At 72.4% G+C, this 113,963-nt stretch carries 100 protein-coding genes and 4 pseudogenes (2 of these 104 only partly in view); 51 read left to right on the top strand and 53 right to left on the bottom strand.

The features are described 5' to 3' along the window. Positions 1–2,270, top strand: the 3' portion of a protein-coding gene (locus tag CFP65_RS35800; RefSeq protein WP_104820080.1) for an acyl-CoA reductase. Its footprint begins 217 nt before the window's first position; the window shows 2,270 of its 2,487 coding nt (coding positions 218–2,487); the start codon falls outside the window, past its left edge; the stop codon is at positions 2,268–2,270. Between the two features lie 8 nt (positions 2,271–2,278). Here the strand turns inward: CFP65_RS35800 and CFP65_RS42675 are convergent, their stop codons facing one another. Genes CFP65_RS42675 through CFP65_RS42685 form a run of 3 tightly spaced genes read right to left on the bottom strand, consistent with a single transcriptional unit; the run spans position 2,279 to position 3,298 of the window. Beyond that, positions 2,279–2,638, bottom strand: a complete 360-nt coding sequence (locus tag CFP65_RS42675; protein ID WP_371682561.1) for a methyltransferase — start codon at positions 2,636–2,638, stop codon at positions 2,279–2,281. After that, positions 2,580–3,173 (bottom strand): methyltransferase, encoded by a 594-nt coding sequence (locus CFP65_RS42680; RefSeq protein ID WP_371682499.1) that lies wholly within the window; start codon positions 3,171–3,173, stop codon positions 2,580–2,582. Before CFP65_RS42680 ends, CFP65_RS42675 begins: the two co-directional genes overlap by 59 nt. After that, entirely contained in the window at positions 3,110–3,298 is a 189-nt protein-coding gene (locus tag CFP65_RS42685; RefSeq protein WP_371682500.1) for a hypothetical protein, read from the bottom strand. Before CFP65_RS42685 ends, CFP65_RS42680 begins: the two co-directional genes overlap by 64 nt. A 165-nt stretch (positions 3,299–3,463) precedes the next feature. Here CFP65_RS42685 and CFP65_RS35810 point away from each other — a divergent pair, with 165 nt between their 5' ends. After that, on the top strand, positions 3,464–4,027 hold the full coding sequence (locus CFP65_RS35810) for a suppressor of fused domain protein (RefSeq protein WP_158702543.1): 564 nt from the start codon (positions 3,464–3,466) through the stop codon (positions 4,025–4,027). A gap of 369 nt (positions 4,028–4,396) precedes the next feature. On the opposite strand, the gene CFP65_RS35815 is transcribed toward CFP65_RS35810, so the two are convergent. Continuing rightward, positions 4,397–4,888 carry a transposase family protein gene (locus CFP65_RS35815; protein WP_158702544.1) on the bottom strand — a complete coding sequence of 164 codons (492 nt, stop codon included), beginning with the start codon at positions 4,886–4,888 and terminating at the stop codon, positions 4,397–4,399. A 182-nt stretch (positions 4,889–5,070) separates the two neighbouring features. Between CFP65_RS35815 and CFP65_RS39490 the strand changes: the two genes are divergently transcribed. After that, positions 5,071–5,253, top strand: a complete 183-nt coding sequence (locus CFP65_RS39490; protein WP_158702545.1) for a hypothetical protein — start codon at positions 5,071–5,073, stop codon at positions 5,251–5,253. A 10-nt stretch (positions 5,254–5,263) separates the two neighbouring features. Next, positions 5,264–5,983, top strand: coding sequence for a DinB family protein (locus CFP65_RS35820; protein WP_168219647.1), 720 nt, complete (start codon positions 5,264–5,266; stop codon positions 5,981–5,983). A gap of 575 nt (positions 5,984–6,558) precedes the next feature. Here the strand turns inward: CFP65_RS35820 and CFP65_RS35830 are convergent. Beyond that, entirely contained in the window at positions 6,559–7,296 is a 738-nt protein-coding gene (locus CFP65_RS35830) for an MBL fold metallo-hydrolase (protein ID WP_104820085.1), read from the bottom strand. A 161-nt stretch (positions 7,297–7,457) separates the two neighbouring features. On the opposite strand from CFP65_RS35830, the gene CFP65_RS35835 reads away from it, so the two are divergent. Next, positions 7,458–8,201: a DeoR family transcriptional regulator gene (locus CFP65_RS35835; protein ID WP_158702546.1), complete on the top strand. Its 744-nt coding sequence runs from the start codon at positions 7,458–7,460 to the stop codon at positions 8,199–8,201. Between the two features lie 122 nt (positions 8,202–8,323). Here the strand turns inward: CFP65_RS35835 and CFP65_RS35840 are convergent, their stop codons facing one another. Next, entirely contained in the window at positions 8,324–9,331 is a 1,008-nt protein-coding gene (locus CFP65_RS35840) for a LacI family DNA-binding transcriptional regulator (RefSeq protein ID WP_104820087.1), read from the bottom strand. Positions 9,332–9,631: 300 nt separating this feature from the next. Between CFP65_RS35840 and CFP65_RS35845 the strand changes: the two genes are divergently transcribed. The 5 genes from CFP65_RS35845 (at position 9,632) to CFP65_RS35865 (ending at position 16,950) form a co-directional block, all read left to right on the top strand. Then, positions 9,632–10,942, top strand: a complete 1,311-nt coding sequence (locus CFP65_RS35845) for an ABC transporter substrate-binding protein (RefSeq protein ID WP_104820088.1) — start codon at positions 9,632–9,634, stop codon at positions 10,940–10,942. A gap of 3 nt (positions 10,943–10,945) precedes the next feature. Next, positions 10,946–11,911, top strand: coding sequence for a carbohydrate ABC transporter permease (locus CFP65_RS35850; protein ID WP_104820089.1), 966 nt, complete (start codon positions 10,946–10,948; stop codon positions 11,909–11,911). A 16-nt stretch (positions 11,912–11,927) separates the two neighbouring features. After that, positions 11,928–12,773 (top strand): carbohydrate ABC transporter permease, encoded by an 846-nt coding sequence (locus CFP65_RS35855; protein WP_104820090.1) that lies wholly within the window; start codon positions 11,928–11,930, stop codon positions 12,771–12,773. Continuing rightward, positions 12,770–14,653 (top strand): DUF5107 domain-containing protein, encoded by a 1,884-nt coding sequence (locus tag CFP65_RS35860; protein WP_104820091.1) that lies wholly within the window; start codon positions 12,770–12,772, stop codon positions 14,651–14,653. Before CFP65_RS35855 ends, CFP65_RS35860 begins: the two co-directional genes overlap by 4 nt. Positions 14,654–14,745: 92 nt before the next feature. Further along, positions 14,746–16,950, top strand: coding sequence for an RICIN domain-containing protein (locus tag CFP65_RS35865; protein ID WP_217368221.1), 2,205 nt, complete (start codon positions 14,746–14,748; stop codon positions 16,948–16,950). Positions 16,951–16,992: 42 nt separating this feature from the next. On the opposite strand, the gene CFP65_RS35870 is transcribed toward CFP65_RS35865, so the two are convergent. Together CFP65_RS35870 and CFP65_RS35875 are read right to left on the bottom strand one after the other, a co-directional pair. Next, positions 16,993–18,855, bottom strand: coding sequence for a ricin-type beta-trefoil lectin domain protein (locus CFP65_RS35870; RefSeq protein ID WP_104820092.1), 1,863 nt, complete (start codon positions 18,853–18,855; stop codon positions 16,993–16,995). A 160-nt stretch (positions 18,856–19,015) separates the two neighbouring features. After that, positions 19,016–19,468: a universal stress protein gene (locus tag CFP65_RS35875; RefSeq protein WP_104820093.1), complete on the bottom strand. Its 453-nt coding sequence runs from the start codon at positions 19,466–19,468 to the stop codon at positions 19,016–19,018. A 149-nt stretch (positions 19,469–19,617) separates the two neighbouring features. On the opposite strand from CFP65_RS35875, the gene CFP65_RS35880 reads away from it, so the two are divergent. After that, complete coding sequence (locus tag CFP65_RS35880) at positions 19,618–19,932, top strand: GNAT family N-acetyltransferase (protein WP_104820094.1); 315 nt, start codon at positions 19,618–19,620, stop codon at positions 19,930–19,932. Between the two features lie 139 nt (positions 19,933–20,071). Further along, positions 20,072–20,779 carry a YoaK family protein gene (locus CFP65_RS35885; protein WP_371682501.1) on the top strand — a complete coding sequence of 236 codons (708 nt, stop codon included), beginning with the start codon at positions 20,072–20,074 and terminating at the stop codon, positions 20,777–20,779. 3 nt (positions 20,780–20,782) lie between these two features. On the opposite strand, the gene CFP65_RS35890 is transcribed toward CFP65_RS35885, so the two are convergent. After that, complete coding sequence (locus tag CFP65_RS35890) at positions 20,783–21,013, bottom strand: hypothetical protein (RefSeq protein ID WP_104820096.1); 231 nt, start codon at positions 21,011–21,013, stop codon at positions 20,783–20,785. A 124-nt stretch (positions 21,014–21,137) separates the two neighbouring features. On the opposite strand from CFP65_RS35890, the gene CFP65_RS35895 reads away from it, so the two are divergent. Beyond that, positions 21,138–22,085 (top strand): AraC family transcriptional regulator, encoded by a 948-nt coding sequence (locus CFP65_RS35895; RefSeq protein WP_104820097.1) that lies wholly within the window; start codon positions 21,138–21,140, stop codon positions 22,083–22,085. A gap of 11 nt (positions 22,086–22,096) precedes the next feature. Here CFP65_RS35895 and CFP65_RS35900 read toward each other — a convergent pair whose 3' ends face one another. Continuing rightward, positions 22,097–22,444: an STAS domain-containing protein gene (locus tag CFP65_RS35900; protein ID WP_104820098.1), complete on the bottom strand. Its 348-nt coding sequence runs from the start codon at positions 22,442–22,444 to the stop codon at positions 22,097–22,099. 194 nt (positions 22,445–22,638) lie between these two features. Here CFP65_RS35900 and CFP65_RS35905 point away from each other — a divergent pair, with 194 nt between their 5' ends. From CFP65_RS35905 to CFP65_RS35915, 3 genes are all read left to right on the top strand, one after another. Further along, entirely contained in the window at positions 22,639–23,856 is a 1,218-nt protein-coding gene (locus CFP65_RS35905) for an aromatic acid exporter family protein (protein WP_254553240.1), read from the top strand. 88 nt (positions 23,857–23,944) lie between these two features. After that, positions 23,945–24,115 (top strand): hydrophobic protein, encoded by a 171-nt coding sequence (locus CFP65_RS35910; RefSeq protein WP_104820100.1) that lies wholly within the window; start codon positions 23,945–23,947, stop codon positions 24,113–24,115. A gap of 2 nt (positions 24,116–24,117) precedes the next feature. Next, positions 24,118–24,855: a hypothetical protein gene (locus CFP65_RS35915; protein WP_168219648.1), complete on the top strand. Its 738-nt coding sequence runs from the start codon at positions 24,118–24,120 to the stop codon at positions 24,853–24,855. Between the two features lie 23 nt (positions 24,856–24,878). On the opposite strand, the gene CFP65_RS35920 is transcribed toward CFP65_RS35915, so the two are convergent. From CFP65_RS35920 to CFP65_RS35930, 3 genes are all read right to left on the bottom strand, one after another. Continuing rightward, a complete protein-coding gene (locus tag CFP65_RS35920; protein WP_104820101.1) occupies positions 24,879–26,072 on the bottom strand; it encodes a cytochrome P450 in 1,194 nt (397 codons plus the stop codon). A 113-nt stretch (positions 26,073–26,185) separates the two neighbouring features. Beyond that, entirely contained in the window at positions 26,186–27,307 is a 1,122-nt protein-coding gene (locus CFP65_RS35925; RefSeq protein ID WP_104820102.1) for an acyl-CoA desaturase, read from the bottom strand. Positions 27,308–27,314: 7 nt separating this feature from the next. Next, the gene (locus CFP65_RS35930; protein WP_104820103.1) at positions 27,315–28,376 is read right to left on the bottom strand and encodes a ferredoxin reductase; all 1,062 of its coding nucleotides are present in this window, start codon (positions 28,374–28,376) and stop codon (positions 27,315–27,317) included. Positions 28,377–28,463: 87 nt separating this feature from the next. Here CFP65_RS35930 and CFP65_RS35935 point away from each other — a divergent pair, with 87 nt between their 5' ends. From CFP65_RS35935 to CFP65_RS35985, 11 genes are all read left to right on the top strand, one after another. After that, complete coding sequence (locus CFP65_RS35935) at positions 28,464–29,603, top strand: CdaR family transcriptional regulator (protein WP_104820104.1); 1,140 nt, start codon at positions 28,464–28,466, stop codon at positions 29,601–29,603. A gap of 150 nt (positions 29,604–29,753) precedes the next feature. Next, positions 29,754–30,959, top strand: coding sequence for a glycosyltransferase (locus CFP65_RS35940; protein WP_104820105.1), 1,206 nt, complete (start codon positions 29,754–29,756; stop codon positions 30,957–30,959). A gap of 323 nt (positions 30,960–31,282) precedes the next feature. Further along, a complete protein-coding gene (locus CFP65_RS39495) occupies positions 31,283–31,936 on the top strand; it encodes a nucleotidyltransferase family protein (protein ID WP_168219649.1) in 654 nt (217 codons plus the stop codon). Continuing rightward, on the top strand, positions 31,933–32,187 hold the full coding sequence (locus tag CFP65_RS35950) for a BON domain-containing protein (protein WP_104820106.1): 255 nt from the start codon (positions 31,933–31,935) through the stop codon (positions 32,185–32,187). Before CFP65_RS39495 ends, CFP65_RS35950 begins: the two co-directional genes overlap by 4 nt. Beyond that, complete coding sequence (locus CFP65_RS35955) at positions 32,184–32,918, top strand: metallophosphoesterase (RefSeq protein ID WP_104820107.1); 735 nt, start codon at positions 32,184–32,186, stop codon at positions 32,916–32,918. The genes CFP65_RS35950 and CFP65_RS35955 overlap by 4 nt, the downstream gene beginning before the upstream one ends. 254 nt (positions 32,919–33,172) lie before the next feature. Continuing rightward, positions 33,173–34,198: an acyl-CoA dehydrogenase family protein gene (locus CFP65_RS35960; protein ID WP_217368222.1), complete on the top strand. Its 1,026-nt coding sequence runs from the start codon at positions 33,173–33,175 to the stop codon at positions 34,196–34,198. After that, complete coding sequence (locus CFP65_RS35965; protein WP_104820108.1) at positions 34,195–34,992, top strand: PIG-L deacetylase family protein; 798 nt, start codon at positions 34,195–34,197, stop codon at positions 34,990–34,992. The genes CFP65_RS35960 and CFP65_RS35965 overlap by 4 nt, the downstream gene beginning before the upstream one ends. A 101-nt stretch (positions 34,993–35,093) precedes the next feature. Beyond that, positions 35,094–35,684: an SAM-dependent methyltransferase gene (locus CFP65_RS35970; protein WP_104820109.1), complete on the top strand. Its 591-nt coding sequence runs from the start codon at positions 35,094–35,096 to the stop codon at positions 35,682–35,684. Next, positions 35,681–36,400, top strand: coding sequence for a glycosyltransferase family 2 protein (locus tag CFP65_RS35975; protein WP_104820110.1), 720 nt, complete (start codon positions 35,681–35,683; stop codon positions 36,398–36,400). Before CFP65_RS35970 ends, CFP65_RS35975 begins: the two co-directional genes overlap by 4 nt. A 58-nt stretch (positions 36,401–36,458) precedes the next feature. Beyond that, entirely contained in the window at positions 36,459–37,379 is a 921-nt protein-coding gene (locus CFP65_RS35980) for a Rieske (2Fe-2S) protein (RefSeq protein WP_104820111.1), read from the top strand. Between the two features lie 36 nt (positions 37,380–37,415). Beyond that, positions 37,416–37,952 (top strand): ferritin-like domain-containing protein, encoded by a 537-nt coding sequence (locus CFP65_RS35985; protein ID WP_104820112.1) that lies wholly within the window; start codon positions 37,416–37,418, stop codon positions 37,950–37,952. Positions 37,953–38,006: 54 nt separating this feature from the next. On the opposite strand, the gene CFP65_RS35990 is transcribed toward CFP65_RS35985, so the two are convergent. From CFP65_RS35990 to ddaH, 11 genes and pseudogenes are all read right to left on the bottom strand, one after another. Continuing rightward, the gene (locus CFP65_RS35990) at positions 38,007–38,438 is read right to left on the bottom strand and encodes an STAS domain-containing protein (RefSeq protein ID WP_104820113.1); all 432 of its coding nucleotides are present in this window, start codon (positions 38,436–38,438) and stop codon (positions 38,007–38,009) included. Between the two features lies 1 nt (position 38,439). Further along, positions 38,440–38,811 (bottom strand): helix-turn-helix domain-containing protein, encoded by a 372-nt coding sequence (locus tag CFP65_RS35995; RefSeq protein ID WP_104820114.1) that lies wholly within the window; start codon positions 38,809–38,811, stop codon positions 38,440–38,442. A gap of 68 nt (positions 38,812–38,879) precedes the next feature. After that, complete coding sequence (locus CFP65_RS41600; RefSeq protein WP_254552743.1) at positions 38,880–39,068, bottom strand: hypothetical protein; 189 nt, start codon at positions 39,066–39,068, stop codon at positions 38,880–38,882. Positions 39,069–39,188: 120 nt separating this feature from the next. Beyond that, positions 39,189–39,473, bottom strand: a pseudogene (locus tag CFP65_RS42690) (hypothetical protein); the annotation flags it as partial. Positions 39,474–39,753: 280 nt separating this feature from the next. Then, positions 39,754–40,755: a glycosyltransferase gene (locus CFP65_RS36005; RefSeq protein WP_104820115.1), complete on the bottom strand. Its 1,002-nt coding sequence runs from the start codon at positions 40,753–40,755 to the stop codon at positions 39,754–39,756. Then, positions 40,752–41,273, bottom strand: coding sequence for a glycosyltransferase (locus CFP65_RS39895; RefSeq protein ID WP_168219566.1), 522 nt, complete (start codon positions 41,271–41,273; stop codon positions 40,752–40,754). Before CFP65_RS39895 ends, CFP65_RS36005 begins: the two co-directional genes overlap by 4 nt. Before the next feature lie 189 nt (positions 41,274–41,462). Beyond that, positions 41,463–41,921: pseudogene (locus tag CFP65_RS39900) on the bottom strand (alcohol dehydrogenase catalytic domain-containing protein); the annotation flags it as partial. A gap of 135 nt (positions 41,922–42,056) precedes the next feature. Next, a complete protein-coding gene (locus CFP65_RS36015) occupies positions 42,057–42,269 on the bottom strand; it encodes a CDGSH iron-sulfur domain-containing protein (protein WP_217368223.1) in 213 nt (70 codons plus the stop codon). Continuing rightward, entirely contained in the window at positions 42,256–42,948 is a 693-nt protein-coding gene (locus tag CFP65_RS36020; RefSeq protein ID WP_254552744.1) for a HemK2/MTQ2 family protein methyltransferase, read from the bottom strand. Before CFP65_RS36020 ends, CFP65_RS36015 begins: the two co-directional genes overlap by 14 nt. Next, on the bottom strand, positions 42,948–43,967 hold the full coding sequence (locus tag CFP65_RS36025; RefSeq protein WP_104820117.1) for an iron-containing redox enzyme family protein: 1,020 nt from the start codon (positions 43,965–43,967) through the stop codon (positions 42,948–42,950). The genes CFP65_RS36020 and CFP65_RS36025 overlap by 1 nt, the downstream gene beginning before the upstream one ends. Beyond that, positions 43,964–44,803, bottom strand: coding sequence for a dimethylargininase (gene ddaH, locus CFP65_RS36030; protein ID WP_104820118.1), 840 nt, complete (start codon positions 44,801–44,803; stop codon positions 43,964–43,966). Before ddaH ends, CFP65_RS36025 begins: the two co-directional genes overlap by 4 nt. A 190-nt stretch (positions 44,804–44,993) precedes the next feature. Here ddaH and CFP65_RS36035 point away from each other — a divergent pair, with 190 nt between their 5' ends. Beyond that, on the top strand, positions 44,994–45,164 hold the full coding sequence (locus tag CFP65_RS36035; protein ID WP_104820119.1) for a hydrophobic protein: 171 nt from the start codon (positions 44,994–44,996) through the stop codon (positions 45,162–45,164). A gap of 105 nt (positions 45,165–45,269) precedes the next feature. On the opposite strand, the gene CFP65_RS36040 is transcribed toward CFP65_RS36035, so the two are convergent. From CFP65_RS36040 to CFP65_RS36055, 4 genes are all read right to left on the bottom strand, one after another. Next, the gene (locus tag CFP65_RS36040; protein WP_104820120.1) at positions 45,270–46,298 is read right to left on the bottom strand and encodes a DNA topoisomerase IB; all 1,029 of its coding nucleotides are present in this window, start codon (positions 46,296–46,298) and stop codon (positions 45,270–45,272) included. 49 nt (positions 46,299–46,347) lie between these two features. Then, a complete protein-coding gene (locus tag CFP65_RS36045; RefSeq protein WP_104820121.1) occupies positions 46,348–46,893 on the bottom strand; it encodes a CinA family protein in 546 nt (181 codons plus the stop codon). 17 nt (positions 46,894–46,910) lie between these two features. Then, positions 46,911–48,377: an aminotransferase class I/II-fold pyridoxal phosphate-dependent enzyme gene (locus CFP65_RS36050; protein WP_104820122.1), complete on the bottom strand. Its 1,467-nt coding sequence runs from the start codon at positions 48,375–48,377 to the stop codon at positions 46,911–46,913. 61 nt (positions 48,378–48,438) lie between these two features. Further along, on the bottom strand, positions 48,439–48,876 hold the full coding sequence (locus CFP65_RS36055) for an STAS domain-containing protein (protein WP_104820123.1): 438 nt from the start codon (positions 48,874–48,876) through the stop codon (positions 48,439–48,441). Positions 48,877–49,343: 467 nt separating this feature from the next. Here CFP65_RS36055 and CFP65_RS36065 point away from each other — a divergent pair, with 467 nt between their 5' ends. Both CFP65_RS36065 and CFP65_RS36070 read left to right on the top strand, forming a co-directional pair. After that, on the top strand, positions 49,344–50,594 hold the full coding sequence (locus tag CFP65_RS36065; RefSeq protein ID WP_104820125.1) for a PP2C family protein-serine/threonine phosphatase: 1,251 nt from the start codon (positions 49,344–49,346) through the stop codon (positions 50,592–50,594). Positions 50,595–50,723: 129 nt separating this feature from the next. Beyond that, the gene (locus tag CFP65_RS36070) at positions 50,724–50,957 is read left to right on the top strand and encodes a DUF6296 family protein (protein ID WP_158702547.1); all 234 of its coding nucleotides are present in this window, start codon (positions 50,724–50,726) and stop codon (positions 50,955–50,957) included. Between the two features lie 59 nt (positions 50,958–51,016). Here CFP65_RS36070 and CFP65_RS36075 read toward each other — a convergent pair whose 3' ends face one another. The 8 genes from CFP65_RS36075 to CFP65_RS36110 form a co-directional block, all read right to left on the bottom strand. Continuing rightward, positions 51,017–51,622 (bottom strand): flavodoxin family protein, encoded by a 606-nt coding sequence (locus CFP65_RS36075; RefSeq protein ID WP_104820127.1) that lies wholly within the window; start codon positions 51,620–51,622, stop codon positions 51,017–51,019. Between the two features lie 222 nt (positions 51,623–51,844). Continuing rightward, entirely contained in the window at positions 51,845–53,158 is a 1,314-nt protein-coding gene (locus CFP65_RS36080; RefSeq protein ID WP_104820128.1) for an L-fuconate dehydratase, read from the bottom strand. A 66-nt stretch (positions 53,159–53,224) separates the two neighbouring features. Beyond that, entirely contained in the window at positions 53,225–54,265 is a 1,041-nt protein-coding gene (locus CFP65_RS36085) for an ABC transporter permease (protein WP_104820129.1), read from the bottom strand. After that, a complete protein-coding gene (locus CFP65_RS36090; protein ID WP_104820130.1) occupies positions 54,258–55,823 on the bottom strand; it encodes a sugar ABC transporter ATP-binding protein in 1,566 nt (521 codons plus the stop codon). Before CFP65_RS36090 ends, CFP65_RS36085 begins: the two co-directional genes overlap by 8 nt. Before the next feature lie 47 nt (positions 55,824–55,870). Beyond that, positions 55,871–56,935: a sugar ABC transporter substrate-binding protein gene (locus CFP65_RS36095; protein WP_104820131.1), complete on the bottom strand. Its 1,065-nt coding sequence runs from the start codon at positions 56,933–56,935 to the stop codon at positions 55,871–55,873. Between the two features lie 282 nt (positions 56,936–57,217). Then, positions 57,218–59,152 (bottom strand): autotransporter, encoded by a 1,935-nt coding sequence (locus tag CFP65_RS36100; protein ID WP_104820132.1) that lies wholly within the window; start codon positions 59,150–59,152, stop codon positions 57,218–57,220. Positions 59,153–59,203: 51 nt separating this feature from the next. Next, positions 59,204–60,055: a DeoR/GlpR family DNA-binding transcription regulator gene (locus CFP65_RS36105; RefSeq protein WP_254552745.1), complete on the bottom strand. Its 852-nt coding sequence runs from the start codon at positions 60,053–60,055 to the stop codon at positions 59,204–59,206. Positions 60,056–60,641: 586 nt separating this feature from the next. Next, positions 60,642–63,389, bottom strand: coding sequence for a DNRLRE domain-containing protein (locus tag CFP65_RS36110; RefSeq protein ID WP_158702548.1), 2,748 nt, complete (start codon positions 63,387–63,389; stop codon positions 60,642–60,644). A gap of 257 nt (positions 63,390–63,646) precedes the next feature. Between CFP65_RS36110 and CFP65_RS36115 the strand changes: the two genes are divergently transcribed. The 12 genes and pseudogenes from CFP65_RS36115 to CFP65_RS39500 all read left to right on the top strand — a co-directional run bounded on the left by CFP65_RS36115 (position 63,647) and on the right by CFP65_RS39500 (position 80,459). After that, positions 63,647–64,639, top strand: coding sequence for a LacI family DNA-binding transcriptional regulator (locus tag CFP65_RS36115; protein ID WP_254553242.1), 993 nt, complete (start codon positions 63,647–63,649; stop codon positions 64,637–64,639). A gap of 108 nt (positions 64,640–64,747) precedes the next feature. Beyond that, positions 64,748–67,690 carry a glycoside hydrolase family 2 TIM barrel-domain containing protein gene (locus CFP65_RS36120; protein WP_104820134.1) on the top strand — a complete coding sequence of 981 codons (2,943 nt, stop codon included), beginning with the start codon at positions 64,748–64,750 and terminating at the stop codon, positions 67,688–67,690. 64 nt (positions 67,691–67,754) lie between these two features. Then, positions 67,755–69,074, top strand: a complete 1,320-nt coding sequence (locus CFP65_RS36125) for an ABC transporter substrate-binding protein (protein ID WP_104820135.1) — start codon at positions 67,755–67,757, stop codon at positions 69,072–69,074. A 76-nt stretch (positions 69,075–69,150) separates the two neighbouring features. Further along, positions 69,151–70,134, top strand: coding sequence for a carbohydrate ABC transporter permease (locus CFP65_RS36130; RefSeq protein ID WP_104820136.1), 984 nt, complete (start codon positions 69,151–69,153; stop codon positions 70,132–70,134). Continuing rightward, on the top strand, positions 70,131–71,012 hold the full coding sequence (locus CFP65_RS36135; RefSeq protein WP_104820137.1) for a carbohydrate ABC transporter permease: 882 nt from the start codon (positions 70,131–70,133) through the stop codon (positions 71,010–71,012). The genes CFP65_RS36130 and CFP65_RS36135 overlap by 4 nt, the downstream gene beginning before the upstream one ends. A gap of 35 nt (positions 71,013–71,047) precedes the next feature. After that, a complete protein-coding gene (locus CFP65_RS36140; protein ID WP_104820138.1) occupies positions 71,048–72,547 on the top strand; it encodes an alpha-N-arabinofuranosidase in 1,500 nt (499 codons plus the stop codon). 91 nt (positions 72,548–72,638) lie between these two features. Beyond that, on the top strand, positions 72,639–74,693 hold the full coding sequence (locus tag CFP65_RS36145; RefSeq protein ID WP_104820139.1) for a family 43 glycosylhydrolase: 2,055 nt from the start codon (positions 72,639–72,641) through the stop codon (positions 74,691–74,693). Between the two features lie 11 nt (positions 74,694–74,704). Continuing rightward, entirely contained in the window at positions 74,705–77,827 is a 3,123-nt protein-coding gene (locus tag CFP65_RS36150; protein ID WP_104820140.1) for an RICIN domain-containing protein, read from the top strand. Positions 77,828–77,894: 67 nt separating this feature from the next. Continuing rightward, positions 77,895–78,035, top strand: a pseudogene (locus tag CFP65_RS36155) (AbfB domain-containing protein); the annotation flags it as partial. Between the two features lie 166 nt (positions 78,036–78,201). Further along, a complete protein-coding gene (locus tag CFP65_RS36160; RefSeq protein WP_104820141.1) occupies positions 78,202–79,140 on the top strand; it encodes a hydrolase in 939 nt (312 codons plus the stop codon). Positions 79,141–79,406: 266 nt separating this feature from the next. Next, positions 79,407–80,210 carry a Cof-type HAD-IIB family hydrolase gene (locus tag CFP65_RS36165; RefSeq protein ID WP_158702549.1) on the top strand — a complete coding sequence of 268 codons (804 nt, stop codon included), beginning with the start codon at positions 79,407–79,409 and terminating at the stop codon, positions 80,208–80,210. A 99-nt stretch (positions 80,211–80,309) separates the two neighbouring features. Beyond that, positions 80,310–80,459 (top strand): hypothetical protein, encoded by a 150-nt coding sequence (locus CFP65_RS39500; RefSeq protein ID WP_158702550.1) that lies wholly within the window; start codon positions 80,310–80,312, stop codon positions 80,457–80,459. 173 nt (positions 80,460–80,632) lie between these two features. Here CFP65_RS39500 and CFP65_RS36170 read toward each other — a convergent pair whose 3' ends face one another. From CFP65_RS36170 to CFP65_RS36190, 5 genes and pseudogenes are all read right to left on the bottom strand, one after another. Then, positions 80,633–82,096 (bottom strand): SulP family inorganic anion transporter, encoded by a 1,464-nt coding sequence (locus tag CFP65_RS36170; RefSeq protein WP_254552746.1) that lies wholly within the window; start codon positions 82,094–82,096, stop codon positions 80,633–80,635. A 186-nt stretch (positions 82,097–82,282) separates the two neighbouring features. Further along, positions 82,283–82,636 carry a hypothetical protein gene (locus tag CFP65_RS36175; RefSeq protein WP_158702551.1) on the bottom strand — a complete coding sequence of 118 codons (354 nt, stop codon included), beginning with the start codon at positions 82,634–82,636 and terminating at the stop codon, positions 82,283–82,285. 122 nt (positions 82,637–82,758) lie between these two features. Next, positions 82,759–83,112 (bottom strand): annotated as a pseudogene (locus CFP65_RS36180) (ATP-binding cassette domain-containing protein); the annotation flags it as partial. Positions 83,113–83,306: 194 nt separating this feature from the next. Continuing rightward, positions 83,307–85,445, bottom strand: a complete 2,139-nt coding sequence (locus tag CFP65_RS36185) for an alpha-galactosidase (protein WP_104820145.1) — start codon at positions 85,443–85,445, stop codon at positions 83,307–83,309. A 140-nt stretch (positions 85,446–85,585) separates the two neighbouring features. Continuing rightward, positions 85,586–87,820: an alpha-L-fucosidase gene (locus tag CFP65_RS36190; protein WP_104820146.1), complete on the bottom strand. Its 2,235-nt coding sequence runs from the start codon at positions 87,818–87,820 to the stop codon at positions 85,586–85,588. Positions 87,821–88,290: 470 nt separating this feature from the next. Between CFP65_RS36190 and CFP65_RS36195 the strand changes: the two genes are divergently transcribed. Beyond that, positions 88,291–88,710 carry a YciI family protein gene (locus CFP65_RS36195; protein WP_104820147.1) on the top strand — a complete coding sequence of 140 codons (420 nt, stop codon included), beginning with the start codon at positions 88,291–88,293 and terminating at the stop codon, positions 88,708–88,710. Then, a complete protein-coding gene (locus CFP65_RS36200) occupies positions 88,683–90,014 on the top strand; it encodes an RNA polymerase sigma factor (protein WP_104820148.1) in 1,332 nt (443 codons plus the stop codon). Before CFP65_RS36195 ends, CFP65_RS36200 begins: the two co-directional genes overlap by 28 nt. A 27-nt stretch (positions 90,015–90,041) precedes the next feature. Here CFP65_RS36200 and CFP65_RS36205 read toward each other — a convergent pair whose 3' ends face one another. The 7 genes from CFP65_RS36205 to CFP65_RS36235 all read right to left on the bottom strand — a co-directional run bounded on the left by CFP65_RS36205 (position 90,042) and on the right by CFP65_RS36235 (position 101,913). Next, a complete protein-coding gene (locus tag CFP65_RS36205) occupies positions 90,042–93,236 on the bottom strand; it encodes an RICIN domain-containing protein (protein ID WP_104820149.1) in 3,195 nt (1,064 codons plus the stop codon). 19 nt (positions 93,237–93,255) lie between these two features. Then, positions 93,256–95,076, bottom strand: a complete 1,821-nt coding sequence (locus CFP65_RS36210) for an RICIN domain-containing protein (protein ID WP_104820150.1) — start codon at positions 95,074–95,076, stop codon at positions 93,256–93,258. Between the two features lie 35 nt (positions 95,077–95,111). Further along, positions 95,112–96,965 (bottom strand): RICIN domain-containing protein, encoded by a 1,854-nt coding sequence (locus tag CFP65_RS36215; protein ID WP_256387294.1) that lies wholly within the window; start codon positions 96,963–96,965, stop codon positions 95,112–95,114. Positions 96,966–97,036: 71 nt separating this feature from the next. Then, on the bottom strand, positions 97,037–98,773 hold the full coding sequence (locus CFP65_RS36220) for an amylo-alpha-1,6-glucosidase (protein WP_104820151.1): 1,737 nt from the start codon (positions 98,771–98,773) through the stop codon (positions 97,037–97,039). Positions 98,774–98,818: 45 nt separating this feature from the next. Further along, complete coding sequence (locus CFP65_RS36225) at positions 98,819–99,640, bottom strand: carbohydrate ABC transporter permease (RefSeq protein ID WP_104820152.1); 822 nt, start codon at positions 99,638–99,640, stop codon at positions 98,819–98,821. After that, positions 99,637–100,629 carry a carbohydrate ABC transporter permease gene (locus tag CFP65_RS36230; RefSeq protein ID WP_104820153.1) on the bottom strand — a complete coding sequence of 331 codons (993 nt, stop codon included), beginning with the start codon at positions 100,627–100,629 and terminating at the stop codon, positions 99,637–99,639. Before CFP65_RS36230 ends, CFP65_RS36225 begins: the two co-directional genes overlap by 4 nt. 33 nt (positions 100,630–100,662) lie before the next feature. After that, positions 100,663–101,913 (bottom strand): extracellular solute-binding protein, encoded by a 1,251-nt coding sequence (locus tag CFP65_RS36235; protein ID WP_104820154.1) that lies wholly within the window; start codon positions 101,911–101,913, stop codon positions 100,663–100,665. 233 nt (positions 101,914–102,146) lie between these two features. Here CFP65_RS36235 and CFP65_RS36240 point away from each other — a divergent pair, with 233 nt between their 5' ends. The 6 genes from CFP65_RS36240 (at position 102,147) to CFP65_RS36260 (ending at position 106,420) form a co-directional block, all read left to right on the top strand. Beyond that, on the top strand, positions 102,147–103,160 hold the full coding sequence (locus tag CFP65_RS36240) for a LacI family DNA-binding transcriptional regulator (protein ID WP_104820155.1): 1,014 nt from the start codon (positions 102,147–102,149) through the stop codon (positions 103,158–103,160). A gap of 130 nt (positions 103,161–103,290) precedes the next feature. Further along, a complete protein-coding gene (locus CFP65_RS36245) occupies positions 103,291–103,572 on the top strand; it encodes a hypothetical protein (protein WP_104820156.1) in 282 nt (93 codons plus the stop codon). Then, positions 103,526–104,053, top strand: a complete 528-nt coding sequence (locus tag CFP65_RS36250) for a DUF6879 family protein (RefSeq protein ID WP_104820157.1) — start codon at positions 103,526–103,528, stop codon at positions 104,051–104,053. Before CFP65_RS36245 ends, CFP65_RS36250 begins: the two co-directional genes overlap by 47 nt. Positions 104,054–104,093: 40 nt before the next feature. Further along, positions 104,094–104,942, top strand: a complete 849-nt coding sequence (locus tag CFP65_RS36255) for a helix-turn-helix transcriptional regulator (RefSeq protein WP_104820158.1) — start codon at positions 104,094–104,096, stop codon at positions 104,940–104,942. Positions 104,943–105,140: 198 nt separating this feature from the next. Beyond that, positions 105,141–105,290, top strand: a complete 150-nt coding sequence (locus tag CFP65_RS39905) for a hypothetical protein (protein WP_168219650.1) — start codon at positions 105,141–105,143, stop codon at positions 105,288–105,290. Next, on the top strand, positions 105,287–106,420 hold the full coding sequence (locus tag CFP65_RS36260; RefSeq protein WP_254552747.1) for a methyltransferase domain-containing protein: 1,134 nt from the start codon (positions 105,287–105,289) through the stop codon (positions 106,418–106,420). The genes CFP65_RS39905 and CFP65_RS36260 overlap by 4 nt, the downstream gene beginning before the upstream one ends. A 90-nt stretch (positions 106,421–106,510) precedes the next feature. Here CFP65_RS36260 and CFP65_RS36265 read toward each other — a convergent pair whose 3' ends face one another. Beyond that, complete coding sequence (locus tag CFP65_RS36265; RefSeq protein WP_104820159.1) at positions 106,511–107,416, bottom strand: LysR family transcriptional regulator; 906 nt, start codon at positions 107,414–107,416, stop codon at positions 106,511–106,513. A 130-nt stretch (positions 107,417–107,546) separates the two neighbouring features. Between CFP65_RS36265 and CFP65_RS36270 the strand changes: the two genes are divergently transcribed. Beyond that, the gene (locus tag CFP65_RS36270; RefSeq protein ID WP_217368224.1) at positions 107,547–108,329 is read left to right on the top strand and encodes a YoaK family protein; all 783 of its coding nucleotides are present in this window, start codon (positions 107,547–107,549) and stop codon (positions 108,327–108,329) included. Here the strand turns inward: CFP65_RS36270 and CFP65_RS36275 are convergent. From CFP65_RS36275 to CFP65_RS36290, 4 genes are all read right to left on the bottom strand, one after another. After that, positions 108,281–110,023, bottom strand: coding sequence for a cellulase family glycosylhydrolase (locus tag CFP65_RS36275; protein ID WP_254552748.1), 1,743 nt, complete (start codon positions 110,021–110,023; stop codon positions 108,281–108,283). The genes CFP65_RS36270 and CFP65_RS36275 overlap by 49 nt on opposite strands. A 25-nt stretch (positions 110,024–110,048) precedes the next feature. Further along, the gene (locus CFP65_RS36280) at positions 110,049–111,803 is read right to left on the bottom strand and encodes a cellulase family glycosylhydrolase (protein WP_104820161.1); all 1,755 of its coding nucleotides are present in this window, start codon (positions 111,801–111,803) and stop codon (positions 110,049–110,051) included. A 47-nt stretch (positions 111,804–111,850) separates the two neighbouring features. Then, complete coding sequence (locus CFP65_RS36285; protein ID WP_104820162.1) at positions 111,851–113,362, bottom strand: glycoside hydrolase family 43 protein; 1,512 nt, start codon at positions 113,360–113,362, stop codon at positions 111,851–111,853. Positions 113,363–113,437: 75 nt separating this feature from the next. After that, a protein-coding gene (locus CFP65_RS36290; protein WP_104820163.1) for a cellulose binding domain-containing protein crosses the window boundary here: on the bottom strand, positions 113,438–113,963 show its 3' end. It continues 1,298 nt past the right edge of the window; only the last 526 of its 1,824 coding nucleotides appear in the window; its start codon lies off the right edge, out of view — the gene reads right to left on this strand; its stop codon occupies positions 113,438–113,440.

Below are 113,963 nucleotides of genomic sequence, written 5' to 3' on the forward strand. Positions count from 1 at the left end.
TCTTCGACGAGCTGGCCGCCTTCCTCGGGCGCTCGTCGCTGACCCGCAAGCTCCGCCGCGAGCTGGGCGGCGTCGCGCCGCAGCGGCTCACCCGGCCGGACGCCAAGGAGACGGTGTACGAGGCCTGGGCCCCCGTCGGCCTGGTCGCCCACATCGCTCCCGGCAACGCCGCCACCGTGGCCCCGCTCAGCGTGGTCGAGGGCCTGCTGGCCGGCAACGTCAACATCCTCAAGACCAGCAGCGGCGACACCCTGCTCGCCCAGCACCTGCTGGCCGAACTCGCCGCGCTGGACCCGAGCGGGGCCGTCGCCGAGCGGATCGTGGTGCTGCGCTTCCCGTCCGCGCGGGCGGAGTGGCTGCGCCTGATGTGCGCCCCCGCCGACGCCGTGGCGGTCTGGGGCGGCGAGGACGCGGTGGCCGGGGTGGCCGCCCACGTGCCGGCCGGCTGCCGGCTGGTGGAGTGGGGCCACAAGCTCTCCTTCGCGTACCTGACCCGGGAGGCCTGGGCCGAGGAGGCGACCCTGGCCGCGCTGGCCGAGGACGTCTGCGCCTTCGAGCAGCAGGCCTGCTCCAGCCCGCAGGTGGTCTACCTCGACACCGACTCCACCGCCGAGCTGCACGCCTTCGCCGAGCGCTTCGCCGCCGTGCTGGCCGAGCGCCCCGCGCCCGCCGATCCCGGGCTCGACCCGGCCGAGTACGCCGAGCTCACCACCACCGAGCACCTGGCTCGGCTGGAGGAGCACCTCGGCCTGACCAGGGTGCTGGCCGCCCCCGACGGCTCCTGGCGGGTGATGGCCGACAGCCGTCCGGCCCTCACCGCCTCGCCGCTGCACCGGAGCGTCTGGGTCAAGCCGCTGCCGCGCAAGGAGGTGCTGCGCGTGCTCCGGCCGATGCGGCGCTACCTGCAGACCGTGGGCATCGCGGGCAGCCGCAGCGACCTCGCGGAGCTCTCGGGCGCGGTGCTGGCCGCCGGCGCCACCCGGGTCACCCCGGTCGGGTCGATGACGGCCGGGTACGTGGGCGAGCCGCACGACGGGGTGTACGCGCTCCAGCGCTACAGCCGCCGGGTCGCCGTCCAGGCCGACCGGCGCTTCGCCGGCACCGCCTGCCTGGACGACCTGGCCCGCCGCCCCGAACACCCGCGGCCCACCGGCCCGTTGCTCGACAAGGCGGCCGTCCAGGAGCTCAACCGGGAGGTCGAACGGGCCGACGCCGAACTGTACTTCCGCAGCGGCGGCAGCACCGGCACCCCGGCCCTCTCGCTGTTCAGCTACGAGGACTACGACACCCAGATGCACGCCGCCGCCCGCGGCCTGCTCGCCGCCGGCTACGACCCGGCCCGCGACCGCACCGCCAACCTCTTCTACTGCGGCGGCATGTACGGCGGGTTCATCAGCTTCTTCTCCATCCTCGAACGCCTCGGCGGCACCCAGATGCCGATCGCCGCGGGCCCCGACCACCGGGCCACCGCCGAGATGCTGGTCGCCTACGAGGTGGACACCCTCTTCGGCATGCCCTCCTACCTCTGGCAACTCCTGCACGAGCAGTCGGAGTTGCTGCTCGCCTACGGCGGGATCCGCAAGATCTTCTACGGCGGCGAGCACTTCACCGCCGAACAGCGCCGCACCCTCGCCGAGACCTTCGGCATCGAGACCGTGCACTCCATCACCTACGGCAGCACCGACCTCGGCCCGCTCGGCTACCAGTGCACCGAGAGCAGCGGCAGCGTGCACCACCTGCACGCCGACCTGCACACCCTGGAGATCGTCGCCGTCGACGCCGACCGCCCGGTCGCCCCGGGCGAGACCGGCCGCCTGGTCTTCACCACCCGGGCCCGGCGTGGCCAGCACCTCGACCGCTACGTGATCGGCGACCTCGGCCGCCTGCTGCCCGGCGACTGCCCCTGCGGCAACCGCTCGCCGAGGTTCGAGCTGCTCGGCCGGCTCGGCGAGGTCATGCGGGTGGCCACCTACTTCCTCAACTACCGCCGCTTCGTGGCCATCACGGAGGAGCAGCTGCGCTACGGCGGCGAACTCCAGGCCGTGCTGACCGCCGAAGCCGCCCGCGAACGCCTCACCCTGCGGGTGGAGAGCGGCAGGGCCCCGGCGGCGGACGTGGTGCGTTCGGCGATCCTCGACGCCTACCCCGAGGTCCGTTCGGCCGTCGAGGAGCGGCTGTTGGACTTCGTGGTGGAGGTGGTCGAGGGCGCCGAGCTGGAGCGCACCGGGACGAGCGGGAAGCTGCGGGCGGTGGTCGACCTGCGGCGGTAGCCGGTGGGTCAGGCCGCTACGGCCTCGACCACGGAGAGGACGGTGGGCGTCGGCGTGATCCGGGAGAGGCGGAGACCGGCGGCGGTGAGGAGGGTGGCGAAGTCGGCAGCGGTGCGTTCGCGGCCGGTGAGGGAGGCCATCATCATCAGGTCGAGCGTCTTGGACTGGTGCGGGGCGTTGTCGGCGGGCACGACCGCGTCCAGGATCAGCACCCGCCCGCCGGGGTGCAGGGCGCGGCGGCAGCCGCTGAGGATGGTGACGCACCGGTCGTCGTCCCAGTCGTGGGTGATGCGCTTGAGCAGATGGACGTCACCGGGCGGGACGGCGGCGAAGAAGTCGCCCTCGGCGACCGTCCACCGGCCTTCGATCCCACCCGCCGGCGCCGGCGGAGGCGCCGGTGTCGGTGTCGGCCTCGCCGAGCCGGTGCCCGGCGAGCACGTGGGCCCGGTCGTAGAGCACGCCCCGCAGCCGGGGGTGGCGGCGGAGGACTTCGAGGAGAAGGCCGCCGTGGCCGCCGCCGACATCCACGACCGTCCCCTCCTCGGGCAGCTCGCAGGCGGCGGCGATCGGGGCGTTCTCCGCGTCGGACATGGCCGCCATGCCCACGTGGAAGACGGCGGCGGTGCGCTCGTCCTTGGCGAAGTGGTCGAAGAACGGCATGCCGAAGATGCCCTCGAAGGCCGTGGAGCCCTCGGTCAGGCAGTGGGCGAGCTCACCGGCGGGCCGCCACATCGTGCTGTCCGTGAGCATCCGGACGGCCGCCCGGGCGGAGTACGGCACGTCGCTGCGCAGCGCCTGGCCCGCCTCCGTCAGGGCGAACCGTCCGCTCTGATCCTCCGTCACCACGCCCCGGGTGGCGAGCTCGGCGGAGCTGCGCGGCCCGTCCGCCAGGTGGTCGGCCACGCCGACCTCGGCGGGGCCCGCAGGGCGGCCGGGAAGAGGAAGCCGAGCGATTCGTCGACGAGGAAGGCGGAGGACCGGCGCAGGGCCTCGCCGTTCGCCTCGGGGTCGTTCGGGGACTGGTGCATCCGTCTCTCCTCGCGTCAGGCGGCCGTGCGTGTGCGTCCGTCTACGTGAGGAGAGGTGCCCAGCGGAAGCCTGGTCGAAGCGCGCCCCCGCCCCGTTCGGCCCCGTGCGATCATGGCGGTCGTACGGTCGGTCTGCGCGGGCAGCGCATGCGAACAGGTGGACTCATGCACGACGAGCAGCGCTACCAAGGACTCCTCGAACACCTGACGGAGCGTCTGGGCCCCGTTCGCAGCGTCGAACCCGCGCGCTCCGAGCGGGGGAACCGGGGCTACGACCTGGCCTTCTACTCCCAGGCGGAGCCGCCGATCACCACGGTGGTCAGCAACGGATTGCGCTTCCAGCAGGTTGCGGCGATACGCCCGGAGGAATTGGTCTGCTCGCTGCTGCCCGACCAGCAGCACCTCGCACGCCACCTCGTGGACTCGATCGCCTCGCTGATTATCCGTCACAAGCAGGGCATGGAGTACGGTTCGGTCTTCCACAACGACCGGCCGATCATCGAGGAGACCGAGATCACCGGGGTGGTCGGACAGGTGAGCCCACTCTTCGGCCGGGACTTCGATCTGTTTCCTAACGCCGACGCCGCGACCCTCCAACTGATCACGCTGGTCCCGATCACGACTCCCGAGGTCGCCTTCATCCAGGCCGAGGGCGCGGACAAGCTGTTCGAGGTCTTCTACCTCAACCGTACGAACATCCTGGACGTCGGCCGGAGGTCTGCGGTGTGAATCACGCCCGCAGGGCGGCGACTTGACCGGCGCCGAGAGGGCCGGCCGACAACGGGCCCGGTTGGCTGTCCTCCGCTCCCAACGGCGGCACAACCGGCCCTGTTCTGCGGGGGAGCTTGAGCGACGCCCCACACCAACACGTCACCTCCGCAGCTGAAAAGACGCCCGTTCGTGCTGGCCGCTGGGTGGGTGTAGACGAACGGGCCTCTTGGTAGGAGCGCGGTTGTCGAGACCAACCCTCCGACCCAGGAGGCCCGTTGCCGCATCAGAACTTTTCATCCTGAATTCGCAGGTGGGATGGGGTGGCCCAGGGTCGGTCGGGTGTGATCGCGCTGGTCGTGGGCCGTGATCGCGGCGCTTGATCGTCTGTCAGCGGGTGATCTTGGCGCGGGTCAGCACCAGGAGCGAGCGCAGCAGCGTGGTGGCGTGGGTGGCGTTCATCCGGACCGTGGTGAGGGTGCGCCAGTTCTTGAGGTCGGCGAAGCCGTGCTCGTTGGCGGCGCGCAGCTTCGCGCAGATCTTGTCGTGCCTCGCGGCGGTCAGGTCCGAGGCGCGGCCGGGTTTGGCCGCCGAGATCCACGGCAGGTTCCCGCGCTCGTCGGTGACGGCCAGGAACAGCAGCCCGTGGGCCTTGTGCTTCCCGGAGTAGTTGCGCCGATTCTGTCTACCGGTGCGGCGTTTGGTGCACACCAGGGTGTCGTCGATCAGTACCACCTCGCCGCCGGATCGGGTGATTGCGTGAAGGGCACGGTCCAGTCTCGGGGCACGGGGGTCGAGCTCGACGTCGATGTCCTCCAGCTGCTTGCGCAGCCCATCGGCCTGTTCGCGCAGCAGGTCCTTGCGCTCGACGATCCGGTCCAACGCCGACTGCCGACCCCCTCGACCCGCGTCCGAGCTCCGCCGCCGATCGTAGGGGGCTGCGAAACCGGACGATGCCGTCAGGCAAAGGCGAGTGGCCCGACCCGGCCGACCGGCTGACCCCGGGCCACACCATCCCACCTGCGAATTCGAGATGAAAAGTTCTCGATGCCGGGCGGATGCGGATGGCCGCCGAGTACGGCCTGTTTGACGATGGACGCGAGTTCCTGATCGGCATCGACGACTCCGAAGACGTCTACGCACCGGAGCAAGCCTGGGTGCGGGTCTGGCTTTTGGGCGGGTGGGATTTCGTCGACAGCGAAGTCGAGCAGTTGCGGGCAGGCTGGCTTGTCGGTGCTCGGATCTAGTATGCGGGGCATGACGCGATATGTGGACGAGGATCTGCACGGTGTGGAGTTCCGCGAGTGCGATTTGAGTGGGGCACGCCTGACCGGCGTGGTCATGCAGGATGCAGTGATCGACGGGCTCGTCGCCAACCTCGTGGTCAACGGTGTCGAGGTCAGCGAGTACGTCGAGGCAGAGCTCGACCGGCGTCATCCGGTGCGGGTGCTGATCCGCTCCGAGGATCCGGACGATCTGCGCGAGGCATCGCGTCAGCTCCATGCCGGCTGGGCCGCGACGATCGAGCGAATCCGCCGTAGGCCCGGCATCGAGCGCCGCAGCGTGAACGACGAGTGGTCGGCGGTGCAGACGATGCGCCACCTGGTCTTCGTCCACGACTCGTGGTTCCGCCGCTGCTGCCTGGGCTCGACGGAGCTGTTCACACCGATGGGCATCGGGACGACCGTCGAGCCCTATCGTGGAGCGCACGGGCTTGACCTCTCGCTCGATCCGACCCTCGACGAGATCGTGAGCGTGCGTGACGCGCAGGCCGCCGAGCTTGAGGCCTGGCTCGACGAGGTCACCGCCGGGCAGCTCGCGGAGCGAGCGCCGGTGCCCGACGACGATGTCTGGCCGCCGTACGCCCGGGGCCGCTTGGTGCGGCGGTGCCTCGCCACGGTGCTCAACGAGACCTTCGAACACCACGGCTTCTGCGTCCGCGACCTCGACCTGATCGAAGCACAGGACGCCGAGTAGGGCCGGCTACGGACTCGGCATCTTTGCGGATACGGGTATCACCGACCGTCTGCGCGCCGCCGGCCTCGGCGCGATCGGGGAGCTGGGCGTCACCCCGACAATCTGGTGATCACCTCCCGCGAACGCGCCGCCAACGAGCACGGCTTCGCCGACCTCAAGAACTGGCGCATCCTCACCACGTTCCGGATGAACGCCACCCACGCCACCACGCTGGTGCGCTCGCTCCTGGTGCTGACCCGCGCCGGATCACCCGCTGACAGACGATCAAGCACCGCGATCACGGGGTCGTCGGACACTACGCCGTCACGGCTGCCGCCACCGCGATTGCGGCAGCCGCGGTGGGAGCACTCTTCCTGGGGAGCTCCATCCTGTGGTGGCAGCAGCCAGGCTTCCCCGTGGCGCTGGGCTCGGGCTGCGCGGCGACCGCTCTGCTGTGTCGGCAGTTGGAGCGGCCCGGGCGGTTTCTCGCCGCCACGCTCACCGTGCCGTTCACATTGGTTGCCGGTGTCGGCGTGATGGCCGCCGGCCAACTTCTCACCAGCCTCCCCGCCCTGCGCCGGAGACCGGCCACGTCTTCAGAGGGGGAGCACCATGCCCTCTTCAGCCGCGAGCACCTCGCCGGGGAAGTGGGTGCGGGCGTCGGTGGTGGCGCGGGTGCGGTCGGTGCCGGGCCAGAAGTGGGTGAGGAGGAGGCGGCGGGCTCCGGCGCGGGTGGCGCAGGTGGCGGCCTCGGTGGTGTGGAGGAGGTGGTGGTCGGGGTCGGGGGGTGAGGGGGGCTGGAGGGTGGCCCCGGCGATGAAGAGGTCGGCGTCGGCGGCCAGTTGGGGCCGGGCCGGGGCCGGGCCGGCGTCGCCGCTGTAGGCGAGGGTCAGGCCGGGGGCGGTCAGGCGGAGGCCGGCGTGCGGGACGTGGTGGGGGAGCGGGAGGGCCTCGAGGTGGAACGGGCCCACCGTGTGGGTGGCGGGGAGCGGGTGGGCTTCGAAGACCTCGTGGAGGTCTTCGGTCGGCTCCATCGCCTGGACCCGGGTGAGCACGCCAGGGGTGCAGTACAGCGGTAGGCGGGGGCCGCGCTCGGCCGCGAAGTAGCGGGCGCGGGAGAGGGTGCTGAGGTCGGCGCAGTGGTCTGGGTGTTCGTGGGTGATGACCACGGCGTCGAGCCGGTCGACCGGGCAGTGGGCCGCGAGGCGGGGGAAGGTCGCGTAGCCGAGGTCAAGGACCAGGCGGAACCCGTCGTACTCCAGCAGGAAGCCGCTGGCGCTCCGCCCGGCCTCCGGCCAGGCGCCGCACGTCCCCAACACCGTCAGTCTGCGCATCAGCCGATGCTCTCACGGGAGTTCGGCCGGCTGGGCTGCGGAGAACTCTGGATATTTCGGGACGGATCACCCTAGTCATGCACAAACATGCTCATCTATGATTGAAGTTGTTCATTTAGAATGAAATCCGAGCTTCTTCGATCATGTGCTGGGGGGTTGTGATGTTCCAGACCGAACGGTGGCCGTGCCTGCTCGGCCTCGTGCAGGAGCGCGGGCGCGTCAGGGTGGGCGAGGCGGCTCGGCTGATGGGGGTCTCGCCGGTGACGGTCCGTCGGGACCTCGACCACCTGGCGCAGGAGGGGCGGCTGGTCCGGGTGCGCGGCGGTGCCGTGCCGGTGCGGCTCGGTGCCGGGCGGCTGCCGCAGTGGCCGGCCGCCCAGGTGACCGGTGGGGTGGCGGGTGAGCGGTCGCGGCTGGCGGCGGCCGCCGCCGGGTTGGTGCCCTCGGGTGCCGTGGTGGGCCTGGCCGGTGGGGTGGTCGGTGCGGAGACCGCCCGGCTGCTGGCGGCGCGGCCCTTCCTGAGTACGTGGGCGGGGTACGGGGTGTTGAGCGTGGTCACCAGTGCTCCTTCGATCGCCCGGCAGTTGGCGGGGCAGTCGCACATCAGGTCCGTGGTGCTGGGCGGTGGCGAGGGGGAGGAGACCGTCCCGGGGGAGGAGGTGCTGCGCGGGGTGAGGCTGGACTACGCGGTGGTGGAGTACCCGGAGCCGTCGGGGGCGGCGCTCGCGCTCGCGACCCGGGCGGACCGGGTGCTGGCGCTGGTCCCGGCGGCCCGGCTCACCGCGGCGCTGGCGGAGCGGCTCGGCGCGGCCGGGCGGCGGACCACGGTGGTGACCGGTGCGCCGCCGGTGCTCGGGCTGCGGCACCGGCTGCGGGGGGACGGCATCCGGGTGCACGTGGCGTAGGGCCCCTCTGGAGTCCATCGGCCCGGGTCCGGCCGGCCCCGGGCCGATGCGGCGGTGCCCCGCACACGCGCGTGTGTGTGCGGGGCACCCGGCCGGCCGCCGGTGGGGTGGTCGGGGCGGGGTCAGCGGGCCCCGGGGGGCGGGGAGGTGCTCTCGCGGACGACCAGTTCGGGCCGCAGGAGTTGGAGCGAGTTGACGGCGGCGCCGGATCTGGCGAGGGCGCGCAGGAGGAGCTCGACGGCCTGGCGGGCCATCTCCCGCTTGGGGAGGGCCACGGTGGTCAGGGCCGGTCGGGTGAGGCGGGCCTCGGGGGTGTCGTCGTGGCCGACCACCGAGAGGTCCTGCGGGACGGTGCGGCCGGTGGCCCGGGCGGCCTCCAGGGCGCCGAGGGCGAGGATGTCGTGGGTGGCGAAGACGGCGGTCAGGCCCGGCTCGGCGGCGAACGCGGCCTTGGCCGCCGCGAAGCCGCCGGCCAGGGTGGGCTCGGCCGCCAGGTGGACGGCGTCGTCGGGGACGGCGAGGCCGTCGTCCGCGAAGGCGCGGCGGAAGCCGGCCACCCGGGTGGTGTGGGCGGGACTGGCCAGCACGGCCACCCGCCGGTGGCCGAGTTCGCGCAGGTGGCGCCCGGCCAGGTAGCCGGCGTGCTCGTAGTCGACCGTGACCACGGGGAAGGCGTCCGGGGCCCTGGTCTCCCAGGCGTAGAGCGCGACCGGGAAGCGGGCGTCGGCCAGCAGCGGGAGGTGGTCGATCAGGTCGCGGTCGCCCGCGATCAGGAGCGCGTCCACCGAGCGGCTGGTGAGCCCGGCCAGGTGGCGCCGGGCCCGCTCGCCGTCCAGGCGGGTGGTGCAGAGCAGCAGGTGGTAGCCGTGCTCCTCCAGGACGTCCTCGACCGCCTCGACCACCTCGGCGTAGAAGGCGTTGGTCACGGTGGGCACGAACAGCCCCACCGTCCGGGAGCTCCCGGTGGCCAGTGAGCGCGCCACCAGGTTGGGCGTGTAGCCGAGTTCGGCCACCGCGGCGCGTACGCGGGCGGCCGTGGTCGGACGGACGGTGACCCGCCCGCTGAGCACGTTCGACACCGTCTGTTTGGTGACGCCCGCGCGTTCGGCCACGTCCTGCATCGTCACCATGGGGCGCCCCCGAGATTTGACCGGTCAATCACTGTGGCTCGACGGTAGGGCGGGGATGGAGGGGCGTCAAGCGGATCCGGCCGTATGGTCAGGCGAACCGTCTGTCGTTAAGGGCTCGCAAGGCGGCGTAATTGCGCAAATTTGCGCAGGGCTCTTGTTTTACCGGTCAAGTGGCGCGTACGGTTCCCGACCATCCAGCCGGTTCGCTTCCGGACCCAGCTGACGAGCCCCCCGCTGACGAGACCCCCGCGCGACCCCGTGCCACCGAGCGCCGCCCAGCGCCACCGAGAGGACACCCCCATGCCCAGAACCACCCTGCTCACCACCACCCGGATCGTGGGTGCCGCCGCGGCCACCGCCCTGGTGCTCGGTCTCAGCGCCTGCGGCAGCAGCGGCAGCGGCGCGGGGGGCGCCGCCAAGGCCGGCGGCGGCTTCACGTACTGGTCGATGTGGCGCGCCGAGGAGCCGCAGGCCCAGGTGCTCAAGGCCGCGATCGCCGACTTCACCACCGCCACCGGCATCAAGGTGGACGTGAACTGGGCCGGCCGCGACGTCTCGAAGAAGATCGGCCCGGCCATCGCCGCCAACCAGGCGCCCGACCTCTGGGACCAGGCCAACGACGCGATCTTCGGCGCCACCGCCTCGGCCGGCCAGGCCCTGGACCTCTCGCCCGTGCTGGCCCAGCAGGTGCCCGGCGAGAACGTGCCGGTCTCCCAGGTGATCCCCGCCAAGTACTTCGACATGCTGCCCAAGGACCCGGGCGGCTCGAACCACTACGTGATCCCCTACGAGGTGGCCACCACCGGCCTGTACTACAACGCGGCCGACCCGGACCTGGCCGCCGCGATGCCCGCCGCCCCGGCCGACTGGGCCGGGCTGCTGAAGGTCTGCGACGCGCTCAAGGCCAGGAACAAGCCGTGCTTCGCCTCCGAGGGCGAGGACCCGTGGACCAACGGCCTGTACTTCGACTACCTGCTGAACGGTGGCGGGGTCGACGTCAACAGGCTCGCCACCGACAAGAGCGGCGCGGCCTGGGACGACCCGGCGGTGCTGGCGGCGGCGCAGAAGGTCGAGCAGTTGGTCAAGGGCGGGTACCTGATCCCCGGTTACGACGCCACCAAGTACCCGGCGCAGGAGACCAACTGGGCCGGCGGCAAGGCCGCGTTCCTGATGAACGGCAGCTGGGTCACCGCCGAGGTGGCCAAGCAGATCCCGGCCGGCTGGAAGTTCGGCTCGATGCTGCCGCCCGGCACCAAGGCCCCGGACGCCACCCTGTTCGGCTTCTCCATCCCGAAGAAGGCCAAGCACGCGGAGGCGGCCGAGAAGTTCATCGCCTTCTTCCTGCAGAAGAAGGAGCTGGCCGGCATCTCCACCTCCGCCGGCAACATCACCCCGCGCGAGGACGTCCCCGCGCCGGCCGAACTCGCCGACGCGCAGAAGGCGTTGGCCGGTGCCACGGTGCGGCTCCCGTTCGACGGGGTGGCCGGCAGCTGGTCGCCCAAGGTCCTCGACCAGCACTTCCTCGACCTGTGGCACGGCAAGTCCACCGCCGCGCAGTTCATCGCGAAGTGCAAGGCGGACCAGGTCACGTACTGGCAGACGCAGGGCTGAGCCATGGCCGCCACGCTCCTCGACAAGCCCCGGACGGCCCCCGTCCGGACCCCGCGCCGCCGCGCCGGAGGCGGCGCGGGCAGCCCCCTGGCGCGCCAACAGCGCCGGATGTTCTGGCCGTTCGCCGCCCCCGCGCTGCTGGTCTACGGCGTGCTGTTCCTCGCCCCGGTCGGCTACGCGCTCTGGACCAGTCTGTACAGGTGGGACGGGATGGGGGACATGCAGTGGCGCGGCCTGGGCAACTACCAGGTGCTGCTGAAGGACCCGTCGTTCCGCACTTCGGTGGGCAACACCCTGGAGCTGATGTTCGTCGGCGGCACGGTCACCTTCGTGATCAGCTTCGCGCTGACCCTGGTGCTGCGGGAGATGAAGGCCCGGCTGTTCGCCCGGTCGGTGCTGTTCTTCCCCTGCCTGGTCAACGGCATGGTGTTCGGCATCGCGGCGGGCTTCCTGTTCTCGCCCACCGGCCCGGTCAACCAGGCGCTGCACTTCCTCGGCGTCACCACGCCGCCGAAGTGGCTCTCCACCGACAATCTGCTGCCGATGGTGCTGGGCACCCTGATCTGGACGGCCACCGGCTACTACACCTCCATCATCATGGCGGCCGTCGACCAGATCCCGGCCTACCTCTACGAGGCGGCCGAGCTGGACGGCGCCAACGCCTGGCAGCGGTTCCGGCACGTGACCCTGCCCTGCGCCTGGGACGTGATCTCGGTCTGCGCGGTGCTGTGGACGGTCAGCTCGGTGAAGATCTTCGAACTGATCCTGCTGTTCGGCGGCTCCAGCAGCAACTACCCGCCGGTGAGCAGCTGGAACACCGCGCTGTACGTGTACAGCGAGGCGTTCCCGCAGGCCACCGTCCCCCGGCTCGGGATGGCCACGGCGGCGGCCATCGTGAGCCTGCTGATGGTCACCGTGGCGACGCTGGTGCTGCGCCGGCTGATGCGCCGCGACCCGATCGAGTACTGAGAGAGGCGACGCAATCATGCAGACCGAACGCCGGTCGGCCGGCCTGGCCAGACGGATCGCGACAGCGCTCGTCTGGGGCGTGGTGGCCGCGGACCTCCTGCTGATCCTCTGGATCGTCCTGACCTCGCTGCGCGGGAGCTCGGAGGTGCTGCACCAGGCCTTCGGGCTGCCGGCCCCGCCCCGGTTCGGCAACTACCTCACCGCCCTGCGCGACGGCGGCTTCGGGCCGGCGGCGCTCAACAGCGTGCTGGTCTCGGTGGTCTCCTCGCTGGCTGCCGTCGCGATCGCCGCGCCCTGCGCCTACGCGCTGGCCCGGCGGCGCACCAGGGTCTCCTCGATGCTGACCATGACCTTCGCGATGGGCCTCGGCGTGCCGGGCCAGGTGCTGGTGGTGCCGCTCTTCGTCGGCCTGGCCAAGGTCAACCTGACGGACAGTCACCTCGGCCTGATCCTGGTGTACATCGGCCTGGCGATGCCCTTCACCGTGTTCATGCTGACGGGCTTCTACGCCGGCATCCCCGGCGTGCTGGAGGAGGCCGCGGTGATGGACGGCGCCGGGCCGCTGCGCACCTTCTGGCAGATCGTGCTCCCGGTGGCCCGGGGCGGGCTGATCACCGCCTTCCTGCTGCAGTTCATCAGCGGCTGGAACGAGACGCTGTTCGCCCTGGTGCTGACGCACAGCCAGGACCAGATCACCCTGCCGGTGGCGCTCGCCGAGTTCGTCGCGTCCCAGCAGCTCAACGGAATGGACTACGGCACCATGTTCGCCGGAGTCTGCATCATCCTCGCCCCGATGATCGCGCTCTTCTCCTGGATGGGGACGCGGATCATCCAGGGCATGACGGTTGGGATCGGCAAATGACCTCGACACTGCGCACCGACCTCCTGCGGATCGAGGGGGCGGCCGACCCGGTGGGCACCCTGCCGATCCTGCACGGCATCACCTCGTACACCGCCGAGGGCGCCGGGGCGGACGAGGAGATGCGCCGCGGCCTCTCCTACGGCGCCCCGCACTCGCTGCTCCCGTACACCCGCCAGGACGGCTACGACCGCACCCGCACGGCGCGCGAACTCCCCTGCGTGGTGCTGGAGAACGAGCAGCTCACCGCCACCTTCCTGCCCGGGTACGGCGGCCGGCTCTGGTCGCTGGTGCACCGCCCGAGCGGACGGGAGCTGCTGCACCGCAACCCCGTGCTGCAGCCGGCCAACCTCGCGCTGCGCGACGCCTGGCTGGCTGGGGGAGTGGAGTGGAACCTCGGCACCACCGGCCACTGGCCGCTCACCTGCGAGCCCCTGCACGCAGCCCGGCTCACCGCCCCCGACGGCACCCCCGTGCTGCGGATGTACGCCTTCGAGCGGCTGCGCCGCCTGGTGCTGCGGATCGACAGCTGGCTGCCCGCCGGCTCACCGGCGCTTTATGTGCATGTGAGCGTGCACAACCCCTCGGCCGAGCCGACCCCCGTCTACTGGTGGTCCAACATCGCGGTGCCCGAGGACGCGGACACCCGGGTGGTGGGCCCGGCCGAGCACGCCTTCCACTTCGACTACGTGAGCGAGCTGAAGCGGGTGGAGTTCCCGCTGCTCGACGGGCGGGACCGCAGCTACCCCGGGCGGCTCGACCGGGCCGCCGACTACTTCCTCGACCTTCCCGCCGGGGAGCGCCCGTGGATCGCCGCCCTGGACGGCGCCGGAGCCGGCCTGGTGCAGACCTCTACCGAACGGCTGCGCGGGCGCAAGCTGTTCTGCTGGGGCACCGGCACCGGCGGCACCCACTGGCAGGAGTGGCTCTCCGGCCCCGGCGCCGGCTACCTGGAGATCCAGGCCGGCCTGGCCCGGACCCAGCTTGAGCACCTGCCGATGCCGGCCGGGGAGAGCTGGCACTGGACCGAGGCGTACGGCCTGCTCGAGGTCGATCCGGCCGCCGTGCACGGGAGTTGGGCGGAGGCCCGGTCGGCCGCAGCGGCCGTGCTGGACCAGCTGGTGCCGCCGGCCGAGCTCAAGCGGGCCGAGGCGCTGGCCCACGAGTTCGGCGCCCCCGAGGAGATGCTGGCCGAGGGCTCCGGCTGGGCCGCGCTGGAGATCGAGGCCGGGCGGCTGCCCGCCTCGCCGCTGCTGCCGTTCGGCGCCCCCGGTGAGGAACAGGCGCCCTGGCGGGCCCTGTTGGCCACCGGCGCGCTGCCGGTCTGCGAGCCGCCCGCCGCCCCGGTCACCGGGGAGCGCTGGCGCGCGCTGCTCGAGGCCTGCGCCGAGGACTGGCACGCCCACTACCACCTCGGCCTGCTCCGGCTGGCCGAGGGCGAACGGGAGGGCGCCCGGCAGTCCTTCGAGCGCTCACTGGCCGAGCAGCGCACCCCCTGGGCGCTGCGGGCGCTGGCCTTCCTGGCCGCCGACCCCAAGGAGGCGGCCACCCTGCTGGCCGAGGCGCACCGCCTGCGACCGGCCGAACTCGCCCTGACCGTCGAGGCATTGGACGCCCTGCTGGCCGCCGACCGGGCCGCCGAGGCCCTGCTGCTGATCGAGGCGCTGCCCGCCGAGGCCCGCGCCCACGGCCGGATCCGGCTCGCCGAGGCCAAGGCCGCCCACGCGAGCGGCGACCAAGGCTCGGTCCGCCGGCTGCTGGCCGAGGGCATCCGGGTCGACAACCTGCGCGAGGGCGACACCTCCCTCGCCACCCTCTGGCTCGCGGTGCACCCGGAGCTCCCGGTGCCGCCGTGCTACGACTTCCGCATGTCGGAAGGCTGAGACCCGGCCCCCTGCTGCTCCCCCGTACAGGGGGCCGTCCGCCCGGAGGCCCGCGGCACGCGGGCCCCCGTACCCCCACAAGGAGTTACACAGTGTCAGCTCCTCGCACCAGGGCGGCCGGCGCCTTGCTCGCCGCGCTGCTCACCACCGTCGGCGTCGCCGCGCTCGCCCCCGGGGCCGCGTCCGCCGCCGGCCCGTCCTACACCGTCACCGTCGGCTCCCCCAGCTCCTTCGGCAACGTGATGGACTCCCCGGCCGCCCCCTACCTCGACAAGGACGGCAGCTTCCACTACCAGGAGTCGGAGGCGATCTACGGCCAGACCGACCCGCGGGCCTGGAAGTTCTTCGCCGGCCGCGACTTCGACTCGGCCACGGCGGACAACGGCCTGAACAATGCCGTCAACCCGGCCAACTCCAGCGACAGGAACAACGACACCACCTGGCGCTGCAACAACAGCCCCACCGGCCTGACCGCCAGCCCCGCGCCGAGCGGCTCCAGCTACGCGCAGAAGAACTACTGCGACCTGATCGGCACCTGGGTCGACCCGGACACCGGCGACTGGTACGGGCTGGTGCACAACGAGTTCTCGCCCCAACCCTTCGGCGACGGGCTGCACTTCGACGCGATCGACTACGCGGTCTCCACCGACCAGGGGCACACCTGGACGATCAAGGACCACGCGATCACCTCGCCGTACAGCACCACCCGCGGCGACACCGGCGCCTTCCCCAACCAGACCTACTACTACGGCGACGGCGACCAGCGGCTGCTGGTGGACACCGCCTCCGGCTACTTCTACGTCTTCTACGGCTCGCGGGTGGTCGACAAGAGCGGTGGCTGGAAGGCCTTCTACGAGCACGCGGCCCGGGCCCCGATCGCCGGCAAGATGGCCGCCGGGACCTGGCAGAAGTGGTATGACGGCGCCTGGACCGAGGCCGGGGTCGGCGGCCGCGAGAGCAACATGGTGCCCGCCGACGCGAGCAACCCGACCGGCTACACCCCGGTGGCGAAGGAGTACAGCCCGGCCACCGTGGGCACCTCGGCCCAGCAGATCGCGGCCGGGCAGATGCCGGCCACCTCGCCGCTGTTCGTGATGGACGTGACCTACGACGCGTACCTGGGCCTGTACGTCGGCGAGCCGCAGGCGGTGGACCAGAGCGGCAACGCGCCGCAGCAGTACTACGTGACCAGCGACCTCGCCACCCAGAAGTGGACGCTGGCCGGCGACTCCGGCAGCTACCACACCGCCTCCTGGTACCGCTGGTACCTCGACGGGGCCAACCGCACCAGCTCGCAGATCGTCGGCAAGAGCTTCCGCACCTACTGCAACTTCGGTTGCTCGGGCGGCCGTTCGGGCGAGTACGTGAACGTCACGCTGGATTCCTCGACCCCGGCCGCCGCGCCGGTGGACCTCGCCAAGTCCTATGTGATCGGGGCCGGCAACGCCCGGGTCCTCGCACAGGCCGCCGGCTCCACCGCCACCACCTCGGTGCCGGCCGCGACCGGCTCGGCCCGGGAGAGCTGGGCCTTCGCCGCCAACGGCGACGGGTCGTACCGGATCACCAACTCCGGCAGCGGCCAGCTGCTCGGGGTGGACTCCACCACCAACGCCGGCCGGGCCTGGGGAGCCCAGCCGACCGTCACGGCCGCCAACGGCACGGTGGGCCAGCAGTGGTTCCTGCTGCCCAACACCGCGGCCGCCGGCACCTTCCGGATCGTCAACCGCTACAGCGGTCTGGTGCTCGGCCTCTCCGGCACCACCGGTCGGCTCGCCGAGACCACCCCGGGCCGCAACTGGACCGACACCAGCGGCAGTTCGGTGGGCGGCGGGCGCACCGGCGCCGAGCAGACGCTGACCCTCACGGCCTCCGGCACGGCGCCCGTCCCGGTCTCGGACGGGGCGCACACCCTGACGGCGGGGGGCAAGGCGCTGGACGACCCCAACCACTCCACCTCGCCCGGCACCCAGCTGATCACCTGGTCGCCGAACGGCGGCAGCAACCAGAGCTGGGTCTTCACCCGGCAGAGCGACGGCAGCTACCAGATCGTCAACGGCCAGTCGCAGCTCTGCATGGACGTCAGCGGTGGCTCCACCAGCCCCGGTGCCGCGATCATCCAGTGGACCTGCACCGGCGGTGCCAACCAGCGCTGGATGGTCAGCGCCGTGGCCGGCGGGTACGCGATCTCGGCAGCCAGTGACGGGCTGCTGCTGACCACGGCCTCCACCGCGAACGGCGCGCTGGTCACCCAGCAGGCGGGCACCGGGTCTTCGCTGCAGACCTGGACCATCGGCTGACCTGTGAGTCGGGCCCCGTCGGCGGGGGCCCGACTCCTCCGGTCAACTGGGCAGATTCCACTGCTGGTTGGCGGAGTCGTAGCAGTCCCAGAGCTGGAGCCTGGTGCCGTTGGCCGAGCTGGGGCCGGTGGCGTCGAGGCAGCGGCCGGAGGCGGGGTTGACGAGTTCGCCGTCGGTCTGGGTCTGCCACTTCTGGGCCGAAGTGCCGTTGCAGTCCCAGAGTTGGGCCTGGGTGCCGTTGGCGGTGCCGCCCGAGGTGAGGTCCAGGCACTTGCCGAGGGCCTGGATCGAGCCGTCGGCGGCGACCGTCCAGCGCTGGGCGGCGGTGCCGTTGCAGTCGTAGAGCTGGACGGCCGTGCCGTTGGCGGAGTTCGCGCCCGCGATGTCCACGCACTTGCCGCCGTAGCCGGTGATCTGCCCGGTCGGTGCGGTGGAGCCGGAGCCCTGGGTGCCCGTCCAGGTGAAGGTGGCCGAGGTCTGGGCCGGCAGTGAGTAACCGAAGTGCTCGTTGCCCCAGTTGACGGTGAGGGTCTGGGTGGTGCCCGAGCCGTTGTAGGCGACCAGCGCCTTCGAGCCGTCCGGGTTGAGCCAGGCGACGTTGGGGACGGCCGAGTTGGCGGTGGAGTCGATCCGGTAGGCGCCGGGCTTGACGAACTTGGTGAGCTGGCCCAGGTCGTAGTACTCGACGGTGTAGTCCACCTGTCCGCTGCGGCCGTCGCCGTTGTGGACCGTCACCAGCCCGGTGCAGGTGCCGCAACCGCCGTTGTGCGGGCCCATGTTCTGGTCGACCGCGAGCGACCACTTCACCACCGACTTACCCCAGTTGCGGGTGTAGTCGATGATGTTGTCCATGTCCTCCTGCTGCTGGTTGGAGATCCAGGTGCCGCCGGAGTGCTCGGTGTCGTAGGCGTCCACGCCCGGGTACTTGGCGTGGATGTCGCTCTGGGTGGTGACGCTGCCGCCGTAGCCGTGCCAGGCGATGCCGCCGAACAGCGGGTCGTTGCGCACGGCGGCGTCGTCCACGGTCGGCGCGCCGTAGGAGGCGTAGGTGTCGGGGTTCCAGTCCAGCGCGAGCACCTTGGTGGAGAGCCCGGCCGCGTGCAGGGCGGGCAGCAGGTCGTTCGCCGTGAAGTAGTCGAGACCCGAGCCGTTCCACTGCATCGAGGGGTAACCGGCGCAGCAGGTGGGCTCGTTCTGCACCGAGACGTAGTCGATCGGCACGCCCTGGGCCTGGTATGCCTGGAGGTACTTCACGAAGTACTGCGCGTAGGCGCCGTAGTACTGCGACTGGAGCCAGCCCTGGCTGTACGCGCCGCTGTCCTTCATCCACGGCGGCGCCGTCCACGGCGTGCCCATCACCTTGAGGCCGGGGTTGAGCTGCCGGGCCTGCTTGGTGAGCGGCAGCACGTCGGCCAGGTCGTGACCGATCGAGAAGTTGGTCAGCGCCGGGTCGGCCGGGCCGTCGTCGTAGGTGTAGTTGGAGCGGGCCAGGTCGGAGGCGCCCATCGGGTTGCGGAGGAAGTCGAGGCCGATGCCGGTGGTGGGGTTGAACAGGTTGTTCATCAGCGTGTTGCGGGTGCTCGCGCTGAGCGCGCCGCTGCCGTTGATCAGCCAGGCCGCGGTGTCGGTGAAGGAGGCGCCGGCGCCGGTGAACTGCTGGTAGTGGGTGTGCTCGTCGACGGTGACGACCTGGCCGGCGCCGCCGGTGCCCGCCGTGAAGGAGACCGGGGTCTGCTGGGCCAGGCCACGGGTGACGGTGCGGCCGCCGGAGTCGCTGGTGGTGGTCAGCCAGCTGCCGACGGATTCGCCGGCGGCGTGCGCCGGGAGGCCGGCGGCGGCGAGGCCGGAGGAGAGGAGCGCCGCGAGGGCGGCGGCGCGGGTCAGAACGCGCAGGCGTGCGGACATGGGGGGGTACCGCCTCAAGGGGGAGTGGGGGAGGAGTGCCGGGCCTTGGCGTGAGTGGGGCACCAAAGGCCCTGGTGTGCTACTTAGTTCAAGACGTGATTGAACTCGTCCTGGCGCGGCCGGGTCAAGGGGTCGGACGGTGCGGACCGGTACTGCGGCGCTACGGGACCACGGTGACGGGCCAGCGCCCGGCGCGGACCAGCCGTACCGCGAGCGAGCCCACCAGTCGGTGCCCCAGGCTCCCGGAGGCGCCGACCACCAGGGCGTCGGCCCGGATCTCCTCGGCGTACTTGGTGATCTCGGTGTACGGGTCGCCGGTGCGGGTGGTCAGGGTGAGCTCCACCCCGCGCTGTCGGGCCAGGTCGATCATCCGGTGCAGGTCCTCGGCCGTCGCCTCCGCGCTCTCCCGCGCCGCGACCGCGCCCGCCGCGCTGGCGCCGGCCAGGACGCCGACGTTCGCCACGTAGACCACCAGCAGCCGGCTGCCCTGACGCCGGGCCAGCCCGGCCGCGTAGGCGGCGGCCCGCAGCGAGGTCCGCGAGCCGTCGACCGCGGCCAGGATGGTGGTGGGGCCGTCCGTGCCGAGCTCGAAGGCGTTCTCAGTAGCCGACATGGGCGCCATTCTCCCGCTCCGCGCCCCCGTACCCGCCCCCGGCTCGCCGGGCGACCCGCCCTGAGCCTCCCCGAAGATGACGTACGTTTAGCATTCAACTGCAAGCTCTCGGGTCGGCTCGACCGGGCCGCCGAGGAGGAGGAACCCCCATGGACCAGTCCGTCGTCGACAATGCCGAGAAGTCGCGGTTCGAGATCCGGGAGGAGGGCGAGCTGGCCGGCTTCGCCGAGTACCACCGCTCGGAGGCGGAGATCGCCTTCATCCACACCGAGATCGACCCGCGCTTCGAAGGCCGGGGCCTGGCGGGCAAGCTGGCCCGGGCCGCCCTGGACACGGCCCGCGAGCAGGGGCTGGCCGTGCTGCCGTACTGCCCGTTCATCCGCGGCTGGATCGGCAAGCACCCCGAGTACGTGGACCTGGTGCCGGTCTCGCACCGCGCGAAGTTCGGCCTGGCGGCCGAGTAGCGGCGAGGCGAGTAGCGGCGAGGCGGGTGGCGGCGAGGCGGGTGGCGCTGCGGCGCGCGGCTCGGTGGCGTGCCCCGGCGGACTCGCCGTCGGGGTCATGCTTCTCCTGAGGGCACGTCACCGTCGAGAGGAGCCCGCCGTGAGCGAGTCCGTGGCCGAGCCCGGGAAGCCCGCCGACCGGCCGGTGCCGGTGCCGGTGCCCGGGGCGCAGCTGGGCGACGGGCACCCGGTGGTGCTCGCGCTGTTCGCCCTCACCGTGGTCAGCGGGTTGGTCGACGCCGTGAGCTACCTGGCCCTCGGCCACGTCTTCGCGGCGAACATGACCGGCAACGTGGTGGTGATCGGCTTCGCGCTGGCCGGTGCCCCCGGGTTCTCCGTGCTCGGCTCGACCGTCGCATTGGCGGCCTTCCTGCTCGGGGCGGGGGCGGCGGGGCGGTTGGCGGCCGGTGCCGGGCGGTGGCGGCTGCGGGCCGCGCTGGTCCTGGAAGTCGTGCTGCACGGCGCGGCGGCGGTGGCCGTCTTCGGCTGGGGCACGGCCGGGGCGCTGCAGTACGTCCTGGTGGCCGTCCTGGCGCTGGCGATGGGCCTGCGCACCGGCACCGTCCGCACCCTGGGCGTGCCCGACCTCACCACCACCGTGCTCACCATGACCCTGGCCGGCCTGGCGGCCGACTCCCGCCCGGCGGGCGGCACGGCACCGCGCCAGCGCCGCCGGGTCCTCGCGGTGGTCACCATGGTGGCGGGCGCCGCCTCCGGCGCGGCGCTGGTGCGGCACGGGCAGACGGGATGGGCGCTGGTGGCCGCCGCCGCACTGGCCGGGGCCACCGTCGCGCTCCCTCGTGGGTAGGGCTCAGCCGATCGCCTCGCCCCGGACGAAGCCGGCGAAGCGGTCGGCGAATTCGGCGCTGACGTAGAGGCCGCCGGCGTTCTGGACGAAGAGGTCGAGGTGCTCGGCCGGCCAGTGCTGGAAGATCGGGCCGTTCTCGTGGTCCTCGAAGGCCTGCCGGGAGGTCCAGTCCTGTTCCAGCTCCCAGGCGATCCGGAACCGGGCGGGCAGGATCTCGCCGAGCCGCTCGCGCACAGAGGCCCGACGCCTGGCGCCCGTCGTCCACCGCTTCCTGGTGCGTCTGCTCCGGCGCCTGGACACGGCCTGGAGCTAGGGTCGGGGGGAGAGGTACAGCCCGGCACCGAAGGAGGCTCGGAGTATGGAGACGCTGTTCTTCGACAGCGACAGCCTGGAGGAGACCGAGGAGTTCCTCTCGTCCGCGTACACGCCCATGCGGATCGGCGGCCGGCCCGAGCGGTCCGGGGCGCGGATCGAGCGGCACGCGGCCGACGGACTGCTGGTGGACCGGCTGGCGTTCGACTACACGATGGCTTACGACGCCGGGCAGTTGAACCGGGTCTGCCTGGTCAGCGTGCACGAGGGCGAGTTCGCGGACACCACGCGCGGGGAGGCGGAGCTGTACGGGCCCGGGGAGACCTTCCTGGTGGCCCGACCCGACCGGCCGTACCGGGGTGAGGTGCGGCAGGCCCGGTACACCCTCACGATGTTCGACCCGGGGCTGCTCGGCGAGGTGGCCGGGGTCGGGGGGCGGGCGGACCGGCCGGTGGAGCTGACCGGGTACCGCGCGATCGACGCGGCGGCGAACCGGCAGCTCGGCGCGACCGTCGCCTACCTGCGCGACCACGTCCTGGCCGAACCCGGCGTCGCCGACAGCCCGTTGGCGGTGGCCACCGCCGCCCGGCACCTGGCCGCCGTCACCCTGGCGACCCTGCCCAACAGCACCCTCGAGGTGCGGGCGCAGCCCACCGACCACCGCGACGCCACCTCCGACACGCTGCGCCGGGCCACGGCGTTCATCGAGGCCAACGCCCACCGCGACATCGGGCTGGCCGAGATCGCCGCCGCCGTGCCCGTGACGCCCCGCGCGGTGCAGTACGCCTTCGCGCGCCACGCCGGGACGACGCCGCTGGCCCACCTGCGGCAGGTGCGGCTGGTGCGGGCGCACCAGGAGCTGCTCGGCGCCGACCCGGCCCGGACCACGGTGACGGCCGTCGCCGCCCGCTGGGGCTTCACCCACCCGGGCCGGTTCTCCGCCCTCTACCGGCGCCGGTACGGCCTGCCGCCCTCGACCACGCTGCGCGGCTGAGGGCGGCAGGATCAGGGTGAGGGCAGGCCGTCGGGGGAGGCGAGGTCGAAGACCAGCGTCGTCCGGGTGAGTTCGAGCAGGCGGAGCAGCTGGCTGCTGGGGGCCGTCAGGCAGAAGGCGGTGCCCTGGGCGAGGGCTGCGCGGCGCGCCCGCAGCAGTTCGTTCAGGCCGCTGGAGCTGCAGAAGCCGAGGGCGCTGCAGTGCACCTCCACCCGCTGCGGGGCCGGGCGGCCCGCGAGGGCCTGGTCCAGTGCCGCCCGGAGCGCGTCGGCCGTGTCCAGGTCGGCCTCGCCGCTGAGCGTGAGCGTGCGGACGCCGCTCGGGAGGGTGCGCAGCCGGATGTGCAGACCATGGCTCATGCGCGGGGGCCTTCTTCCTGGGGAGGAGAGCAGTACGGGTCCTCCCACCGTGGTCGGCTCCGGGCGGCGGGCGCAGCACCCGGGGCGAAGTCCTGCGGCGGTGCAGGACGGAAAACGAAGCCCGCAGCCGCCGGTCGGACCGGTCGGGTGGTGTCCGGGCGACGGGTGGGGGGAAGGAGGCAGGAGTGCCGGCAATCCCCCCGGGCGTGGCCCGAGCCGTCCGGCGCGGGCTGCGGGACCCCGCGTCGGTGCTCACGCTGCGTGCGACGGCGGCGGCCACCCTCGCCTACGTGGTCGCGCTGCGCCTCAGCAGCGAACCGGCTCCGCTGACGGCACCGCTCACCGCGCTGCTGGTCGTCCAGGTCACGCTCTACTCCACCCTCACCACCGGCATCCGCCGGGTGAACTCGGTGGTGGCCGGGGTGCTGATCGCGATCGGGTTCAGCGCCGTCACCGGCCTGAGCTGGTGGAGCCTCGGGCTGATCATCCTCGCCGCGCTGACGGTCGGGCGGTTCGTCCGGGTCGACGAGTTCGTGAACGAGGTGGCGATCAGCGCGATGCTGGTGCTCGGCGTGACCAGGCTGGCCTCGCAGGCCTGGGACCGGGTGCTCGAGACCCTGGTGGGGGCCGGGGTCGGGCTGCTGTTCAACCTGGTGTTCGCGCCACCGGTCTGGGTGGACACGGCCGGCCAGGCCGTGGAGGACCTGGCCCGGCGGGCCCGGCACCTGCTGCTGCGGATCGGCGAGGAGCTCGACGGCCCGAGCCGGGCCGAGCGGGCCGCCGAGCGGCTGCACGAGGCCCGCCGGCTCGACCAGGCGATCGCCGAGGTGGACGCCGCGCTGCGCCAGGCCGAGGACAGCCTGCGGCTGAACCCCCGGATCAGCGAGGGCCTGCTCTCCCGGGTGGTGCTGCGGACCGGGCTCGACACCCTGGAGATCTGCGTGGTGGTGATCCGGGTGCTGGCACGCTCGCTGACCGACCTGGCCAAGCGGCGCGAGCCGGAGGCCGGGCTCTTCCCGCCCGAGGTGACCGTGGAGCTGGAGGAGCTGCTGGCCCACCTCGGCGGCGCCCTGGTCAGCTTCGCCGTGCTGGTCTCCACCCAGGTCAGCCGGAACGCCGAAGAGGCCGAGGCCCGGCTGGCCGCCGAGCTCGCCGCCGCCTGGGCGGTGCGGGACAACGTGGCCCAGCTGCTGCTCCGGAAGGTCCAGGAGCACCCGGACGCCTGGCAGCTGCACGGCTCCCTGCTCGCCGAGATCGACCGGATCCTGGACGAACTCGCCCTGGACCACCGCTCCCGCCGCCTGATGGAGGAGCTGGACCGGGCCTCGGCCACCCGGCGGGACCGCCTCCCGCGCCTTGCGCGGCTCCAGCGCCTGTCGCGGCTGACCGGGCGAGGCCGCCCGACCGCCTGACGGCGCGCGCGGCTGCGCACGGAGGTGGGCATGGGAACGCGTCGGCGGGGCAGGCGATGGACGCAACCGATACGAAGGAGGCAGTCCCGTGGTTCCGCTTCTACTGGTCCTGTTGCTGGCCCTGCTGCTGTTCGGTCTCGGCTTCGCGGTGAAGATCCTCTGGTGGGTGGCGATCTTCGTCCTGGTGGTGTGGCTGCTGGGCTTCCTCGCCCGGGGCACGAGCTCGGCGGGCGGCCGCGGCCGCTGGTACCGCTGGTAGTCATGACCCCCGATCCCGAACCCGGCCACGGCCGGCGGCCGGGCCTGGCCCGACGGCACCCCCGGCACGAGCGCCGGGGCGAGGCCCGGCTGCCCGGGGTGATCGCCACCCTGGTGGCGGCGCTGCTCTACCTCGCGCTGCCCCAGGGGCTGCTCGTCGGCCCGCGCTACGTGCTGCCCGCGCTGGAAGTCCTGCTGCTGATCCCGCTGATCGCCGTCAACCCGCGCCGCCTGACCAGGCAGAACCGCTTCTCCCGGACGGTGTCGCTGGTGCTGGTCGGTGTCATCGGGGTCAGCAACCTCATCGTGCTCGGCCTGCTGGTGCGGGCGCTGGTCTCCAGCGAGGTGAAGGACGGCGGCCCGCTGCTGCTGGCGGCCCTCCAGGTGTGGGCCACCGACATCATCGTCTTCGGCCTCGCCTTCTGGGAGCTCGACCGGGGCGGGCCCGTCGTGCGGACCCAGGCGCCCCGCTCCGAGCTGCCGCTGGCCGACTTCCGGTTCTCCCAGGACGAGAACGACGACGCGGTGGAGGAGGTCGCCGACGGTGCGAGCCGCTCCAGCGACTGGACCCCCGCCCTGGTCGACTACCTGTACGTGTCGGTGACCAACTCCACCGCGTTCAGCCCGACCGACACCATGCCGCTCACCACCCGGGCCAAGCTCCTGATGAGCATCGAGAGCATCGCCGCGCTGATCACCTCACTGCTGGTCATCGCCCGCGCCGTCGCCGCCCTGCAGTGAACCCCCGGCATCCGAGGGGGAGCTCAGGAGGACGGCCGCCGGACGGGCAGAACCGGTAGGGCCGACAGGCCGCGCATCAGCCGGGTGTGCCGCCAGGCCAGCTCGGTGGCCGGCACGGCGAGGCGGAGATCAGGGAAGCGGGAGGCGCAGGCCCGGAAGGCGATCTCCCCCTCGGCGCGGGCGAGGGCGGAGCCGAGGCAGCGGTGGATGCCGTGGCCGAAGGCGAGGTGGCCGCGGGCGTCCCGGGTGAGGTCGAGCTGGTCAGGGGCGGTGAAGTGGCGGGGGTCGCGGTTGGCCGCGCCCGGGGCGATGAGCACGGGGCAGCCGGGCGGGATGTCGATGCCGCCGAGGGTGAGGGCCTCGGTGGTGAAGCGGAAGGTGGCCGTGCTGACGGGGGAGTCGTAGCGCAGCAGCTCGTCGACCGCGGTGGCGGCCAGTGCCGGCTCCTCGCGCAGCCGGCGCAGCGCGCCGGGGTGCTGGAGGAGGGCGAGGAGACCGTTGCCGATCAGGTTGGTGGTGGTCTCGTGGCCGGCGACCAGGAGGAGGACGGCGAGGGAGACGAGTTCGTCCTCGGAGAGCTGCGCCGCTCCCTCGCGGGCACGGATCAGCTCGGTCAGCAGGCTGTCGTCCGGCGCCCGGCGTTTGGCGGCGAGGAGCTCGGCCAGGTACTCGGCGACGGCGTGCGAGGCGGCGTCGATCCGGTCGGGCCGACCGGCGGCGAAGAGCTCGTTCGACCAGGCGCGGACGGCGGGCCGGTCCGGTTCGGGGACGCCCAGCAGTTGGCAGATCACGGTGACCGGGAGCGGGGCCGCGAAGCCCTCGATCGCGTCGGTCGGCTCGCCGGGCACCCACCGGTCGAGCAACTCCTCGGCCACGCGCTCGATGTACGGGCGCAGCCGCTCCACCGCCCCGGGGGTGAAGGCCTTGGCGGCCAGGCTCCTGAGCCGGTGGTGCCGGGGCGGATCCGTGGCCAGCATGCTCTGCGACACGGCCGGGTGAAGGTTGCGGCTGCTTTCCCTGCCGGCGAAGAACCGCGCGGTGTCCTTCGAGAGCCGTGGGTCGGCGAAGGCCGCGCGGGCCTCGGCGTAGCCGGTGACCAGGTAGCTCGACCGGCCGTCGGCGGCCGGCAGGTGCCGGACCGGGGAGGAGGAGCGGAGCGCCGCGAAGGTGGGGTACGGGTCGTGGAAGAAGGCCGGATCCTGGAGCGGGTGGCTCATGTTCGTCCCTTCACGGTCTCGCGCACCGAGGCCCGGTGGTGCAGGCCCGGGCCTGCACCACCGAGCTTAGCCAGGGCGGCCCGGCGCGGAGGTGTCCCGCCCGGTCGGAGCGTTCACCCCGTGATGTCGGCCGGCCTCGGCCGCGTGGTGACCGGCCGGCGGGGAGCACGGTTCGGCAGCGAGAGCCGGAAGACCTTGCGCCAGGCGGAGACCACCTGCTTGGGCAGCGGCCCGGAGACGTACGCCAGCTCGTACTTGTCGAACAGCGCGCGCACCTTCACCGCGACCTCGGCGTACCGGTTGCTCGGCAGGTCCGGGAAGAGGTGGTGCTCGATCTGGTGCGACAGGTTGCCGGTCATGAAGTGCATCGCCCGGCTGCCGCTGATGTTCGCCGAGCCCATCATCTGGCGCAGGTACCACTGGCCGCGCGTCTCGCCCTCGATCGAGCGGCGCTCGAAGATCTGGACGCCCTCGGGGAAGTGCCCGCACATGATCACCGAGTGGGTCCAGACGTTGCGGACCAGGTTCGCGGTGAAGGTGGCGGCGAGCGTGGTGAGGAAGGACGGGCCGGAGAGCAGCGGGTGGAGCACGTAGTCCTTGAGCACCTGCTTGCGGATCTTGCGGCCCACGGCCCCGGCCCGGGCGCGGAACTCCGGGTCCTTGCGGCGGTGCCCCCGCAGGTTCTTGCCGAGCTGCAGGTCGTAGGCGGCGATGCCGTACTCGAAGAAGCAGGCGTTCAGGAGGTTCCACAGCGGCTGGCCGAGGTGGAACGGGTACCACCGCTGGTCCTCGTCGACGCGCATGATGCCGTAGCCGAGGTCGTTGTCCTTGCCGATCACGTTGGTGTAGGTGTGGTGCAGCTCGTTGTGCGCGTGCTTCCACTGCTCGGAAGGCGAGACGTGGTCCCACTCCCAGGTGGTGGAGTGGATCTTCGGGTCCCGCATCCAGTCCCACTGGCCGTGCAGGATGTTGTGGCCGATCTCCATGTTGTCCATGATCTTCGCCACCGAGAGACCGGCGGTGCCGATCAGCCACGCGGGCGGGAAGAAGGAGAAGAGGAGCACGGCCCGGCTGGCCAGTTCGAGCTTGCGCTGCGCCGCGATGACCTTGCGGATGTAGGCGGCGTCACGCTCGCCGCGGTCGGCGATCACCTCGTCGCGGATCGCGTCCAGCTCGCGGCCGAGCTCCTCGATCTGCGCCGCGGTCAGGTGGGCGGTGGGGTCGATGGCGGTCAAGGCGCTTCTACCGTTCGATGTCGCAGGGGCCCGCCGCGGCGGACACACAGGTCTGGATGAGGACGCCCGGCCCGGCCTCGGTGATCTCGCCGGTGCGCAGGTCCCGGACGGCGCCCGCCTTGAGCGGCGTGACGCAGCCGAAGCAGATGCCCATGCGGCACCCGGAGGGCATGAGCACGCCGGCCTCCTCGCCGAGGTCGAGCAGCGGGGTGGCGCCGTCCGCCCCGACGGTCTTGCCGGTGGCGCTGAAGCTGACCTCGCCGCCGCTGCCGTGGTCGGCGAGGACGAGGTTCGGGCGGAAGCGCTCGGTGCGCAGGCGCGCCCGGAGGCCGCGCCCGGTCCAGTGCGCCTCGGCGGCGTCGAGCAGGCCCGAGGGCCCGCAGGCCCAGGTCTCGCGCTCGGCCCAGTCGGGCACGAGCTCGTCGAGCCGGGCGAGGTCGAGCCGGCCGTCCGTGGCGGTGTGCACCTCGGTGAGGCGCAGCTGCCGCTCCGCGGCCAGGCCGTGCAGCTCCGCGCGGAAGATCACGTCCTGCGGCCGGGGCGCGCAGTGGACCAGGACGACGTCGGCCGGCCTGGTGTCGCGCAGCATGCCCATCACCGGGGTGATGCCGCTGCCGGCCGACAGGTAGAGCACCTTGGCGGGCGTGGCCGGCGGCAGCACGAAGTCACCGGCCGGCTGGTCGAGCTGGACCAGGGTGCCGGGTGTCGTCCGGCGGACCAGGTGGTTGCTGACCTTGCCGTCCGGGACCGCCTTCACCGTGATCGTGATGCGGCCGTCCCGGCGGTCCGTGGGGGAGGTGATGGAGTAGGAGCGCCACAGGCGCCTGCCGTCGACATCGACCCCGATCCGCACGTACTGACCGGCCGTGTGGCCGCGCCAGCCCCGGCCCGGCCTGATCACGATCGTCGCGGCGTCGGCCGTCTCGGGGTGCACGGCCTCGATCCGTCCACGGAGGTCGGCGCCCGCGCGCAGCGGGCTGACCAGGTCGAGGTAGTCCGACGGGAGCAGTGGCGTCGTGACCATCTCCAGCAGCTTCCATGCCCTGCTGCGGAGGGCTGCACTCGTCATGGCCCCAGCTTGCTGCGCTTTGGGGCGTAAAGTCCTGACCGTAGGACGTAAATCTGATCAGCAGGATTGTTCGCAGGGAACAAGAACGTGAGCCATGCAATCCGGAGGGCCGGCGAGCCGGCCCTGGACGAGCCGACCGTCGCCGCGCTGCGGGCCGCGCTGACGGCCACCGCCGAGGAAGTCGTCGAGGCGATCATCGACGAAGTCCCTTCCTACGCCAACGCCCTTTCGGGCCGGATGGGCGGCACCATCCGCCGAGCCGTCCGCACCGCCCTCGGGCACTACCTGGATCTCGCGAGCGGGAAGGCCACGGGGGGCGACGCCACCGGCGCGGCCTACGAGCTGGGCCGCGGCGAGGTGCGCGACGGCCGCTCGATGGACGCCCTGCTCAGTGCCTACCGCGTCGGTGCCCGGGTGGCCTGGCGGTGCCTGGCGGCGGGTGCCGTACCGGCCGGACTGCCGGCCGCGGAGGTCGCCAAGTTCGCCGAGCTGACCTTCGCCTACATCGACGAGCTCTCGGCCGCGAGCGCCGCCGGCCACGCCGACGAACTGGCCGCGCGGGGCAGGGACCGCGAGCGCCACCTGGAACACCTGGCCCGCGAGCTCCTGGCCGGCGCGAGCCCGGACGTGCTGCTGGCCTCCGCGCAGCGGGCCGGCTGGCAGGTGCCGGTCTCGCTGACCGTGGTCCTGCTGCCCGCCGCCGAGGCCCGACCCGCCTACCGCACGCTCGACCCCGGCGCGCTCGTCCTCGACGATCTGCCGGAGAACGCCGGGGCGCTGCTCGTCCCCGATGCCGACCGGGCGCACCTGCTGCGGCAGCTGACCGACCGCACGGCCGTGGTCGGCCCGGCCCGGCCCTGGACGCGGGCGTGCGCCTCGTACGAACGGGCGGTGCGGGCCCGGTCCCTCTCCGCCGACATCCGCGACACCGAGAGCCACCTGCCCGAGCTGGTGCTGAGCGCCGACGCGGACGCGTTCGCGGATCTGCGGGCCCGGGCCCTCGCACCGCTGCGGGCCCTGCCCGCCGCCACCGCGCGGCGGCTGGAGGAGACGTTGCGGGAGTGGCTGCTGCACCAGGGCAGGCGGGACGAGGCGGCGGCGGCGCTGTACGTCCACCCCCAGACGGTCCGGTACCGGATGTCGCAGTTGCGGGAGCTGTTCCCGGACCTCGCCTCGCCCCACCGGGTGCTCGAACTCACGCTGGCGGTGGGCCTGGGAGCGCACTGACGATCACCCGGAATGCCGGCGAGGGGCAGCGAGGAGGATCCCCCTCCCCTTCCAAGGTACCGGGGGCAGGGAGGCTTGCGGCAAGGCCCCCCTGCAGGCGCAGAATCGACCTCCTGAACGGCGCTGACCTGCGAGAACGGGAGCCTGGACATGCGTGTGGTGCTGACGACCTGGGGGTCGCGCGGGGACGTCGAGCCGCTGGCCGCGCTGGCGGTCGCCCTGCGGGCGCAGGGGGCGGAGGCGGTGGTGTGCGCGCCGCCGGACGAGGACTTCGCGGCGCTGCTGGAGCGGGCCGGGGTGCCGATGGTGCCGCTGGGCCCGTCGGTGCGGTCGATCGTGGCGGGCCCGAAGCCGCCGGACGCGAAGGCCGCGTTCGCGCTGGCCCCGGAGCTGGTCGCCGCCCGGTTCGAGGTGCTCGGCTCGGTGGCGGTGGGGGCCGACGTGCTGCTCGCCACCGGCCTGATGCCGGCCGGAGCCCGGGACGTGGCCGAACACCTGGGCCTGCGTTACGTGTTGGCCTGCTTCCACCTGATGGGACTGCCCTCGCGGCAGTTCCGCCCCGGCGCCCGCCCGGGCACCCCTTCACCGGCGGAGGAGACCGACCCGCGGGTGCTGTGGGAGCAGGACGCCCGACGGGTCGACGCCCTCTACGGCCCGGCGCTGAACGCCCACCGGGCGGCGCTGGGCCTGCCGCCAGTGGTGAACGTCCGTGACCACGTGCTCACCCGACGGCCGTGGCTGGCGGCCGACCAGGTGCTCTGCCCGGCCGAGGGCATGACCGAGCTCGACCCGGTGCAGACCGGTGCCTGGGTGCTGCCCGACGACCGCCCGCTCCCCGCGGAGCTGGCCGACTTCCTGGAGGCGGGCGAGCCGCCGGTCTACGTCGGCTTCGGCAGCATGGCCGCGCACACCCCGGCGGGCATCGCCGAGGCGGCGGTGGGGGCGGCCCGCGCGCACGGGCGCAGAGTGGTGCTGGCCCGGGGCTGGGCCGGGCTGAACGCCGAGGGTGCGGACTGCCTGGTGGTCGGCGAGGTCAACCAGCAGGCGCTGTTCCCCCGGGTGGCCGCGGTCGTCCACCACGGCGGCGCGGGCACCACCACCACGGCGGCCAGGGCCGGGGCGCCCCAGGTGATCGTCCCGCACATCGCCGACCAGCCGTACTGGGGCGGCCGGATCACCGAACTCGGCCTCGGCGCGGCCCACACCCGGGCACTGCCGACCGTCGGCTCGCTCGCGGCCGCGCTCGAGCAGGCCCTGTCGCCGCAGGTCCGGGAGCGGGCCCAGGCCGTCGCCGGGACGGTCCGGGGCGACGGCGCCGCGGTGGCGGCGGAACTGCTGCTGAACGCCGGGTACTGACGCGGGGCCGACCGACCGGCGCCCGGGTGGGGACGTACGCCGGCGAGGGGCGCGACGAGACCGGCCGTTCGTGGTGCCGTGGGTCCTCCTCCTCGCCGGCTAGCCAGGCCGCTGGCGTGGCCGGTTCTCTGGAGTGGGCCGGGCCCGGCCTGGGCCGGAGGTGCCGCCCGGCGGCCTCACCCTGTCTCGGCGGGGTCTCGCGTGTCCGGCGTGTGCCCGTTCCGGTGGATCTCGAACGCACCGGGCCGTACCTGGTGCGTTCGAGGAGCGCCGCGCGTGAGCTCCGGGCGCCGGGGTAGCCGCCGTACACCCGGCGGAGGTGGATGACTGTGGACCAGGAGAGCGCGAGCGGGCAGCGCGAGCAGGCCGAGCGGTCGGAGGAGTGGCCGCTGGTGGTGGCCGGCGCCGCGCTGCCGCCGGACCGCACCCAGGCCATCCTGGCGGCGGCCAAGCGGATCGGCTCCCTGCTGAAGGCCCACGACCACCCGTTCGCGCTGGCGGGCGGGGTGGCCGCGTACGCGCACGGCGCGGTCGTGCGGCTGCAGCACGATGCCGACTTCTGCATCCGGCGGGAGGACACCGAGGCCGTCACCCGCACCCTGCGGGAGGCCGGGCTGCCGGTCTTCCTGCCGCCGGAGGACTGGCTGGTCAAGGCACGGTGCCTGGGCCAGGACGTGGATCTGATCCTCCAACTGGCCGGGCGGCCGGTGACCCGGGAGCTGCTGGAGCGCGCCGAGGTGCTGCCGGTCGACTCCGTGCACATGCCGGTGCTGGCCGCCACCGACCTGGTGTCCGGGCTGCTCGCGGCCTTCTCGGAGCACCACTGCGACTTCGGGGCGGTGCTCTCCGTCGCGCGGCCGCTACGGGAGAAGGTCGACTGGCCCGGGATCCGGGCCGAGCAGGGCCACCAGCCGATGGCGGCCGCCTTCCTGTACCTGCTGGAGCGGCTGCGGGTGATCGAACCGGAGGCGACGTGAACGGCGAGCAGGACATCGAGTACCGCATCGCCCACCTGCGCGAGCGGTTGGCGAGTGACGAGGTGGGCGAGTTAGGGCTGCGGATCGAACTGCACGGCGGTCACGTCACGGTGGGCGGCACCGTGGCGACCGCACGGTGCCGCGCCGCGGTGCAGCGGATCGTGGCCGAGGTGCTGCACGGGCTGGTGGTGCACACCGACCTCGTGCTCGCCGACCTCCGGCCGCCGAGCGGGGCCGAGGACCTGCCGTGATCCGGGTGGCGGCGGTGGGGGACATCCACCTCGGCCCCGACAGCCGGGGCCAGTTGAGGCCGGCCTTCGCCTCCCTCGGCGAGCGGGCCGACCTGCTGCTGCTCGCCGGAGACCTCACCCGGCACGGCACTCTGGCGGAGGCCGCCGTGGTGGCGGAGGAATTCGGCGGGCTGCCGGTGCCGGTGGTGGCGGTGCTCGGCAACCACGACTACGACGCCGGCTGCCCGCGGGAGGTGGCGGCGATCCTCGCCGACGGCGGGATCCGGGTGCTGGAGCGGTCGGTGACGACCGTCCCGGTGGGTGGAGAGCTGGTCGGGGTGGCCGGGACGAAGGGGTTCGGCGGCGGCTTCGCCGGGCGGAGCGCCGGGGAGTTCGGCGAGCCCGAGATGAAGGCCTTCGTCCGGCACAGCCGGGAGTGCGCGGACGGGCTGCGTGCCGGGCTGACCCGACTCACGGCCCAGGGCTGTTCGTGGCGCATCGCGCTGACTCACTTCTCGCCGGTGCCGGACACCCTCGCCGGCGAGCCGCCCGAGATCCACCCGTTCCTCGGCAGCTACCTGCTGGCCGAGGCGATCGACGAGGCCGGCGCCGACCTCGCGGTGCACGGGCACGCCCACCTCGGCCGGGAGCACGGCCTGACGGCGTGTGGCGTGCGGGTGCGCAACGTCGCGCAGCCGGTGATCGGGCAGGCCTACGCCGTCTACCGGCTGCACCCGGAGCCGGCCGGCTGACCGGGCGGCGGTTTCCGCCCTCGAGGGGCGGGTAGCCGCGAGGAGGCCGCGCCCGTGCCACGGGCGCCCGCCGAGTACGAGGGCCGGCAGCCGCGCCCACAGGCCGTCCCGCTGCCATGCCGGCCCTGGGCCGCGCGGCCCGTCGCGGTCGTGGCGGCGGCCGGACCGAGTCACCCGACTTTCACCGAGGAGAACAGCGTGAGTGTTCGCCGATCCCATCCGCAGACCCGGCGCCGGCTCGGCCGGTGGGCGCGATGAGCAGCCCCGTGATGGCCCGGTCGGCATCGGTCGGTGCGGACTTCGAAGGCCAACGCCGTCGGGTGGCCGAGGAGTTCCGGCACATGGGCGGCCGCGGTGAGCTGGAGCTCCCGCTGCCCGGCAGCGGGCGGACTCGCGCCCGCTGGGCGGCGTTCACCCGCTGGGCGCGACGGGATCTTTCGCTGGCCCGGCTCGGCGAGGGCCACGCGGACGCGGTGGCGATCCTGGCCGAGCTCGGCCAGGCCGTGCCCGCAGACGCCGCCGGTGCGCTCTGGGGCGTGTGGGCGGCCGAGCCGCCCGGGTACGCGCTGCAGGCGCGCCGCAGCGGCGCGGGGTGGGTGCTGTCCGGGGTGAAGCCGTTCTGTTCGGGCGCCCGGGTGTGCACGGACGCGTTGGTGACCGCCCGCTCGGGAGAACGGCGGCGGCTGTTCGCCGTGGACGTCGGCCACCCGGGTCTGCTGCCGCGCCCGGACAGCTGGCCCGCGCCCGGCATGGCCGGCAGCGACACGCTCGACATCGTCTTCGACGAGGTGCCGGCGGTGGAGGTCGGCGAGCCCGGCGCGTACCTCGAGCGCCCGGGCTTCCACCACGGCGGGATCGGGGTGGCGGCGTGCTGGCACGGCGGCGCCGCCAGGGTCGCGCGGACCCTGCTGACGGCCTCGCGCACCTGGGACCTCGACCCGCACGCCCTGGCCCACCTCGGCGCCGTCGACTGCCGGCTGGCCGCGGTCGAGACGCTGCTGGACGAGGCGGCCCGCGCCGTGGACGCCGACCCGACGGACGAGACGGGCGGTGCCCGGCTGCGCGCGATGCGAGTCCGTGCCGCCGTCGAGGACGCGGTGGCGGAGGTGCTGCGGCGGGTGGGCCGGGCGCTCGGCGCCACGCCCCTGGGCCACGACGCCGAGCACGCCCGAGCGGTGGCGGACCTGACGGTGTACGTGCGCCAGCACCACGGCGAGCGCGACCTCGCCGCGCTCGGCCGGGCCGCCTCCGCCGCGCGGCCCTCCTGGGAGGACGCATGACCGACCGTGCCGCACCCCTGACCGGGGAGGCGTCGGCCGACCCGATCCAGGCCCCGGGCACGCCGGAGTCCGCCTGGCGGGCCTGGCGCGGCCTCGCGGACCTTCCGCTGCTCGACCCGGTGCGTGCCCTGCCGGTGACGGCGGGCCGCACCCCGCGGGTGGTGGTCGTGGCCGCCCACCCCGACGACGAGGTCCTCGGGTTCGGTGGATCGCTCGCGCTGCTGGCCGACGCCGGAGTGCGGCCCGTCCTGGTGTCGGTGACCGACGGCGAAGCCTCCCACCCGGGCAGCCGCTCCCCGCTGGCCCGTGACCTCCGGGCCGTCCGCACCAGGGAGCTGGACCGGGCGCTGTCCCGGCTCCGGGTCCGGGCCCACCGGAGCGCCCTGCACCTGCCGGACGGCCGGGTCGGGGCGCACGAGGAGGAGCTGACGGACCGGCTGGCCCGCCTGCTGGAGGGATGCGACCTGTGCGTCGCGCCGTACAGCCGCGACCTGCACCCCGACCACGAGGCCGCCGGCCGGGCGGCGCTGGCCGCCGGGGCCGCCCGTGGCGTACCGGTGTGGGAGTACCCGGTGTGGAGCTGGCACTGGGCACGGCCGGCCGAGGCCGCGCTGCCCTGGCAGCGCGCGGCCCGCGTCCAGCTGCCGTCGGTCGTCTCGGCCCGCAAACTGGCCGCGCTGGACTGCTTCCGCAGCCAGCTCCACCCGCTCGGCGACGGGCCCGGCGACGGAGCGATCCTGCCGCCGGAGGAACTCGCCCACTTCCAACGCGACTTCGAGGTGATCTGGCAGTGACCACCCCCGGACCGCAGACCCCCGGACCGCAGACCCCTGGACCACGGCCCCCCGCACCCCGCACCGCCGCCGAGAACACTCCGGGGGAGTACTTCGCCCGGATGTACGCCCACCGGCCCGACCCGTGGCACCTGGCCGAGCGCTGGTACGAGCAGCGCAAGTACGCCCTCACCCTCGCCGCCCTCCCCGAGCCGCACTACCGCAGCGCCTTCGAGCCGGGCTGCTCCGTCGGCGTGCTGTCCGAGCTGCTGGCCACCCGATGCCGGGCCCTGCTGGCCTGGGACCGCGAGGAGACCGCCCTCGCCCAGGCCCGGGGCCGCCTGGCCGACTCGCCGCACGTCACCCTCCAGCACCGGGCCCTGCCCGGGGACTGGCCCGCAGGCCGGTTCGACCTGGTCGTGCTGTCGGAACTGCTCTACTACTTCACCGCCGAGGACAGCGCTCGGATCCTGCACCGCGCGGTCGCATCGCTGGAGCCGGCGGGGACGCTGCTGCTGGTGCACTGGCGCCCCGAGGTGGCCGACCACGCTCAGACCGGCGACGCCGTGCACCGCCAGGCCCGTGCGCACCCCGGCCTGACGCGGGTCGCCGAGCACGCCGAACCGGACTTCCTGCTGGACGTGTTCGTGCGGGCCGACCTGCCTGCCGCGCCGCGCCTGCTGTCGGTGGCCGCCGCGGAGGGGCTGCGGTGATCGGCGCGTTGGCCGTGGTCGTGCCGGCCCGGGACGAGGAGGAGCTGCTGCCCGGCTGCCTGCAGGCGCTCCGCCGGGCCGCCCGCCACCCCGGTGTACCCGACCTGCCGGTCCTGGTGACCGTGGTCGCCGACGGCTGCACCGACGACACCGTCCGGATCGCCCACCACCACGAGGCGCAGGTGGTGGAGCTGACGGGCCACAACGTCGGGGCCGCCCGGGCGGCGGGCTGCGCCCGGGCCCTGCTGGCGGCCGGCGAGCTCGTCCCCGGGATAGCGCCCGACCGGGTGTGGCTGGCCCAGACCGACGCGGACTCCCAGGTGCCGCCGGACTGGATCGTGCGCCACCTCGCCTTCGCCGTCTCCGGCTGGCACGCCCTCGCCGGCACCGTCCGCGTCGCCGACTGGCGCGGCCACCCCCGGCGCACCGCGGCGGCGTTCGCCCGTCACTACCGGGCGGACGGCCGGGGCTCCGGCGGGCACGCGCACGTCCATGGCGCGAACCTCGGCGTGCGGGCCGACGCCTACCAGGCGGTCGGCGGATTCCGGCCGGTCGCCGTCGGCGAGGACCGGGTCCTGGTCGCCGCGCTGGACGCGGCGGGTTACCGGATCGGACGTACCGTCCACAGCCCGGTGACCACCTCCGGCCGTCGCGTTCCCCGCGCCCGCGGCGGATTCGGCGACTTCCTGCGCGGCCTGGACGCCCGAGCCGGCTGAACCGTCCGCCGCCTGCCGGCGGAGCCCACCCCCGTACCCGACCGGAAGCGAGGCCATCATGGGAACCCTCTTCGCGCGCGTCACCCAGACCGACCGTCGGAGCCCCGGCGACACCCGGGCAGCGGAGCTACTCAAGGCCCTCGACTCGCTGGCGGAGAGACGGAGTCTCGACGCCGTGGTGGAGCCGCTCCAGCACGCCGTCCGGGCCGTGCCGCTCGGCGGGCTGCGCGGTGTGCTGCAAGGCCGCCGACTCGGGCATCCGCTGCACCCGGCCCTCGTGCAGGTGCCCGTCGGCGCCTGGCTGTCGAGCGCCCTGCTGGACGGGGTGCCCGGCTGCGAGCGGGCCGCGCGCACGCTCGTCGCGGTGGGCGTGGCCGCCGCCGTGCCGGCCGCGGTGACGGGCTGGGTGGACTGGGCCGAGCAGCACGAGCAGCAGATGCGCACCGGCGTCCTGCACGCCGCCGCGATGTCGGCCGCGGTGGCGCTGTACGGCGCGTCCTGGGCGGCCCGGGCCCGCGGCAGCGGTCGACTGGGCCGGGGTCTCGGCCTGGCCGGGGTGGCCGTGCTCGGCGGTGGGGCGACGATCGGCGGCCACCTCGCCTTCCGGCAGGGCGCCGGCGCGAACAAGGCCGAACCGGTACCGCACCTGGTCGAGCCGGGCTGGCACGACCTCGGCCGGGTCGAGGAGTTCCCCTTGGGGCAGGGCGTGCGCCGCACCGTCGGCGAGGTCCCCGTGCTGGTGGTCCGCGAGGCCGAGCAGTCCTTCCGGGTCCTGGCGGACCGGTGCAGTCACTTCTCCGGCCCGCTCTCCGAGGGCGAGGTCGTGGACGGCTGCGTCACCTGCCCCTGGCACGGCAGCGTCTTCCGCCTCGCCGACGGCTGGAACGTCGGCGGCCCCGCCACCGCCCCGCAGCCCTGCTTCGCCACCCGTACCAGCGAGGACGGCCTGCTGCAGGCGTGCCTGCCCGAGGCGGGCTGACACGTACCCCTTCCACCAACCCTGTTGGAGTGCATCATGACGAACGACGACTTCGTGATCGACGTGACCCGCATCCGCGAGGAGGCCCAGCAGAAGATGACGGACGGAGCGGTCACGGCCACTTACGGGCTCGACCCGGGGAGGGTGATCGCCGTGCTCAACGACGTGGTGGCCACCGAGATCGTGTGCTGGCTGCGCTACACGCGGCACGCGGTCTCCGCCACCGGCATCGACCGGGCCCAGGTCGCCGCCGAGTTCACCGAACACGCCGCCGAGGAGATGCAGCACGCCCTCCGGGCGGCGGAGCGGATCGCCCAACTCGGCGGCGAACCGGACTTCGACCCCGCCACCCTGGCGAAGCGGGCGCACACCGACTACACGACCCCGAGCGGCACCGACCTGAAGGCGATGCTAGAGAACAACCTGCTCGCCGAGCGGATCGTCATCTCCACCTACCAGGAGATCGCCCGTTGGATCGGAGACCACGACCCCACCACCCGCCGCCTCATCGAGTCGATCCTCGAGGAAGAGGAGGAACACGCCGACGACCTCACCGACCTGCTGGCCGGCTGACCGGTCCGGACCTGTCCTCGGAGCGGTCGGGCGCGCCGCGCGGCGCCGCCGCCGTCAGTCCCGCCGCGGGTCGGCCAGGGCGGTGCTGATGTCGGGGCGGATGGCAAGGGCCTCGTCGGCGCCGGTGAGCGCGAGCAGGCGCCTGGGCTGGGGGCGGAGCCCGACGATCAGCAGCTCGACCTCGGCGGCAAGAGCGGCCTGCTGGGCCCTCAGCAGGGCGTTGACGCCGGTGGAGTCGCTGAAGGTGACGCTCGACATGTCGACCACCAGGCGGGCCGGCCGCTCCCGGACCGCGTCGTCGAGTGCGTGCCGCAGGGCGGTGTTCTGGTCCTGGTCGATCTCGCCGGCCAGGCGCAGGAGCACGGCCCCGGCGGGGCGGAGAACGCTGATCCTCAGCACGGCGGCGCCGGACGCATCGGCCCGGTGGGCCGCCGGCGGCCCGGTGGGTGGCCCGTCGGGAGGGACCGGGGTGGTGTCCTCGTTCATCTCAGTCACCTGCGGTGCGTGCGGCCGTGGCGCTGCCGCGAGGGCCCTCGGGGGCAGCGCCGACCGCGGCTCCGGGCGGGAGGGCGGCGAACAGCCGGAGGAAGGCGGCGATCTCGTAGCCGGCTTCGGCGGGGTGGCGGAAGGAGGTGTGGCGACCGACCTGGTAGTGGTTACGGCGGCCGACGCGGGTGCGGGTCAGGTAGCCGGCGCCCTCCAGGTCGGTGACGATCGCCTGCACGGCCCGCTCGGTCAGGCCGCAGGCGGCGGCGAGGTCCCGCAGTCGCACTTCGGGGTCGCGGGAGACCATCAGCAGGACCCGGGCGTGCTGCGTCAGGAACGTCCAGCTGGTGCGGGGCTCGGTCTCACCTGCCATACCACCAAGTATGAACCCGAATTCCGGTTCTACCAGACGGTATTCGCCGTTCCGGTCAGCTCCGCCGGTCAGCTCTGCCGGGCGCTGTCCGGTCCTGCGCCGCGAGCAGCGGAGCCCCGGGTCCAGACCCCGGTCAGCGGGTCGTGGCGGGCGAGCCCGAGGTCTTCGAAGGCACGGAGCCAGCCCTCCATCGGCCACCAGCCCCAGCGGTGGTGGAACACGGCGGCGTTGCGCAGGATGCTGTCGAGGTGCTGCACCGGCGGGTCCTGGACGGGGTGGTGCTGGTGGTAGGCGGTGGCTCCGCCGGTCCAGTAGAGGGGTACGCCGCCTTCGCGCAGGAGCTGGCCGAAGTCGGTGTCCTCGCCGCCGTAGCCGGTGTAGTCCTCGCAGAACCCGCCGACCGCCCGCCAGGTCCGGGCGGTGAGGGCGAAGGAGAGCGACCAGAACAGCCGGTGGTCCGCGTCCGTGCCGCGAACGGTCCGGCCAGGGCGGGGGCCGGGCGCCCGGGATGGGGTGCGGCCAGGGCGGCGAGCCCGTCGCGGGGGTAGCCGCCCGGCGTCGGCGCCGGCAGGTAGGCCACGGGCCCGCAGTGCACCCCGGCGCCTGCGGTCCGGTCGAGCGAGCGGAGGTAGCGGGAGAGCAGCTCGGCGGAGGGGATGCAGTCGACGTCGAGGAAGACGAGCACCTCGGCGCCGGCCCGCAGCGCGTGTCGGGCGCCGAGGTTGCGCGCGGCGGCCAGCGGAAGATCGGCACCGGCGGCGGGAAGGCGGACGGTCGACGGCCGTGGCGGCAGCGGGAGCAACCCGGCGGTGGCCTCCGGGTCGTCCACGGCGACCACCACGTAGCGGTCCGGGCGCACGGTGCTGCGGCTCAGTGCCTCGTGCTGCCGGTACAGGTGCCGGTGCCGGCCGTGGACCAGGGTGACGACGGCTGTCCGCGGGATCATGCCGGGAGAGGGCGGCCGTGGGCGGCCGCCAGGTGGTCGAGGGCGCGGGCGGCGCGTTCGGCTCCGTCGCCGGGGGAGTAGTGGCTCCAGCGGCGGCCGTCGTGGACGGCGGTCTCGGCGAGCAGGGCCGGCCAGCGGTCGGGGTCGGGCCAGCCGCCGGGCAGCACGGTGGCCAGGCCGGCCCGGTGCAGCGCGCGGGCGGTGGCGTGCTGCTCGCCGAACGGGCGGTCCTGGGGCAGGACGATGGTGGGGCGGCGGGCCGCGGCGCACTCGGCGACGGCGTTCTGGCCCGCGTGGGTGACGATCACCTCGGCGGAGGTGAGCAGGGGCCAGGGGTCGGAGGTCCACCCGTCAGGGCCGCCGAGAACGGTCCACTGCCAGGCCGGGGTGGCGCGGCGGGCGGCCTCGATCTGCCGGTCGGTGATCCCGTGCCCGCCCGCCCCGAGCATCAGCAGCACGGTGTGCGGCAGGTGCGCATCGGCGTGGGGCCGGTGGTCGAAGCGGGAGAAGCCGCCGGTCCAGACGGTCTTGGCGTTCCAGTGGTCCGGCCAGCCCGGTTCCGGGAGGGTGGCCGGCCAGGGGGCGAGGAGGGCTTCGGCGAGGTCGTAGCCGAGCTCGTGGGCCGGGTCGCGGCGCTCGCCGCGCATGGCCGCGACCACCACCGGGACGCCGAGCAACCGGGCCAGCAGCGTGACCTCGACGGAGACGTCGGTGATCACCACCTCCGGCCGGTGCTGCTCGATCCAGCCGGCGACCGCGGCCATCCGGGTGCGCAGCCCGGGGTGGTGGACGGGTACCCAGTGCAGGCGGCCGTGGGCGGTGGGGTCGGTGGCCTGGGACGGGGTGTCGTCACGGGGCAGCCGCACCCAGGCGCCCGGCCAGTGCCCGGGGCACGCGAGGGAGGAGAGCACGGTGACCGGGTGCGCGCAGTGCTCGGCGATGGCGAGGGCCCGGTGGAGGTGGCCCCGGCCCTGGTGGTGGACGTAGTAGCCGATCATCGGGTGACCGCCTCCGTGCGGGCGGGCGCGGTCAGCTCCGCGTAGAGCCGTTCGTAGCGGTCGACCATGGTGTCGACGGAGCAGTGCCGTTCGGCCCGTCGCCGGGCTTCGGCGCGCGAGAGGCGGGTGGTGGCTTCGACGGCTTCGCCGAGGGCGGCCGTTTCGCCGGCCGGGACGAGGCGGCCGCAGGCCGGGGTGAGGAGTTCGGGGAGGGCTCCCCGGGCGAAGGCGCAGACGGGGGTGCCGCTGGCCAGCGACTCGGCGACGACCAGGCCGTAGGGCTCGTCCCAGCACGGCGTCACCAGGGTCGCGCTGGCCAGGCCGACCAGGTGGGCGAGCGCGCGCTGGGGCAGGTGCCCGAGATAGCGGGCCCCTCCGCCGAGGCGCGGCCGGACGGAGCGTTCGAAGTAGCCGCGGTCGCCGACCGGACCGGCGAGCAGCAGGCCGCGGCCCGCCGCGCGGGCGGCGTCGAGCGCCAGGTGCGGCCCCTTCTCGGGGACGATCCTGCCGGACCACACGAGCGGCCCCCCACCGGGACCGGGCGTCCACCGCGTGGTGTCGATCCCGTTCGGCACCACGGCCTAGGTGGTGACGGCGTGGCGCCAGGCGCGGGCGGTGTGGCGGCTGACGGCGGTGAAGGTGACCGGGCATCGGAAGGGTGCCTGGACCGCGGACTCCAGCCAGGGGGTCGGCGGGGTGTGCAGGGTGGGCGGCCCGTGCGGGACGGCCACCGGCAGCGTGTTGCCGAACGGGACCCGGAGCAACTCGGCTTGGCCACCCGGGACTTGGCCGTAGAGCTTGGTGTAGCCGAACAGTGCCGCGCCGGTGCCGTAGGCGCGCACCTGGGTGGTCTCGCACTGGGACTGGAGGCCGCGCCCGCACATGAAGCAGGTGCCGCAGGAGAGGTTGAACGGGACGATCACCCGCTCGCCCGGGGCAAGCGCGTGCACGGCCGAACCGGTCTCGCGGACGATGCCCATCGCCTCGTGGCCGAGGATGTCGCCCTCGTCCAGGAAGGCGCCGAGCACCTCGTACAGGTGCAGGTCGGAGCCGCAGAGGCCCGTGGTGGTGACCTCGACCAGCACGTCGGTGGGCTGCTCGATCCGGGCGTCGGGCACGCTGCGCACCTCGACCTTCCGGCGGCCCTGCCAGGTGACTGCCTTCATCGTCCGTCCTCCTGGATTCTCGTCAACTCCACTGCGCGGGCGGTTCGTTGTTGCGGGCGGCGCGGGCGCGGCCGGTGCTGGCCCTTCGGGAGGAGCCGGTCACCAGGGCGGTGCGTCCGTCGGTGGGGAGCCGCTTCATGCCCCGTCGCCTCCTTGCTGGTGGCGGTGGCTGGTGTCGCAAAAGGGGTAGCGGCGGCTGCGACGGCAGGTGCAGAGGGCCGTCACCGGGCGGTCGGCCCGGACGGAGCGGCCGTCGGGCAGCAGGATCTCCACCGGGCCGTCGACCAGGACGGGGCCGCTGCCGGTCAGCCGCAGGCGGGGGACGGGTCGTGCCTCAGGGCCGGACACCGCGCACCACCACCAAGGTCTCCTCGCGCTCACCGGGGGCGATCAGCCGCTGCTGCTCGAACCAGGCGGCCCGCTGCGACATCACCGGCCCGAACGGCTGCGTCCGCGCCGCCACCAGGCCGGCGCGCAGCCCGGCCCGGTGGAGGGCGGTGAGGGTGGCCTCCGGGTCGGCCAGTGAGGACTGCACGATCAGCAGCACCCCGCCGGAGGCCAGCAGCCGGGGTGCCTGCCGGCAGATCCGGTCCAGCAGCAGCCGGCCGGTGGGCCCGGCGTCCCAGGCCCTGGCGAGCCCGCGCCGGGGCAGGTCGGCGCGGGCCGAGGGCACGTACGGCGGGTTGGAGACCACGTACTCGAAGCTGCGCCCGGCCACCGGGGCGGTCAGGTCGCCGTGGCGGAGCTTGAGGCGCCGGTGGCGCAGCCGGGCGTTGAGCCAGGTGGTGGCCAGCGCGAGCCGGGAGAGGTCGACGGCCGTGACCGCCGCGCCGAGTTCGGCGGCGGCCAGTGCGACGGCTCCGGTGCCGGTGCCGAGGTCGAGCAACCGGGCGCCGGGCGCGGGCCGTTCGCGGCGCAGCGCCTCGATCAGGAGCGAGGTGTCGCCCTGCGCCGGGTACACACCAGGTGGTTTGAGGAGAAGCATGGTGGGGCGGGTGCCCGGTGGGGCCGTGCTGATTCCTGACATCACGCTGCGCCTTCCGTCGGAGGGGAGTCGGGGAGCGGGGTGAGCAGGGAGCTGCGGTCCTGCTGCCAGCAGCCGAGCAGGTGGGCGCCGAACCGGGCTTCGACGGCGGTGGTGGCGGCGATGCCGAAGGCGATGTCGGGGCCGAGCGCCGGGTCGTCCCGGACCAGGGGCGTGATGACCGTGCGCCGCACCAGCTGCTCGTGGACGGCGTCGGCCACCACGTGCTCGCGGTAGAACAGGGTGCCCGCCGGGGAGGCGCCGAGCCGTTCGAGCGCGGCGGCGAGGCGGGCGGCGCCGGGCGGAGAGGTGATCTCCACGGTGGCGAACTGGCCGACCAGTGCGCCGCGCAGCGAGCGGTGCAGGCCGAACAGCGACATCAGGTTGACCACGGCGAGCGCGGGCGCGGGGACGGTGTCCAGGTAGTGCCCGTACGTCGGGTCGAGATCGAGGTCGGCCATCATCTCGGCGAACAGCTGCGCGTGGGCGCGCTCGGGCCGGCCGGCGCCGTACTCGTCGTACTGCACCGTGACGAGTGCCGCCTTGGCGGGGTGGGGCAGGCGCGGCACCACCCACATCTGCGGGTCGGCCTCCTTGAGGTGGTAGAGCGAGCGGTGCGCCAGGTACTCGCGCAGCTGCCGGCGCTGCCCGTGCTCCAGGAGGTGGTGGGAGGGGCCGGTGCCGTCCGAGTCCTCGGCCAGCAGCTCGGCCAACGCCTGTTTGAGGGAGGGTGGTCGGCCGACCTCCCGGTGGAGGGCGGCCAGGAACGCCTGCTCCAGGGCGGCGCGCAGCGCGAGCACCGAGGGGTGCCACTCCCAGTCGGGGTCGACCTCGGCGAAGCCCTGGTAGTGCAGCTCGTAGCAGACGTAGAGGGCGAGTTGGGCGTCCTCGCCCCAGGGGTCGGCGGGAGCCGGCCGAGCGAGGCGGCCCGTCGCGCCGGGGGCGGTGCGCAGGGTGGCGAGGAGTCCGGAGCTCACCGGCCCGCGGGGCCCGGGCAGCGGGGGCGCGGTGGTGGCGGTCACCGGCCTCCTCCCGGTGCCGGGTGCAGCTCCAGGACGCAGCACTTCGGGCCGCCGCCGCCTTTCAGCAGCTCGGGCAGGTGCACCGGGACGGGGACGAAGCCCTCGGCGTGCAGGTGGGCGGCGAGGCCGTGGGCGGCTTCGGTGAGCAGGACGTGGCGGCCGTCGCTGACGGCGTTGAGACCGAGTACGGCGGCGTCCTGATCGGTGGCCAGGATCGCGCGGGGGAAGAGCGCGCGCAGGGTGCGGTTGCTCTCGGGGGTGAACGCCGCCGGGTAGTACATGATCTGGTCCTCGCTGAGCACGGCCAGCGCGGTGTCCAGGTGGTAGAAGCGCGGATCGGTGAGCCGCAGGCTGACGACCGGCCGGCCGAGGGCCTGTTCCGCCTCCCGGTGCGCGGGGGCGCTGGTCCGCAGGCCGGATCCGGCCAGCACGAGGTCGCCGACGGGCAGGAAGTCGCCCTGGCCCTCGTTCGGCAGCTCGGCGACGGTGGGCCGGTATCCCGCCTGCTCGAACCAGGCCTGGTGGGCAGCCGCCTCCGGGGCGCGTTCGGGGTGGCGGAACCGGGCGACCAGCACCCGGCCGTCCACCACCGAAGCGCCGTTCGCGGCGAAGACCATGTCGGGCAGCCGAGGCCGGGGCGCCAGCGTCTCCACCCGGTGGCCGAGCCGGCGCAGCGTGTCACGGAGCGTCAGCCACTGCCGCAGGGCGGCCTCGGAGTCCACCGGGCGGGTCGGGTCCATCCACGGGTTGATCGTGTACTCGACCGCGAAGTAGGTCGGCGGGCATGCCAGGAATCGCCGCCGGGTCGCGGTCCGCGAGGGGACGGTCGTGGTCATCTGCTGCTCCAGGGGTGGGCGGAGGTGCACGGCGCGGAACCGCGCCTACCCGGCGCCCCTGCGGCCACACACCGCCCGCCCGTCCGGGCGGCCCCGGCCCACGCACGCCGGGCACCGGCCCGCGCGGGCAGGCATGCCAACCGCCCGGTGGGGCAGACGAGCGTCACAACCGATCCGAAGGAGGCACATCGTGGTCCCGCTTCTCCTGGTACTGCTGCTCGCCCTGCTGCTGTTCGGCCTGGGGTTCGCGGTGAAGATCCTCTGGTGGGTGGCGATCTTCGTGCTGGTGGTGTGGCTGATCGGCTTCGTCGCCCGGGGCACGAGTGGGGCCGGCAGCCGCGGCCGCTGGTACCGCTGGTAGTCATGGCCCCCGATCACCCGCCCGGGCGGAGCCGGCTGCCCGGGCGGCCGCGCCGGTCCGCGCCGGGCGGCCTGTGGGAGTGCCGCCGGTGTGTGCCGTCCGCGTTCACGGCCCGGTGAGGAGGTCGAGGACGGCACGCTCGGTGGCCGGCCCGGTGCCGGGCAGGCCGGTCGGTGCGACGGAGTCGGGGGCGAGGTCGGGCAGCGCGTCGGCGATGGTGCGCCCTTGGTCGTACAGCTCGAACAGCCGGGGGTTGATGTAGGAGGCGAGGCAGACGGCCGGGGTGTTGCCGAGGTACGCCGCCGTCTCCCGGACCACCCGGGCGGTGGCCCGGCGTCTGGCGGTGGCCGAGCGGTGGGCCTGGGGCCAGGAGACGGCGAGACCGACCGCCGCCACGACGGTGGCGTGCCAGGTGCGGAAGTCCTTGGCGGTGACCTCGGTGCCCGAGCGCTCGCGCAGGTATCCGGTGAGGTCCGGCGCGGTCAGCCGCTGCCAGCGGCGGTGCTCCCAGTGCGCCCAGAGGCCCGGGTCCTGGTCCCGCCGGCGGTGCAGGCCGCGGACGACCGCGGCGGCGGCCGGGTCGGTGAGGGTGAGCTCGCGCTCGCGGCCGGATTTCGCGGGGTAGGCGAAGTGGAGGGTGGCGCCGCGGACCCGAGTCTGGTCGCGGCGCAGGGTGGTCAGGCCGTACGAACCGTTGGCCTCGCGGTAGGCGGGGGAGCCGATCCGGAAGAAGCCGAGGTCCAGCAGGCGGGCGGCGCAGGCGGCGACCCGGTCGCGCTGGAGGCCGCGCAGCTCCAGATCGGCGGCGACCCGGTCGCGGAGACCGGGCAGTCGGCGGGCCACGTCGAGGACGTGCTCGTGCTTGGCCGTCTCCTGCCGGGCGCGGAAGTCGGGGTGGTAGAGGTACTGACGGCGGCCGGCGGCGTCGGTGCCGAGGGCTTGGATGTGGCCGCCGGGCTCGGGGCAGATCCACACGTCCGTCCAGGCCGGGGGGATGACGAGGGCTTTCACCCGGGCCAGTCGGCCGGGCTCCCGGATCGGGGCGCCGGTGGCGTCCCGGTAGCGGAAGCCACGCCCGCACCGCACGCGGGCCCAGCCGGGCCGGGACGGATCGCTGGTGGTCAGACGGGCCATCGGGCGGACTCCTCGCGGACGGGGCGGGCGGTCGGTGCCGGGGCGGCGGTCAAGAGCCGGGCCGGAGCGTGTCGTGGAGCAGCTGCAGGGCCGCCCGCACCGTGCCGGCCCGGACGGTCTGCGGCTCGGATCCGGACAGCGGCGGCGCGGCCGTACGGCTGCCGTCCGGTCCGGCCACCGCGACGAAGACGGTGCCGGGCGGTCGGCCGTCCTGTGGCGCCGGCCCGGCGACGCCGGTGGTGGCGAGCCCGTAGGTGGCGCCCGTGGCCTTCCGTACCCCGTGGGCCATCCAGGCGGCCACGTCGGGGTGCACCGGGCCGGTGTCCGCGAGGAGTTCGGGGTCGACGCCGAGCAGCGTCGACTTGGTCTCGGTGGCGTAGGCGACGATCCCGCCGAGGAAGACCGGTCCGGCGCCGGGGGCGTCGGCCAGCACGGTGGCGAGGCGCCCGGCGGTCAGGGACTCGGCCACCGCGACGGTGTGGCCGGTGGCCGTCAACGCTGCGGTGATCTGCCGGGCCAGCACCCCGGCGTCCTCGGCGCGTGCCGTGGCGGCGCCTGCGGCCGCGTGCCCGTCCGGCGCGGTTCGGTGCGGCATGGTGATCGCCCGCCGGATCAGTGCTCGACGGTGACCCGGAGGGTGTCCAGGCCGGGGTCCGCGCTGTCGGGGACGAGCATGCCCGCCTTCGTGCCGGTGACCAGGTAGTCGATGACCTCCTGGTCGAGGCGCTCGCCGGGGAGGGCGGCGGGGATGCCGGGCGGGTAGGGGGTGAGCATCTCGGCCGCGATCCGGCCGGCGGCCTTCTCGGCGGGGACCTGCTCGGTGGGGCCGAAGAAGGCGTCGCGCGGCAGCAGCACCTGCTCCAGCCGCAGCCGGGCGGGCTCCGGGAGGTGCACCTGCCCGGCCGGGCGCAGGTCGGGGGCGATCGCGGCCAGCTCGCGCAGGCCGTCGATCAGGGCGCCGACGGTGGTGGTGTCGTCGGCGTGGGTGAGCTGGGCGCTGATCCTGCGGTGGTCACACAGGTGCAGGGCGAGCTGGTGGTGGGAGCGCAGCCAGTCGCCGGCGCGGTAGCCGGTGGTGCCGAGCCCGGTGATGTCGACGATCACCTGGAGCGGGTCGAGGTCGAACGCGCGGTCGGGCCCGCAGAAGTCCGTGCGGCCGTGGACGTGCAGGCCGTCGATGCCTTCGATCCGCCGGCGGACTCCGTCGGCGAGGTCGAGGGCGTGGTCGAAGAGGGTGCGGCCCTGCTGGACCATCTGGCGGCGCCAGCCGTCGAGGGCCGCGTAGACGAGGGTGGAGGGGCTGGTGGTGCCGAGCAGGTCCTCGCACTGCTTGAGGGCGGCCGGGTCCACGCGGTCGCCCTGGAGGTGGAAGACGGAGCTCTGCTCCAGCCCGGAGCCCATCTTGTGGACGGAGGTGACGCACAGGTCCGCGCCGGCGTCCATCGCCCAGCGCGGCAGGCGGGGGTGGAAGGGCAGGTGGGCGCCCCAGGCCTCGTCCACGATCAGCGGCCTGCCCGCCGCGTGGCAGACCTTCGCGATCGCTTCGAGGTCGGCGCAGGTCCCGTAGGGGGTGGGCGAGGTGGCCAGGGCGCCCCGGGCGTCAGGGTGCGCCTCGAAGGCGGCGCGGAAGGACTCGGCGGAGGGCGGGTGGGCCAGGTGCAGGCCCGGGTCCCACTGCGGATCGACCCAGACCGGGCGGATCCCGGCGACGATCAGTCCGGCGACCACCGACTTGTGCACGTCCCGGCCCACCAGCAGCTTCTCGTGCGGGCCGGCGACGGCGAGCATCGCGGCCTTGACGGACAGCGAGCTGCCGCAGGTGGAGAAGAAGGTGTGGTCCGCGCCGACGGCTTCGGCCATCAGCTCCTGAGCGTGCTTCAGGATGCCGCGGGAGTCGGTGCGGTCGTCGAGTCCGCCGGTGGCCAGGACATCGGCGCGGAAGACGTCGGCGCCGAGCGCGCGGACGACCCGTGGGTCGGCGCCGCGGCCCTGCTTGTGCCCTGGCGGGGTGAACACGGTCAGGGGGTTGGCGTGAAAGGCGGCGAGTGCTTCGAGTACCGGTGCCTGGGACTGGTCCATGCCGCGGCGTCTGCCCGGCGGCGGGGCGGAGAAACGGCCCACCCGCCGCGAGACCGTGGCGCTACCCGGCGGTGCTCCGGGGCGCGTCGGAGACCGGCAGGCCCGCCGGGTGGGGGTGCGGGGTGGTGCGGACGTGGGGCTGGATGGTGAGGACCTGGTCGGTGCCGGTGATGCTGAGCAGGCGCAGCAGTTGGGGGCCGGGGCCGGAGAGGATGAGCCAGACGTCGGCGGCCTGGGCGTCGTGGTGGGCCCTGAGGAGGGTGTTGAGGCAGGCGGAGTCGCAGAAGGTCAGGGCGGCGAGGTCGACGACGAGCACGGCCGGGCTGTCGGCGATGGCCTTGGCGAGCGCGTCCTGGAGGAGAGGGCTGGTGGTGTGGTCGGCTTCTCCCTCGACGCGGCACACGATCGCCGGCACGGCGGCCTGGTGACTGCTGGTCGCCAGGCGCTGCGGGCCGTCGGGGCGGGCCAGGCCGTGCTGCGGGGACGAGGCGGTGGACATGGCCGGCTCCTCTCACCGGGCGGCTGCCGTCGCCCGCCGGTGCGGGCGGACGTCGTGACCGGCGGCCACGCCCGGGCGGGTCGGGCGGACGCCGGTACGTTCGGGCGTCTGCCCGTGCCGGCGGTCTCGATGCGCGGCGGCACGGGTCGTCCGGTGGCGGAGCCGCGGAGCAGGTTTGGGCCGGCGCGTTCGGGTGAGAAGGACGGCGGGAGCGATCCCGGCCCATCCCCCCCGGGCCCGTGGAGCGCTCCGGCAGTGGAGGCCCGGCCGTCGGCATCCCCCCGACCGGCGGCCGGGCCCGCTCAGCTGTCCTGCAGTCGCAGCCGCCCGGCGACGGGAACGCGCCCGGAGGCGTCCGATCCGGTGGGCGCCGCAGTGCGTCGCTGCCGGTCGCCGAGGCCTTCGAGCGCGATGATGAGGGCGAGCGCCGGGGCGGCCGGCGCGGGACCCAGGACGAGGGCGGGCACGTGGCTGCGCAGGATGCCGGGCTGGGGGAGGTGCTCGCCGACGTGCTGGCCGCTGCCCACCGCCTGGCGCCCCGGGAGATCCCCGGGCTGGTGCAGGCGGCCGCGGTGCGGCTGGGGCTGTCGAGGGCGAGCGTCTACCTCGCGGACCTGCAACAGCAGCACCTGGTCGCGCTGCCCACACCCGCCCAGGCCGAGCTCCTCGTCCGCAGCGGGTCGGCCGCGCTGGAGACGCTCGTGGTGGACACCTCGCTGGCCGGGCGCGCCTACCGCACCGAAGCGGTGCAGACCACCGAAGACGGGGGAGCCGAGTCGGGCTGGCTGCCGCTGGTGGACGGGATCGAGCGCCTCGGCGTCCTGAAGGTCAGCGCCCCGCGCCTGGACCCGCCGGCACTGGCGCGCTGCCGGGCACTGGCCTCGCTGACCGCCCTGATCCTGGTCAGCAAGCAGCACCAGAGCGACGTGCTGGCCCAGACGATGCGGACCCGGCCGATGACACTGCAGGCCGAGCTGCTCTGGGCGTTCGTGCCGCCACGGACCATCGGCACCACCGAGGTCACCTCCGCCGCCGCCCTGGAACCCGCCTACGAGATCGGCGGGGACGCCTTCGACCACAGCCTCGCCGGCCGGCGCCTGCACCTGACCCTGCTGGACGCCATGGGCCACGACCTGGCCTCCGGCGGCTGCAGCGCCGTGGCGCTCTCCGCCTGCCGCTCCACCCGCCGCGCCGGCGGCGGCCTGGCCGACATCGCCGAGCAGATCGACCGGACCCTGGCCCGCTGGATCCCGGACCGGCTGCTCACCTGCGTCCTCGCCGATCTCGACATCGCCACCGGCCGCCTCGACTGGATCAACTGCGGGCACCCGGCGCCGCTGCTGCTCCGGGCCGGCCGCATCGTGACCGGCGCACTCGAACGGCCGGCGCACCTGCCGCTGGGCCTGAACGACCCCGGCCTGCCCGCGCCGGCGGTCCACACGGCCCGGCTCCAGCCCGGCGACCGGGTGCTGATGTTCACCGACGGCGTCACCGAGGCCCGCTCGCCGGACGGCGAACTGTTCGGCGAGGCCCGCCTGGCCGACACCGTCGCCCGGGCCATGGCCGACGGACTGCCCGCACCGGAGGCGCTGCGCAGGCTGATCCAGCAGATCCTCCACCACCAGGACCAGCGACTGCGCGACGACGCCACCATCCTCCTGACCGAGTGGCATCCCAGCCGCGATCCCGGTCAGGGACCGGCCCGCGGAGTCCGATAGCGGAGCCCGGGGCGCGGCTGCGCCCGCGTGCTCCGGCTGTCGCGTGCGGCGTACGACGGCCTGGAGTGGGAAGGCGCGGCTGAGCAGGTGCCGGCAGGAGCCCCTGCGGACGTCCAGGAGGTGGTGGCCATGACCGTCCACCAGCGTTACCGCGTGACGCTGCCCGGCCCGGTCGGAGCACATGCCGACCCGGCGGTGCTCCTCGTGCGTCTCGTCCACGGCATCGCACCCGGCGGAGACCTCGTGTGGGCCGATGCGGGCGGCCGGTGGCGGCTGCGGATCGACGGCGAGGTGGCGACGGTGCTGACCGCCCCCGCCGGTTATGACACCTCGTGCCCGCTGCACGCCGTGCCGATGCCCTGAGCCTTGGCCGGCCGTGCCCGGACTCGTGTCATGCCGGGACTCGTGCTCGGCCGGACGGCCTACCGGGCGGGAGCCGGCCAGGGGCGGCCGGTGAGGGCGGCGGCGACGTGGTGGAGGTTGGCGGCCATCGCCTTGCCGGTCGAGTGCGCCCAGGCGTGGCCCTTCTCGTCATCGAGGTAGTCGGGGCCCGGGCCGGGGCCGAGGTGCCAGTACGTCCACGCCTGCGCCGGGACGGTGTAACCGATGTCGACCAGGCCACCGCAGATCTCGCTGATGACATGATGGGCGCCGTCCTCGTTGCCGGTCACCACCACGCCGGCCACCTTGCCGTAGGCGATCGGCACGTCGCCGTCGTCGGTCTCGGAGATCATCGCGTCCATCCGCTCCAGCACGCGCTGGGCGACGGAGGACGGCCGCCCGACCCAGGTGGGGGAGGCGACGATCAGGATGTCGGCGGCGAGGAGCTTGTCGTGGACGCGGGGCCAGTCGTCCCCGTCGCCCAGGTCGGTCTTCACCCCGGGTTTGAGGTCGAGGTCGACCGCGCGGACGGTCTCCACCTGGACACCGCGGCTGGTCAGTTCGGTGCCGACCACGGCGGCCAGGGCCTCGGTGTTCGACGGCTCGGGGGACGGCTTGAGGGTGCAGTTGATGATGAGAGCTCGCATGCGCCTCGGCTACCCCGGATCGCCGCACTCATGGCCCGGATTCGGCGGTGCACGGCTGCTCAGTACGGCAGCGGGCGTCCGGAAGGGGTGCGCAGGTCCAACGGGGGCCGCGGGCGCTGCGGGGCGGGTCGCTTGACCACCTTGATCCTGATCATCTCCACCACCTTCTCGGTCACCGGACGTCTTTCCCCGGAGGCTCGGTCCCATGCCCGCGACGACCGGTCAGTGGCGGGCGGCCCAGACCGGGCCGTCGGGGTAGGCGTACTCCTTGAGCGAGGCCGGGTGCATCTGTGCGCTCAAGCCGGGCAGGGTCGGCGCGAGGTAGTGGCCGCCGGCGATGCGGACGGGGTCGACGAAGTGCTCGTGCAGGTGGTCGACGTACTCGATGACCCGGTCCTCGGTGGTGCCGGAGACGGCGACGTAGTCGAACATCGACAGGTGCTGGACCATCTCGCACAGCCCCACACCGCCGGCGTGCGGGCAGACGGGGACGCCGAACTTCGCGGCGAGCAGCAGGATCGCGAGGTTCTCGTTGACGCCGCCGACCCGGGCGGAGTCGATCTGCACGATGTCCACCGCGCCGGCCTGGAGCAGCTGCTTGAAGACGACCCGGTTGGCGATGTGCTCGCCGGTGGCGACCTTGACGGGGCTGACGGCGGCGCGGACGGCCGCGTGGCCGAGGATGTCGTCGGGGGAGGTGGGCTCCTCGATCCAGTACGGGTCGTACGGGGCGAGGGCGCGCATCCACTCGATCGCCGGTGCCACGTCCCATCGCTGGTTGGCGTCGACGGCGATGCGGATGTCCGGCCCGACCGCCTCCCGGGCGGCCCGCATCCGCCGTACGTCGTCCGCCAGGTCCGCGCCGACCTTCAGTTTGATCTGGGTGAAGCCGTCGGCGACGGCCTCCCGGGCGAGGCGGGTCAGCTTCTCGTCGGAGTAGCCGAGCCAGCCGGGGGTGGTGGTGTAGGCGGGGTAGCCGCGTTCGAGCAGGCGGGCGGTGCGCTCCCGGCGGCCGGGCTCGGCGCGGCGGAGGATCGCGAGCGCCTCCTCGGGGGTGAGGGCGTTGCCGAGCCATCGGAAGTCCACCTGGGCGACCAGCTCCTCGGGGGACATCTCGGCGAGGAAGCGCCAGACGGGCCGGTCGGCGCGCTTGGCGGCCAAGTCCCAGGCGGCGTTGACGACGGCTCCGGTGGCCATGTGGATGGCGCCCTTCTCCGGTCCGAGCCAGCGCAGTTGGGGGTCGTGGACGAGCGTGCGGGCGAACGCACCGAGATCGGCGCAGACCGCCTCGACGGACAGGCCGACCACGTAGGGCGCGAGGGCCGCGATGGCGGCGGCCTGCACGTCGTTGCCGCGTCCGGTGGTGAAGGCGAGCGCGTGACCCTCCAGTCCGTCGCCGGCGTCGGTGCGCAGCACCACGTAGGCGGCGGAGTAGTCGGGCTCGGGGTTCATGGCGTCCGAGCCGTCCAGCTGCTCGGAGGTGGGGAAGCGGACGTCCAGGACGTCCAGCGAGGTGATGACGGCGGACGAGGGCATGGCGGCAACTCCTGTGAGGGACAAAGTCGGTACGGCGGGGCGGGCGGCCGGTGACGGCCGTCCGGGTCACTCCTGGACCTTGCCGCCGGTGATCCGGGAGATGGCGAGGGCGACCAGGATGATCAGGCCGTTGAGGGCGCCGATCCACTGGGCGGGGACGCCCGCCAGCGTGAGGACGTTCTGGATCATGAAGAGCAGCAGGATGCCGCAGAACGCGCCGAACATCGTGCCCTTGCCGCCGTTCAGGCTGATCCCGCCGATGACGGCGGCGGCGAAGACGGTGAAGATGTAGCCGTTGCCCTGGGCGGAGGCGACCGAGGCCAGGCGGCCGGACAGCATCAGCCCGGCCAGGGCGGCGAGGGTGCTGCCGCTGACGATCACCGTCCACAGCACCCGGTCGGTCCGGATGCCGGCCGCCCTCGAAGCGTCGACGTTGCCGCCGATGGCGTAGAGGGAGCGGCCGAAGCCGGTCCAGCCGAGCACCACGATCGCGATCGCGAACAGGGCCAGGCAGGTCCAGATGGAGACGGGCACCCCGAACCACTCGGCGGTGCCGAGGTAGAGCATCGACTCCGGCAGCTGGAAGAAGGTCTGACCGCCGGAGATGCCGGTGAGGATGCCGCGCAGCACGATGAGCATGCCGAGGGTGACGATGAAGCCGTTGAGGCCGAAGCGGATGATCAGCAGCGAGTTGACCACGCCGACGAGCACCCCGACGGCCAAGGTGACCGGCACCGCCCAGGCGCCGGGGAGCAGGCCGAGCCCGTGGCCCGCGCCGGCCGGGACGACCAGCCAGGCCGCGACGCCGGGGGCGAGGCCCATGGTCGACTCCAGGGAGAGGTCCATCTTCTTGACGATCAGGATCATCGTCTGGGCGAGGACCAGCAGGGCCATCTCGGACATGGTCTGCAGGACGTTGAGGAGGTTGTCGGCCTGCAGGAAGACGGGGTTGACGATCTGTCCGACGATCGCGATGACGACGATCGCGGGGACGAGGGCGAGGTCGCGCAGCCGGGCCAGGGGTATCCGACCGCCGAGCAGCGCGGTGCGCGGGGGCCTGGGCTCCACGGCCCCGGCGGCCGCGTCCGCGAGGACGGTTTCAGGCATCGAGGTCCACTCCTTCCATCGCGGCCACGAGCTCGTGGTCGTGCCAGCCGCGGGTCATCTCCGAGGTCACCCGGCCCTGGAACATCACCAGGACCCGGTCGCACATGCGCAGGTCGTCGAGTTCGTCGGAGGCAATGAGCACGCCCGTGCCGCTCTGCGCCGTCTCCTCGACCTTGCCGAGGAGGAACTCCTTGGAACGCACGTCCACGCCGGCGGTCGGATTGATCAGCACCAGCAGGCGGGGGTCGTCCGCCAGGGCCCGGGCCATCACGACCTTCTGCTGATTGCCGCCCGAGAGTGCGGAGACGGGCAGCTCGGGCCCGGGCGTCTTGACCGCCAGCCGCTCGATCATGTCGCCGGCGAGCTGGTCCCGCCGCCTGCGGCTGAGGAATCCGTGCCGGCCGAGCCGGTGCGGCACGGAGAGCGTGGCGTTGTCGGCGATCGACATGCCGGGCACGAAACCCTGGTGGTGCCGGTCCTGCGGGACGAACCCGGCACCGGCGGCGAGCGCGGCGGGCACGCTGCCGGGCCGGGGCCGCCGCCCGGCGATCGCCACCTCGCCCGCCTGGGCCGCCCGCAGCCCCACGACGGTCTCGGCGACCTCGGTACGACCGCTGCCGGCGGCCCCCGCCAGCCCGACGATCTCCCCGGCGCCCACCTCGAAGGTCACCTCGCCGTAGGCACCGGCAGTGGCCAACTCCCGCACCGACAGGGCCGGTGCGCCGGTGAGGGCGAGGCTGCCGGAGCGCCTGGGCGGCCGGTCGCCGGCCGCCTCACCGGTCATCGCCGCGACCAGCTCGGTGCGGGGGAGTTCCGCGACCGGCGTGGTCACCACGTGCCGGGCGTCGCGGAACACCGTCACCATGTCGCAGATGTCGTAGACCTCCTGGAGGTGGTGACTGATGAACAGGAAGGTCACGCCCTGGCGCTGCAGATCGCGGATCCGGTCGAAGAGGCGGGCGATGGCCGCGCCGTCGAGCTGGGCGGTCGGCTCGTCCAGGATGATGAACCGGGCACCGAAGGACAGCGCCCGGGCGATCTCCACGAACTGCCGCTGCTCCACGCTCAGATCGCCGGCCGAGGTCTGCGGGTCCACGTCCACGGACCAGGTCGCCAGCAGCTCCCGCGCCTGCCGGCGTACGGCCGGCCAGCTGATGAGCCCGCTGCGGCCGTGGCCGTGCCGGTTCAGGAACAGGTTCTCGGCCACCGTCAGGGTGGGGATGATCGTGGACTTCTGGTAGACGCAGGCCACCCGCTGCCGCCAGCCGTCGCGGTCCGCCAGCCGTGGAGCCGCCCTGCCGCCGAAGGCGACCGTCCCCGCGTCGGGGGCCTGCAGGCCGGTGAGGACCGACACGAGCGTCGACTTGCCGGCTCCGTTGCGGCCGACGAGTGCGTGGGTCTCGCCGGGCCTGATGGTGATCCTGGCGCCGTCGAGGGCCACCGTCGGACCGAATCGTTTGACCACGCCCGTCGCCTCGACGACGGGCGGGCCCGAGTGGGGCCGTCCGTCGTCCGCCTGGGCGGGCGCGGGGTTGGCTGTCCGCTCCCCGTCGCTCATCACAACCGCCTTGTCATTGTCAGCCGTTGGGTGCTGGACCGGGGAGGTCAGCCGAGGTTGTTGCCCCACAGGGAGGAGTCGTCGCTCTTGACGCTGGGCACCCCGCCGTAGCTGCCGCCGTCGGCGGTGACCAGGGGAGCGGGGAGCTGGTCCTCCAGCAGGCCGGGACGGACCTGGATGATGGTGCTGTCGTGGTCGGTCTTGCCCGGCGCGAACGTCTTCTTCTCGATCGCCGCCTGCAGGTAGGACAGGGCGTACTTGGCGTACAGGTCGGCCGGTTGGGAGACGGTGGCGTCGATCTTGCCCGCCGCGATGGACTTGAGCTCCTCGGGGATGCCGTCGTTGGACACCACGAAGACGTGCTTCGGGTCCGTCGGTGCGACCAGCAGGCCCTTCTGCTTCAGCACTTGGAGCGTGCCGGCCAGGGCGAAGCTGGACTCCATGTAGACGCCCTTGACGTCCGGGTTGGCCGTCAGGTCGGTCTGGAGCTTCTGCGCGGCGACCGCGCCGTCCCAGTTGGTGGCCTCCCCGAGCACCTTGATGCCGGGGTAGTCCTTCTTCATGCAGTCGTCGAACGCCTCGGTGCGGTCCCGGCCGTTGATCGAGTCGAGGCCGCCCTCCAGCATGACGACCTTGCCCTGGCCGCCCAGCTTCGTGCCGAGGAACCGGCAGGCCTTCTCGCCGTAGGCGCGGTTGTCGGCCCGCACCACCATGAACACGCTGCCGCTGTCGGGACGGGTGTCGATGGTGACGACCGGGATCTTCTTCGCCTCCAGCTGCGCCAGCGTCGGCGCGATGGCGGCGGTGTCCTGCGGCGCCATCGCGATCCCCTTCACCCCCTGGCTGATGAAGGTCTGCGCGTTGGCGGTCAGCTTGGCGACGTCGTTCTGCGAGTTAGTGGTCTTCAGCGACAGGCCCAACCGGCTTGCGTACTGCGGCGTGTACTTGATGTACGAGTTCCAGAAGTCGGTGTCGGAACGCGGGTAATCGACACCGACCAGCGGCGCGCCGCCCGACGCGGCGGTGGCGCCCGAGGTGCTGCTGCAGGCGCTGAGCAGAGCCAGGGCGGACATGGCCGAGGCGGCGGAGCAGAGTGCGGTCCTGAGTCTCATCGGTACTTCCTCGCGCTGGTCCCTGTGAGCGGGAGAGAGCTGTGCCGGGCGGTAGCTGAGGTGGGCCGCCGCATCGGAGAGATGGGATGTATGTATAGGCGGCGAGGCGGGGTGATGTCTAGGCATCGAGCAATATTGCAGGCAGTGTGGGTGATTGGAGAGGTGAGGGAGTGTCGGCCTGCGGGCAAAAATCCCATCAATCCTGCCGCGCCTGTTGACAGCGGGGCTTGAATGGACGAACTTCGTGGGGGGCCGGCGCCGGCGGGCGTCCGGTACTGCCCGTCAGCGGCCGTGCCGGGGGCGGTGGTTGCGCTCTCGCCCACGGCGGTGGAGCGCAACCAGGGCGGCGGCGAGCGCCAGGACCACGGTGGCGGCGCCGAGGAGTGCCCAGGCCACCGTGGGCGCGAGCTGTCCGTCGGCTTCGGCTTCGGCCTCGGCTCCGGCTTCGGGCGACTCGGCCGGGGTGGTGCCGTTGGCCGTGGGGCTTGGCGCCGGGCTGCCGGTCTGGCCAGGGGGTGCGGCGGTCAGCACGGTGCGGCCGCCTTCCTGGGTGAGGGCGAAGGTGAGTCCTTGCACGGTGAGCGTTGCGCCGGAGACGGTGGCCGGCCGGCCGCCCACGGTGAGGGCCGGGCTGCCGGTCGGCAGGATGATCTTCGCGCCGGTGACGGCGGTGAGCTGCCGCAGCGCCGTGGCTGATGCCGCGCTCAGGTCGAGCACGGCCGACGGGCCGGTGAGGGAGACCTCGCCGGACGAGGAGAGCGAGGTGCCGGTCACGGCGAGCGTGCCCCTGGCCACCGTGGTGGCGCCGGTGCGGGAGTCGGCGGTCAGGGTGGTCGTCGCGGTGCCGTCCTGGGTGAGCGAACCGGCGCCGGAGAGCGGCGGCAGGGTGGTGGGCGTCCGGAGGTTCTGGATCATCAGCGACCCGTCGTCGAGGATCCGGTCGAGCGGGCTCCCGGTACGGAGGCTGCCGTCGGCGCCGGCGTCGACGCCGCCTTTGCCCGACCCGAGCCGCAGGGTCGCGCCCGGCTGGATGGTCGTGGAGCCGTCGTAGAACTGGGCGACGGCGAAGGTCACGTCGTTGCCGCTGGTGCCGGCGATGACCACGTCACCGGCACCCGGGGCGCTCAGGGTGTCGTGGTACTGGCCGCCGCCGATCGGCAGGCCGAGGGTGACGGGCCCGTTGTAGTCGAAGGTCAGGCGGGAGCGCTGCCGGTTGGCGTGCAGGTTGACGTAGGCCGTGCGGGCCGTGCCCGGCAGGAAGATCCGGTGGGTGGTGCCGTCGCCCCAGTGGACGTCCGCGCCTTCGATGTTGGTGCCGCGCTTGTTCAACTGGTGAGGCACGGTCTGCCAGTTCAGGCCGGAGTCGCTCAGTGCGGGCGCGGCGTCGTCGGTGTTGTCGCTGTAGCTGTAGACCCCGGTCAGGATGACCTTGCTGCCCGGGCGGGAGTGGACGTTGACGTCGTTGCCGTACTCCCGGCTGAAGAAGTCCTGGCGCTGGACGACGGTCTGGTTCAGCGGGGTGTCGATGATCCACGAGCCGCGGTTGACCACGGCGCGGGCGTTCGGCAGGTCGGCCGTGCAGGTGGTGGCGGCGTAGTCGGCCCCGGTGCCGATGTCGAGCACTCCGGAGAAGGGGTTGGTGCCGCAGAGCTGGAGGGTGCCCCACGTGTTGCGGGGCTGGAGTATCGTGCCGGAGCCGCTGATCACGCCGAGGTTGAAGGCGCGGGTGAGGGAGAGGATCAGGGTGCCGTCGACCCGGATGTTGTCCTGGTTCTGCTGGTAGCCGGGCGTGTTGTAGGGGAAGGCGCCGATCAGGCCGGTGGCCCCGCCTGTCCCGTACTGGAGGGTGGCCCCCGAGTCCACGGTCACCGCCGGCTGGTCGGGGCTGTCGATGACCACGTACGGATGGTTGCCGCCGGGCACCGTGACGGACTGCCGAGGGGTGGGGAGGGTGAAGGTGCTGTCCTTGCTGAGGACCAGGGTGCCTGTTCCGGTGATCCGCAGGGTCCCCTTCCCGCTGATGACGCCGGGGTAGGTGTGGATCCCGGGCGGCACGGTGACGACGGCGCTCCCGTCCAGGACCACGTCCCGGCCCGCGAGCACCGAGGAGGTGATGTCCCCGGCCGCTGCCGAAGCTGCCGGGGCCGAGGCCACGGGCATGGCCGTCGTCGCCGCTACGAGGGCGAACGCCGGCAGCGCACGGCGGGCACGCTTCATCGAAAGTGCACTTCCAGGATCCGGGTGGCGGTCACCCGGGTATGTTAACGCTCACAATTGTGAGCGCTCACTATGGTGCCAAGACTTCTGATGGCCTGGCAAGCGGACGGCCGGGACGAGGAGCAGTTCACCGGTCTTGCGGGCGAGGACGTCGCGGGCGGCGGCCGGGAGGGCGTCGTCGGTGATGAAACACTCGACCTCCGCGAGGGCGGCGAAGCTGCTCAGCCCGACGACGCCCCACCTGGTGTGGCCGGCCAGCACGACCGTACGGCCCGCCGAGGCGATCAGGGCCCGATTGGTCTGCGCCTCCGCGAGGTCGGGCGTGGTGAGGCCGGCCCGCTCGCTGACGCCGTGCACACCCAGGAACAGCAGGTCGGTGGGCAGGGACCGGATCGCCTGGTCCGCCAGCGTCCCCACCAAGGCCCCCGACCGGGTGGGAGTGCCGCCGGACAGGACCACCGACGGCCCGGCCGTTCCGGCGTGGCGGCCGGCCTCCGCCAACAGGTCCGCGACCGGTAGGGAGTTGGTCACCACCGTCAGATCCGGGATCTCCGGCAGCCGAGCCGCCACCGCCAGGGCCGTGGGCCCGGCCGCGAGGGCCACCACGGCGCCCGGCGCCACCAGCCGCACCGCCGCATCGGCCAGTGCGGCCTCGGTACCCGCCCGGTCGGGCTCGGGGGCAGGCCGGGCCCTGCCCCGCCCGGCCGACTCCACCGCCACCGCCCCGCCGTGCACCTTGCGCACGACGCCCTGGCGGACCAGCACGTCCAGGTCACGGTGGACGGTCACGCTCGACACGCCCAACCGGTCGACCAGTGCGGCGATGCGGATCCCGCCGGTCGAGCGGACCGTCTCCAGGATCAACTCCCGGCGCCGAGAGGTGAGCACCATCTGATCAGTCACGGAGGCCCTTTCGGACGAGGAGACGCGCCGCTGTTCCGGCCCGCTGCGAGCCGGGCCCTGCGGCGGGCGGGACGCGCAGCCGCGAGGGTCGCGGGACGCTCGAGGGACGGAGCGGCGGCGGGAGGAGCGCGGCGAGGGCGTCGGCGTACCCGGTGCCGGCGTACCCGGCGCCGGGGTGCGGAGACCGACGAGACGGCCTCCCGACCGGGGACAGTCTGCCAGAGCCGCGCCCGTGGACATGACGCCCGGTGCCGCTCTTGCGGGTGGCGTCGGACAGTGGGCGCGTTGTTGGAGGGCCCCTCGTGCGCGATACCGGGTGAGGAGGGCGCGTGCCGCGGCGGCGCCCGCCCGGCGTGAGCCGTACGAGGGGCCCTACGCCGACGGGCCGGGCGGCTGCGCGCTGGAACCGTTCGGAGGCCTCCGGGGTGCCCGGGGTGCCCAGGGTGGCTGGCTCGGCGAGCAGCGGTGCGCCGGCGGCCGGACGCACGGTGGTCGTGGGAAGCCTCGGGGTCGGGACCGGGGCCGGCCCGGCTCGGTCGGGGCCGGGGTGTACAGGGACGTGGGCCGCAGGGAGTGGCGGGTCGGTCTACGGGGTCATGGTCAGCGCGGGCGTCATGTCGGAGGTCCCATGGGTGAGTGCGCCCGGGCCGGTGGCGCCGTCGGAGCTGACGAAGCGCAGTTCGTGGGCGGTGCCGCCCGCGTTGCCGATGGCGAGCAGGAGGGTGGACTGCTTGGCCGCGTAGGCGTTCTGGACGAAGGAGGTGATGTCCACGGTGATGTCGCGGCCGTCGACGGCGTTGCCCTGGTGGGTGCCGCCGCCTTCGGGGACGAGGGTCGAGCCCAGGGTGAAGGCGGCCGACCTGGCGACGGAGGAGGCCGTCGCGGTGAAGCTCGGGCGGTTCTGCCAGGTCATCGTGGAGACCGGGCAGGACGTGCCGCCGCCGGTGCAGGTGGTGTCACTCACCGGCTGGACGAGCAACTGGTCGGTGTCGGTCGCCGGCACGGCGGAGTAGCGGTGGCCGACGTAGGTGAGGTGCAGGGTGGCCTGCGTCGGTGCCTTGGTGAGGCTGCCGAGCGGGAACTGGAGGTAGGAGAGCTTCCCGTCACCGGATCCGGTGGTGTACTGCTCGCCCATCAGGCCGACCCCGGTATTGCGGGTGATGAGGGTCAGGTCGGCGGAGTTGTTCGTGCTCTGGTCGCCGCTCCACGCGCCCACCCAGGTGTCGCCGCTGGTCACGGCGCCGGGCTTCACGTTCCGGGTCTGACCGCTCGCGTCGGTGTAGGTGGTGGTCAGCGTGCCGATGCCGCTGGTCGTCAGCGGCAGCTGGCCGGTGTACTCGACGAGCCGGCCGGCGACGCGGAGGTTGTTCAGCGTCACGTTCGTGGTGCCGTTCAGCGTGCTGCTGGTGTTCTGCCGCGAGAACCACACGTTGTCGAGGATGAAGGTGCCGATCGGGGTCCTGGGGTAGCCGTACGTGGTGCCCGACCCGTCGGGGTTAGGGGCGTAGCCGTAGGTCGCCTGCTGGTCGGCGGTGATGGTCTGGGTTGATCCGTTGCCGCCGCCCAGCCAGAGCGGGCCCTGGGTGAAGCGGGAGGTGTCGATCGAGCTGTTCCGCACCACGATGCTCTGGATGCGCGGGTACGGGTTGGGGCCGTTGTGCGTGTAGATGCCGCCGGCCCACGGCGACACGGAGTTGAAATTGTCGAACGTGTAGTCGGTGAGCCGGTATCCGTACGGACTCCAGCCGATCCGGATCGCGTTGCCGGCCGCGACGGACCAGTTCAGCGTGTTGCTGACCGAGATGCTCTTCGAGTCCTCGGTGTCCCAGTGGTAGGAGTCGAACCCGAGGTAGCCGGCGACGGCGTCGTGGGCGGCTACCGTGTTGACGTAGCCCTGGACGTCGGCGCCGGCGGTGCCGAGCTGGAAGTTGTTCCACACGCCGGAGGCCAGCGGGGTGAACCCGTCGCTGGGGTTGTAGTGGCCGGAGGCGAACGCGTCGTCGTTGCCGAGGGTGAAGACGCCGTCGGCGGTGATGTCCTGGCCGCTGGCGAAGTCCGTCCCGTCGATCCACGGCTGGCGGTACGGGGTGAGGGCCTTGATGTTGGTGAACGTCACCCGGTCGGCGCTGTGGGTCTCGTAGTTCCACTGCTTCGCGTTGCGCTCGTAGGTGTCGTTGAACGTGATGTCCGAGGAGTGCATGACCATGACGCCGCCCTGGTGCTGGCTGCGGTAGGCGTCGTGCGAGTCACCGCTGCCGGCGGCGTTGTAGTTCGCCACGCCGTTGCCGTCGAAGACGCCGCGGCCGTCGATCTCGATGTGGTTGGAGTTGACGATCCCGATCGCCGGTTCGAAGGCCTCCATGTACGCCTGGACGCGGTTCCTCAGCAGGGCCCCTTCGTCGGTGTAGATCTTCAGCTTGCCGCCGGTGAGCCTGCCGCCGTCCACGCCGTTGACCAGCAGGCCCGACCAGAGGTAGGTGCCGTTCGGGAAGTAGAGCGTGTTGAGCGCGGTCGGGTTGGCTCTGATGGTGTCGACGGCGCCCCGCAGGGCGTACGTGAGGTCGTCGGCGGCCATCGCCCGCACCTTGGGGTAGCGCACATTGACGGTGTTGGCGCTCACCAGGCTCCCGGGCGAGGTCGGCTGACCGGCGGGGACGGCGGTGCCGTCGACGGTCTTGCCGGCCATCGAGCTGGTCGTCGCGGTGGGAGCGCTCTGCGCTGCGCCGTTCGGGTGGGCGGCGAGGTAACGTGCCGCGAACTGCTGGAAGTTGAGGACTCCGGTCTGCAGGTTGACGCCTGAGCCGTCCGGCCCGCTGGTGGTGTCGGGGCGCCGCGCCGGGTCTTCCAACGGGTCGTTGACCACCGCCAGGTAGGGCTGGCCGGTGGCGTTGGTCGAGTCGCCGTTGACCATCACGATCGCCTCGTTGAGCCCGGCGGTTGCGGACAGCTGGAACGTCAGGGTGTGCCTGTCCGGGCTCACCGCGACGCTGCCGGCGGGGTAGTAGCGCGCCGGGTAGACGTTCACCGTGTCGATCGTGGTGCTCGGCAGCGCGACCGTGACCGTCGGGGTCCGGGAGTCGGACGCGAACCGCGCGATGTCGAAGTTGTGGCCGCTCTCGGTGTACTGCACGGCCTGGACGGGTGTGCCGGCGGCCTGCACCCGGTACTTGGCGGAGGCCACGTCCGGCGAGGTGGTCGCGCCGCCCCCTACGCCTGACGGCGCGTAGGTGTGGACCGTGACCGGGGTGGTGGCGGCGGCCGGTGCCGGGACGGTGCCGGTGCCGGCGAGTAGGAGGCTCGCGGTGAGGACGGCGCCTGCGGCCGGTCGGATCATGACTCTCTCCCCTCGAGGAGTTGACCGATCCAAGTGACCGGCGTGGCCGGGATGTTAATGGCGTATTTCCGGGGGCGTCAACGGTTGGCGCGCATGGGGCGCAGGGCATCGGACCTCACCTGCACGGCGGCTCAATTCTCGGATGTGACAAGGGGATTACGGATCCTGCGCGATGCCTTGCCTCGACGCTGTGGGCGGGCCTACGCTGTCGCCACCCTCGTGGATCGATAAAAGTTTCGGGAGTGCTCGTGGTGACAATGGCGGAGGTGGCTGCTCGGGCGGGAGTCACCAAGCAGACCGTCTCCAATGTGGTGGCCGGCAAGAAGGTGCGGCCGGAGACCCTGGTGAAGGTGAACACGGCGATCGCCGAGCTCGGCTACACGCCGAACCTGGTGGCGCGCTCGCTGCGCACGGGCAGCACCTCGACCGTGGGGCTGTTCGTGCCGTCGGTGGCCAATCCGTTCTACTCGGAGGTGGTCGAGGAGGTCGAGAACGTCCTGGTCGGCCACGGCTACAACCTGCTGCTGGCCACCACCCGCGACGATCCCGACTACACCCGCGCCCACCTGGAGAACCTCGCCGCCCGCTCGGTGGACGCCCTGCTGGTCGCCGGTGACAGCGGCGTCGAGCAGCAGCTGCCGATGCTCACCGCGGCCGCCTTCCCGGTCGCGCTGTTCGCCTGGGAGGGCGAGCCGCCCACCACCCTCCCGGTGGTGTCCATCGACTACGAGCACGCCGGCTTCCTGGCCGGCCGCCACCTGCGCGAGCTCGGCCACCGGGACGTCGCGGTGATCGCCGACCTGCCCGCGCACACGCTGCGCGTCGCCGGGCTGCGCCGGGCCTTCGCCGCCGACGGGCTGACCATCGACGACCGCATGGTGTTCACCCGCACCAGCGACGACGCCGCCGGCGGGTACGCCGCGGCCTGCGCGGCGCTGGCGGCGGATCCGCAGCTGACGGCGGTCTTCGGCACCCACGACGTGCTGGCGCTGGGCGCCATTGAGGCGGTGGTCCGGTCGGGCCGACGCGTCCCCGAGGACGTCAGCGTCGTCGGCTTCGACGACATCGCCCAGGTCGGCCGGATCGAACCTGCTCTGACCACGGTCACCTTCCCCAAGCGCGAGATGGCCCAGCAGGCCGTCGAACTGCTGCTGCGCGCCGTCGACTCCGGCCGGCCGCCGACCAACGTCATCTCCCTGCTGCGCCCGACCCTGACCGTCCGGGCGAGCAGCGCCCCGCCGCGCAGCTGACCCCGTGAGCGGCGGGCCGTGCCGCCTGCCGCCATCGAGACGAGCACCGAGACGAGTTCCCGAGAGACGAGCCCCGAGAGACGAGCCCCGAAAGGAACTGCCCCGCCGATGAACGACCTCGCCCCCCACGCCTACGTCGAAGACCCGTCGCCGGGCACCGGACGGCTGCGGCCGCGTGCCGCGTTCACCTCCGACCTGCCCGTGATCGGGCTGGACGGCGACTGGAGATTCCGGCTGGCGTCAGGGCTGGACGACCTCACCGGAGGCTTCGCCGAGCCGGAGTTCGACGACAGCGGCTGGGACCTGCTCGCCGTGCCGTCCTGCTGGCAGCTGACCGGCCTGCCGGGCGAGCCACGCTGCGGCGCCCCCGCCTACACCAACATCAGCTACCCGTTCCCGGTCGACCCGCCGCGAGTGCCCCGGGAGAATCCGACGGGGGAGTACCGCCGCGCGTTCGAGGTGCCGGAGGAGTTCCCGACGGGGGCGGCCGTCCTGCGGTTCGAGGGCGTCGACTCCGCGTTCGCGGTCTGGCTCAACGGCGCCAGGCTCGGCGACGGCAAGGGCAGCCGGCTGACCACCGAGTTCGACGCCTCCGCCGCGCTGCGGCCGGGCCGGAACCTGCTCGCGGTCCGGGTGCACCAGTGGTCCTCCGGCAGCTACCTGGAGGACCAGGACATGTGGTGGCTGTCCGGCATCTTCCGGTCGGTCGCCGTGGCCGCCCGTGGGGTCGAGGACTTCTTCGTCCACACCGCCTACGACCACACCACGGGCCGGGGCACCCCGGCCGTCGAGGTCACCGCCCCGACCGCGGTGACGCTGACGGTACCCGAGCTCGGCATCACCGCCGCCGACCCGGCCGGCCCGCACCCGGTCGACGGCGTCGAGCCCTGGTCGGACGAGCACCCGCGCCTGTACTCCGGCGAGCTGGTCTCGGCGGCCGGGGAACGGATCCCGCTGCGCATCGGCTTCCGTACCGTGGCCGTGGTGGACGGCGTGCTGACCGCCAACGGCCGGCCGATCCCCCTGCGGGGCGTCAACCGCCATGAGTGGCACCCGCTGACGGGGCGGACGCTGACCGAGCAGACCATGCTGGCCGACGTGCTGCTGATGAAACAGCACAACATCAACGCGGTGCGCACCAGCCACTACCCGCCCGACCGCCGCTTCCTGGACCTGTGCGACGAGCACGGGCTGTGGGTGTTCTGCGAGGGTGACCTCGAGACGCACGGCTTCGTGGCCGGCGGCTGGCGGCGCAACCCCAGCGACGACCCCGCCTGGCGCGCGGCCTACCTGGACCGGGCCGAGCGGCTGGTGGAACGGGACAAGAACCACCCCTCGGTCATCGTCTGGTCGCTGGGCAACGAGGCCGGTACCGGCTCCAACCTCGCCGCCGCGGCCGCCTGGATCAGGCGGCGCGACGACAGCCGCCTGATCCACTACGAGGGCGACTGGGCGAGCTGCTCCTACGTCGACCTGTACTCCCGGATGTACCTCGGCCTGGACGAGCTGGCCGCAGCCGGGCGCCGCCAGGAGCCCGTGACCGCCGACCCGGCCGACGACGCCCACCGCCGTTCGCTGCCGGTCGTGCTCTGCGAGTACGCGCACGCCATGGGCAACGGCCCCGGCGGGCTGGCCGAGTACCAGGAGGTCATCGAGGCGCACCCGCGGCTGGCCGGCGGGTTCGTCTGGGAGTGGATCGACCACGGGATCGCGCGGACCACCGAGCACGAGGAGTCCTTCCACGCCTACGGCGGCGACTTCGGGGAGGAGATCCACGACGGCAACTTCGTCGCCGACGGGCTGCTCTTCCCCGACCGCACGCCCTCGCCGGGCCTGGTCGAGTACAAGAAGGTCATCGAGCCGGTCCGGATCCGCGTCGACCCGGTGGCGCGGCAGGTCACCGTGCGCAACCTGCACCACGTCCGCCACAGCGGCTACCTGGACTTCCGCTGGAGTGTCGAGGTGGGCGGCGAGCCGGTCGGCTCCGGCGGCCTGGCCGTCCCTGCGACCGGACCGGGTGCGACGGGCACCGTCGACTGGCCCGCCGAGCTCACTGCCGCGCTCGACGCGGCGCGCAAGGGCGGCTCGGGTCAAGAGGTCTGGCTGACCGTCACCGCGGCGCTCGCAGCCGACGAGACCTGGGCCGGGGCCGGCCACGAGATCGCCTGGGGCCAGGGGCTGGTGGTTCCGGCGAGCCCGGCCGCCCCCTTCGCCCCGGTGGCGCCGACCCTCCACGAGGGGTACCTCGCGCTTGGTGCCGCGCGGTTCGACGCCCGGAGCGGGCTGCTGGTCCGGCTCGGCGACCTGGAACTCGACGGTCCGCGGCTGGACGTCTGGCGCGCCCCGATCGACAACGACCTGCTCGGGGCGTTCGCCGGGCCGCTGATCGACTCCTGGCTCGCCGCCGGCCTGCACCGGATGCGCCACGAGGTGCGGCGGGTCGAACCCGACGCCACGGGCCTCACGGTCACCGCCCGGCTCGCCGCCGCCGGGTCCTCCGCCGGGCTCGACGTGGTCTACCGCTGGACCGGCGGCGACGGGGCCCGGCTCCGGCTGGAGACCACCGTCACCCCCGACGGCGCCTGGCCGGTGCCGCTGCCCCGGCTGGGAGTCGCGATGTCGCTGCCGGGCACCGACGCCGAGGTCGAGTGGTTCGGCCCCGGGCCCGGCGAGGCGTACCGCGACTCCCGCGCCGCAGCGCGCGTCGGCCGCTACCGGTCGACCGTCTCGGCGATGCAGACCCCCTACGTCCGCCCGCAGGAGAACGGCAACCGCCACCACGTCCGCCACGCCCGGCTCACCGCCGCGGCCGGCACCCTGCTCGTCACCGGCGCCCCGGTCATCGACCTGACGGTGCGTCCATGGAGCACCGAAGCCCTCACCGCCGCGACCCACCAGCACGAGCCGACCCCCGACGGCAGGCTGCACCTGCACCTGGACCAGGCGCACCACGGCCTGGGCAGCGCGGCCTGCGGGCCGGGCCCCTCGGCACCGTCCGTGCTGGCGGCGGTCCCCACCACCTTCGGAATCGAGTTCGGCACCAGTTGGTAGGCGGGCCCCGCCCGCCGGCCGTTCAGCAAGGTCCCCCACCCGACGTCACCAAAGGGCCTCTCCCATGAACAGCACCGCCATACCCACCCGCAGATTCCTGGCCTTCGCCACCGTGGCCGCGCTCGCGGCCGGCGTCAGCGCCTGCAGCAGCGCCACGAGCACGTCCGCCGCCGGTCCGGCCACCGAGCCGAGCCGGAACGGCCCGGTGAGCATGGAGTTCTGGGCGTGGGCCGGCTACGCCAAGATCGTTGACCAGTGGAACGCCGCCCACCCGAACGTCAAGATCACCCTCAAGAAGATCCCGTCGGGCGGCAAGGGCGGCTACACCCAGATCACCGACGCGCTCACCGCCGGCAAGGGGCCCTGCCTGGCCCAGATCGAGTACTTCGCCATCCCGTCGATGCTCGTGAAGAACGCGGTCCTGGACATCACGCCGTACGCGGGCGCCGACCTGGCCAAGTACGTGCCGTCCACCGTCTCGGCGGTCGGCATCGGCGGCAAGACCTACGGCATCCCGGTGGACGTCGGCCCGATGGTCCTGTACTACCGCACGGACCTGTTCGCCAAGTACGGCATCGCCCAGCCCCCGGCCACCTGGGACGAGTACCAGGCCGACGCCCAGAAGGTGGCCGCCGCCGACCCGAGCGTGAAGTTCGGCACCCCGCCCGGTGACGCCAACGACCTGGCGGCCTTCAGCCTGCAGACCGGCCAGTCCTGGTACTCGGCCGCCGGGGACAGCTGGACCGTCTCCATCGCCAACCCCGGTACGCAGAAGGTCGCCGCCTACTGGCAGGGCCTGAAGGACAAGGGCCTGGTGACGCCGCCCGGCAACGCCTGGGACCCGCAGTTCGACAAGGCCGCCGAGGCCGGCAAGGTGCTGACCTTCGTCAACGCCTCCTGGGCCGCCTCCGGCCTGAAGGACGACCTCAAGGACCAGGCGGGCAAGTGGGCGGTGGCCCCGATGCCGACCTGGAGCGCGGGCGACCACAAGAGCTCCAGCAACGGCGGCTCGGCCACCTCGGTGATGACGGGCTGCACGACCCCCCGCGAGGCCGAGCAGTTCGCCGCCTTCCTGTCCTCCGACCCGCAGGCCGTGAGCACGGGCATCGCCAACGGACTGTACCCGGCCTCGATCGCCGGGCAGGACGACCCGTCACTCGCGGCGGGCGACCCGTACTTCGGCGGCCAGAAGGTCGGCGACCTGTTCAAGGCGTCCGCCGCACAGATCCCCACCACCTGGACCAACGGCCCGACCTACCAGCAGGTCGAGACCGACTTCACCACCGCCATGGGCCAGGGCAGCATCCCGGACGCCGTCACCAAGGTCCAGGCCTCGACCATCGCCGCGATCAAGCAGCTCGGCCTGTCGGTGACCGGCGGCTGAGGCACCCCGCCCTGGGGCCTGTCCGCCACGCCGCAGGGCACCCGCCACCGATGACGAACCGTCAGCGAGGTCACCCATGAGCAGTGCAAGCAGCGCGGTCACCGTGCCGCCACCGCCGCAGCCGCCCCCCGCGGTCCGCCGTGTCCCGTCGGCCGCCCGGCCCCGGCGCACCGGCCGCCGCCGTACCGCCCTGACCGCGACCGGCTTCCTGGCGCCGTTCGCGGTGCTGTTCCTCACCATGATGGTCGCGCCGATCGGCTACGCGATCTACCAGAGCTTCCTCACCGTCCACCGCGCCGGGCTGTTCGGCGGTACGCGGTCCACGGGGTTCGCGGGCCTGTCCAACTACGGCGCCGCCCTGCGCGACCACGACTTCCTCGCGTCCCTCGGCCGCGTCCTGCTGCTCGGCTGCGTCCAGGTGCCGGTCATGCTCGGCCTCGCCCTGCTGCTCGCGCTGCTCCTGGACTCCCGCTCGGCCCGGCTGCGCAGGACCTTCCGGCTCGTCTACTTCCTGCCGTACGCGCTCCCGGGCGCGATCGCCGCGGTGCTGTGGTCTTTCCTCCTGGTGAAGAGCCTCTCGCCGTTCACAGGCCCGCTCGCGCACCTCGGGATCTCCACCGACTTCCTGTCGCCGCCGTGGGTACCGGTCTCGATCGGGAACATGATCACCTGGGGCTGGACCGGCTACAACATGCTGATCATCCACTCCGCGCTGCAGACGATCCCCGCCGAGGTGGTGGAGGCCGCCGCGCTCGACAACTGCACCGGCTGGCGCCTGGCCTGGCACGTGAAGATCCCGCTGGTGCGGCCCGCGCTGGTGCTGACCACCATCTTCTCCATCATCGGGACGGCGCAGCTGTACACCGAGCCGGCCGTGCTGGTCGGCGCGCGCATCCCCGGTATCTCGGCGAGGTTCTCCCCGATCATGAACACCACCCTGGGCATCGACCTGGGCGGCCAGAACCTGGCCGCGGCCGAGTCCGTCGTCCTCGCCCTGGTCACGCTCGTGCTCTCGTTCGGGTTCCTGAAGTACCACCAGCGCAAGGGGGCGGCCGGATGAGCGTGGCCCTGGGCAGCCGGCCGGGCCGGCCCGGCCGCCGTGGTGGCGGCGAGTCCGTGAGCAGGATCGTGGTCAACGCGGTGCTCGGTCTGATGGCCGTCTACACGCTGGTCCCGCTGTGGTGGCTGTTCGTCTCCGCGACCAAGAAGTCGGGCTACCTCTACACCGGTACGCCGCTGTGGTTCTCCCACTTCGACCTGGCCACCAACGTCAGGACGGTGCTGGGCTTCGAGGGCGGGGTCTTCTCCACCTGGCTCGCCAACAGCGCGCTGTACAGCCTCGTCGGCGCGAGCGTCAGCACCCTGCTCTCCGCGATGGCCGGCTACGCGCTGAGCAAGTTCCACTTCCGCGGCCGGGAGGGCGTCTTCAACGTCATCCTCGCCTCGGTGCTCATCCCGGCGCCGATGTTCGCCCTGCCGCTCTTCCTGCTGATGGCCAAGCTCGACCTCACCGACTCCTACTGGTCGGTGCTGCTGCCGAGCTGCGTCAGCCCGTTCGGCGTCTACCTGTGCCGGATCTTCGCCGCGGCCTCCGTGCCGGACGAACTGCTCGAGGCCGCACGGCTCGACGGAGCGGGGGAGGGCCGCACCTTCTTCGGGATCGCCCTGCCGCTGATGGCCCCGGCCCTGGTGACGGTCTTCCTGTTCCAGTTCGTCGGCATCTGGAACAATTACCTGCTGCCCTCGCTCATGCTCAACTCCGCCTCCCGGCTGCCGGTGACCGTCGGCCTGGTGCAGTGGCGCTCGGAGTTCGCCAACGGCGTGCCGCCCCTGGTGCCGATCACCGGGGCGTTCCTCTCGCTGCTCCCGCTGCTCATCGCCTTCATCAGCCTCCAGCGGTTCTGGCGCAACGGCCTGACCGCCGGGGCCGTCAAGTAGTGCCCGCCCGCTTCCGACCGCAGAGGAGCACCGCCTTGCACCGCGCCCACATCGTCCTCGACCGGCAGGCCGTCGTCGCCCCGGTCCGGCGCCGCACCTTCGGCTCCTTCGTCGAGCACCTCGGCCGCTGCGTCTACACCGGCATCTACGAGCCCGAGCACCCCAGCGCGAACAAGGACGGCTTCCGGATGGACGTCGTCGACCTCGTCCGCGAGCTCGGCAGCACGACAGTCCGCTACCCCGGCGGCAACTTCGTCTCCGGTTTCCGCTGGGAGGACTCGATCGGCCCGCGCGAGAAGCGCCCGGTGCGCCGCGACCTGGCCTGGCACTCCCTGGAGTCGAACCAGGTCGGCCTGGACGAGTTCGCGGCCTGGCTGAGGCTGACCGGCTCGGAGCTGATGCTGGCCGTCAACCTCGGCACCCGGGGCATCCTGCCCGCCCTCGACCTGCTGGAGTACGCCAACCACCCGTCCGGCACCGCGCTTTCGGACCTGCGTATCGCCAACGGGACGCCGGAGCCGCACGACATCCGGATGTGGTGCCTCGGCAACGAGATGGACGGGCCCTGGCAGACCGGCTTCCTGGACGCCGAGGACTACGGCAAGCTCGCCGCCCGTACCGCCGCTGCCATGAAGATGGCCGACAAGGACCTCGAACTGGTCGTCTGCGGCTCCTCCTCGGCCGGCATGCCGACCTTCGGCGACTGGGAGCGCACCGTGCTGGAGCACGGCTACGACTACGTGGACCACATCTCCTGCCACGCGTACTACCAGGAGCACGACGGTGACCTGGGCTCCTTCCTCGCCTCGGCCCTCGACATGGCCTCCTTCATCGACGGCGTCGCCGCGACCATCGACCACGTGGGCGCCAAGAAGCACTCGAAGAAGAGGATCGGCATCTCCTTCGACGAGTGGAACGTCTGGTACCAGACCCGGCACCAGGAGTCGGGCGAGGTGAACGAGGAGTGGCGGCACGCGCCCCGGCAGCTGGAGGACGTCTACAGCGTGGCCGACGCCGTGGTGGTGGGCAACCTGATGATGACCCTGCTGGGGCGCAGCGACCGGGTCGCCTCGGCCTCGCTCGCCCAGCTCGTCAACGTCATCGCGCCGATCATGACCGAGCCCGGCGGTCCGGCCTGGCGGCAGACCACCTTCCACCCGTTCTCGATCACCAGTCGGCTCGCCGCCGGCGAGGTGATCCGTCCCGTGATCGAGTCGCCGACGTACACCACGGCACGGTACGGCGCGGCGGCCGTCGTCGACGCCGTCGCCACCGTGGAGGAGGACCAGTCCGCGCTCTTCCTCGTCAACCGCGGCCTCGCGCAGCCCGCCCAGGTCACCGTCGACGTCCGCAGTCTCGGCTCCTCGCGCGTCCTGGAGGCGCTCACGCTCGCCGACCAGGACGTGTACGCGAAGAACACCCTCGCCGCGCCCGACCGCGTGGTACCCCGGCCGAACGCGAACGCCACGCTGGCCGACGGCCTGCTCACCATCGAGCTGCCGCCGGTGTCCTGGACCGCCGTCGCGCTCGGCTGAGTCACCCGGTCGTCCGGAGTGGCCGGCTGCTCGAGACCCAAAATGTGAACGCTAACAGAAAGTGTGAACGCTAACACCAGGGAGTGGACCTGTGGAGATCACCAGACGTCAGCTCGGCCGGCTCACGGCGATCGGCACGGGGGCACTGCTGCTGCCCGGCCTGCTGCCACCGGGCGGGGCAGCGGCAGCAGCCGTACCTCCGGCCGGGACGTGGGGCGACCAGGGCGACGGCACCTACGTCAACCCCGTCCTCCCGGGTGACTTCAGCGACTGGGACTGCATCCGGGTCGGCAACGACTACTACGGCATCACCAGCACCTTCGGGTACTCGCCCGGCGTGGCCGTCCTGCACTCGACGGACCTGGTCAACTGGCGGACGCTCGGCGGCGTGGCCGGCGACCTCACCGCCATCGGCCCGGCGCTGAACTGGGACCAGATGGGACGCTACGGCCGCGGCGTGTGGGCCGGGTCCATCCGTTACCACGCGGGGCGGTACCGGGTGTACTTCAACACCCCCGACGAGGGCTTCTTCATGTCCTCGGCCGCCTCGCCGGCCGGGCCGTGGGATCCGGTGACCTCGGTGTGGCGGACCTCCGGCTGGGACGACCCGTGCCCGTTCTGGGACGACGACGGCCAGGGCTACCTGGTCAGCTCGCACTACGCGGACGGCTACAAGATCAACCTGTTCAAGCTGTCCGCCGACGGCAAGTCGCTGGTCGGCACGCCCACGGTGATCCACCAGTCGTCCGGCAGCGAGGCCAACAAGCTCTACAAGATCAACGGGCTCTACTACCACCTGTACAGCGAGGTGAAGCCCGAGGGCCGGGTGCTCATGATGAACCGCGGCTCCAGCCTCTACGGCCCGTTCGAGACCAGGCAGTTGGAGCACGTCAACGCCGCAGTGGACCGCGAGCCCAACCAGGGCGGGCTGGTGCAGACCCCGGACGGCAGCTGGTACTTCGTGACCCACCACGGCCACGGCGACTGGGAGGGCCGGCCGCTCTCCCTGCTGCCGGTGACGTGGGTCGACGGCTGGCCGATCCTGGGCCAGGTGGGCGCGGACGGCATCGGCTCCATGGTGTGGACGGGCCAGGTGCCCGCCGGCGGCACACCCGGCCTGCCCCTCGACGCACTGCCGCCCGTGGTGACCGGCGACCTGTTCACCGAGAGCAGCATCAAGCCGCAGTGGGAGTGGTACTACCAGCCCCGCGCGGACCACTGGTCGCTGACCGAACGCCCCGGCTACCTGCGGCTGAAGGCCTTCGCACCGCTGGCGGCCGACAACCTGACCAAGGCGGGCAACACCCTCACCCAACGCGTGCTGCGCCCGGCCGGCGGCGCGACGGTGACCGTCCGGCTCGAACTGGACGGCCTCGCCGACGGCCAGCGCGCCGGGCTCTGCCACTACGCCGCCACCTACGCCGGGTTGGGCGTCCGGCGCTCCGGCGCCACCACCACGATCTCGCAGAACGTGAACGGCACCCTCACCGACGGCCCGGCGCTCACGCAGAACGTCCTCTGGCTGCGCACCACTTGGGACGTGAGCGGGGTCAGCCGGTTCTCGTACAGCCTCGACGGTCTCGCCTTCACCTCCTTCGGCGCGACCTACCAGCTCACCTGGGGCGGCTACCGGGGCGACCGGGTCGGCCTGTACACCTACAACCCGAACGGCACCGGCTACGTCGACTTCGACTCGGTGGAGTACACCCTCGGCGCCGCCAAGGCGTACAAGGTGGTGAGCGTGCGCAGCGGCAAGGTCGCCGACGTGGGCGGTGCCTCGACGGTGGACGGCTCGGGCCTGGTCCAGTGGACCGACAAGGGCGCGCCGAACCAGCAGTGGCTCTTCCAGTCCACGGCGGACGGCTACCACACCGTCAGGTGCGTCCACAGCTGCAAGGTGCTCGACGTGGCGGGCTCCTCGACGGCGGACGGCGCACGCGTCGTGCAGGCCACCGCCGACGGACGGGCGAGCCAGCAGTGGCAGCTGCGCCCGCAGGGCGGCGGCGAGTTCACGCTGGTCAACCGGAACAGCGGCAAGGTGCTCGACGTGAGCGGGGGCAGCACGGCCGACGGCGCGGCGCTGATCCAGTACGCCGACCGCGGCAGCACCAACCAGCGGTGGACCTTCCAGCGACAGAACTCCTAGGACGGACAGTGATGAGACCTCTCATCCCCGTGGTCCGCAAGGCGTCGGTGGCGCTCGCGGCGGCCCTCTCCGCCACGCTGCTGACCGCTCTGGCAGCACCGCCCCCGGCTGTGGCGGCCTCGACCGCGACCCAGGCGACGTACTACGTCGCGCCCGGTGGTGACGACGCCAACCCCGGCACGATCACGGCGCCGTTCAAGACCCTCCAGCACGCCCGGGACGTCGTCCGCACGGTCGACGGCTCCATGACCGGGGACATCAACGTCCTGCTCCGGGGCGGCACTTACCCGGTGAGCAGCACGATCGACTTCACCTCGGCCGACTCCGGCACGAACGGGCACCGGGTCGTCTACGCCGCCTACCCGGGTGAGAAGCCCGCCCTGGAGGCGGGGGTTCAGGTGACCGGCTGGACGCAGCACAGCGGGAACATCTGGCAGGCCACCCTCAACCGCGATGACAAGCTCCGCGCGCTCTACGTCAACGACAGGCGCGCTCAGATGGCGTCGAAGACGGTCAACTCGGCCGATTGCTACGGCACTTACACTGTCACGGCGGGCCAGGCCCCCTGGGCCTGGGACTCGGGCTCGCAGTGCGACGGGGCCAAGTACGGCCTCTCCGACCTGCCCGCCGTCGCCGCCAACCAGGACGACGTCGAGATCAAGTCGACGAGTACCTGGAACACGGCCATCGTCGGAGTCCGCCAGATCACCACGAGCTCGGACGGCGCCAGCCGGGTGGCCCTGTTCCAGGAGCCCGGCGCGGCCATGGCCCAGGGATCGCCGTACGCTGGCTTCGTCGCCGGCAGTGGCAGTCAGACGATCATGAACGCGTTCGAATTCCTTGACCAGCCGGGCGAGTTCTACTTCGACAAGAGCACCCACACGCTGTACTACGACAAGTCCGGCTCCGAGGACATGACGACGGCGCAGGTCTTCGCGCCGAACAACCTCGCCACCCTCATCCACGTGGCCGGCACGTCCACCACCGACCACGCGCGGAACATCACGTTCTCCGGGCTCACGATCGAGCACTCCGACTGGAACCTGGTCGAGGTCGCGGGCTCCGTCTTCCGGCAGGGCCAGCAGGGCAACGCCGGCACCAACGTGTACGCCAGGAAGAACTTCCACGCGTACACCTACCGCAACGTCGACCTGCCGCCCGCGGCCGTCCAGATCGAGAACGCCGACGGGATCGTCCTGCAGGGCAACACGGTGCAGCACACCGGCGCCGACGGGATCACCCTGGCCAACGACGTGACGGACACCCAGTTGACCGGCAACGTCACGAACGACATCGCCGGGTCCGCCGTCACCGTGGGACACCCCCAGCACGTGTACATCGGTGACCAGACCTCGACGAACAACGAGAAGTACCCGGTGAACGTCGAGGGCCTCTGCAAGAATGTCACCGTCACGGACAACTACCTCCACGACAGCGCAGTGCTGTTCCAGGGCTCCAGCGCCGTGTCGGCGTACTTCGTCGACTCCCTCTCCGTGCAGCACAACCGGATCGAGAAGTCCCCGTGGGCGGGCATCACGCTCGGCTGGGGGTGGTGGAACTTCGACGGTTCGACCAACTCCGTCAACCCCGGGAACCCGACCACCACGGCGCGGAACAACACCGTCAAGTACAACGAGATCTTCGACACGATGCAGGTGCTCGGCGACTCCGCGCCCATCTACACGCTGGGCAGCCAGCCGGGAACGGAGGTCAGCGACAACTACATCAAGGGCGTCCCGGCCGGCCACCGGTACGGCCTGCACCCCGACGAGGGCTCCGCCTTCATCAACGAGCACGACAACGTGCTCGACGTCGACCCGGGCGTGTACTTCGCCATCAACTCCGGTACCTGGGGCCGGCAGCACGACCTGACCCTCACCAACAACTACGGCACCGTCGACAAGATCGCCGGCCGGAGCATCCCGAACAGTACCGTCACGGACGTGAAGGGCTACGGGGACAACGTGTGGCCCTCGCAGGCGTACTCCATCGCTCTCAACGCGGGGCTGGAGGACGCCTACAGGGGACTTCTGCCCGCCGCCGCCGCGGCTGCGCAGGACTACGCGCTGCCCGCGAGCACGTTCGCCGGCACGGGCGTGCTGACCGTGCCTGTGCGCAGCCCCAAGGACGCGGCCAAGACGCTCTGGCTGGCTCCCGCCGGTACGACGACGTTCGCCGCCGGTCCCACCATGACCAGCGCGAGCGGTACTTCGACGAGCATCGGCGTCCCGAAGGCGGCGGGTGACTACCACCTCTACGTCGTGGACGCCCAGGGGAACGCGTCCGCCGCGTCGAACGCGCTCGTGCGGCAGCGCTGGAACCACGTCGACGACAAGGCCGCGGGGGTGACCTACTCCGGGACCTGGTCGAACTGGAACGACGCGAAGGACATGAACGGGTCCGAGAAGTACACGGGCACCGCGGGCAACTACGCCGAGTTCTCGTTCACCGGCTCGGGCGTGCGGTACCTCGGCATGACGCAGCCGAACATGGGCAAGGTGGACGTCTACCTCGACGGCACCCTGACCCGGGCGGGCCTCGACGCCTACGCCCCGACGGTGACCAAGCAGGTGCCGCTGTTCGAGAAGACGGACCTGGCCGCGGGCCCGCACACGATCAGGGTGGTGTGCACCGGGACGAAGAACACCGCGGCCTCCGCCGCCGTCTGCGCGGTGGACGCGTTCGCCGCCATCTCGTTCCCCGCGACGAACGCCAACTACAAGATGCTGAACAAGAGCAGCGCCAAGGCGGTCGACGTGTCCGGCGGATCGTTGTCCGCCGGAGCCGGCGTCATCCAGTGGAACGACTCCGGAGCCGGGAACCAGAACTGGCGCTTCGTCCCGGTGGGTGACGGCAGTTACCAGGTCGTCAGCCGCAACAGCGCCCTGGCCCTGGACGTCAGCGGTGCTTCCACGGCGGACGGCGCGGCCGTCGTCCAGGCGACCGCCGGCGGCGGCGCGGACCAGCACTGGGCACTGGTCGCCACCGGAAACGGCTACTACAAGATCAAGAACGTGAACAGCGGCAAGCTGCTCGACGTGTCCGGAGCCTCGACCTCGGCGGGCGCGCAGCTCGTCCAGACGGCGGACACCAGCACCGACAGCCAGCTGTGGAGGGTGGTCAACGTGGACTGACCCCGTCCGCGACCGACGACGCGGGGGCTCCGGCAGCGGCACCGGCACCTCCTTCCGGTCCGCCGGGCTCGCCGATCCGTCCTGGTCGTCGTTCCGCTCGCACAACCACCCGGACCGCTGCATCCGGCACTGCGACCACGGGCTGCGCATCCACCCGATCTCCACCGCGACCGGCAGGGCGGACGCCGCGTTCTCGTTCTGGTACTGAGGCCGTGCATCCTCCTGGCGTCATGCGACGCCAGGAGGGCGTCACGTGCCGGACACATCCTTGTTACCGGCGTTGGCTTTCGCCGTCTCATCTACGCGCGGATACTCGGGTCTACGCGCGGATACCGCCGCCCGTTCACCCCCAACTCCACTGTGAGGAACGGTAGATGATCGCCGTACGTAACATGCGCAGCAGCGCTGCTCTCGCCGCCTCGGCCCTGCTCGCGGCCACCGTGACCGGGCTCGCGGGCCCGGCCGCCCCCGCTGCGGCGGCCACGCCCCACCGGATCCTGTTCGACAACAGCAAGGGGGAGACGGCCGGCAACGCCGACTGGATCATCTCCACCAGCCAGCCCGACCCGCTGGCCGAGAACGCCAACCCCACCACCGAGAAGAGCTGGACGGGCGGGATCTCCGCCTGGGGCGTCGCCCTCCAGAAGACCGGGCAGTACAGCCTGAAGACGCTCCCGTCGGGCTCGACCATCAGCTACGGCACCGGCGGCACGCTGGACCTCGCGAACTTCGACACCTTCGTGATCCCCGAGCCGAACATCAGATTCAGTGCTGCCGAGAAGACCGCGATCATGAAGTTCGTCCAGAACGGCGGCGGCCTGTTCCTGATCTCGGACCACACCCAGAGCGACCGCAACAACGACGGCTGGGACTCCCCGGCGATCATCAACGACCTGCTGACCAGCAACGGCGTCAACAACACCGACCCGTTCGGCTTCTCGGTGGACCTGAAGAACATCACCACCGACAACCCCCGCGCGATCTCCGACAGCAGCAACCCGGTGCTCAACGGCGCCTTCGGCAAGGTCACCGGCAGCATCCTGCGCAACGGCACCACCTTCACCCTCAAGCCCGCCGACAATCCGGCCGTCAAGGGACTGGTCTACCGCACCGGCTACAGCGGAAGCACCGGTGCCTTCTTCGTGACCTCCGCCTTCGGCAGCGGCCGGGTGGCGGTCTGGGGCGACAGCTCGCCGGCCGACGACGGCACGGGGCAGTCCGGCAACACCCTCTACAACGGCTGGAACGACCCGGCCGGCACCGACGCCGCCCTCGCGTTGAACGCCACCGCCTGGCTCGCCAAGGCCGTCTGACCGTCCGCGCCCGACCGCCCCGGCCTCTCCGCTCCGGCGCCGCCGGGGCGGAGAGGCCAAGCACGGTGGGCCGGTGCACACCTGTCGGTCCGACGGTCGCCTCGATGGTTTGTGCGAACATACGAGGCGAGTGCCGGCTTGGCTGTGGGGCGGCAATGGTGGCCGGCCTGGCCGGCCTGGTGCACCGGATCACCGGACGAACCCGCTCCGCCACCACGTCGGCTGACCGTTCGGCCGGTGCGGCCGGGCATAGGGAGGGGGAGTACGTGAACCAGGTGCAGCTCATCTGTACGGATCTGGACGGCACGCTGCTCGACTCCCGGGGCGAGCTGAGCCCCGGGAGCATCGAGGCCGTCGAGACGGCGCGCGGTGCGGGGTTGGCCGTCGTGTGCGTCACCGGCCGACCGGTGCGCGACGCCCTGCCGCTCACCCGCAGATACGGCCTGACCGGCCCGCTGGTGTGCAGCAACGGTGCCGTGGTCGTCGACGCCGAGACCGGCGCGGTGCTGCTGCACCAGGGCTTCGACCCGGTGGAGTGCGTCTCGGTGGTCACGGAGCTGCAGGGCGCGATCCCCGGCCTGGTCATGGGGGTCGAGTCGAACGGCGGCCTCTACCTGGAGAAGGAGTTCGCCGACCTCGTCCCGTACGGCTGGCTGCACGAGCCGGTGCGCTCGGCCCGGACGGCGATCCGCGCCGACGACCCGGTGGTCAAGCTGGTGGCGGTGCACGCCGGGCTGACGGCCGAGGCGCTGCAGCGGACCATGGCCGAACTGGCCGGCGACCGGCTGGAGGTCACCCGCTCCACCGGCCGCTTCGTCGAGCTCTCCGCCCGGGGCGTGGACAAGGGCCAGGCCATGCAGTGGCTCGTCGGGCACCTGGCCGTGCCCGTCGCCCGGACCGCCGCGGTGGGCGACATGCCCAACGACCTGCCGATGCTGCGCGCGGCGGGACTCGGCGCCGCCGTGGCCAACGCCCACCCGCTGGTGCGGGAGGCCGCCCAGCTCGTCCTGCCGAGCAACGACGACGACGGTGTCGCCGCGCTGATCCACCGCTTCACCGCGGTGAGCTGACCCACCGTAAGGAGATCCCTGCCCTACCTCGCCCTCCTCGGCCGGTCCCACGTCGCCAGACTGCTCACCAGCTCGCTGGTCGGGCGGCTGCCCGGGGCGATGGCGGCCCTCGGCATCGCTCTGACGCTGCGCCACGCGGGGGGCACGCTGCGCACCGCGGCGGCCTGCGGTGCCCTCGGCGTCACCCTGGGCGCGTTGCTCCTGCTGGCCGCCAGGGCCCGGCTGGCCCCGGCGCCCGCCGCGATCTGAGGCGACCACCGGCGCGGGCCCGGTGCTGCGGCTGGGGCGTTCGGTGCTCGGCTTCTTCTCCCGCTGGTGGCAGATCGAGTCGCTGTACCGGGCCAACGCGAAGTACCGGCGCCTCGGCGCTCCCGGCTCCGCTGAGAGCCGGGAGCGCCGAGGCCCGCTGCGCCGAACCTCCGTCAGGCCGGGCCGGCCGGGGCGGGGATCAGCCGCACCGCCTCGGGGGCGTGGGCGTTGTGGCGCTCGGCCCAGGTGGTCAGGGCGCTCTGGCAGGCGTGGTCGAGGTGCCGGATGCCGGTCAGGTCCAGCTCGACCACGCGGTCGGCGGGCAGCGCCTCCAGGGTGTCCAGGAGCTTGGGCAGCCGGAGGAAGGTGGCGGTGCCCGTCAGCCGGACGCGGACGAGGCGGTCGGTCCGCTCCTCCGTCTCCACGTGCAGCCGGGAGGTCTCCCAGGCGGTCTTGAGGATCGACAGGCCCAGGCCGATCAGCACTCCCTCGAACATGTTGACCGTGACGATGGCGACGGCCGTGGCGGTGAGGACGAGGGCCTCCGAGCGGTGCTCGCGCCAGAGCGGCCCGAGCTGTTTGAACGGCAGCAGCTTGAACCCGGCGTGGACGAGCACGCCGGCAAGGGCCGCGACGGGGATGACGGCCAGGGCCGCCGGCAGCAGGGCGGCGAAGAGCAGCAGCCACAGGCCGTGCAGCACGCGGGAGGCCTTGGTCCGGGCGCCGGCCTGCACATTGGCCGCGCTGCGGACGATGACGGCGGTGAGCGGCAGGGCGCCGAGTGCGCCGCAGAGCGCGTTGCCCGCCCCCTGGGCCATCAGCTCCTTGTCGTAGTCGGTGCGCGGCCCGTCGTGGAGCCGGTCGACGGCCGCCGCGCTGAAGAGGCTCTCGGCGGAGGCGACGAGGGTGAAGGCCACGATCGTGACGATCAGGGCGGGGGTGAGGTGGTCGAGCAGGCCGGTGCCGGGCGGCTGTATCGCGTCCAGCAGGCCCTCGACCTCGACCTTCTTCACCGGGCTGCCGAGCAGCCAGGCGGCGCCGGTGGCGAGGAGCACGGCCACCAGCGCACCCGGGACCACCCGCACCTTGGCCGGCAGCCGCTGCCAGAGCAGGATCACGGCGATGGTGCCCGCGCCGATGACGAACGAGGTGCGGGCGGTGGGTGAGGAGACGAGCTGGGCCAGCAGGCCGGGCAGGCCGAGGAGCTTGCCGGTGCCGCTGGCGGGGGCCGGCCTGCCCGCCATCGCGTAGAGCTGGCCGGCGATGATGACCAGGCCGATGCCGGCCAGCATGCCCTCGACCACGGCGACGGAGATCGCGCGGAACCACCGGCCCCAGCGCAGGGCGCCGAGCAGCAGTTGGAGCAGGCCGGTCGCGGCCACGACCAGGCCGAGCGCGGGCAGTCCGAACCGCTGCACCGTCTCGGCGACCAGGACGGTCAGGCCGGCCGCCGGGCCGCTGACCTGGAGGCTGCTGCCGGGGAGCAGCCCGGTGACCAGGCCGCCGACGATGCCGGTGATCAGGCCGAGTTCGGCGGGGACGCCGGAGGCGACGGCGACGCCCACGCACAGCGGCAGGGCGACGAGGAACACGACGAGTGAAGCGGTGAGGTCGTACTTGAGAGTGGGAAAACGCATGGGAGCCCTCATCCGTGGAGGTTCGGCAGGGATGGACCGCGTGGTCACAGCGGCAGGAGGTCGTCGGTGCCGGGGCGGTGGGTGCGGACCGCTCCGGTGTGCACCGCGCGGCTGGGTGTGCAGCTTCGCCAACTGGTCCGGCACGTGGCGCTGTACGGGGCCGGCGCGGGCGCGGTCGGGTGCCGATCAGCAGCGGAACACCTGGAGGACCGCCGCTCTGGGCTGTCTGCGGGCCCAGTACGGCGCCTCGGGGGCACGGGCCGGCCGGGCGGCGGGGCCGGGGGAGGGTGCTTCGTCGGTGAGGACGGCGGTCAACTCAGGCCGACGCTCGGGGACTTCGGCGATCCGTGCCCGGGCCCAGCAGAGGCCGGGTGCGTTCTTGGGAGCCGGCGCCTCCTCGGCGAGTTTCGCCTGTGTGACGACCCGTGAGCCGGCGTCCTCCCGGAGGAGCGCGGACGCCGGCTGGGACAGCACCAGCACGCCGAGCACGGCCAGGAGGACCACGGCGACGGCGCCGACCAATCTCCTGACCGAGGACATTGCCGAGTCCTTCCTTGTTCTTGACTACCCCTTGGCACTTCTGTCGGAGATGACGACCGTGGACCGGGGCGAGTTCCGAAGGCCGGTGAACTCTTCGTGAATCACTGGTGGATGATGCCGCGTCAGCGAGCCGGGGCCAGCAGCTGGGTGGCGGCCGGTTCGGCGTAGAGCTCGTCCCGTTCGAGGAGTTCCGCGTGGGTGCCGACGGCCCGGACGCGGCCGGCGTCCATCACCACGATCCGGTCGGCGCCGGTCACCGTGGACAGGCGGTGGGCCACCACCAGGACGGTGGTCTCCCGGGCCGCCTGCGCCACGAGGTCGCGCACGGCCGGCTCGTTGACCGCGTCCAACTGCGAGGTCGCCTCGTCCAGGAGCAGCAGCCGGGGCTTGCGGAGCAGGACGCGGGCGATGGCGACGCGCTGGCGCTCGCCGCCCGAGAGCTTGGACCCCCGGTGGCCGACCAGGGTGTCCGAGCCGTGGTGCCCCGGCGCAGCGGGCCGTCCTGTGCGAACGCGCCGAGATCCCGCACGGCACCCTCGAGGCCGGCCCGACCGCCGAAGGCGGGTACCGGGTCAGCCTGCGGATCCCGCTCGCTCCCAACGCCGACTGAGACGGCGGGGCCCCGGCGGCTGCCGGTGGGTTCTCCGGCTGTCGACCTGGTCTCAGCCGTTCAGTCGCCGTCGTGCTGCGCCTGGACTTCGACCACCAGGGCGTGGCCGGGGCGGTTGGCCAGATCCGGGGCGGCCAGGCCGACTTGGGCGAGGTAGCGGCCGGTCAGGGTGAGGGCGGTCGCCCGCTTCGCCCAGGCGGGCCAGGTGTGGTCGGGGGCGGAGAGCTCGGGGCGCACCCGGAGGGTGTAGCGGGTCTCGGGGCCCAGGCCGGGGAGGCGGACGGGGGCGCCGCGCTCGGTGACGGAGGTCGCCAGCTGGACGTAGGCGAAGAGGGCGTGCGAGCGGTCCCGGGAGACGACGCCGTGCACCCAGGCGGCGGGGTCGGGGTGGTCGCCGCGGACGAGGTCCCCCTGGTGGAGCAGCGGCCGTAGCTGCTTGTAGGCGCCGACCCAGGCGGTGAGCGCGCTCAGGTCCTCCGTCGACCAGGCCGAGATGTCCGACTCGATACCCGCGTGCCCGAACAGGGCGGTGGCGCAGCGGAAGGCGAGTACGGTGTCGCGGTGGCTGATGTGGGCGGGGGCGGAGCCGACGTGGGCGCCGATCAGTTCGAGCGGCAGGAGCAGGCCGGTCCAGCGCTGGACGGCCTGGCGTTCGATGGGGTCGATGTTGTCCGACCCCCAGATCCGGTCGGTGCGCTCCAGGATGCCGAGGTCGGCGCGGGCGCCGCCGGAGGAGCAGGACTCGATCTCCAGACCGGGATGGCGGGCGCGGAGTTCGTCCAGCAGCCGGTAGACCGCCGTAGTCTGTGCGTGCACGCCGGGCCGGCCGTCGTGCACGGCGTCGGCGAGATCGCGGTTGTGATCCCACTTGACGTAGTCGATGCCCACGTCCTTGACCAGGGTGCCGATCCGCTCCAGCAGGTAGGCATAGGCGTCCGGGTGCGCGACGTCCAGGACGTGCTGGCTGCGCTGCTCGAACGGGAAACGGTCGGGGTCGGCGAGGAGCCAGTCGGGGTGGGCGCGGGCGAGGTCGGAGTCGGGGTTGACCATCTCGGGCTCGAACCAGAGGCCGAACTGCAGGCCGAGCCCGTGGACGTGGTCGGCGAGCGGGCGGAGCCCGTCGGGCCACACCGTCTCGTCCACGTACCAGTCGCCGAGGCCGGCCCGGTCGTGGCGGCGGTGCCGGAACCAGCCGTCGTCCACCACGAACCGCTCGACGCCGACCTCCGCCGCGGTCCCTGCGAGGGCGCGCAGCCGCTCGGGGGAGTGGTCGAAGTAGACGGCCTCCCAGATGTTCAGGGTGACCGGCCTGGCGGTGGCCGGGTGCTGCGGCCGGGCGCGGAGCAGGTCGTGGAATCCCCGGCTGATCCCGTCCAGCCCCGTGCCCGAGGCCGCGAAGTACACCCACGGGCTCTGGTACGACTCGCCCTCCGCCAGCCGGACTTCACCCGCCTCCAGCAGTTCGCCGCCGCCGAGGACCGCCGTCCCGTCGGCCAGCCGCTCCGCGTACTGGACGTGGTTGCCGCTCCAGGCCGTGTGCACGCCCCAGACCTCGCCCTGGCGGAAGCCGAAACCCTCGGTGCCGGCGAGCAGCAGCCCGGCGTCGAAGCCGGTGCGGCCGCGCCGGCTCTCCCGCGACCACACGCCCTGCCGCAGCGGAGCGCGCTGGGGGGAGCGCTCACGGGCCCAGCGGCCCGCGAAGTCCAGCAGTTCCACGGCGTGGGCGGGCAGCGGGAGCACGCAGGCCAGTACGTCCAGGGTGTAGGCGTCCGCCGCCGTGTTGATCAGGGTGTGGCGCAGGCGCACCACGGCCTGCGCCGTCAGCTCCAGCTCGGTCTCCAGCGCGAGCCCCGCGCCGGGGTCCAGGGCCCGGACGTGGACGGCGCCGCCCCGGCCGTCCTCGGCCCGTACGGCGACCGGTGCGGCGAGCTCGAGGCGCAGGGGGCGGACCCGGCCGTCGCGGTGCCCGGCCAGCACTGGGCGTCCGAACCAGCCCCAGCCGCGGCCCTGGGCGGGCATCAGGCTTCCGGCCTGGTGGCGCGGGGTCCGGCCCATGGCGTCGAGCACCTGCGCGGCGTCGCCGGCGCGGAGGCCGGGATCGACGCCCCAGTGCAGCACCCGGGGCAGTTCGGGCCCGGTGGTGTCGAGGGCGAGGGCCGTGTCACCGGCCGACAGCACGACGAGGTTCGGCTCAGTCATTCGATCCACTCGTTCAGGGGGTCACGGAGTCGGGCAGCCGCGCCCCACGGAAGTGGAGCGCGGCTGCCCCGTCGGGCGGGTGGCCTGCCGCCGGTCCTGCGGAGCCCGGGCAGCGGGTCATGAACCGCCCGGCCGGCGGCCTACTGGGCGATGAAGGACCACTGCAGGTTGGCGCTGCCGTTCCACCCCCACTGCTTGGTGACGGAGCCGGAGGCGACCTGGCCGCCGCCGTCCAGGACCAGGCCCGTGGTGCGGTTGGCGATGCTGTACAGGCCGCTGCCCCGGTTGGTGATCTGCCACTGCTGGTTGTTGCCGCCGTTCCAGGCGGCCTGCTGCGCCGGTGCCCCGTTCGCGGTGGAGCCCCAGCCGTCGGCGACCATCCCGTTGGTGCGGTTGACCAGCTTGTAGTAGCCGTTGCCGAGGTCGACCGCTTGCCACTGGAGGTTGGAACTGCCGTCCCAGCTCCACTGCTTGAGGTTGCTGCCCGAGGCGACGTTGCCGCCGCTGTCCAGGGCCAGGCCGTCGGTGACGTTGCTGATCCGGAAGTACGTGGCCGGATTGAAGGCCACCTTCAGCGAGGTGATGGCGTCGTTGTTGCCGGTGGCGCGCAGGTCGGAGTTGTCCGCGCTGAAGGTCCACGCCGTGCCGGTGAAGTTGTCGCCGGAGTACCCGATCAGCTGGTAGCCCGCCGGCACCCGCAGGGAGGAGATGCTCCGCGCCGCCAGACCCGCGCTCTGCAGCTGGGCGGCCGTGTAGGAGCCCAGCACCAGGCCGGCTGCCGCGCCCGCGTAGGAGACGTCGCCGTACGCGGTGACCACACCGGTGCCCCCGGGCCGCAGGACGGGGATCTGCCCGGAGAAGGTGAACTTCAGCACGTAGGCGAGGGCGTTGAACGGGGCCGAGGAGGACGGCAGGGTGAGGTGCAGGCCGTCGCCCGCCTGGGTCGGGGCGGGCAGGCTGGTGTACGTGCCCGCGGTCGGGTTCAGCAACTGGACCGAGCTCAGGGTGCCGAGGTCGATGCGGTCGCTCGCCAGGGTGCCGACGGTCGTGGAACTCCCGGGCCAGCCGAGGACGGTGGCGTACAGGACGGTGCCGTCCTTGCTGCGGGTGAACCGGAAGTCCTTGTTCGTGCCCGCCACTGGGGTGGTGAAGGAGCCGCCGCCCATCTTGGTCGGCCCCTCCCCGTAGACCGTCCAGGCCCGGGTGGAGTACAGCGACTCGCCGAAGCGCTTCAGGTGGTCGCCGATGCCCAGCAGGACGTCCTGCTGGCCCTGCGGGATCGTCCCGTCCGCCATCGGGGCGATGTTGAGCAGCATGTTGCCGTTCTTGCTGATCCGGTCGATCAGCGCGTGCAGCATCTGCTGGGTGGAGTAGTAGCCGATGCCCTGCGTGTAGCACCAGCTGCTGCTGGAGATGCTGTCGTCGGTCAGCCAGTAGGGGCTGGTGAGGTCGCCCGGGCCGCCGCGCTCGTAGTCGAAGACCTCGCCCTTGTTGTCGTAGCCGTCCTTGTAGGTGGCCACGACCTCCTTGCCCCAGCCCAGGGCCTGGTTGTAGTAGTACGACAGGAAGTTCAGGCGCTGCGTCTCGTCGACCTTGTTGAGGTCGAAGTCCTCCCAGAGGATGTCCGGTTGGGCCAGGTCGACGACCTCCTTGAGCTTGTCGTACCAGAGCTGGTTCTCCGCCGTGCTGCCCAACTGGCCGAAGAGCTTCTGCAGGCTCGCGGTCGGCTGCGCCGGCACGTGGTCGTAGTAGCCGTTGAAGTTGTAGGCGTGGTGCATCGCCACCAGCAGCTTCAGGCCCTTGCCCCGGATCGCGTCGCGGAAGATCTGCAGGAGGTTCAGCTTCGGCCCGCGCTGCACCGAGTTCCACTCGTTGACCGTGCTGTTCCACATCGAGAAGCCGTCGTGGTGCTCGGCCACCGGCCCGGCGAACCGGGCGCCGGCGTCCACGAAGAGCTGGGCCCAGGCGTCCGGGTCGAAACTCCCGCCCTGGGAGGCCAACTTGGGCGCGAACTGCACCCAGTTGCCGGCCTTGTCCCTGGCCCCGCCGAGGAAGTTGTTGTAGGGCCAGACCGATGGGTCCCCGTAGGTGGCGATGTGATGGCTGTTCACGTCGCTGCCGCCGATGTACATGTTCCGCGGGTACCACTCGCTGCCGTAGGCCGGGACGCTGAAGGCGCCCCAGTGGAAGTAGATCCCGAACTTGGCGTCCTGGAACCACTCCGGGGCCGGCGGGTGCTGGTCCACCGAGGCCCAGGTGGGTGAGTAGGACGAGGGAGCAGCGATCGCCCTCGCCGTACCGAGCGTCAGATTCGCCGTCGCGGCGGCAACGATGCCGGCGGCGCTCGACAGGAAGACACGTCTGTTGATGGCCATGGCTGGATCCTTCGATGGTGGGTGGGGGTGTTCCGGGCCGGCCGCCGAAGCTCGCGCAGCGCAGGCAGGGCGTGCAGGGCGTGCAGCGCGTGCAGCGCGTGCAGCGCGGCTCTGCACGGTCTGCGGTGTGCGAGGGGAACGAGAACGAGAATGTGAGCGATAACAGCTCTGCGGCTTTGCCGATTCTGGCAGCCCCAGGGTGACTGTCAAGACGTACGGCAGAATGAGCCGGCCCGTTCGATACATGGGATGTATCTGAGCCGTCCGTGCACCGTCTCCGTGCGGCATCGAGTGAAGTCTGCGGCACACATGGGATGTTCAGCGGTGGGGAGAGCGTGGTACCTCTACGAGGAAGCACCGCGGTGCGGTGCCCCGAAAAGATTTCCATCCGCCGTGTCGATCTGTGGCTGCGCCGTTCGACCTAGGAGTGAGAGGGTCGAGCAGACGACCCCTGATCAAGGAGACCGACGATGGCGAAGTACATGCTGATCATGCGCGGCACGGACGAGTCCATGGCGAAGATGATGACCACGCCCTTCGAGGAGATGCTGGAGACGGTGGGCCGCTTCAACGAGGAGCTGATCCGGGCGGGGGTGCTGGTCGCCGCGGAGGGTCTGGACGACCCGTCCCAGGGCGTGGTGGTCGACTTCAGCGGGGAGACGCCGGTGGTCACCGACGGGCCGTACGGTGAGACGAAGGAGCTGTTCGGCGGCTTCTACCTGATCGACGTCGCGTCGAAGGAGGAAGCGGTCGAGTGGGCCAAGCGGCTCCCGGCGTTCCCCGGCTCGAAGTGTGAGGTGCGCCGCGTGCCGGGCATCGAGGAGTTCCCGCAGGACAACGAGTGGATCGTCAAGGAGCGGGCGTGGCGCGAGCGGACCGGCCAGCTGTGACGAGCCCGGCCCTCGACGGCCCGCCGAACGCCGAGTCGGCGCGGCGGGCCGTCGAGGCCCTCTGGCGGATCGAGTCCGCGCGGATCGTCGCCGCGCTGGCCCGCTACACCGGCGACTTCGCACTCGCCGAGGACGTCGCGCAGGAGGCGCTGGCCGAGGCACTCGTCTCCTGGTCGGCGGACGGTCCGCCGGCCAGCCCGGTGGGCTGGCTGCTCGCGACCGCGCGGCGGCGGGCCATCGACGCCTTCCGCCGCGGGTCGGCGCTCGAGGAACGGTACGCCCTGCTCGCCGGCCCGCTGGCCGAGGGGGAGTTCAGCTCCGGAGCGCAGAGCGCGCCCGACCGTGCGGACAGCCTGCCGTGGGATCCCGACCGGGTCGACGACGACGTCCTCGCCCTCATGTTCACCGCCTGCCATCCGGTGCTCTCGCCCGAGGCTCGGGTGGCGCTCACCCTGCGCGTGGTGGGCGGCCTGTCCAGCGAGGAGATCGCGCGCGCGTTCCTCCTGCCCACCCCCACAGTCCAGGCCAGGATCACCCGCGCGAAGAAGACGATCGCCGCCGCCCGCGTGCCGTTCGAACTCCCGGCGGCCGAGGTACGGCCGGGGCGCCTCGGCGCAGTCCTGAGCGTCCTGTACGTGATCTTCACGGAAGGCTCGACCGCGACCGCCGGAGACCACCTGCTGCGCCTGGATCTCGCGTACGAGGCCGTGCGGTTGGCCCGCATGCTGGCGGCCCTGCTGCCGGGCGAGCCGGAGGTGCACGGTCAGCTCGCGCTGTTCGAGCTCACCGCCGCGCGCTTCCCGGCGCGGACCGGGCCCGACGGCGAGGCGGTCCTGCTGGAGGACCAGGACCGCCGCCGGTGGGACCGCTCCGCGATCCGCCGAGGCCTGGCCGCCCTCGGCCAGGCCGCCGGCCTCGGGCGGGGCCTCGGACCGTACGGTCTGCAGGCCGCGATCGCCGCGTGCCACGCGGCGGCGCCCTCGGTGCGGGAGACCGACTGGGAACGCATCGTGCTGCTGTACGAGGCGCTCGGCCGAGTGGCGCCGTCACCCGTCGTCGAGCTCAACCGGGCGGTGGCCGTCGCGATGGCGAGCGGACCGCAGGAGGCGCTGTCCCTGGTGGACGAGCTGCTCGCCTCCGGCCGACTGTCGGGCTCGCACCTGCTGCCGAGCGTGCGCGGCGAGCTGCTGGTGCGCCTCGGCCGCACCGCCGAGGCCCGGGCCGAACTGGAACTCGCCGCCCGCCTGTGCCGCAACGCCCCCGAGCGGGCGGTGCTGCTGCGCAAGGCGGGCGCCCTGGAGTGACGCCCGCCCGGCGCCGGCGAGGCCAGGTCATGCCGTGCCGGTCAGGCGCCAGATCTGGTTCCGCTTGTTGGCGAGGCTGCTCGCCGGATCGCAGGTCCACTGGTGGACGAGGGCGCCCGGGGTGGCGGAGACGCCGCTGACGTCGACGCACTTGCCGCTGTGGACGGCGACGAGCTGGTAATCCTGGCTGTTGCCGAGCGCGGTGACGGTCTGGAGGGTGAACATCTGGTTGGTGCCGCCGCTGCAGGTCCACTGGATGACGACGGCGCCGTCGGCGGTGGAAGCGCCTTTGACGTCAAGGCACTTGCCGCTGGAGTGGTCGACCACTGTGTAGGTGCCGGTCGCGCCGGCGACGGGGTGGAAGTCGAAGGTCTGCTCCTGGCCGCCCGTGCAGGTGTTCTGCCGGTACTGGGTGCCGTCGGCGGTCGACCTGGAGGGGTCCGCCAGGCAGAGCCCGCTGTGCTGCGCGACGGCGGTGGAGGAGAAGCCGGACGGCGCGCCGATGTGCAGGCTCGCGGGGGCGAAGGAGACCTGGTCGAGGTGGGGCGCCGAGCTGGAGCGCATGGGCTGTCCGAGGTCGCTGCCGCCGCCGGAGTAGACGACGCCGATGGTGGTGCCGTCCCAGTTGTAGAGCTGTGAGGCGGTGAACCTGACGGTGTTGGCGCCCTTGGTGAGGGTGACGGGGACGGCGTAGTCCTCGAACTGGTTCCAGTGCAGGGTGCCGGCGAAGTTCACGCGGGTGGCGGCACCGCCGTTGACGCTGACGTCGGCGTGCTCGGCGTACAGGTCGGGGTTGTAGTGGTTGGAGGGCAGTTCCTCGGCGTTGGCGTAGCGCATGGTCATGACGTAGGTCCCGGCGGCGGGCGCGTTGACGTCGAGGGTGAGGGAGTTGGCGGTTCCGTTGCCTATGCCGGTGACGACGCCGCCGTGGGCCTGGGTGTAGGTGGTGTCCACGGCGGCGGTGCCGGTGAGGGTGCCGTTCTCCGCCTGGTAGGTGACGACGTTGCCGGTGGTGACGGGGTCGGTGGCGCCGAACGGGGTGACGGCCAGGTCGTCCAGGGTGAGTGTGCTGCTGGTGCCGGTCACCTCGACCTTGTTGATGCCGCCGTTGAGGAAGACCCGGTTGGTGGAGGTGGACCAGGCGCCGGTGGTGGCGCCCGAGAGGGTCTGGTCGTCGACGGCCCTGCCGTTCAGGATCAGGGCGGCCTGGCCGGTGTTGCGGTAGCGGGCCGTCAGGTCCGCGTATCCGTCCCGCGCCGAGTAGACCCAGAAGGTCGCGGACTTGCCGGAGGTGAGGTTGACGGCGCCGGCACCCGACTGGCCCTGGCCGGCGTAGGTGACGGTGGCGCTGTCGGAGAGGTCGGCCTGCTCGGCCTCGTAGAGCGTGGTGCCCTGGACCGCGGGGTCCTGGTACTGAAGGTCGATCTTGTCGATGAGCGCGTCGCCGACGGTTGTCGCACCGTTGTCGCCGGTGGTGGCCAGGGTGATGGTGTGGCTCCCGGCGGTCAGGTGCACGGTGGCGTCGCTGTGCCCCCAGACGACCCACTGGAAGCCGACCGGTATGTCGATCCTGGTCGAGGCCCCGCCGTCGACCCGCGCGTACACGTTGGTCGGCCCCTTGACGTCGGCGTCCTTGGCGTAGCTGTTGCCGAAGACCGACAGCTTGTAGTCGCCGGTGGTGGGGACGGAGACGGGGAAGGAGATCACGGTGCTGGAGCCGGTGCGCAGGCCGCCGACGTCCTTGCCGCCCGAGGTGGCGAACCTGCCGATGCTGGCGCTGGTGCCCTCGGTGTTGATGTTGTAGCCGGTGCCGGTGAGCGTGGCGTTCTCGGCTTCGTACGTGCCGGTCCAGGTGGAGTCGGAGGCGGTGAGGCTGCCGGTGCCGCCCGGGGAGACGATCACCTGGTAGGCGGACATCGTGTCGAGGGTGAGGGGGAGCGTGACGGAGCCGTCGGTGCCCACGGCGAGGTCCGTGTCGGAGAGCCGGGTCGGGGTGGCCGCCGCGCCGAGGTAGCCGCTGTAGCGGTCCTGGAAGACGCTGACGTGCACGGTGGTGCCGAAGACGGCCGGGTCGATGTTCTTGACGACCGTGGTGGCGGCGCCGCTGGTGCCGCCGCCGGCGAGGATGACGCGGGCCTGCTTCTTGGCCGTGTCCAGACTCGCCAGGCCCTGGAGGGTGTACGCGGCATTGGCCCCGGTGCTGGTGACCTTGACGGTGTTGCCGCCCTTCATGGAGCTGTACCAGTGGTACAGCCACCACTGGGCGTTGGGGGTGTTCTGGGCGGCTGCGGAGTCGCCGAGGTTGCCGTTGATGTTCCAGTACGGCAGGTCGCCGTCGACCTTCTCGTCCTCGATGCCGGCGATCCACTGGACCATCTGGCCGGGATCGGTCAGGTGGTACCGGTGGGCGTACTCGTTGAGGTTGACCGGGATGGGGGAGGTGATCCCCGCGGCGGTCTCCACCGCGCGGTAGGCGTCGACGGTGCTGCGGACGCCGGCCGGGCTGCCCAGGGTGTGCCAGGTCACCACGTCGGGCAGGCAGTTGTTGGCCTTGCAGAACTTGAGGAAGCCGCTGAAGGAGTAGTCGGTGTAGCCGGCGGAGTTGGGCCCCGCCAGCCGGGCCGTGGGCCAGATGCCCTTGATGAAGGTGTAGGTCTGGAGCCATTCGGCGTTGAAGTTGGCCAGCGCCGGCGCGTTGCTGCCCATGCCCCTGAACCAGTTCAGGTCGGGCTCGTTGTAGGGGATGAAGACGATGTGGCTCGCGTACGGGCTGGCCATCGCCTGCTCGACCTGGGTCCTGATAGTCGCCTGGTAGGCCGGGTAGCTGGTGCGCTCGTAGTTGGCCCGGTAGACGTCCGTCATATAGATGAAGACGTCCCCGCCGCCGCTGTCCACGAAGGGCTTGGCGATCTCCAGGGCGTCCGAGCCCGGATGCTGCTGGCCGTCCTGGTACTTGGTGTCGGTGGTCCTCAGCCCCATCCCCTCGATGAGGTTGTCGGTCGGCACGTCCTGGCCGTAGAGGCCGTACAGCGCCCCCGAGGCGCCGCCGCGGAACGCCCCGGTGGAGGCGCCCAGGTCGACGGTGAGGGTGGGAGTGGTGGCGGAGGCCGGTGCCGCCGTCGCGGTGGTGACACCGGCGATGACGGCTACCGGGAGCAGTGTCGCGGCGACGCCGTGCAGGAGGCGCCTCGCGGTCGAGTGTCTCGGCCAGAGTCTTGACATGTCGTCATGTCCCTTCGCTTCAGCTCTTGCCGAGAAGGCGCCAGATCTGGTTCTTCTTGGTGCTCAGGCTGCTCGCGGGGTCGCAGGTCCACTGGTGGATCGTGGCTCCGGCCGTCTTCGAGACGTTGCTGACGTCGACGCACTTACCGCTGTGCGCGGCGACGAGCTGGTAGTCCTGGCTGTTGCCGAGCGCGGTGACCGGGCTGAGGGTGAACTGCTGGTTGGTCTGACCGTTGCAGGTCCACTGCTCGATGGCGGCACCGTCGGCCGTGGACCGGCCCGCGACGTCCAGGCACAGGTTGCTGAGCTCGTTGACGACGGTGTACGTGTCGGCCTTTCCGGCGACCGGCTTGAGGTCGAGCATCTGCTGGTAGCCGCCCTCGCAGTAGTACTGCTGGTACTGGGTGCCGGTGCGCCTGGAGAGGTTGGTGTCGTCCAGGCACTGGCCGCTGTTCTCGCTGAGCGCGACGGTGGAGATCGTGGTGTCGGACGGCGGGAGGAGGGTGATGGTGTAGCCGTCCGTGGCGGTGGACCAGGGGAGGGTCACCGAGGCGGCGTTGTTGTCGACGGTCAGATTGCTGTCGGAGACGGTGGTGGGCCCGGCGACGCCGTTGGCGTTGGAGAGGCGCTGGACGACGGCGCGGACCTGGCCGTTCTCCACCACCGAGGTGGTGTCGAGGTGGCCCAGGTTGACAGTGATGTTACCGGTGTTGCCATTGCTGCCGAGCAGGATCTTCGCGTTGCGCGCGGTGTTGTCCTTGGTGGCGAAGCCGTCGGTGTTGGCGCCGGGGGCGAGGTTGACCACGTTGCCGGTCTGGGCGCCGTAGTAGCGGTAGGTGAACCACTCGCCGCGCGGCAGGTACTGGCCCGTGCTGTTCTTGGTGAGCAGGTTCGCCTCGTAGTCGTGCAGGGCCAGGCCGGAGCCCCAGTTGCCGCGCAGGCCGTCGGCGCCGGCCCGCTCCAGGCGGCTGATGTACCAGGCGCCGCCGCCGGGGGTCTGCTGGGCGCGCGTGGCGTACTCGTTGATCTGGTACGGCCGTTGGTTGGTGAGGCCGTAGGAGGCGAGCAGGCCGTCCATGGCGCCGGCGGCGGCGACGGGGTCACCGGCCTCGGCGTGCCAGCTCCAGATGTCGGGGACGGCGTTGTTGGTCTTGACGTAGGGCAGGAACGCCTGCCACCAGGTGTTGTTCTGGGGGGTCGTGGAGTAGCTGGGGCCGACGATGAGCTGGCCGGGGAAGTCGGCGCGGACGGCGGCGTAGAATCGGGACCACATATGGAGGTACTGGCTCTCCGGCCGCCCCCAGAAGTTCTGGCCGTTGGGCTCGTTCCAGAGGTCCCACTGGACCGTCATGTTGTTGGCCCTGACGTCGGAGAAGAGCTGGTTGACGAAGGCGTCGAAGGTCGTCCAGTCACCGTTGTCGCCAGGGAAGGCCTGGTTGGTGGTGCCGTCGGCGCCCCACAGGTCGTGGGGGAGCAGGATGAAGGTGCCGCCGAGGGCGACGGTGCGCCGGTACTGGGCGAGGGTGGAGTTCCAGCGGGTCTGGTAGTCGGCGAGGCTGGTGGCGTAGCCGCCGCTGTTGAGCTGGGCGCCGCCGGCCCGCTCGGCGTGCCACTTGATGTCCCGGTAGAAGTGGTCCTGGGGCAGTGACCCGTCGGGGGTCATCCCGTAGATGGTCCCCGAGGCGCGGTAGGTGGGGGCGCCTCCGGCGGTGGAGAAGTCGACGGAGACGGAGGTGTCGGCGGCGTGCGACTGGGCGGCGGGCACCAGGGTGGTGGCCAGGGCGGTCAGCAGGACGGCCGCGGAGGACACGGCTCGGGATGGCGTGGGGAACGACTTCATCGTGCGGCTCCTGGGAGAAGGGGGGCGGGGACCGGTCAGCTCTTGCCGAGGAGGCGCCAGATCTGGTTCCGCTTGTTGGCGAGGCTGCTCGCCGGGTCGCAGGTCCACTGGTGGACGAGGGCGCCGGGGGTGGCGGAGACGCCGCTGACGTCCACGCACTTGCCGCTGTGGACGGCCACGAGCTGGTAGTCCTGGCTGCTGCCGAGGGCGGTGACGGGCTGGAGGGTGAACATCTGGTTGGTGCCGCCGCTGCAGGTCCACTGGATGACGGCGGCGCCGTCGGCGGTGGAAGCGCCGTTGATGTCAAGGCACTTGCCGCTGTACTCGTTGACCACCGTGTAAGTGTTCGCGCGGCCGCCGACCGGCCTGAGGTCGAGCATCTGCTGGTAGCCGCCCTCGCAGCTGTACTGCTGGTACTGGGTGCCGTCGGTGGTGCTGAGGTTGGTGTCGTCCAGGCACTGGCCGCTGTGCTGCGCCACCGCGACGGTGGAGACGGTGGTGTTGGACGGCGGCAGCAGGGTGACGGTGTACCCGTCCGCGGCGTCCGTCCAGGGCACGGTCACCGAGGCCGCGTTGTTGTTCACGGCCAGGGTCTGGTCGGAGACCGTCACCGGTCCGGTCACCGCGCCGCCGCTGTTGTTCGGTATGCGCTGGAGGATCGCGCGCACCCGGCCGTTCTCCACCACCGAGGTGGTGTCGAGGCGGTTCAGGTTGACCGTGACGTTGCCGGTGTTGCCGTTGTCGCCGAGCAGGATCTTCGCGTTGCGCGCGGTGTTGTCCTTGGTGGCGAAGCCGTCGGTGTTGGTGCCGGGCGTGAGGTTCACGATGTTCCCGGTCTGGGAGCCGTAGTACCGGTAGAGGAACCACTCGCCCTTCGGCAGGTACTGACCGGCGCTGTTCTTGGTCAGCAGGCCGGCCTCGTAGTCGTGCAGGGCGGGCCCGCCGCCCCAGTTGGAGCGCAGGCCGTCGGCACCGGCCCGCTCCAGGCGGCTGATGAACCAGCCGCCGCCACCGGGGTTCTGCTGCTCCAGCCCGGAGTACTCGTTGATCTGGTACGGGCGGGTGTTGGTCAGGCCCGCGGCGGCGAGGGTCGCGTTGGCGTTGGCGACGGCCGTGACGGGGTCGTGCGGGATGGCGTGCCAGCTGTAGATGTCGGGGGCGGCGTTGTCGGCCTTGACGTAGCTCAGGAAGGTGGTCCACCAGGTGTTGGCGGAGCCGGGCGGGGTCGCGCTGCTGGGGCCGACGATGAGCTGCCCGGGCGCCTTGGCCCGTACGGCGGCGTAGAACCGCGACCACATCTGCAGGTACTGGCTCTGGGGCCGACTCCAGAAGCCGTTCTGGTCCGGCTCGTTCCAGAGGTCCCACTGGACCGTCATGTTGTTGGCCTTGACGTCGGAGATGAGCTGGTTGACGAAGTTGTCGAACTGCGTCCAGCTGCCGTTGTCGCCGGGGAAGGCCTGGTTGGTGGTGCCGTCGGCGCCCCACAGGTCGTGGGGGAGCAGGATGAAGGTGCCGCCGAGGGCGGTGGTGCGCCTGTACTGGGCGAGGGTGGAGTTCCAGCGGGTCTGGTAGTCGGCGAGGCTGGTGGCGTAGCCGCCGCTGTTGAGCTGCGCGCCGCCGGCCCGCTCGGCGTGCCACTTGAGGTCCCGGTAGAAGTGGTCCTGGGGCAGCGAGCCGTCGGGGGTCATGCCGTAGAGGGTCCCCGAGGCGTGGTAGGTGGGGGCGCCCCCGGCGGTGGAGAAGTCGACGGAGACGGAGGTGTCGGCGGCGTGCGACGGGACGGCGGGCACCAGGGTGGTGGCCAGGGCGGCCAGCAGGACGGCGACGGTCGAGGCCGCTCGTCGTCCGGTGCGGGTCGTCGGCCGGGGACGTGTGGTGGGTGTCTTCAAGGTGCGGCTCCTCTGGGTGGGAGTGCGGTGAAGGGCGCCGGGAGCGGTCCCAGAGCTGGGGAGGCGGCCGGTCAGCGACCGGATCGGTGGGCGTGTGCCTCGGCGAGGAGGAGGTAGCTGCCGGCGGTCCAGGTGTAGGCGCGGTCACGCAGGCCCTCGCCGGTGAGGGCGTCGAAGTTCTCGGCGAAGCCGGACTTCTCGCACAGGGCGCGGAAACGGACGCTGATCTCGTCGGCCAGGCCGACGTGCCCGGCGCGGCGCAGGCCGTCCTCGATCAGGACGGTGGCGGGTGCCCAGATGGGGCCGCGCCAGTAGCCGTCGGCCTGGTAGCGGGGTGAGTCGGGCCGCTCGGTGGCCAGGCCGTGGGCGGTCAGGTGGGTCTCGATGTGGGCGGCCAGCCGGGTGCTGATCTCGCTGGGCAGGTGCTCGCCGAGGACGACGGGCATCAGGTCGAGCAGGCTGAGGCTGGTGGCGGCCGCGCCCGTGCGGGGTGAGCGGCTCTGGAAGCGTTCGCCCGTCCACAGCTCGTCGACCATGGCAGCCTGGAGGGTGTCGGCCGAGTGCGCCCAGGCGGCGGCTTCGTCGGCGCGGTCGAGTTCGGTGGCGAGCTCGGCGAGTTCGCGCAGTTGCAGGATCAGGAAGGCGGAGAGATCGGCGGTGATCCGCACCCGTCCGGGGTCGAAGGTGGTGGAGTTGTCCCAGCCGCTGTCGTTGCCGTGCTGGTAGTGCGGGAGCGTCTGTCCGGGTGCGCGCCTGGAGTCGAGCCAGAACCTGCTCCACCGGGCCAGGCGGTGGTACGCCTCGGCGAGTTCGGCGCGGCTCAGGGGCTGCGGCAGGCGTCGCCTCAGGTGGCGCAGGGCCCAGCCGTGGATGGGCGGCTTGACGAAGTTGTAGAGGATCTCGGAGTGGGTCACGGAGTCGGGCAGTGCGCCGCTCGCGTCCTGGTGGTCGAACATGATCTGGAACTGGTCCCAGGCCAGCTCCGGGGCGCCCGGGGCCAGGGCGAGCGCGTTGAAGCAGTGGTCCCAGCTCCAGACCTTGTCCATCCAGTGCTTGGACATCAGGACGGCGGGGCGCTGGAGGAACCCGGCCGGCCCGACCGTCGCGGACCACAGCACGTACGCCGCCAGCTCGGCGGCCGGGGTGTCCGGGGTGCGCCAGGGGGTGACGGCTTCGGCGAACTCGGTGAACCTCCGGTCGGCCCGTTCCGCCGTCCGCTCGTGGGTGCCTGACGGTTCGTGAGGCGCCCGGGCGCTGTCGAGCTCCTCGACGGCCGCCTCCCAGCAGCCGGTGTCGTCGCCGGTCAGGGTCAGCCCGCGGTCGGCGGCCCCGAGCGACTCCACCCCGCGGACGTCCGCCTCCCGCCCGGCCAGCACGCTGACGCGGTAGCGCCGGCCGGTCTCGTAGGAGGTGAACACGTAGGAGCCGTCGAGCGGGTCGTGGATGAAGTACGTGCCGCTGAACGGCGTGAGCCGCTCGGCCGCGGCGCAGATCCGCAGGCCCAGCCCGGTGCCGCGCAGCCGCAGGGTGTCGGCCCGCTGGTAGGCCAGCTCGATCTGCCCGCCCTGCCCGGCCCAGGTCAGCCGCCCCGGAGTGGCGTGCCAGTCGGTCTCGACCCGCTCGCCGCCCGCCCCGGCGACGGGCACTAGGCGCAGCACGGGGTGCATGCCGCCCTGGTGGGAGACCAGGTGCAGGTCCTCGGCGCGGACGTGCTCGGAGACCACGGGTGAGAGGCCGAACCAGGAGCCGTGGCTGCTGAACGGGATCTCGCGGATGTTGAAGGCCGGGCCGGTCGGGGCGTCGGTCATCGCAGGGGCGCTCGTTTCTCGTGCGGGGCTGGGGGTGACGGCAGGTCAGTCCTTGACGGCTCCGGCGGTGACGCCGGCGGCGACGTAGCGCTGGGCCAGGACGAGGATCAGCGCGGTGGGGATCGAGGCGACCACGGCGGTGGCCATGATGGCGTTCCACTGCTGGTTGTTGTTGCCGATGTAGTGGTAGATCCCCAGCGTGATCGGCTGGTGGGCGCCGCCGCCGTCCAGGGTGCTGGCGAAGACGAAGTCGGACCAGGACCAGAGGAACGCGAACAGCGAGACGGTGACGATCGCGTTGCGGCTCATCGGCAGGACGATCGACCAGAAGGTCCGCAGGGTGCCCGCGCCGTCGGTCCGGGCGGCCTGGAGCAGTTCGCCGGGGATGCCGCTCATGAACGCGGTGAAGATCAGCACGGCGAACGGGACGGCGATCGTGGAGTCGGCGACGATCAGGCCCGGCACGGAGTGCAGCATCCCGAGCTTGAGGTAGATGGTGTAGAAGCCCATCGCCATGATGATGCCGGGGATCATCTGGGCGGTCAGCAGCACGAAGCCGAGGGCTCCGCCACCGCGCGGGCGCAGCTTCGCCAGCGCGTAGCCGGCGGGTGCGGCGAGGGCCACGGTGAGGGCGACGGTGCCCAGCGCGATGACCAGGCTGGTTCCCAGGTACGGGAGTTGCTGGTCCAGGACGGCCCGGTAGCCCTCCAGCGTGCCGTGGGCCGGGAACCAGTCCGGTGGGGACTTGCGCATGTCCTGGTCGCGGGTGAAGGAGACGTTCAGCATCCAGTAGACCGGGAAGAGCATCAGCGCGGTGAGCAGGAGGCCGGTCGCGGTCTTCCACCAGGTGGTGCGTCGTGTGGTCATGACGACTGCTGCTTTCGCTGCGTGCGGATGTACACCATGCCGAAGACCAGGGCGATCAGGACCAGGAGGTTTCCGACGGCGGCGCCGTGGCCGAAGTCCGGCAGGGCGTTCCCGAAGCCGAGGCGGTAGGACCAGGTCGCCAGGGTGGTCGAGGAGTCGACCGGGCCGCCCCTGGTCATGATCCAGATGAGGTCGAAGACCTTGAGCGTGTAGATCAGGCCGAGGAGCAGGGTGATGGCCGACACGGGCCGCAGCAGCGGGAAGGTGATGTGGCGGAAGCTCTGCCAGGCGTTGGCGCCGTCCAGGGCGGCGGCCTCGTGGAGGGAGGCCGGGATGCTCTGCAGGCCGCTGTACAGGACCACCAGGTTGAACGGGATCCCGATCCAGATGTTAGCGATCACAATTGAGGCCAGGGACCAGCTCGGGGAGGTGAGCCAGTGGACCGGGCCGATGCCCACCGCGTGCAGGAGGGCGTTGACGACGCCGGAGTCGCTGCCCAGCATCCACGACCAGGTGGAGGCGGAGACGATCAGCGGCAGCAGCCAGGGCACCAGGAACAGGGCCCGGAGCGTGGCCGCCAGGCGGAAGTGCTGGGTGAAGAAGACCGCGAGGGCCAGGCCGATCCCGTACTGCAGCAGCAGACTGCCGGCGGTGAACACCACGGTGTGCAGCAGCGCGGGCAGGAAGGTGGGGTCGTCCAGGACGGCTCGGTAGTTCGCCAGTCCGGTGAAGGGGGCGTCGCCGGTCACGAACGAGCGCACCGTGTAGTGGCGCAGGCTCAGGTCGACGTTGCGGTAGAGGGGGTAGGCGTAGAACACGCCGAGGTAGATCACCACCGGGGTGAGGAACCCCCAGGCCGCCCACTGCGGGGGGCGGGGGCGGTGGCCGGTGCGTCCGCCGGTGGCGCGTCCCTGGGACGGGACGGCGGTGGCAGCCCCGTCCTCCTCGCGCACAGAGCGGCTCCCCGGTATCTGCGCAGTGTCGTTCATGGGTGCGTCCTGTCGTCCTCGCGGCTGGTGGTGCTACTTGGCGGCGGCCGACTGCGCTGCGGAGAGTGCGGACTGCGGCGATTTGGCGCCGGTCAGCGCGGCCTGCACCGAGGTCCACAACTGCTCGGAGATCTTGGGGTACTTGGTGCCCAGGTCGTCGCTGGTGCGGCCCTTGGCGGCCTTGACCGCGTCGATCCACGGCTGCAGGCCGGGGTCGGCGGCGGCCTGCTTGTCCTGGACCGCCGGGGTGGGGGCGATGTAGGAGAGCGTGGTGTCGGTGGCGAGGGAGTTGTCCGCGCTGGTCAGGCAGGACACCAGCTTGTCGGAGACCTCGTAGCGGGCCGTCTTCTGCTGGACCGGGACGGTGACGAACTCGCCGCCGGTCGGGGCCGGGGCGGTGCCGCCGGTCAGGCCGGGCACGGGGATGACCCCGTACTCGAAGCCGGCCTTCTTCGCGTTGGCCAGCTGCCAGGTGCCGTTCTCGGCGAAGGCGAACTCGCCGGTGGCGAACTCCTGCCAGCTGGTGGTCTGGGTGTTGTTGATGACCGAGTCGGGGGCCAGGCCCTGCTTGACCCAGCCGGTCCACAGCGACAGCGCGGAGGCGGCCTGGGCGGAGTCCAGGTGGGTGAGCTGCGCGCCGGAGCCCCAGAACCACGGGAGGAACTGGAAGCTCCCCTCCTCGGTGCCGATCCCGGAGAAGGTGATGCCCTTCTTGCCCGCGGCCTTGACCTTCGTCAGCGCCGCGGTCAGCGAGGCCCAGTCCTTGACCGAGGCGACGTCGACCCCGGCGGCCTTCAGGACCGCCTTGTTGTAGTAGAGGGCCAGCGTGTTGGCGCCGATCGGGGTGCCGAAGGTCTCGCCGCCGCTCTGGCCGGCCGCGAGCAGGTTGGGCGACACCGCCGAGGTGTCGACCTTGCTCTCCTTGGTCGAGATCAGCACACCGGCCTGGGCGAGGGTGGAGACCACCGGATTGTCGACGATCAGCACGTCCGGGGAGTTGCCCTGCTGCGCGGCGAGGAGCTCCTTGTTGGTCAGGTCGCTGGTGTCGAAGGCGGTCCGCTTGACCTGCACACCGGCCTGCGCGCCGCAGGCGTCCAGCAGCTTGGCCCAGGCCGAGGCGCCGTCGAACTGCGGGTACGGGTCCCAGACGGTGTACGTCCCGCTGGGGGCGCTTCCGTCGGCGGCGGAGGTGCCCGCCGTGGAGGAGCACGCGGTGCCGGCGGCGGCGAGGACGGCGGCGGCGAGCGAGGCGGCGGCGAGCCGCCGGCCGGTGGGGCTGTTCATGGGCACCGAACCCTTCGTTACGGACCTGTTTCGAATCGATTGCGCGAATCGGTTCGACAGGAACATAGGACCGGCACCTGGGGGCGTCAAGAGATCCGGTGAACTTCATCTCGTAGCCATGGAAGGCTGATTCTCGGTTTCTCAGAGGTGGTACTTGCCGGGCGGCTTGCGGCGATTCGAGAAGCGCACTACCGTCTACCGAATCGGTTCGACTACGGCACATGAGGACTCGGATGAACATCGGGGAGATCGCCAGCCGCGCAGGCGTCTCGCGGAGCACCGTCTCCTACGCGCTCAGCGGCAAGCGCGCGGTCTCGGACGCCACCCGCAAGCGCATCCAGGACGTCATCGACGAGCTCGACTACCGGCCCAACGCCGCCGCGCGCGCCCTCAAGGAGGGCCGGACCCGGACCGTCGGCCTGGTGATCCCGCCCGCCAGCACCCGGCTGACCCACATGCAGCTGGGTTTCGTGGCCAGCGTGGTCGAGGCCGCGGCCCGGGCCGACCTGGACGTCCTGCTCTCCCCCTCCGGGGGCGACCACGACCGGTCGTTCGAGCGACTCCTCTCCGGCGGGCGGGTCGACGGGGTGATCCTGATGGAGATCCGCCTGGAGGACTCCCGGGTCCGCAGGCTGCAGAACGCCAAGCTACCGTTCGTCGGCATCGGGCACACGGCCCGTGCCCACGAGATGTGCTGGATCGACGTCGACTACGCCACCGTGATCAACCAGTGCGTGCACCACCTCGCCGACCTGGGCCACACCAGCATCGCCCTGGTCAACCGCTCGGCCGAGCTGGTCGCCGCCGGCTACGGGCCCGGCCACCGAGCCCGGGACGGGTTCACCGCGGCCCTCGCCCAGCGCGGCATCCAGGGCATCGACCTCGCCTGCGGGGACGACGCGGCCGCCGGGCTGGAGTGCGCCACCCGGCTCCTGCGCGACCACCCCGACGTGACGGCGATCGCGACGATCAACGAGGCCGCCCTGCCCGGCATCCAGCGCGGCCTGGAGGAGGCCGGGCTCACCGTGCCCAGGGACTTCTCCATCACCGGCGTGGTCGGCCGCACCTGGGCCGAGGAGTTCCGCCCCCCGCTGACCGCCGCAGACGTCCCGGCCCAGGACATCGGCACCCAGGCCATGGACCTGCTGCTCGAACGCATCGCGGACCCGGCCACCCCGCTCCGCAACATCCTGCTGGCCCCGCCGGTCTCCCTGCGCGGCAGCACCGGGCCCGTGCGGTCCGCCTAGCAGAAGCTGCGAACAGCCGTTCCAGGGGCGAGTGTCGCCTGGCGGCGCCCGTGCGCTCTTGACGGTGACTCAGCCGAGCGGAATCGTGGAGGCGCAAGGATCCGCAACCGGCTTGGCACGAGGAGCGGTCATGGCACTACGGTTCAGCGGCATCGATCCGGATACGCCCAACGGTGGGTCGCCGACCGTGTGGCTGGAGGACGAGAAGGCGGAGATCGTCATCCAGGGCTGGCTGCCCGAGATGGAGATGTACCGCGTGATCAGCGAGACCGAGTGGGTGGAGGGCCACCCCGTCGGCGTCCCGGACCACGAGGGCGTTGTGCGGATCCCGGTCCGGATGATCCCGTTTCTGCGGAAGGTGTGCGATGAAGCCGAGCGTGCCGGACTTTGGCGCCCTGCTGAGGAGCGCTGAGCGCTCCTCCTGTCACCTGGAGATGCGCGACTCCTACATGGACGACCCCGTCTTCGCCGACTGGCGCGCCGGCCTTCCGGTGGACCGGCCCGAGGCGTACGACCTGCCGCAGGAGTACACCTCCTGGGCCGCGCTGGTGCGGGAGACGGTCGGCCGCGGCGTGGTGATGCGGCGCGCTCGGATCGTCTCGGAGCCGGTGACCGCCTACATCCGGTGGGAGCACGCGATCACCGAGCGGCACAACGTCGCCCTCGGCGAGCAGGTCCGCTGGCTGCCCCGCTCGAAGGCATCGGACCTCGCGCTGCCGGGCAACGACCTGTGGCTGGTTGACGACCGGCTGGTCCTCTTTCACTGGTTCACCGGTGACGGTGAATGGGCCGGCCACGAGACCACCGAGGAACCGGCCTTGGTGAAGATGGTGACCGGCGCCTTCGAGGCGGTCTGGGAACGGGCCGTCCCGCACGCCCGGTACGCCGTCTGACCAACACCGTCCACCACCACCCGCCAGGGCAGCCAGCACCATGTCGTCGTCCCCGTCGTCCAGCGTCATCGAGGCCCGAAAGGCGCTCGCCAACCGCCTGGTGGCCTTGCGCAAGGACGCGGGCCTCACCGGCGACGAGCTGTCCGCCCGCTGCGGGTGGCACCCCGCGAAGACCTCCCGGATCCAGAGCGGCAAGTCCGCCCCCTCCGAGGACGACCTGCGCGCCTGGTGCACCGCCTGCGGCGCCGACGACCAGGTCCCCGACCTCGTCGCCGCCGCCCGCGCCGTCGACTCCACGTACACCGAGTGGCGCCGCATGGAGCGCAGCGGCCTGCGCGCCGCCCAGGAATCCGTCGCCGCCCTCTACCGCCGCACCCACCACTTCCGCGTCTACGCCAGCCGCGTCATGCCCGGCATGGTGCAGACCCCCGAGTACACCACCGCCGTGCTGCGCTCGGTCCAGCGCGCCCGCGTCGAGATCGACGACGTCGCCGACGCCGTCGAGGCCCGCCTGGAACGCCAGCGGATGATCTTCTCCGGTCGGCACCGCTTCGGCCTGCTCATCGAGGAGTGGGTGCTGCGCGCTGCCGTGTGCGACCCGGAGACGATGGCCGCTCAGCTCGGCCACCTGCTTGCCGTCTCGGCCAGCCCGTTCGTCAGCGTCGGCGTCATCCCCACCGGGCCCGACCGCCCGCACCTGCCGGTCGAGGACTTCTACCTGTTCGACGAGACCGAAGTGGCCGTCGAGCTGACCTCCGGCTACCTGCGGATCACCCAGCCGCGCGAGATCGCCGACTACGTCCGCACCTTCACCGACCTGGCCGCCATGGCCGTCCACGGCGCCGAGGCCCGTCACCTGATCACCGCGGCGATAGCCACTCTCGGGTGACTTCGCGCAAGAAGGCGCAACCTCGTTGAGGTCCCGGCCGCACTCTCCCTACCCTCGAACCGTCACCCGCCGTGACGGACCGGGCACCCGGTCCCGGCGGGCGAGCCCAGGCTGCTGCGGCCGCCCCGTCGGGTGGGCGCAGCCCTCTACTCCTCCCGGGTTTCGGGAGGGCACCATAGCGACGACAAGGAGCTCGGCATGGACATCAAGGCAGTGGACGGCGGCGGATCGGGCGGCGACGGCGGGAGCGGGGGCGACGGGCACCCCGGCACTCCGTGGACGCCGCCGCCCACACCGCCGTCCCCTGACGGCACCACCCCGCCCGGAGACGGGGGACACCGCAAGTGACGCTCACATCCGAGCAGGAGGGCCGCCCCGCGCCGGGGCGGTCCTTCCCCGTCGCCGACGCCTGGCTGCCGGCCTTCGACGCCGTCCCGCGCTCGCTGTTCCTCCCGGACCTGCTCTGGGCGCACGACATGGCCACCGGAACGAGCCGGTCCCTGGACCGCACCACCGATGAGCGGGGCTGGTTGGCGGCGGCCGCCGCGGACATCCCGATCGTCACCCAGTGGGACGACGGCGGGCACCAGGGCGCCGAGCCCGGCACCGTGCCGACCAGCTCGGCATCACAGCCGTCGCTGGTCGCCTCCATGCTGGACGACCTCCAGGCCGAGCCGGGGATGCGGGTGCTGGAGCAGGGCACCGGCACCGGTTGGAACGCCGCCCTGCTGAGCCACCGGCTCGGCGACGCGAACGTGACCACGGTCGAGATCGACCCGCAGGTCTCCGCCCAGGCCCGCGCCGCCCTGCGCACCGCCGGGTACCGCCCGACCGTCATCTGCGCCGACGGCGCGTCCGGATACCCGCCCGGCGCCCCGTACGACCGCATCATCGTGACCTACGGACTGCGCCGGATTCCGGAGGCGTGGATCGAGCAGACCCGCCCCGGCGGGCTGATCCTGGCGCCGTTCGGCACTCACTACTCCAATGCCGACGCCCTGGTCCGCCTTACCGTCCACAGTGACGGCACCGCGTCCGGCCCGTTCCTCCAGCCGGTCGAGTTCATGAAGATGCGCTCCCAGCGCCTGACGTGGCCGCAGAACCCCGCCGACGGCGGCACCCTCGCAGAGTCCACCACGACCGCGACGCTGCCCGCGCACGACAAGTTCGCCCCGTTCCCGCTCGCGGCCGGCTTGCGACTTCGCGACGTCGTCCACGCGATCCAGCCGCACGAGGACGGCGCCCGCACCCTGTGGCTCTACTCCCTCACCGTCCCCGCGTGGGCTGCCGCGACCTTCCGCGACGGCGAAGACGAGCACCACGTCCGCCAGCACGGAGGCCGCCGCCTGTGGGACGACTTCGAGCAGGCCCTCACCTGGTGGCACCAGGCGGGCGAGCCCGGCGCCGACCGGCTCGGACTCACCGTCAACCCGGACGGCTGGCAGGCCTGGCTGGACGACCCCGCTCAGCGGATCTGACCGCCCGGTCCGGTGCCGTGCTGCAGGTGTTGAAGTGGTCGCCGACCCAGTCACCGCGTCGAGTCGATGTAACGCACCCAAGCCAGGCGGTCAGCGGGTGCTGCCGGCCGGTTGGTCGCGCAGGAGTGCGGCGAAGGCCTGGGCGGCTGGGGTGAGGGCGTGGTCGGCCATGCGGACCAGCAGGATGCGGCGGACCGGCGCGGGCGGTTGCAGTGGCAGGACGGTGACGCCGGGGCGGACGGCCTCCAGGGCTAGGGTCGGGGCGAGCGCGACGCCGATGCCGGCGGCGACCATGGCCTGGGCCTCCTGGTAGTCGTGGGCCTCGTAGGCGATCCGGGGGTCGAAGCCGGCGGCGCGGCAGCTGCGCTCGAGGGCCTCGGCGACCGGGTGCTGTTCGGCGCGGGTGATCCAGGGGTCGGCCGCGACCTCCGCGAGAGTGGCCGAGGCGCGGCCTGCGAGCGGATGGCGGTCGCTGACCAGGAGAGCGGGCGGGTCGTCGAGGAGCGGGGTGACGACGGCGTCCTCGCGGTCGATGCGGCACCAGTCGTAGTCCCACATGAGCGCCAGCTCGATCTCCCGGCTCTCGAGCATCGACCACAGCCCGGCGATGCGGGCGCTGCGCACCGCCAGCCGTACGTCGGGGTGTGCTTCGCGGAAGGCGACGACGGCGGACGGGAGCAGCGAGGCGCCCGCCGTGGGGAAGGTGCCGACTCGGAGCGTGCCCGTGCGCAGTCCGGCAAGGTCGGCGAGTTCGCTGGCCGCGGCCCGCAGCTCGCGGGCGATCCGCTCCCCGCGCTCGGCCAGGACGCGCCCCGCGTCGGTGAGGGTCACGCCGCGCGCGTGGCGCTCCAGAAGAGGTTGGCCGGCTTCCGCCTCCAGGCGGCTGACCTGCTGTGACACCGCTGAGGGGGTGTAGTTGAGGGCGCGAGCGGCCGCGGTCACCGAGCCGTGGCGGGCGACCTCCGCGAAGAGCAGGATGCGCCGGACATCCAGCATCACGCCACCTCCACCGTTTACCTCAGCTTAATGCCTATGCAGATTTCCGAGATTGTACTTCACGCTGCCGTGGCCCAGGGTGGAAAGCAGCCCGCGCGGAGAAGCCGCCGGGATTCCACGAGGAGGCTGTGTGGTGCGCGCCCATGCTGCGGAGCCGCCGCTCCCCACCTCGCAGTCCCTGCGGCTGGGCGTACTGCTGGCTCTGGTAGGCGGTGCGCTCGACGCTTTCACGTTCGTCGCCCACGGTGGGGTCTTCGCCAACGCGCAGACCGGGAACATCGTCCTGCTGGGCATCGCGGCCGCGCGGGGGCAGTGGGCACAGGCCGTTGGCCAGCTTCCGGCGATCCTCGCGTTCGTCGTCGGCGTGTTCGTCGCGGAGTCCCTCAAGCGACCGCGGGTGGCCGCCGCCGTTCGCCGGCCGGCCCGGGCGGCCCTCGTGCTGGAGATCGCGGTGCTCGCCGGTGTCGCGCCGGCGCCCGCCAACACTCCGGACACGCTCGTCATCGTCGTCATCGCTTTCACCGCCTCGGTGCAGGTCTCCACCTTCCGCAGGTTGGTGGACACCGCGTACAACACCACGATGACGACGGGGAACCTGCGCACCGCGACCCAGAGCGCCTACAAGGCCGTCATCGACCGCGATCGCGGAGCGGCCCGGCGAGCGGGCCAGTTCGGCGCCGTCATCGCCGCTTTTCTCGTCGGCGCGTCCGGCGGCGGCCTGCTGACGGCGGCCGTGGGTGCTCGCATGCTGTGGGTCCTGGTCGGCCTCCTCGCGCTGGGGCTGGCGCTGTTCGTCTACGACGAAGGACGACAGTTCGGGCCGGCCGCCGGGGGAGCGGCGGCCGGCCCGGAGACGGGTACGGATCAGGCGGCGGTGCCGGTGACCGTGGTGCCGGATTTGGTCAGGCGGTAGGTGACGGTGGCGCCGCTCCAGAAGCGGAAGGTGAGGGTGACCGGGGCGTCGTCCTTCAGCGAGGTGAGGAAGCCGGTCTTGACGGTGGTGGTGTTGGCGGCGTAGTCGGCGGCGTAGTTGTTGAACTCCTGGTAGGTGGTCCAGCCGTACGGGCCGGCGGCGGTGCCGTCGGCGTAGGTGGACTCGACGTTGGCCAGCAGGTCGCCGTTGAACCGGGTCGGGATGGTGAGCCCGTCGGTGGTGCCGGTGGCGTCGGACAGCACCGGTTGCTCGGCGGTGCGCACGTCGAGCTGCCAGGGGACGCCGTGGGAGTACCGGATCTGGAGGGTCGCGTCGACCCCGTAGGCCCGGTCGCCGGCCAGCCGGGTGAGGGCCTGGGCGGTGAGGGTCAGCTGGTCGCCGTTCAGGGTGAAGTCGCGGTTGAGGTGCAGGCGTTGGTCGCCCTGCCACAGGCCGGTGAAGCGCTGTCCGTTGAGGTTGAGGGAGACGGTCTGCGCCGCGACGGGGCCGGACTTCGGCAGGAAGAGGTTGTCGGTGGAGGCGGTGCCCGAGCGGGTCCGCCAGGAGGACTTGATCAGGGCCATCAGGGCGGGGTCACGCCACTGGAGGGTCTCGCGGTTCAGGTAGTTGGCGTCGTCCCAGAGCGCGGTGGTGATGCCGTCGGCCCGGGCGACGTAGTTGACGTGCTCGTAGTACTTCAGCATCTCCCCGCGCTCGACGATGCCGGAGCCCGGTTCGCTGAGCAGGCCGTACTCGCCGAGGTAGACGGGGATGCCCTTGGCGACGAAGGTGTCGTGCACCCGGGCGAAGCCTTCGGTCAGGTCCGCCTGGGTCTTGGCGTCGTAGGTCGTGCCGTTCGCGACGTTCACGCTGAACGGCCAGAAGCTGTAGTAGTGCACGGTCGCCACCAGGTTGCGGTCGTGCAGCGAGCTCATGGTCGTCGACAGGTCGTCCAGCCAGTGCTGGGCGTTGTTGGTCTCCTCGGAGGGCAGCACGAGCAGCCGGTCCTTGTTCACCCCGCCGCTGGCCCGGACGATGGTGTGGAACGAGGTGTTGAGCTCCCGCAGGTACTGGGTCTTCTGCGCGTCGGTCGCGTCGGCGAACTGCGGCTCGTTGATGCTCTCCATCAGCAGCTTGCGCGGCTCGTCCTTGAAGGCGGTGGCGATCTGCTGCCAGGTCGCGTCGAACCGGGCCAGGACGGTGTCGTGGTCGGTGGACATCTTGTTGATCCACTGCCACGAGTCGTGGTGGACGTTGATCTCCACGTAGAGGCCGTCCGCCAGGGCCAGGTCGACCACCTGCCTGACCCGCTTCATCCAGACCGGGTCGATGGCGTAGGGGGCGGTGGCGGACTGGTGGCCGGACCAGGTGACGGGGATGCGGACGCTGCGGAAGCCCTCCGCCCGGATCTTGTCGAACAGTGCCTTGGTGGTGAGCGGGTTGCCCCAGGAGGTCTCGTCGGGGATGGCGTCCAGGGTGTTGCCGAGGTTCCAGCTGGGCTGCATCGCGGCGACCGCGGCCATCGGATCCTCGGGAACGTACAGGCCGGCGGGCTGGGCGGCGTCCGGGGCGGCCGGCGCCGCGAAGGCGGGGACGGCGGTCAGCGCACCGGTGGTGACCAGCGCCGCCAGGAGGCCGGCGGTCCGACGGAGGCGGCGGGTGCGTCGGCGCGAGGGCTGCTGTGAGGCGTACACGAGGGGTGTCCCTTCCGTCGGGCCGTCAGGAGGCGGTGCCGGTGACCGTGGTGCCCGACTTGGTCAGGTGGTAGGTGACGGTGGCGCCGCTCCAGAAGCGGAAGGTGAGCGTCACCGGGGCGTCGTCCTTGAGCGACTTGAGGAAGTCGGCCTTGACGGTGGTGGTGTTGGCGGCGTAGTCGGCGCGGTAGTTGTCGAAGGACTGGTAGGTGGTCCAGGAGGCCGGGCCGGCGGCGGTGCCGTCGGTGTAGGTGGACTGGACGTTGGCCACCAGGTCGCCGTTGAACCGGGTCGGGAGGGTCAAGCCGTCGGTGGTGCCGGTGGCGTCGGACAGCGCGGCCTGGGCGTAGGAGCGCACGAAGAGCTTCCACGGGACGCCGTCGGAGTACCGGACCTCGAGGGTGGCCTTGACCCCGGTGGCGCGGTCACCGGCCAGCCGGGTGAGGGCGCTCGCGGTCAGGGTGAGCCGGTTGCCGTCGAGGGTGTAGTCGAGGTACGGGATCAGCGGGCGGTCGCCCTGCCAGAGGCCGGTGAACCACTGCCCGTTGGGGTTCAGGGTGATGGTCTGAGCCGTGAGGGGGCCGGAGGCCGGCAGGTAGAGGTTGTCGGTGGAGGCGGTGCCCGAGCGGGTCCGCCAGGAGGTCTGGATCAGGGCCTTCATCTCGGGGACCATCCACTGCATGGTGGACCGGTTCAGGAAGTCGTTGGCGGCGTCCCAGACGGCGGTGGTCAGGCCGTTGACCCGGGCCTCGTAGTTGACGTGCTCGAAGTACTTCAGCATCTCGCCGCGCTCGACCACGCCGGAGTAGGGCGAGGTGAGCAGGCCGTACTCGCCGAGGTAGACGGGGATGCCCTTGGCGACGAAGGTGTCGTGCACCCGGGCGAAGCCGTCGTGCAGGTCGGCCTGCGCCGTGGCGTCGTAGGTCGGATCGTTGGCGATGTTCACGCTGAACGGGTACCAGCTGTAGTAGTGCACGGTGGCGACCAGGTTGCGGTCGTTCAGCGAGTTCATCGTGGTCGACAGGTCGTCCAGCCAGTGCTGGGCGTTGTTGGTCTCCTCGGAGGGCAGCACGAGCAGCCGGTCCTTGTTCCGCCCGCCGCTGGCCCGGACGATGGCCTGGAACGAGGTGTTGAGCTCGCGCAGGTACTGGGTCTTCTGGGCGTCGGTCGCGTTGGAGAACTGCGGTTCGTTGATGCTCTCCATGAGGAGTGCGCGCGGCTCGTCCTTGAAGGCGGTGGCGATCTGCTGCCAGGTCGCGTTGAACCGGGCCATGATGGTGTCGTGGTCGGTGGACATGTACTCGATCCACTGCCAGGAGTCGTGGTGGACGTTGATCTCGACGTAGAGGCCGGCGGTGAGGGCCAGGTCGACCACCTGCTTGACCCGTGCCATCCACGCCGCGTCGATGGTGTAGGGGGCGGTGGCGGATTGGTGCGGGTACCAGGTGACGGGGATCCGGACGCTGCGGAAGCCCTGGGCGCGGAGGCCGTCGAAGGTCGCCTTGGTGGTGAGCGGGTTGCCCCAGGAGGTCTCGTCGGGGATGGCGTCCAGGGTGTTGCCGAGGTTCCAGCTGGGCTGCATCGCGGCCACGGCGGCCATCGGGCTCTGCGGGACGGCGACGGCTCGAGCCGGGGTCGGGCCGGACGGTGCGGCGACGGCGGTGCCGCAGGCGAGGCTGCCGGTGGTGGCCAGGGCCACGAGGAGGCCGGCCGTCCGGTGGAGGCGGCGGCTGCGCGGGCGGGGGCTGCGGGGGCGGGCGGTGTGCTGTGCGTCGTTCACGGGGTGTCCCTTCGGGGTGAACTGAGCGGGAGATCCCTGGCGGGTGGTCAGGGAAGTTGGAGCGGCTCGTAGTCGAAGTGGTCGAAGTGGACGGTGCCGGCCGCGGCGTACATGCCGATGACCCGGCCGGTGAAGCCGCCGGCCACCTCGGTGGACAGGTAGCGGCCGGCGAGGTCGGCGAGCACGGTGAAGGTGCCGTCGGGCTCCTCGATGCCGAAGGAGAGGACGTCCGGCCCGGTCCGCGAGCCGCGCGGGGGCTCGGGAGCGATCTCGACGCCGAGCACGACCGCTCCGGCGGGCACCGCGCGGGTGGCGACCTCGGTGCGCAGCGGGCCGATCCGGGCGTAGACCTTCACCTCGCCGTCTGCGGCCTCGATCTCGTAGTGGTGCTCCTCGTCCAGGCGGACGGCCAGGCCGCCGCGGCCGTCGGTGGGGTCGATCAGGGTGCGGGCCCGGCAGGAGAGGTGCTGCTGGCGGTGGCCGACGAACACCACGTCGGGCTCGTCCGGGGAGGCGCCGGCGGCGCGCAGGGTCAGCCAGCCGGAACGTTCCTTCGTGGTGCACATGCTCTGTGAGCGTTCACGGACCGAGATCCAGCGCGGGTGCAGCTCGGCGTCGTCGAACTCGTCCCGGGCGGGCTCGGCGGGGACGGGGTGCAGCGGCCAGGCGGGGGCGGGCAGTTCGAGGGCGACCTCGCCGACCACCGGCCAGCCGTCCACCCACTCGACGGGGGCGAGGAAGGTCTCCCGGCCCAGCACGTGCCAGCCGGGGGTGCCGCCGCCGGGCCGCACGCCCAGGAGCACCAGGCACCAGGAGCCGTCGGGGGCCTGGACGAGGTCGGCGTGGCCGGTGTTCTGGATCGGGCGGTGGGTGCTGCGGTGGGTCAGGATCGGATTGGCCGGGCAGGGTTCGAACGGGCCGTCGGGCGCGCGGCCGCGGGCGATGGAGACGGCGTGGCCGCGCTCGGTGCCGCCCTCGGCGATCATCAGGTACCAGTAGTCGCCGATCCGGTACAGGTGCGGGGCCTCGGGGGCCAGGGCGCCGGGGGTGCCGGACCAGACCCGGTGCGGCTCGCCGAGGGTCTCGCCGGTGGCCAGGTCCAGTCGGACCTGGGAGACGCCGGCGACGGTGACCCAGCAGGTGCCGTCCTCGTCCCAGGCGAGGTCCGGGTCGATGCCGTGGACGCCGGGCAGCCGGATCGGGTCGGACCAGGGGCCGGCCGGGTCGGTGGCGGTGAAGAGCAGGTTGCCGCCGTCGCCGACGTTGGTGACGATCAGCCAGAACCGGCCGTCGTGGTGGCGCAGGGTCGGAGCGAAGATGCCGCCGGAGGACGGCATCTCGCGGGGCAGGCACAGCTGGCTGGGCCGCTCCAGGGCGTTGCCGAGCTGTGTCCAGTGCACCAGGTCGCGGCTGTGGAAGACGGGGATGCCGGGGAAGTACTCGAAGCTGGAGCAGACCAGGTAGTAGTCGTCGCCCACGCGGCAGACGCTGGGGTCGGGGTGGAAGCCGGGGATCACCGGGTTGGAGACGGTGGCGCCGGGCTGGGGCTGTGCTGACACGTGGTCGGTTCCTTAGCTGGTAGGTGGGGTGGTGCCCCGGGCTGTCAGGTCCCGGGGCACCGGCTCGGGGGTGGCTCAGCCGATTGCGCAGGAGGCGCCGTTGAACCAGAAGGCGGACGGGTTGGCGTCACTGCTGGACCAGGTGGCCCTGAAGCCCCACTGGACGCTGCCGCCCTGCGGGACGGCGGCGTCGTAGGAGACGTTCGCGGCGTTGATGCCCGTGCCGCTCTGCGTGACCGAGGCGTTCCAGGTGTTGGTGATGCTGTTGTCGCCGGGGAAGTTGAAGCCGAGCGACCAGCCGTTGACCTGGCCGAGGCTGTTGTTGACGACGGTCAGGTTGCCGACCATGACGCCGGACCACTCGTTCTTGTTGTAGACGACCCGGCAGGGCGCGGCGGTCGGGTGCATCTGGACGACCGTGATGCCGTAGGCGGGCACGGTCTGGGCGGTCGGGCTGCCGCTCTGGGCGGAGGTGATCGCGCGGGCGTTCTTGAGGTAGGAGTGGACGGTCGGGGTGGCGCCGGAGGGGGTGAACCCGCTGTACGAGAGGTTCACCGTGGCCGCGTTGTTCGGGTCCCGGTTGATCAGCATGACGTCCACG

The organism is Kitasatospora sp. MMS16-BH015 (assembly GCF_002943525.1).
Taxonomy (GTDB): Bacteria; Actinomycetota; Actinomycetes; order Streptomycetales; family Streptomycetaceae; genus Kitasatospora.

Bases quoted from the DNA above. Each gene is read 5' to 3' on its own strand.
- CFP65_RS42685 (WP_371682500.1), bottom strand. From the start codon at position 3,298: ATGCACCAGTCCCCGAACGACCCCGAGGCGAACGGCGAGGCCCTGCGC.
- CFP65_RS35810 (WP_158702543.1), top strand. From the start codon at position 3,464: ATGCACGACGAGCAGCGCTACCAAGGACTCCTCGAACACCTGACGGAG.
- CFP65_RS39490 (WP_158702545.1), top strand. From the start codon at position 5,071: ATGGCCGCCGAGTACGGCCTGTTTGACGATGGACGCGAGTTCCTGATC.
- CFP65_RS35820 (WP_168219647.1), top strand. From the start codon at position 5,264: ATGACGCGATATGTGGACGAGGATCTGCACGGTGTGGAGTTCCGCGAG.
- CFP65_RS35830 (WP_104820085.1), bottom strand. From the start codon at position 7,296: ATGCGCAGACTGACGGTGTTGGGGACGTGCGGCGCCTGGCCGGAGGCC.
- CFP65_RS35835 (WP_158702546.1), top strand. From the start codon at position 7,458: ATGTTCCAGACCGAACGGTGGCCGTGCCTGCTCGGCCTCGTGCAGGAG.
- CFP65_RS35840 (WP_104820087.1), bottom strand. From the start codon at position 9,331: ATGGTGACGATGCAGGACGTGGCCGAACGCGCGGGCGTCACCAAACAG.
- CFP65_RS35845 (WP_104820088.1), top strand. From the start codon at position 9,632: ATGCCCAGAACCACCCTGCTCACCACCACCCGGATCGTGGGTGCCGCC.
- CFP65_RS35850 (WP_104820089.1), top strand. From the start codon at position 10,946: ATGGCCGCCACGCTCCTCGACAAGCCCCGGACGGCCCCCGTCCGGACC.
- CFP65_RS35855 (WP_104820090.1), top strand. From the start codon at position 11,928: ATGCAGACCGAACGCCGGTCGGCCGGCCTGGCCAGACGGATCGCGACA.
- CFP65_RS35860 (WP_104820091.1), top strand. From the start codon at position 12,770: ATGACCTCGACACTGCGCACCGACCTCCTGCGGATCGAGGGGGCGGCC.
- CFP65_RS35870 (WP_104820092.1), bottom strand. From the start codon at position 18,855: ATGTCCGCACGCCTGCGCGTTCTGACCCGCGCCGCCGCCCTCGCGGCG.
- CFP65_RS35875 (WP_104820093.1), bottom strand. From the start codon at position 19,468: ATGTCGGCTACTGAGAACGCCTTCGAGCTCGGCACGGACGGCCCCACC.
- CFP65_RS35880 (WP_104820094.1), top strand. From the start codon at position 19,618: ATGGACCAGTCCGTCGTCGACAATGCCGAGAAGTCGCGGTTCGAGATC.
- CFP65_RS35895 (WP_104820097.1), top strand. From the start codon at position 21,138: ATGGAGACGCTGTTCTTCGACAGCGACAGCCTGGAGGAGACCGAGGAG.
- CFP65_RS35900 (WP_104820098.1), bottom strand. From the start codon at position 22,444: ATGAGCCATGGTCTGCACATCCGGCTGCGCACCCTCCCGAGCGGCGTC.
- CFP65_RS35915 (WP_168219648.1), top strand. From the start codon at position 24,118: ATGACCCCCGATCCCGAACCCGGCCACGGCCGGCGGCCGGGCCTGGCC.
- CFP65_RS35920 (WP_104820101.1), bottom strand. From the start codon at position 26,072: ATGAGCCACCCGCTCCAGGATCCGGCCTTCTTCCACGACCCGTACCCC.
- CFP65_RS35930 (WP_104820103.1), bottom strand. From the start codon at position 28,376: ATGACGAGTGCAGCCCTCCGCAGCAGGGCATGGAAGCTGCTGGAGATG.
- CFP65_RS35940 (WP_104820105.1), top strand. From the start codon at position 29,754: ATGCGTGTGGTGCTGACGACCTGGGGGTCGCGCGGGGACGTCGAGCCG.
- CFP65_RS39495 (WP_168219649.1), top strand. From the start codon at position 31,283: ATGACTGTGGACCAGGAGAGCGCGAGCGGGCAGCGCGAGCAGGCCGAG.
- CFP65_RS35960 (WP_217368222.1), top strand. From the start codon at position 33,173: ATGAGCAGCCCCGTGATGGCCCGGTCGGCATCGGTCGGTGCGGACTTC.
- CFP65_RS35965 (WP_104820108.1), top strand. From the start codon at position 34,195: ATGACCGACCGTGCCGCACCCCTGACCGGGGAGGCGTCGGCCGACCCG.
- CFP65_RS35970 (WP_104820109.1), top strand. From the start codon at position 35,094: ATGTACGCCCACCGGCCCGACCCGTGGCACCTGGCCGAGCGCTGGTAC.
- CFP65_RS35980 (WP_104820111.1), top strand. From the start codon at position 36,459: ATGGGAACCCTCTTCGCGCGCGTCACCCAGACCGACCGTCGGAGCCCC.
- CFP65_RS35985 (WP_104820112.1), top strand. From the start codon at position 37,416: ATGACGAACGACGACTTCGTGATCGACGTGACCCGCATCCGCGAGGAG.
- CFP65_RS35990 (WP_104820113.1), bottom strand. From the start codon at position 38,438: ATGAACGAGGACACCACCCCGGTCCCTCCCGACGGGCCACCCACCGGG.
- CFP65_RS35995 (WP_104820114.1), bottom strand. From the start codon at position 38,811: ATGGCAGGTGAGACCGAGCCCCGCACCAGCTGGACGTTCCTGACGCAG.
- CFP65_RS36005 (WP_104820115.1), bottom strand. From the start codon at position 40,755: ATGATCGGCTACTACGTCCACCACCAGGGCCGGGGCCACCTCCACCGG.
- CFP65_RS36020 (WP_254552744.1), bottom strand. From the start codon at position 42,948: ATGTCAGGAATCAGCACGGCCCCACCGGGCACCCGCCCCACCATGCTT.
- ddaH (WP_104820118.1), bottom strand. From the start codon at position 44,803: ATGACCACGACCGTCCCCTCGCGGACCGCGACCCGGCGGCGATTCCTG.
- CFP65_RS36040 (WP_104820120.1), bottom strand. From the start codon at position 46,298: ATGGCCCGTCTGACCACCAGCGATCCGTCCCGGCCCGGCTGGGCCCGC.
- CFP65_RS36045 (WP_104820121.1), bottom strand. From the start codon at position 46,893: ATGCCGCACCGAACCGCGCCGGACGGGCACGCGGCCGCAGGCGCCGCC.
- CFP65_RS36050 (WP_104820122.1), bottom strand. From the start codon at position 48,377: ATGGACCAGTCCCAGGCACCGGTACTCGAAGCACTCGCCGCCTTTCAC.
- CFP65_RS36055 (WP_104820123.1), bottom strand. From the start codon at position 48,876: ATGTCCACCGCCTCGTCCCCGCAGCACGGCCTGGCCCGCCCCGACGGC.
- CFP65_RS36070 (WP_158702547.1), top strand. From the start codon at position 50,724: ATGACCGTCCACCAGCGTTACCGCGTGACGCTGCCCGGCCCGGTCGGA.
- CFP65_RS36075 (WP_104820127.1), bottom strand. From the start codon at position 51,622: ATGCGAGCTCTCATCATCAACTGCACCCTCAAGCCGTCCCCCGAGCCG.
- CFP65_RS36080 (WP_104820128.1), bottom strand. From the start codon at position 53,158: ATGCCCTCGTCCGCCGTCATCACCTCGCTGGACGTCCTGGACGTCCGC.
- CFP65_RS36085 (WP_104820129.1), bottom strand. From the start codon at position 54,265: ATGCCTGAAACCGTCCTCGCGGACGCGGCCGCCGGGGCCGTGGAGCCC.
- CFP65_RS36090 (WP_104820130.1), bottom strand. From the start codon at position 55,823: ATGAGCGACGGGGAGCGGACAGCCAACCCCGCGCCCGCCCAGGCGGAC.
- CFP65_RS36095 (WP_104820131.1), bottom strand. From the start codon at position 56,935: ATGAGACTCAGGACCGCACTCTGCTCCGCCGCCTCGGCCATGTCCGCC.
- CFP65_RS36100 (WP_104820132.1), bottom strand. From the start codon at position 59,152: ATGAAGCGTGCCCGCCGTGCGCTGCCGGCGTTCGCCCTCGTAGCGGCG.
- CFP65_RS36110 (WP_158702548.1), bottom strand. From the start codon at position 63,389: ATGATCCGACCGGCCGCAGGCGCCGTCCTCACCGCGAGCCTCCTACTC.
- CFP65_RS36115 (WP_254553242.1), top strand. From the start codon at position 63,647: ATGGCGGAGGTGGCTGCTCGGGCGGGAGTCACCAAGCAGACCGTCTCC.
- CFP65_RS36120 (WP_104820134.1), top strand. From the start codon at position 64,748: ATGAACGACCTCGCCCCCCACGCCTACGTCGAAGACCCGTCGCCGGGC.
- CFP65_RS36125 (WP_104820135.1), top strand. From the start codon at position 67,755: ATGAACAGCACCGCCATACCCACCCGCAGATTCCTGGCCTTCGCCACC.
- CFP65_RS36130 (WP_104820136.1), top strand. From the start codon at position 69,151: ATGAGCAGTGCAAGCAGCGCGGTCACCGTGCCGCCACCGCCGCAGCCG.
- CFP65_RS36135 (WP_104820137.1), top strand. From the start codon at position 70,131: ATGAGCGTGGCCCTGGGCAGCCGGCCGGGCCGGCCCGGCCGCCGTGGT.
- CFP65_RS36150 (WP_104820140.1), top strand. From the start codon at position 74,705: ATGAGACCTCTCATCCCCGTGGTCCGCAAGGCGTCGGTGGCGCTCGCG.
- CFP65_RS36160 (WP_104820141.1), top strand. From the start codon at position 78,202: ATGATCGCCGTACGTAACATGCGCAGCAGCGCTGCTCTCGCCGCCTCG.
- CFP65_RS39500 (WP_158702550.1), top strand. From the start codon at position 80,310: ATGGCGGCCCTCGGCATCGCTCTGACGCTGCGCCACGCGGGGGGCACG.
- CFP65_RS36170 (WP_254552746.1), bottom strand. From the start codon at position 82,096: ATGCGTTTTCCCACTCTCAAGTACGACCTCACCGCTTCACTCGTCGTG.
- CFP65_RS36175 (WP_158702551.1), bottom strand. From the start codon at position 82,636: ATGTCCTCGGTCAGGAGATTGGTCGGCGCCGTCGCCGTGGTCCTCCTG.
- CFP65_RS36185 (WP_104820145.1), bottom strand. From the start codon at position 85,445: ATGACTGAGCCGAACCTCGTCGTGCTGTCGGCCGGTGACACGGCCCTC.
- CFP65_RS36190 (WP_104820146.1), bottom strand. From the start codon at position 87,820: ATGGCCATCAACAGACGTGTCTTCCTGTCGAGCGCCGCCGGCATCGTT.
- CFP65_RS36195 (WP_104820147.1), top strand. From the start codon at position 88,291: ATGGCGAAGTACATGCTGATCATGCGCGGCACGGACGAGTCCATGGCG.
- CFP65_RS36205 (WP_104820149.1), bottom strand. From the start codon at position 93,236: ATGTCAAGACTCTGGCCGAGACACTCGACCGCGAGGCGCCTCCTGCAC.
- CFP65_RS36210 (WP_104820150.1), bottom strand. From the start codon at position 95,076: ATGAAGTCGTTCCCCACGCCATCCCGAGCCGTGTCCTCCGCGGCCGTC.
- CFP65_RS36220 (WP_104820151.1), bottom strand. From the start codon at position 98,773: ATGACCGACGCCCCGACCGGCCCGGCCTTCAACATCCGCGAGATCCCG.
- CFP65_RS36225 (WP_104820152.1), bottom strand. From the start codon at position 99,640: ATGACCACACGACGCACCACCTGGTGGAAGACCGCGACCGGCCTCCTG.
- CFP65_RS36230 (WP_104820153.1), bottom strand. From the start codon at position 100,629: ATGAACGACACTGCGCAGATACCGGGGAGCCGCTCTGTGCGCGAGGAG.
- CFP65_RS36235 (WP_104820154.1), bottom strand. From the start codon at position 101,913: ATGAACAGCCCCACCGGCCGGCGGCTCGCCGCCGCCTCGCTCGCCGCC.
- CFP65_RS36240 (WP_104820155.1), top strand. From the start codon at position 102,147: ATGAACATCGGGGAGATCGCCAGCCGCGCAGGCGTCTCGCGGAGCACC.
- CFP65_RS36245 (WP_104820156.1), top strand. From the start codon at position 103,291: ATGGCACTACGGTTCAGCGGCATCGATCCGGATACGCCCAACGGTGGG.
- CFP65_RS36250 (WP_104820157.1), top strand. From the start codon at position 103,526: ATGAAGCCGAGCGTGCCGGACTTTGGCGCCCTGCTGAGGAGCGCTGAG.
- CFP65_RS36255 (WP_104820158.1), top strand. From the start codon at position 104,094: ATGTCGTCGTCCCCGTCGTCCAGCGTCATCGAGGCCCGAAAGGCGCTC.
- CFP65_RS39905 (WP_168219650.1), top strand. From the start codon at position 105,141: ATGGACATCAAGGCAGTGGACGGCGGCGGATCGGGCGGCGACGGCGGG.
- CFP65_RS36265 (WP_104820159.1), bottom strand. From the start codon at position 107,416: ATGCTGGATGTCCGGCGCATCCTGCTCTTCGCGGAGGTCGCCCGCCAC.